Origin of the sequence: Butyricicoccus porcorum (assembly GCF_051246315.1) — a bacterium.
GTDB lineage: Bacteria > Bacillota > Clostridia > Oscillospirales > Butyricicoccaceae > Butyricicoccus_A > Butyricicoccus_A porcorum.
In genome coordinates this window covers 287,642-402,984 of the sequence record NZ_CP178353.1, presented here as the reverse complement: position 1 = coordinate 402,984, position 115,343 = coordinate 287,642, and the positions used below count along the sequence as shown (strand labels likewise).

At 52.8% G+C, this 115,343-nt stretch carries 103 protein-coding genes, 1 other RNA gene and 4 pseudogenes (2 of these 108 running past the window's edge); 79 read left to right on the top strand and 29 right to left on the bottom strand.

Features of this window, described 5'->3' with window-relative positions; all coding sequences use genetic code 11:
- The 7 genes from csm5 to ACLM7Z_RS01840 all read left to right on the top strand — a co-directional run.
- Positions 1-727, top strand: the 3' portion of a protein-coding gene (gene csm5, locus ACLM7Z_RS01870) for a type III-A CRISPR-associated RAMP protein Csm5 (protein WP_087022094.1). The gene continues 353 nt to the left of window position 1, outside the view; the window shows 727 of its 1,080 coding nt (coding positions 354-1,080); the start codon falls outside the window, past its left edge; the stop codon is at positions 725-727.
- Positions 724-1,470: a CRISPR system precrRNA processing endoribonuclease RAMP protein Cas6 gene (gene cas6 / locus ACLM7Z_RS01865; protein ID WP_165761178.1), complete on the top strand. Its 747-nt coding sequence runs from the start codon at positions 724-726 to the stop codon at positions 1,468-1,470. Before csm5 ends, cas6 begins: the two co-directional genes overlap by 4 nt.
- Before the next feature lie 1,613 nt (positions 1,471-3,083).
- A complete protein-coding gene (locus ACLM7Z_RS01860) occupies positions 3,084-4,277 on the top strand; it encodes a hypothetical protein (RefSeq protein ID WP_087022086.1) in 1,194 nt (397 codons plus the stop codon).
- Between the two features lie 45 nt (positions 4,278-4,322).
- Positions 4,323-4,706, top strand: a complete 384-nt coding sequence (locus ACLM7Z_RS01855; RefSeq protein ID WP_087022079.1) for a hypothetical protein — start codon at positions 4,323-4,325, stop codon at positions 4,704-4,706.
- Between the two features lie 111 nt (positions 4,707-4,817).
- Complete coding sequence (locus tag ACLM7Z_RS01850) at positions 4,818-5,210, top strand: hypothetical protein (RefSeq protein ID WP_087022076.1); 393 nt, start codon at positions 4,818-4,820, stop codon at positions 5,208-5,210.
- On the top strand, positions 5,210-5,971 hold the full coding sequence (locus ACLM7Z_RS01845; protein ID WP_435645527.1) for a hypothetical protein: 762 nt from the start codon (positions 5,210-5,212) through the stop codon (positions 5,969-5,971). Before ACLM7Z_RS01850 ends, ACLM7Z_RS01845 begins: the two co-directional genes overlap by 1 nt.
- A 140-nt stretch (positions 5,972-6,111) precedes the next feature.
- Entirely contained in the window at positions 6,112-7,332 is a 1,221-nt protein-coding gene (locus ACLM7Z_RS01840; RefSeq protein WP_435645755.1) for an IS256 family transposase, read from the top strand.
- A 284-nt stretch (positions 7,333-7,616) separates the two neighbouring features.
- Here the strand turns inward: ACLM7Z_RS01840 and ACLM7Z_RS01835 are convergent, their stop codons facing one another.
- Positions 7,617-8,993 carry a hypothetical protein gene (locus tag ACLM7Z_RS01835; protein WP_435645526.1) on the bottom strand — a complete coding sequence of 459 codons (1,377 nt, stop codon included), beginning with the start codon at positions 8,991-8,993 and terminating at the stop codon, positions 7,617-7,619.
- Positions 8,994-9,088: 95 nt separating this feature from the next.
- Here ACLM7Z_RS01835 and ACLM7Z_RS01830 point away from each other — a divergent pair, with 95 nt between their 5' ends.
- From ACLM7Z_RS01830 to ACLM7Z_RS01715, 24 genes and pseudogenes are all read left to right on the top strand, one after another.
- Positions 9,089-9,292, top strand: a complete 204-nt coding sequence (locus ACLM7Z_RS01830) for a helix-turn-helix domain-containing protein (protein ID WP_435645525.1) — start codon at positions 9,089-9,091, stop codon at positions 9,290-9,292.
- Positions 9,293-9,361: 69 nt separating this feature from the next.
- Positions 9,362-9,970, top strand: coding sequence for a hypothetical protein (locus ACLM7Z_RS01825; protein WP_435645524.1), 609 nt, complete (start codon positions 9,362-9,364; stop codon positions 9,968-9,970).
- 212 nt (positions 9,971-10,182) lie between these two features.
- The gene (locus ACLM7Z_RS01820) at positions 10,183-10,866 is read left to right on the top strand and encodes a hypothetical protein (RefSeq protein ID WP_435645523.1); all 684 of its coding nucleotides are present in this window, start codon (positions 10,183-10,185) and stop codon (positions 10,864-10,866) included.
- A 477-nt stretch (positions 10,867-11,343) separates the two neighbouring features.
- On the top strand, positions 11,344-12,234 hold the full coding sequence (locus ACLM7Z_RS01815; protein ID WP_435645522.1) for a Fic family protein: 891 nt from the start codon (positions 11,344-11,346) through the stop codon (positions 12,232-12,234).
- A 79-nt stretch (positions 12,235-12,313) separates the two neighbouring features.
- Positions 12,314-13,234, top strand: a pseudogene (locus ACLM7Z_RS01810) (type I restriction-modification system subunit M); the annotation flags it as partial.
- Positions 13,235-13,493: 259 nt separating this feature from the next.
- Positions 13,494-13,715 (top strand): hypothetical protein, encoded by a 222-nt coding sequence (locus ACLM7Z_RS01805; protein WP_117445205.1) that lies wholly within the window; start codon positions 13,494-13,496, stop codon positions 13,713-13,715.
- A complete protein-coding gene (locus ACLM7Z_RS01800; RefSeq protein ID WP_435645521.1) occupies positions 13,712-14,650 on the top strand; it encodes a DUF6017 domain-containing protein in 939 nt (312 codons plus the stop codon). The genes ACLM7Z_RS01805 and ACLM7Z_RS01800 overlap by 4 nt, the downstream gene beginning before the upstream one ends.
- A 188-nt stretch (positions 14,651-14,838) precedes the next feature.
- A complete protein-coding gene (locus ACLM7Z_RS01795; protein WP_273581569.1) occupies positions 14,839-15,729 on the top strand; it encodes a ParB/RepB/Spo0J family partition protein in 891 nt (296 codons plus the stop codon).
- A gap of 11 nt (positions 15,730-15,740) precedes the next feature.
- On the top strand, positions 15,741-16,223 hold the full coding sequence (locus tag ACLM7Z_RS01790) for a hypothetical protein (RefSeq protein ID WP_273581558.1): 483 nt from the start codon (positions 15,741-15,743) through the stop codon (positions 16,221-16,223).
- Positions 16,224-16,232: 9 nt separating this feature from the next.
- On the top strand, positions 16,233-16,838 hold the full coding sequence (locus ACLM7Z_RS01785) for a DUF3846 domain-containing protein (RefSeq protein ID WP_273581557.1): 606 nt from the start codon (positions 16,233-16,235) through the stop codon (positions 16,836-16,838).
- A gap of 41 nt (positions 16,839-16,879) precedes the next feature.
- A complete protein-coding gene (locus tag ACLM7Z_RS01780) occupies positions 16,880-17,371 on the top strand; it encodes a PcfB family protein (RefSeq protein WP_117445209.1) in 492 nt (163 codons plus the stop codon).
- Positions 17,368-19,176 (top strand): VirD4-like conjugal transfer protein, CD1115 family, encoded by a 1,809-nt coding sequence (locus ACLM7Z_RS01775; protein ID WP_435645520.1) that lies wholly within the window; start codon positions 17,368-17,370, stop codon positions 19,174-19,176. The genes ACLM7Z_RS01780 and ACLM7Z_RS01775 overlap by 4 nt, the downstream gene beginning before the upstream one ends.
- 214 nt (positions 19,177-19,390) lie before the next feature.
- Positions 19,391-19,606, top strand: a complete 216-nt coding sequence (locus ACLM7Z_RS01770) for a Maff2 family mobile element protein (protein ID WP_435645519.1) — start codon at positions 19,391-19,393, stop codon at positions 19,604-19,606.
- An 87-nt stretch (positions 19,607-19,693) separates the two neighbouring features.
- Complete coding sequence (locus ACLM7Z_RS01765; RefSeq protein ID WP_117445212.1) at positions 19,694-20,557, top strand: VirB6/TrbL-like conjugal transfer protein, CD1112 family; 864 nt, start codon at positions 19,694-19,696, stop codon at positions 20,555-20,557.
- Positions 20,558-20,572: 15 nt separating this feature from the next.
- Entirely contained in the window at positions 20,573-20,971 is a 399-nt protein-coding gene (locus ACLM7Z_RS01760) for a PrgI family protein (RefSeq protein ID WP_117445213.1), read from the top strand.
- The gene (locus ACLM7Z_RS01755) at positions 20,925-23,306 is read left to right on the top strand and encodes a VirB4-like conjugal transfer ATPase, CD1110 family (RefSeq protein WP_435645518.1); all 2,382 of its coding nucleotides are present in this window, start codon (positions 20,925-20,927) and stop codon (positions 23,304-23,306) included. Before ACLM7Z_RS01760 ends, ACLM7Z_RS01755 begins: the two co-directional genes overlap by 47 nt.
- Before the next feature lie 16 nt (positions 23,307-23,322).
- A complete protein-coding gene (locus ACLM7Z_RS01750; RefSeq protein ID WP_435645517.1) occupies positions 23,323-24,090 on the top strand; it encodes a BRO family protein in 768 nt (255 codons plus the stop codon).
- A 35-nt stretch (positions 24,091-24,125) separates the two neighbouring features.
- A complete protein-coding gene (locus ACLM7Z_RS01745) occupies positions 24,126-25,877 on the top strand; it encodes a CD1108 family mobile element protein (protein WP_435645516.1) in 1,752 nt (583 codons plus the stop codon).
- 12 nt (positions 25,878-25,889) lie between these two features.
- Positions 25,890-26,138 (top strand): DUF4315 family protein, encoded by a 249-nt coding sequence (locus ACLM7Z_RS01740; protein ID WP_435645515.1) that lies wholly within the window; start codon positions 25,890-25,892, stop codon positions 26,136-26,138.
- Positions 26,128-27,108: a CD1107 family mobile element protein gene (locus tag ACLM7Z_RS01735; RefSeq protein WP_435645514.1), complete on the top strand. Its 981-nt coding sequence runs from the start codon at positions 26,128-26,130 to the stop codon at positions 27,106-27,108. Before ACLM7Z_RS01740 ends, ACLM7Z_RS01735 begins: the two co-directional genes overlap by 11 nt.
- Positions 27,109-27,155: 47 nt before the next feature.
- On the top strand, positions 27,156-29,207 hold the full coding sequence (locus ACLM7Z_RS01730) for a DNA topoisomerase 3 (protein ID WP_435645513.1): 2,052 nt from the start codon (positions 27,156-27,158) through the stop codon (positions 29,205-29,207).
- Entirely contained in the window at positions 29,204-29,512 is a 309-nt protein-coding gene (locus ACLM7Z_RS01725; RefSeq protein WP_435645512.1) for an immunoglobulin, read from the top strand. The genes ACLM7Z_RS01730 and ACLM7Z_RS01725 overlap by 4 nt, the downstream gene beginning before the upstream one ends.
- A gap of 59 nt (positions 29,513-29,571) precedes the next feature.
- Positions 29,572-31,698: a YodL domain-containing protein gene (locus ACLM7Z_RS01720; RefSeq protein WP_435645511.1), complete on the top strand. Its 2,127-nt coding sequence runs from the start codon at positions 29,572-29,574 to the stop codon at positions 31,696-31,698.
- On the top strand, positions 31,695-31,913 hold the full coding sequence (locus ACLM7Z_RS01715) for a transposon-transfer assisting family protein (protein WP_435645510.1): 219 nt from the start codon (positions 31,695-31,697) through the stop codon (positions 31,911-31,913). The genes ACLM7Z_RS01720 and ACLM7Z_RS01715 overlap by 4 nt, the downstream gene beginning before the upstream one ends.
- Positions 31,914-31,987: 74 nt before the next feature.
- Here the strand turns inward: ACLM7Z_RS01715 and ACLM7Z_RS01710 are convergent, their stop codons facing one another.
- On the bottom strand, positions 31,988-32,884 hold the full coding sequence (locus tag ACLM7Z_RS01710; RefSeq protein WP_435645509.1) for a hypothetical protein: 897 nt from the start codon (positions 32,882-32,884) through the stop codon (positions 31,988-31,990).
- Between ACLM7Z_RS01710 and ACLM7Z_RS01705 the strand changes: the two genes are divergently transcribed.
- The 5 genes from ACLM7Z_RS01705 (at position 32,874) to ACLM7Z_RS01685 (ending at position 42,458) form a co-directional block, all read left to right on the top strand.
- Positions 32,874-33,218: a TnpV protein gene (locus ACLM7Z_RS01705; RefSeq protein WP_435645754.1), complete on the top strand. Its 345-nt coding sequence runs from the start codon at positions 32,874-32,876 to the stop codon at positions 33,216-33,218. The two genes, ACLM7Z_RS01710 and ACLM7Z_RS01705, sit on opposite strands and share 11 nt — an antisense overlap.
- A complete protein-coding gene (locus ACLM7Z_RS01700) occupies positions 33,146-41,170 on the top strand; it encodes an SNF2-related protein (protein WP_435645508.1) in 8,025 nt (2,674 codons plus the stop codon). Before ACLM7Z_RS01705 ends, ACLM7Z_RS01700 begins: the two co-directional genes overlap by 73 nt.
- A 2-nt stretch (positions 41,171-41,172) precedes the next feature.
- Positions 41,173-41,694 carry a DUF3849 domain-containing protein gene (locus tag ACLM7Z_RS01695; protein WP_435645507.1) on the top strand — a complete coding sequence of 174 codons (522 nt, stop codon included), beginning with the start codon at positions 41,173-41,175 and terminating at the stop codon, positions 41,692-41,694.
- A 2-nt stretch (positions 41,695-41,696) separates the two neighbouring features.
- The gene (locus tag ACLM7Z_RS01690; RefSeq protein WP_435645506.1) at positions 41,697-42,032 is read left to right on the top strand and encodes a plasmid mobilization protein; all 336 of its coding nucleotides are present in this window, start codon (positions 41,697-41,699) and stop codon (positions 42,030-42,032) included.
- Positions 42,033-42,167: 135 nt separating this feature from the next.
- Entirely contained in the window at positions 42,168-42,458 is a 291-nt protein-coding gene (locus ACLM7Z_RS01685; RefSeq protein WP_117445227.1) for a CD1845 family protein, read from the top strand.
- Here the strand turns inward: ACLM7Z_RS01685 and ACLM7Z_RS01680 are convergent.
- Positions 42,437-43,917, bottom strand: a pseudogene (locus tag ACLM7Z_RS01680) (IS1182 family transposase). The gene ACLM7Z_RS01685 and the pseudogene ACLM7Z_RS01680 sit on opposite strands and share 22 nt — an antisense overlap.
- A gap of 123 nt (positions 43,918-44,040) precedes the next feature.
- Positions 44,041-44,874 (bottom strand): TrmH family RNA methyltransferase, encoded by an 834-nt coding sequence (locus ACLM7Z_RS01675; RefSeq protein WP_435645505.1) that lies wholly within the window; start codon positions 44,872-44,874, stop codon positions 44,041-44,043.
- Between the two features lie 578 nt (positions 44,875-45,452).
- On the opposite strand from ACLM7Z_RS01675, the gene ACLM7Z_RS01670 reads away from it, so the two are divergent.
- Both ACLM7Z_RS01670 and ACLM7Z_RS01665 read left to right on the top strand, forming a co-directional pair.
- Complete coding sequence (locus ACLM7Z_RS01670; RefSeq protein ID WP_435645504.1) at positions 45,453-46,904, top strand: relaxase/mobilization nuclease domain-containing protein; 1,452 nt, start codon at positions 45,453-45,455, stop codon at positions 46,902-46,904.
- A gap of 281 nt (positions 46,905-47,185) precedes the next feature.
- Positions 47,186-47,455 carry a helix-turn-helix domain-containing protein gene (locus ACLM7Z_RS01665; protein WP_435645503.1) on the top strand — a complete coding sequence of 90 codons (270 nt, stop codon included), beginning with the start codon at positions 47,186-47,188 and terminating at the stop codon, positions 47,453-47,455.
- Here the strand turns inward: ACLM7Z_RS01665 and ACLM7Z_RS01660 are convergent.
- Both ACLM7Z_RS01660 and ACLM7Z_RS01655 read right to left on the bottom strand, forming a co-directional pair.
- The gene (locus ACLM7Z_RS01660; RefSeq protein WP_435645463.1) at positions 47,443-48,033 is read right to left on the bottom strand and encodes an IS630 family transposase; all 591 of its coding nucleotides are present in this window, start codon (positions 48,031-48,033) and stop codon (positions 47,443-47,445) included. The genes ACLM7Z_RS01665 and ACLM7Z_RS01660 overlap by 13 nt on opposite strands.
- Positions 47,936-48,370 (bottom strand): helix-turn-helix domain-containing protein, encoded by a 435-nt coding sequence (locus ACLM7Z_RS01655; protein WP_087018087.1) that lies wholly within the window; start codon positions 48,368-48,370, stop codon positions 47,936-47,938. The genes ACLM7Z_RS01660 and ACLM7Z_RS01655 overlap by 98 nt, the downstream gene beginning before the upstream one ends.
- Positions 48,371-48,532: 162 nt before the next feature.
- Between ACLM7Z_RS01655 and aph(3')-IIIa the strand changes: the two genes are divergently transcribed.
- The 14 genes and pseudogenes from aph(3')-IIIa to ACLM7Z_RS01585 all read left to right on the top strand — a co-directional run bounded on the left by aph(3')-IIIa (position 48,533) and on the right by ACLM7Z_RS01585 (position 64,572).
- Positions 48,533-49,327: an aminoglycoside O-phosphotransferase APH(3')-IIIa gene (gene aph(3')-IIIa, locus ACLM7Z_RS01650; protein WP_001096887.1), complete on the top strand. Its 795-nt coding sequence runs from the start codon at positions 48,533-48,535 to the stop codon at positions 49,325-49,327.
- Positions 49,328-49,340: 13 nt separating this feature from the next.
- Positions 49,341-49,517: a 3'-5' exonuclease gene (locus tag ACLM7Z_RS01645; protein ID WP_435645502.1), complete on the top strand. Its 177-nt coding sequence runs from the start codon at positions 49,341-49,343 to the stop codon at positions 49,515-49,517.
- 317 nt (positions 49,518-49,834) lie between these two features.
- A complete protein-coding gene (locus tag ACLM7Z_RS01640) occupies positions 49,835-50,110 on the top strand; it encodes a helix-turn-helix domain-containing protein (RefSeq protein WP_117445232.1) in 276 nt (91 codons plus the stop codon).
- A gap of 129 nt (positions 50,111-50,239) precedes the next feature.
- Positions 50,240-51,631 (top strand): BTAD domain-containing putative transcriptional regulator, encoded by a 1,392-nt coding sequence (locus ACLM7Z_RS01635; protein ID WP_435645501.1) that lies wholly within the window; start codon positions 50,240-50,242, stop codon positions 51,629-51,631.
- Between the two features lie 328 nt (positions 51,632-51,959).
- Positions 51,960-52,418, top strand: a complete 459-nt coding sequence (locus tag ACLM7Z_RS01630; RefSeq protein WP_435645500.1) for a sigma-70 family RNA polymerase sigma factor — start codon at positions 51,960-51,962, stop codon at positions 52,416-52,418.
- A 407-nt stretch (positions 52,419-52,825) separates the two neighbouring features.
- Positions 52,826-53,191: a type II toxin-antitoxin system PemK/MazF family toxin gene (locus tag ACLM7Z_RS01625; RefSeq protein ID WP_435645499.1), complete on the top strand. Its 366-nt coding sequence runs from the start codon at positions 52,826-52,828 to the stop codon at positions 53,189-53,191.
- 39 nt (positions 53,192-53,230) lie between these two features.
- Positions 53,231-53,482 carry a DUF6870 family protein gene (locus ACLM7Z_RS01620; protein WP_117445236.1) on the top strand — a complete coding sequence of 84 codons (252 nt, stop codon included), beginning with the start codon at positions 53,231-53,233 and terminating at the stop codon, positions 53,480-53,482.
- A 65-nt stretch (positions 53,483-53,547) separates the two neighbouring features.
- Positions 53,548-55,209, top strand: coding sequence for a recombinase family protein (locus tag ACLM7Z_RS01615; RefSeq protein ID WP_435645498.1), 1,662 nt, complete (start codon positions 53,548-53,550; stop codon positions 55,207-55,209).
- A complete protein-coding gene (locus ACLM7Z_RS01610) occupies positions 55,209-56,930 on the top strand; it encodes a recombinase family protein (RefSeq protein ID WP_435645497.1) in 1,722 nt (573 codons plus the stop codon). Before ACLM7Z_RS01615 ends, ACLM7Z_RS01610 begins: the two co-directional genes overlap by 1 nt.
- Positions 56,927-58,534, top strand: coding sequence for a recombinase family protein (locus ACLM7Z_RS01605; RefSeq protein WP_435645496.1), 1,608 nt, complete (start codon positions 56,927-56,929; stop codon positions 58,532-58,534). The genes ACLM7Z_RS01610 and ACLM7Z_RS01605 overlap by 4 nt, the downstream gene beginning before the upstream one ends.
- A 79-nt stretch (positions 58,535-58,613) precedes the next feature.
- Positions 58,614-59,273, top strand: a pseudogene (locus tag ACLM7Z_RS01600) (type I restriction-modification system subunit M); the annotation flags it as partial.
- A 17-nt stretch (positions 59,274-59,290) separates the two neighbouring features.
- Entirely contained in the window at positions 59,291-60,487 is a 1,197-nt protein-coding gene (locus ACLM7Z_RS01595; protein ID WP_435645495.1) for a restriction endonuclease subunit S, read from the top strand.
- 17 nt (positions 60,488-60,504) lie between these two features.
- Complete coding sequence (locus ACLM7Z_RS01590; protein ID WP_435645494.1) at positions 60,505-63,594, top strand: type I restriction endonuclease subunit R; 3,090 nt, start codon at positions 60,505-60,507, stop codon at positions 63,592-63,594.
- Positions 63,595-63,921: 327 nt separating this feature from the next.
- Positions 63,922-64,572 carry a recombinase family protein gene (locus ACLM7Z_RS01585; RefSeq protein ID WP_087022134.1) on the top strand — a complete coding sequence of 217 codons (651 nt, stop codon included), beginning with the start codon at positions 63,922-63,924 and terminating at the stop codon, positions 64,570-64,572.
- A 369-nt stretch (positions 64,573-64,941) separates the two neighbouring features.
- Here ACLM7Z_RS01585 and ACLM7Z_RS01580 read toward each other — a convergent pair whose 3' ends face one another.
- Positions 64,942-65,568 carry a helix-turn-helix domain-containing protein gene (locus ACLM7Z_RS01580; RefSeq protein WP_087022049.1) on the bottom strand — a complete coding sequence of 209 codons (627 nt, stop codon included), beginning with the start codon at positions 65,566-65,568 and terminating at the stop codon, positions 64,942-64,944.
- 202 nt (positions 65,569-65,770) lie between these two features.
- Here ACLM7Z_RS01580 and ACLM7Z_RS01575 point away from each other — a divergent pair, with 202 nt between their 5' ends.
- Together ACLM7Z_RS01575 and ACLM7Z_RS01570 are read left to right on the top strand one after the other, a co-directional pair.
- A complete protein-coding gene (locus tag ACLM7Z_RS01575; RefSeq protein WP_108721064.1) occupies positions 65,771-65,986 on the top strand; it encodes a helix-turn-helix transcriptional regulator in 216 nt (71 codons plus the stop codon).
- Complete coding sequence (locus ACLM7Z_RS01570; RefSeq protein WP_087022040.1) at positions 65,976-67,202, top strand: tyrosine-type recombinase/integrase; 1,227 nt, start codon at positions 65,976-65,978, stop codon at positions 67,200-67,202. The genes ACLM7Z_RS01575 and ACLM7Z_RS01570 overlap by 11 nt, the downstream gene beginning before the upstream one ends.
- Positions 67,203-67,315: 113 nt before the next feature.
- Here ACLM7Z_RS01570 and ssrA read toward each other — a convergent pair.
- Together ssrA and smpB are read right to left on the bottom strand one after the other, a co-directional pair.
- Positions 67,316-67,668, bottom strand: a transfer-messenger RNA (tmRNA) gene (ssrA, locus tag ACLM7Z_RS01565).
- 35 nt (positions 67,669-67,703) lie between these two features.
- Positions 67,704-68,171: an SsrA-binding protein SmpB gene (gene smpB / locus ACLM7Z_RS01560; RefSeq protein ID WP_087022037.1), complete on the bottom strand. Its 468-nt coding sequence runs from the start codon at positions 68,169-68,171 to the stop codon at positions 67,704-67,706.
- Positions 68,172-68,469: 298 nt separating this feature from the next.
- Between smpB and ACLM7Z_RS01555 the strand changes: the two genes are divergently transcribed.
- The 4 genes from ACLM7Z_RS01555 (at position 68,470) to nadC (ending at position 72,602) form a co-directional block, all read left to right on the top strand.
- Positions 68,470-69,384 carry a ribokinase gene (locus ACLM7Z_RS01555; RefSeq protein WP_273350151.1) on the top strand — a complete coding sequence of 305 codons (915 nt, stop codon included), beginning with the start codon at positions 68,470-68,472 and terminating at the stop codon, positions 69,382-69,384.
- A gap of 154 nt (positions 69,385-69,538) precedes the next feature.
- Positions 69,539-70,447, top strand: a complete 909-nt coding sequence (gene nadA / locus ACLM7Z_RS01550; protein ID WP_435645493.1) for a quinolinate synthase NadA — start codon at positions 69,539-69,541, stop codon at positions 70,445-70,447.
- 12 nt (positions 70,448-70,459) lie between these two features.
- The gene (locus ACLM7Z_RS01545) at positions 70,460-71,776 is read left to right on the top strand and encodes an L-aspartate oxidase (protein ID WP_435645492.1); all 1,317 of its coding nucleotides are present in this window, start codon (positions 70,460-70,462) and stop codon (positions 71,774-71,776) included.
- A complete protein-coding gene (nadC, locus tag ACLM7Z_RS01540) occupies positions 71,766-72,602 on the top strand; it encodes a carboxylating nicotinate-nucleotide diphosphorylase (RefSeq protein WP_435645491.1) in 837 nt (278 codons plus the stop codon). The genes ACLM7Z_RS01545 and nadC overlap by 11 nt, the downstream gene beginning before the upstream one ends.
- Positions 72,603-72,665: 63 nt before the next feature.
- Here nadC and ACLM7Z_RS01535 read toward each other — a convergent pair whose 3' ends face one another.
- Together ACLM7Z_RS01535 and ACLM7Z_RS01530 are read right to left on the bottom strand one after the other, a co-directional pair.
- Positions 72,666-73,229: a hypothetical protein gene (locus ACLM7Z_RS01535; RefSeq protein ID WP_273350156.1), complete on the bottom strand. Its 564-nt coding sequence runs from the start codon at positions 73,227-73,229 to the stop codon at positions 72,666-72,668.
- 123 nt (positions 73,230-73,352) lie between these two features.
- Positions 73,353-73,565, bottom strand: a complete 213-nt coding sequence (locus ACLM7Z_RS01530) for a helix-turn-helix domain-containing protein (RefSeq protein WP_273350157.1) — start codon at positions 73,563-73,565, stop codon at positions 73,353-73,355.
- A gap of 138 nt (positions 73,566-73,703) precedes the next feature.
- Between ACLM7Z_RS01530 and ACLM7Z_RS01525 the strand changes: the two genes are divergently transcribed.
- Positions 73,704-73,991, top strand: coding sequence for a hypothetical protein (locus ACLM7Z_RS01525; protein WP_273350159.1), 288 nt, complete (start codon positions 73,704-73,706; stop codon positions 73,989-73,991).
- Here the strand turns inward: ACLM7Z_RS01525 and ACLM7Z_RS01520 are convergent.
- From ACLM7Z_RS01520 to prfB, 5 genes are all read right to left on the bottom strand, one after another.
- The gene (locus ACLM7Z_RS01520) at positions 73,976-74,347 is read right to left on the bottom strand and encodes a TSUP family transporter (RefSeq protein ID WP_435645490.1); all 372 of its coding nucleotides are present in this window, start codon (positions 74,345-74,347) and stop codon (positions 73,976-73,978) included. The two genes, ACLM7Z_RS01525 and ACLM7Z_RS01520, sit on opposite strands and share 16 nt — an antisense overlap.
- Positions 74,344-74,703: a TSUP family transporter gene (locus ACLM7Z_RS01515; protein WP_435645489.1), complete on the bottom strand. Its 360-nt coding sequence runs from the start codon at positions 74,701-74,703 to the stop codon at positions 74,344-74,346. Before ACLM7Z_RS01515 ends, ACLM7Z_RS01520 begins: the two co-directional genes overlap by 4 nt.
- A gap of 136 nt (positions 74,704-74,839) precedes the next feature.
- The gene (locus ACLM7Z_RS01510; RefSeq protein ID WP_165761176.1) at positions 74,840-75,307 is read right to left on the bottom strand and encodes a PTS sugar transporter subunit IIA; all 468 of its coding nucleotides are present in this window, start codon (positions 75,305-75,307) and stop codon (positions 74,840-74,842) included.
- Between the two features lie 333 nt (positions 75,308-75,640).
- Positions 75,641-76,240, bottom strand: a complete 600-nt coding sequence (locus ACLM7Z_RS01505) for a hypothetical protein (protein ID WP_087022013.1) — start codon at positions 76,238-76,240, stop codon at positions 75,641-75,643.
- Positions 76,240-77,367 (bottom strand): peptide chain release factor 2, encoded by a 1,128-nt coding sequence (gene prfB / locus ACLM7Z_RS01500; RefSeq protein ID WP_087022213.1) that lies wholly within the window; start codon positions 77,365-77,367, stop codon positions 76,240-76,242. The genes ACLM7Z_RS01505 and prfB overlap by 1 nt, the downstream gene beginning before the upstream one ends.
- Before the next feature lie 229 nt (positions 77,368-77,596).
- On the opposite strand from prfB, the gene secA reads away from it, so the two are divergent.
- Together secA and ACLM7Z_RS01490 are read left to right on the top strand one after the other, a co-directional pair.
- Positions 77,597-80,428, top strand: coding sequence for a preprotein translocase subunit SecA (secA, locus tag ACLM7Z_RS01495; protein WP_435645488.1), 2,832 nt, complete (start codon positions 77,597-77,599; stop codon positions 80,426-80,428).
- A gap of 153 nt (positions 80,429-80,581) precedes the next feature.
- Positions 80,582-81,496 (top strand): hypothetical protein, encoded by a 915-nt coding sequence (locus tag ACLM7Z_RS01490; protein WP_435645487.1) that lies wholly within the window; start codon positions 80,582-80,584, stop codon positions 81,494-81,496.
- A gap of 53 nt (positions 81,497-81,549) precedes the next feature.
- On the opposite strand, the gene ACLM7Z_RS01485 is transcribed toward ACLM7Z_RS01490, so the two are convergent.
- Positions 81,550-82,464, bottom strand: coding sequence for a zinc dependent phospholipase C family protein (locus ACLM7Z_RS01485; RefSeq protein ID WP_087022219.1), 915 nt, complete (start codon positions 82,462-82,464; stop codon positions 81,550-81,552).
- Between the two features lie 278 nt (positions 82,465-82,742).
- On the opposite strand from ACLM7Z_RS01485, the gene ychF reads away from it, so the two are divergent.
- From ychF to ACLM7Z_RS01460, 5 genes and pseudogenes are all read left to right on the top strand, one after another.
- On the top strand, positions 82,743-83,837 hold the full coding sequence (gene ychF / locus ACLM7Z_RS01480; protein ID WP_087022222.1) for a redox-regulated ATPase YchF: 1,095 nt from the start codon (positions 82,743-82,745) through the stop codon (positions 83,835-83,837).
- Positions 83,838-84,023: 186 nt separating this feature from the next.
- On the top strand, positions 84,024-85,844 hold the full coding sequence (locus ACLM7Z_RS01475) for a VanW family protein (protein ID WP_435645486.1): 1,821 nt from the start codon (positions 84,024-84,026) through the stop codon (positions 85,842-85,844).
- A 31-nt stretch (positions 85,845-85,875) separates the two neighbouring features.
- Positions 85,876-86,673 (top strand): DUF975 family protein, encoded by a 798-nt coding sequence (locus ACLM7Z_RS01470; protein ID WP_087022228.1) that lies wholly within the window; start codon positions 85,876-85,878, stop codon positions 86,671-86,673.
- A 145-nt stretch (positions 86,674-86,818) separates the two neighbouring features.
- Positions 86,819-88,798 (top strand): annotated as a pseudogene (metG, locus tag ACLM7Z_RS01465) (methionine--tRNA ligase); the annotation flags it as partial.
- Between the two features lie 62 nt (positions 88,799-88,860).
- Positions 88,861-89,652: a TatD family hydrolase gene (locus ACLM7Z_RS01460; protein WP_435645485.1), complete on the top strand. Its 792-nt coding sequence runs from the start codon at positions 88,861-88,863 to the stop codon at positions 89,650-89,652.
- Between the two features lie 89 nt (positions 89,653-89,741).
- Here ACLM7Z_RS01460 and ACLM7Z_RS01455 read toward each other — a convergent pair whose 3' ends face one another.
- Positions 89,742-91,016 carry an O-acetylhomoserine aminocarboxypropyltransferase/cysteine synthase family protein gene (locus ACLM7Z_RS01455; RefSeq protein ID WP_087022238.1) on the bottom strand — a complete coding sequence of 425 codons (1,275 nt, stop codon included), beginning with the start codon at positions 91,014-91,016 and terminating at the stop codon, positions 89,742-89,744.
- A 174-nt stretch (positions 91,017-91,190) separates the two neighbouring features.
- Here ACLM7Z_RS01455 and ACLM7Z_RS01450 point away from each other — a divergent pair, with 174 nt between their 5' ends.
- The 4 genes from ACLM7Z_RS01450 to ACLM7Z_RS01435 are packed head-to-tail and all read left to right on the top strand — an operon-like array spanning position 91,191 to position 93,938.
- On the top strand, positions 91,191-91,415 hold the full coding sequence (locus ACLM7Z_RS01450) for a DUF896 domain-containing protein (protein WP_087022241.1): 225 nt from the start codon (positions 91,191-91,193) through the stop codon (positions 91,413-91,415).
- A 2-nt stretch (positions 91,416-91,417) separates the two neighbouring features.
- Positions 91,418-92,956 (top strand): HD domain-containing protein, encoded by a 1,539-nt coding sequence (locus ACLM7Z_RS01445; protein WP_087022780.1) that lies wholly within the window; start codon positions 91,418-91,420, stop codon positions 92,954-92,956.
- Between the two features lie 2 nt (positions 92,957-92,958).
- Entirely contained in the window at positions 92,959-93,543 is a 585-nt protein-coding gene (locus ACLM7Z_RS01440; protein ID WP_087022256.1) for an HD domain-containing protein, read from the top strand.
- Positions 93,540-93,938: a secondary thiamine-phosphate synthase enzyme YjbQ gene (locus ACLM7Z_RS01435; RefSeq protein ID WP_087022247.1), complete on the top strand. Its 399-nt coding sequence runs from the start codon at positions 93,540-93,542 to the stop codon at positions 93,936-93,938. The genes ACLM7Z_RS01440 and ACLM7Z_RS01435 overlap by 4 nt, the downstream gene beginning before the upstream one ends.
- A gap of 70 nt (positions 93,939-94,008) precedes the next feature.
- Here ACLM7Z_RS01435 and ACLM7Z_RS01430 read toward each other — a convergent pair whose 3' ends face one another.
- Complete coding sequence (locus ACLM7Z_RS01430; RefSeq protein WP_273350178.1) at positions 94,009-94,845, bottom strand: DNA glycosylase; 837 nt, start codon at positions 94,843-94,845, stop codon at positions 94,009-94,011.
- Between the two features lie 144 nt (positions 94,846-94,989).
- Here ACLM7Z_RS01430 and ACLM7Z_RS01425 point away from each other — a divergent pair, with 144 nt between their 5' ends.
- Positions 94,990-96,309 (top strand): phosphodiester glycosidase family protein, encoded by a 1,320-nt coding sequence (locus ACLM7Z_RS01425; protein WP_435645484.1) that lies wholly within the window; start codon positions 94,990-94,992, stop codon positions 96,307-96,309.
- 11 nt (positions 96,310-96,320) lie between these two features.
- Here the strand turns inward: ACLM7Z_RS01425 and ACLM7Z_RS01420 are convergent, their stop codons facing one another.
- Positions 96,321-97,289: a Na/Pi cotransporter family protein gene (locus tag ACLM7Z_RS01420; protein WP_165761200.1), complete on the bottom strand. Its 969-nt coding sequence runs from the start codon at positions 97,287-97,289 to the stop codon at positions 96,321-96,323.
- A gap of 153 nt (positions 97,290-97,442) precedes the next feature.
- Between ACLM7Z_RS01420 and ACLM7Z_RS01415 the strand changes: the two genes are divergently transcribed.
- The 3 genes from ACLM7Z_RS01415 to ACLM7Z_RS01405 are packed head-to-tail and all read left to right on the top strand — an operon-like array spanning position 97,443 to position 98,882.
- Positions 97,443-98,150: a gamma-glutamyl-gamma-aminobutyrate hydrolase family protein gene (locus ACLM7Z_RS01415; protein ID WP_165761147.1), complete on the top strand. Its 708-nt coding sequence runs from the start codon at positions 97,443-97,445 to the stop codon at positions 98,148-98,150.
- A gap of 17 nt (positions 98,151-98,167) precedes the next feature.
- Positions 98,168-98,530, top strand: coding sequence for a Smr/MutS family protein (locus ACLM7Z_RS01410; protein WP_087021266.1), 363 nt, complete (start codon positions 98,168-98,170; stop codon positions 98,528-98,530).
- Positions 98,531-98,537: 7 nt separating this feature from the next.
- The gene (locus ACLM7Z_RS01405; RefSeq protein WP_087021264.1) at positions 98,538-98,882 is read left to right on the top strand and encodes a cupin domain-containing protein; all 345 of its coding nucleotides are present in this window, start codon (positions 98,538-98,540) and stop codon (positions 98,880-98,882) included.
- A 90-nt stretch (positions 98,883-98,972) separates the two neighbouring features.
- Here ACLM7Z_RS01405 and ACLM7Z_RS01400 read toward each other — a convergent pair whose 3' ends face one another.
- The 4 genes from ACLM7Z_RS01400 to metF form a co-directional block, all read right to left on the bottom strand.
- The gene (locus tag ACLM7Z_RS01400; protein ID WP_273350184.1) at positions 98,973-99,566 is read right to left on the bottom strand and encodes an SH3 domain-containing protein; all 594 of its coding nucleotides are present in this window, start codon (positions 99,564-99,566) and stop codon (positions 98,973-98,975) included.
- Between the two features lie 294 nt (positions 99,567-99,860).
- Positions 99,861-102,227 carry a homocysteine S-methyltransferase family protein gene (locus ACLM7Z_RS01395; RefSeq protein WP_435645483.1) on the bottom strand — a complete coding sequence of 789 codons (2,367 nt, stop codon included), beginning with the start codon at positions 102,225-102,227 and terminating at the stop codon, positions 99,861-99,863.
- Positions 102,217-102,852 carry a methionine synthase gene (locus tag ACLM7Z_RS01390; RefSeq protein ID WP_435645482.1) on the bottom strand — a complete coding sequence of 212 codons (636 nt, stop codon included), beginning with the start codon at positions 102,850-102,852 and terminating at the stop codon, positions 102,217-102,219. The genes ACLM7Z_RS01395 and ACLM7Z_RS01390 overlap by 11 nt, the downstream gene beginning before the upstream one ends.
- Positions 102,849-103,727 (bottom strand): methylenetetrahydrofolate reductase [NAD(P)H], encoded by an 879-nt coding sequence (metF, locus tag ACLM7Z_RS01385; RefSeq protein ID WP_087021255.1) that lies wholly within the window; start codon positions 103,725-103,727, stop codon positions 102,849-102,851. Before metF ends, ACLM7Z_RS01390 begins: the two co-directional genes overlap by 4 nt.
- Positions 103,728-104,159: 432 nt before the next feature.
- On the opposite strand from metF, the gene ACLM7Z_RS01380 reads away from it, so the two are divergent.
- The gene (locus ACLM7Z_RS01380) at positions 104,160-105,818 is read left to right on the top strand and encodes a ribonuclease J (RefSeq protein ID WP_087021249.1); all 1,659 of its coding nucleotides are present in this window, start codon (positions 104,160-104,162) and stop codon (positions 105,816-105,818) included.
- Positions 105,819-105,966: 148 nt separating this feature from the next.
- Here the strand turns inward: ACLM7Z_RS01380 and ACLM7Z_RS01375 are convergent, their stop codons facing one another.
- Positions 105,967-106,851 carry an NAD(P)/FAD-dependent oxidoreductase gene (locus tag ACLM7Z_RS01375; protein WP_165761146.1) on the bottom strand — a complete coding sequence of 295 codons (885 nt, stop codon included), beginning with the start codon at positions 106,849-106,851 and terminating at the stop codon, positions 105,967-105,969.
- Between the two features lie 40 nt (positions 106,852-106,891).
- A complete protein-coding gene (locus ACLM7Z_RS01370) occupies positions 106,892-107,881 on the bottom strand; it encodes a biotin--[acetyl-CoA-carboxylase] ligase (RefSeq protein WP_273350190.1) in 990 nt (329 codons plus the stop codon).
- 107 nt (positions 107,882-107,988) lie between these two features.
- Here ACLM7Z_RS01370 and ACLM7Z_RS01365 point away from each other — a divergent pair, with 107 nt between their 5' ends.
- From ACLM7Z_RS01365 to sigE, 3 genes are all read left to right on the top strand, one after another.
- Positions 107,989-108,783, top strand: a complete 795-nt coding sequence (locus tag ACLM7Z_RS01365) for a YlmH/Sll1252 family protein (RefSeq protein WP_273350192.1) — start codon at positions 107,989-107,991, stop codon at positions 108,781-108,783.
- Positions 108,784-108,921: 138 nt separating this feature from the next.
- Positions 108,922-109,770, top strand: a complete 849-nt coding sequence (locus tag ACLM7Z_RS01360; protein ID WP_087021237.1) for a sigma-E processing peptidase SpoIIGA — start codon at positions 108,922-108,924, stop codon at positions 109,768-109,770.
- A gap of 18 nt (positions 109,771-109,788) precedes the next feature.
- Positions 109,789-110,502 carry an RNA polymerase sporulation sigma factor SigE gene (sigE, locus tag ACLM7Z_RS01355; RefSeq protein WP_087021234.1) on the top strand — a complete coding sequence of 238 codons (714 nt, stop codon included), beginning with the start codon at positions 109,789-109,791 and terminating at the stop codon, positions 110,500-110,502.
- Between the two features lie 62 nt (positions 110,503-110,564).
- Here the strand turns inward: sigE and ACLM7Z_RS01350 are convergent, their stop codons facing one another.
- From ACLM7Z_RS01350 to ACLM7Z_RS01340, 3 genes are all read right to left on the bottom strand, one after another.
- Positions 110,565-111,317 carry a sirohydrochlorin cobaltochelatase gene (locus tag ACLM7Z_RS01350; protein ID WP_165761145.1) on the bottom strand — a complete coding sequence of 251 codons (753 nt, stop codon included), beginning with the start codon at positions 111,315-111,317 and terminating at the stop codon, positions 110,565-110,567.
- Between the two features lie 83 nt (positions 111,318-111,400).
- Entirely contained in the window at positions 111,401-112,171 is a 771-nt protein-coding gene (sigG, locus tag ACLM7Z_RS01345) for an RNA polymerase sporulation sigma factor SigG (RefSeq protein WP_087021228.1), read from the bottom strand.
- 173 nt (positions 112,172-112,344) lie between these two features.
- Positions 112,345-113,025 (bottom strand): HAD family hydrolase, encoded by a 681-nt coding sequence (locus ACLM7Z_RS01340; RefSeq protein ID WP_165761144.1) that lies wholly within the window; start codon positions 113,023-113,025, stop codon positions 112,345-112,347.
- Between the two features lie 196 nt (positions 113,026-113,221).
- Between ACLM7Z_RS01340 and ACLM7Z_RS01335 the strand changes: the two genes are divergently transcribed.
- Positions 113,222-115,343, top strand: partial view of a heavy metal translocating P-type ATPase gene (locus ACLM7Z_RS01335; RefSeq protein ID WP_435645481.1) — the 5' portion only. 497 nt of this gene lie beyond the right edge of the window; the window shows 2,122 of its 2,619 coding nt (coding positions 1-2,122); its start codon is at positions 113,222-113,224; its stop codon lies beyond the right edge, outside the window.

The window sequence follows — 115,343 nt, the reverse complement described above, 5'->3', positions numbered from 1 at the left end:
ATTACCCGACGGAAGGGCATATATACCTGGGAGTTCTGTCAAAGGATGTCTACGCACAGTTCTGCTGACGGACATGCTCCTGCGAGATACAATGCTCGACCGCACGGACTCTTCCGACAGCAAATGGGCAGAGCACCTTGAAGAACAGTATCTGCATACACTGCATTGTACCTCAAAGCAGAGCAACGCCGTCAATAGCATCATGCGAGGACTTGCTATCTCTGATAGCGCGCCAATTGATGAAGAAGATATGATTCTCTGTGGAAAGATTGATCTGCTGATCAACAACGAGGAGAATGTGATCAATGTGGTCAGACAGTGTGTTGCTCCGGGAACAAAGATTTCTTTCCAAATCACTCTGGATCAGTCAGTCCTAAAAAATGAGATTACGTTGGAATCCATCCAAACTGCGATTGATTGCTTCGATTCTTTTTATCGAAAAACCTACAACGCAAAGTTCCCGCAACCAAGCGCCTATGATACAGCCGACTCGTTTCTGATTCTCGGTGGCGGCAGCGGATTTTTTAGCAAAAATCTGATATATCCCTTTTACAAGGACACTCCCCAAAAAGCTGTCAAAGAAGTCTCCCATATTCTGTCTCGAAGCTTTAAAAAGCATGGGCACGAGAACGATCACAACATCGGTATCTCCCCGCACACACAGAAGCTCACGGAATATATGGGAGAAGAATATGCATTGGGTTTATGCAGGGTGGAATTGTCATGATACAGAAATTCAAACTCACAGTCAAACAACAAAACGGAAATCCGGTTCCCTCCTTCTGGTCATACCGGATGTATTCCGCCATACTGGAGCAGTTTCCACCTGTATTTGTCGATCTTCTGCATGAGCAAGGATATACTGGTATCAGCCAGTACATCTCTTTTGAGCGTGAAACAGGTCAGAGTATCTGGACGATTTCCCTGCTGCAGGACACAGCTATTGAATCGGCAGCGCCGGTATTAATGGATTTGGATTCACTTGACCTGCACGGTGGGACTATATCCATCGTAAAAAAGGAAATCTATCCGTCTTTTTCTGCGAAAGAGTTGCTTGAATTCTCGGCGAATAGTCCAGATGCAAACCTGATCAAACTGATCTTTCCGAATACTACATCATTTAAATCAAATGGACGGTATGCTATCTTCCCCAGCGAGGAACTGATCCTTCACAGCCTGATGGACAAATGGAATGCTGTTTTTCCGGAATGTGCTATGCAAGATATGGATGCGTTTCGACTGCTCTTACAGGGAATTCACATCCGTGAATATAAGCTTCGAAGTAGCCGATATCGTTTAAAACAGACAGCAATTCCTGGATTCAATGGAGAACTGATACTTGGAGCAAGACTTGCAGCGCCAATGATGGAACTATGGAAACTCCTATGTGCGTTTGCTCAATATTCTGGCATCGGTATCAAAACAGCATTAGGCATGGGTGGAACACAGATTGATTATGTCACGATCTAATACAGATAAGAAATCTTTTTCAGTCAAAACCACCGGTTGAACCGGTGATTTAAACAGGACCTACAAGGCCCCGTTCTTGTGATCCTCCTCCAAAGTCAATCAGATTATTATTTCTGCGGCCTCCCACTCGGGGGGCTGTTTTTTTGCAGCTTTTTGCTTGCTCTTTTGCCTCGCGGTCTACAAACCCCTTCATACTCAATTGATCATTCATTATCTCTTCCTGCAGTTAATTGCGAATTGGATGTATGTTAAAAGTGGACAAGTGAAGTATAATAGTGGACAAATCAAAAGGAGTGATAGCATGTCTGCCAAGAAGCAAAACAAATATACCCTAGAATTGAAACAAACGATCTTAAAAATTTTTATCATTCAAAGTCATTGATTATCGCGTTTCGCAAAAAATGGATCGCTTTCTGGCAATTGCTACCCTCCGTGATGCTGTTGCTGCCAGAAATCCTTTTTGAAACAAAGTCTTTTTGCTTACATCAATGGCTTCTACAATTCTCTCAGACCCGATTCTCATAATCGCAGATTGTCTTCCATTCAGAGAGAAAATCTATTTTTCTCCTGATTTTTACCTGTCCGCTTCATTGGCTATGATTCAACGAGATTCTCAGTTGTCGGAGCGGATAAAAACTAAATTTTAGGAATGTATCTTTTTGGCAAATTCGAAGGATGAAACGATTTGCGGTGAGCGAAAAAAATATTATTTGTGCAAATTGCACAAACTAATTTGCGATTATTTATACAAATTAACCATAGAACATGAGAATAGTGATGCTATAAATACATGGCAATATCAAACAATAATGTGCAAAAATATACGGAAAGTATTGTACAATATTCACAAACAAAGGGGCGCTTCACAACTTACTGATGGCCGTAAGGGCGCAGATGAGTTGTGGACAAAGATTTTTTGCAACACACAATGGAGAATTAACAGAAAGTGGAACATAAAATTTTGCCTTTGTTTCTGAAAGAATGCAAATATGTTCTAATAATCAGCAAAATATGGGGTAAATCGGCGGATTTTATTCGCAAAAAGTTGAATCATGGAAAAGAAAGTGCTTTTTTAAAAAATATCTTTTAATTTTTTTGCAAAACGAAAACAGAAAATCACACGCTTTGTGTAATTTTTCAAGGGAGGCTCTTCTCGTGTATATGAATACATAATATGTATGGTGTGAAAAAATGGCTTCAAAAAATGGCGTAAATAAATGGCTTGAAAAAATGGCTTCGGAAAAAGCAGATGAGACTGTACAGGCCAGATTTGCTGATGATAGTGAGGTTACGCTTTCCAACGGGGTCATAATTTCCGTGACCCATTTGTCTTTGTTGTTTTCATTTTTTTAATACCCACGAGAGGAGGTGCCAGAGTGAAGAGATATTACATTGTGCGCGAGCGAAAATATAAGAAATTTACCAGCTACGTCATTTATGAACGTGAATACCGGACGGAAATCTGGAAACGGATTCGCAAGGTTCGTTATCACGAGTACTATGTTGGCAGTTACAGAGACTACCAGTTAGATAATTTACAGGATAACGACATAAAAGAGGCTATTACAAATTACAAAGAGCGACATTCAAAATAAAAGGAGAGATATAGAAAATTGTCAGAAGTTTGCGTTGTTGACTCAATCATGGGAACGGGGAAAACTCGCTGGGCTATCCAATATATGAATGAGCATCCGGAAGAGAATGTTCTGTTCGTCACGCCATTTCTGGACGAATGCGAACGCATAAAAGCAGAGGTAAACCATACGGTGTATATCCCAACGGTTAAATCACAGGATCACATGAAGCTGGATGATGTAGCGGAGTTGCTAGCGGCAGGTAAAGATATCGCATCCACCCATGCGCTTTTCCGCCGCTACGATGATAGATGCAGGACAGCCATACGACAAAATGAGTATGTGCTGTTTCTCGATGAGACGCTCTCGGCGGTGGAAGAGTACAAACTGAGTCGTAAAGACGATATTCGCAGCCTAAAAGAACATCAAGATATCGTCGTTGAACCGGATGGAATGTTGAAATGGACAGGCGACGAACTGGATACATCATATAATGAAATCCGCACAGTTGCCAAAAATCACTGCTTGTTTGAGGTTAATTCGACCTTTTATGTTTGGCAGTTCCCGCCAGATATTTTCCAGCTATTTAAGCGCGTGTACGTGCTGACCTATCTGTTTGAAGGAAGCATTCTCAAGACGTATTTTGATATGCACGGAATTGAATACAGCACTGTGAGTGTTGCCAGTACAGGGCAAGGCTATACTCTGATTGATTATTACAAGCCAGATAAATCGGCGTTTCGGGAGAAGATACACGTATCAGGAGAAATATTCGGAGCAGCGAATAGACTACAGAAGAACTCGGCTCTTTCTGTCACATGGTATAAAAATGCCTCAAAGCAGACGCTTAAAGACTTGCAGGATAGCATTTACAATTTTTTGCACAACAAATGCCATGCAAAAGCTGATGAGATTCTGTGGACAACTTTTAAGGATTATAAGTCAAAACTCAAAGGGAAGGGATATACCTCATCTTTTTTGGCTTGTAACACTCGCGCAACGAATGCTTACGATAATAGAAAGTATCTTGTTTATGCTGCAAACATTTATTCCCATCCCGGTATCGAGAATTACTTTTTTCAGCACGGGCATGAAATAGATGAAAACAAGTACGCTTTGAGCGAGATGATACAGTGGATTTGGAGAAGCGCTATCAGAAATGGGGAAGATATCTACATCTATATCCCGTCCAGACGGATGAGAGATTTGCTTTTAGAATGGCTGAATGATTGACTGTAACACCACCGAGGTGTTAAACTTGCAAATTTTCTTCACGTTTTGTGGCGTTTTTACGGATTTTCGTTAAAAGGAAAAGAAGGGTTTAATGAACAGATTGAAATAGAAGTAACCGCGCACGACTCGTGCGCGGCTGAAAAGATATTACTCATTAAAAAGGGGGTGCTTATCATCGCAGACATCAAGATACCAGAAGGACTGTTTTACGCACTGGAAGCATATTTTCTGCAAGGACGTTTTGACAAACAGTCTGAATGTGAAAATGGCGTGTATTTGAAGAAACAGCAGATGGACGCGCGTTACTATTACGAGCAATTCAGAAATGCAGAGTCCGATAAGGAGGCTAACGCATATTGGAAATTTTACACAGACGCGAAATTAGAGGTTGCACGGATGAAGGAACTGTTGAATTATCCCTCTGGATGAGATTTCAGATACAGAAGCGGAGGTACTACAGTTTTATCCATTTTTTAAAATTTGTTTTTGAATTATAATCACAGGTTCGCAGGTTGTGTTATAATAAAACGAGGTGATATTATGTATCAGTATTATAATCCGCATCCCAAGGGAAGCAAAACCGCCAAAGATTGTGTCAAACGAGCTGTGTGTAAAGTAACCGGTATGGATTACATGTCAGTGCAGCGCATGTTGAACCGCATCAAAAATGAGATTGGTGCAGAGCATTTTAGCTGTAAAAGCGTAGGAGAAGAGCTTGGAAGACGAAGTGGTTGGGGACGCATTATCTTTGACAAGTGGGGTGACTACAGTATGATGGATGGAAAAACGTTTTGTAAAGAGCATCCACATGGCAAGTACATATTGAAGATGCCGCGTCACTGGGTAGCATGTGTTGATGGAGTTTTATACGACACATGGGATTGTTCTGATGAAGGCGTTTGTGATGCATGGGTTATCGAGGAGGCACAGTGATGTTAGATTTAGCAGTTGCACTGGCGATTGGTGTGTTTTCAAAGGCCGCTTTTACCGATCCGAAACGGAAGCAGGCCGGAGAACATTTGGATATGATGAAAAGGCAGGAAAAAGAAAAAGATGAGTGGGAAGAGCTGCAATACTTTAGAAAGATCCGGCGCAGTGTAGAGAAAATTGCAGAATTAAATGACAACCCTATTTCTCTTATCTATAGTGTAATCCGAGGTAATCATTATAATAGTAAATATGTATCCGGGATGGGAACGCAACCAACATATCGCTCAGATAAAATTTTAAAGCAGATCGGCATGACAGAAGAAGAGTTTTATGTGTGGATCGTAAACCTGTGGGCGAATGACGAGAATATAAAATATATACACAGAAAGAAATGTGATAATACCGCTTATATTTCGATTCATTATGACAAAGTTGTAGCAGGAAGAAAAATGAATGGAGGAAGTATTTATATTCCTCTAGCCAATACAGCATACTGGGAGTGTAGGGACTCTCTTGACATTGATCGTTCACGAGAGTGGGATGAAAAATCGTATGGATACAAACTGGAAGATAAATTTATTCAGCTCGATCCAGATGCGCTGCTGCGTAAGTATCCAAAGGATTTAATGGACATCGTAACAGGCAACACAGAGTGGCGCAAGTACGAAGATAAGTGTGGGTTCTTATTGACTGCTCCTCCGCGTCCAAAAGTAGCTCCGCATTACGATTGGGAAGATGAAGAAGAATGGCAAGATTGTGATTGAGAGGTTGCAAATACTTTCATCATATTGAAGCGGTGGAGACCTCAGAAAAATTTGTGTAAAAGACAAAAGAAGACAGTATAATCGTTCAACGATTGGTCGAGAATGAAGCAAGCCAAACGAAGTATAAGGAGAAGACGATTATGCAGCCAGTACCACAGGAATTATTGAAGGAATATGTTCAAAGCCAGCATTTTACCAGCACAGCCGATATCATGGAGGCGATGAAAGAAATGTTCCGGGATGTGATCCAGCAGGTTATGGAAGTTGAACTGGATGAGGAACTTGGGCGAGAGCGCTGCCAGCGGCGAGATCCGGACAGCGAGCAGCCTGAAAACTACCGCAATGGATATTCCAAGAAGAAGGTCAAAACTCAGTTGGGAGAAGTCGATATTAAGGTTCCCCGTGACCGCAATGGCCAATATGCGCCGAAAATCATCAGTAAATACAGCCGCAATGTTGATGGTATGGAAGACAAAATCCTGTCTTTGTACGCCTGCGGCATGAGCCAGAGAGACATTGCCGAGCAGGTCAAAGAGTTGTACGACGTGGAGATTTCTCCCGAGTTGGTGACTAAAATTACGGAGAAAATCATGCCGGAAGTGACAGCATGGCAGAATCGTCCGCTCGAACCTGTTTATCCGTTCATTTTCATGGATGCCATCCATTACAAAGTCAAGGAAGATCATCGATATGTGACTAAGGCTGCTTATGTGGTTCTGGGCATTACCATGGATGGTCGAAAAGACATCCTTGGTGTCTGGATTGGAGAGCATGAAACGAGCAAATTCTGGGTAAATGTGTTGAATGACCTCAAAAGTCGTGGAATTTTGGATGTTTATCTCTTCTGTACAGACGGTCTCTGCGGTATGCCGCAGGCGATTCAGGCAGTTTATCCGAAATCCCGTTTACAGCGCTGTATTGTGCATCAAATTCGCAGTTCTACCAAGTATGTCAGCTATAAAGATATCAAGCAGCTGGTGGCCGATCTGAAGAAAATCTATACCGCTGTGACTGAAGAAGAAGCTATGCTGCAGTTAGACAGCTTCGCAGAAAAATGGCGCAGTCAGTATCCTTCCTGTGTAAAAAGCTGGGAAGAAAACTGGGATGTTTTGAGCACATTCTTTGAATACCCCATCGAGATTCGGAAAATCATATACACGACGAATATTATCGAAGGACTCAATCGGCAATTTCGGCAAATCACAAAGAATAAGCCATCGTTTACCAACGATGACTCACTCCGACGGATGCTGTATCTGGCAGCTCAGCGTATCACAAAGCACTGGCATGCTCGCTGCCAGAACTGGGATTTGATTCTCAATCAGCTTGAAATCATTTTCGCTGACCGCAGTGCCAGCTGATTTCCCTAGCTGTATTGTTTCCGGACGATTCAGTCAGCATTCACACCTTTGGTGCGCATGCCGGCTGCCCTCGTCTAAAAGCTGAGTGACCAAGGGAAACCCAGCCATACTATGTGTCCAATTTAGCGTCATTCTCTGATTCTGTCGAATATCGCTTACACAAGATTTTACGGAGTGCCAAGCGGTGTAACTCACCGCCCTATTTTTTATATTGAAGTTGAAAAGCCTGTCCCCATACTGACAAAGAATCGAGTATGGGAACAGGCTTTATAGTGACTGCTTTATTATGTGTACATCCAAGTAATGCTTAATTTCTCATCATCACAAGATAAATTGATGTAATAATGCGTATTATTCAGGCTCCAAGTATGTTGCCCTTCCTGCGGTTCTTTCGGTTGATATTCTTCACCATACAATAGTGTCATTTGTTCCACAAATTTCTCTATGGAAGCATCGTCGGGTTTATCAGCTTGCCACGAAATGTAGTCGAATACGCCAACTGAATTATGCATTGCGCTAAAAGATACGGTTCCAGTGATTCCGTTGATATCAGTCGTTCCGGATAAAAGTGTTTTTCCAAACAGTGAGTAATCTTTTACTGTTATATTAGATGGTATATGTTCTGAGGTTTGATTTAAGCAATTTGCAAAGGAATAGGCTTCAACGATTTCTTTGGTTTCATCATCGAAATAGGGACGATCTTTTTTGGATGGAATAAGCATAGAGAGAGTTTGCTCTGCTGTCAGATAAGCATCCACCTTGCTTTGCTCTGAACTGTTATACGAGGTCAGAGTTCCGGTAGGTGTGAGCGCTAACTCAGCCAACGAATTGAAAGCTGTGCTTAACTCGACAGCGGCGTCATAGCATTTATTCATTTCGTCCGGGCAAGATTGTAATTCCTGCATGATTTGTCTAATGCTGCTTTGAGTATCTTCAATATCAGATAAATTTTTCTTGATTTCTGTATCGGCATATATGTTTTGAACAGCGTCATTGAAATCGGAGGTGTTCTTCAGATATTTTTCGGTTTCATCAGAAGAATCATTATAGATTTTGTCATGCCATACATTATAGGTCAGCACACAGACACTTTCAGCTGTAGAAGCTCCTTGATGAGCTTGCAGGTATAGACGGTAAAAGTTATCGATATAGTCATTATACTGTTGGACAGCTGCAATTTCAGCTTCTTGCTCTGCTTGGATTTTAGAATTTCTGTAAGTAATTGCTGTACAAGATATGATACAAATCAAAACAACGATCCCGGCAACAATGCCGATTTTCTTTTTATTTAGTGGCTTGCGTGTTGGTTGTGTGCTGGTGTCCTGATCATTGGTGTCAGCAGGAGCAATGTCGATTGTGACCGGATTTTCTATTGAAGAAGTTGTGGGATCAGATGGAAGTTCTAAAGGAGCAGAGGCTTCCAGCTGGCGTTTTTTTGCGCGAGAAATGCGCCGATGGAGATAGATGCCCAGTGCGATTAAAGCAATGCCAAGGATATCGCCCGCAACGCATGTTTCGAGGAAACCGTCAGATGCAATATCCTCATACAGCAGTGATTCGTATGTCGCAAGTCCAGAAATCGCCAATGTGCAGATTCCAGCAGCCAGAAGCATGATTTCAATGATTCGTGAAATTATGGTTTTAACTTTTTGCTGATTCATTTTTATCCCTCCCTGAATAATCTTTCTCCATTATACTTAATATATTAAGCATAGTCAACAAATTAAGTATGGTAATCTTGATGCGGTGATTGGTTATGATCTCGTATCGACCGTTCTATGATACGTTGTTTAAGAAAAATATTACGGAATATCATTTGATTTTTAAGGAAGGTATATCTGCCAATACGTTGCATCGGATGAAAAAAGGGCTTCCGATCACGACGAAGACCTTAGATACACTTTGTTTTATTCTGAATTGCGAAGTATCAGATATTATCTGCTATGATAAAAGCAAGTGATTTTAGTACAGATACTATAGAAACCCGTGTTCTGCAAAGAATACGGGTATTTTTTTGCTGTTAAGGAGGATGTTTGTATGTATAAACAATATCAGCCGGGGAGGGAGCAAGGAAAGTCTTGCTTTACTCTTCATGGCGCTGGACAAGACATTTGAAGTAAAACTAAATCAAAGTAAACCGTTTGTCATTCTCGTAAAGCAATGCCTAGCGGATTACGGTTATGAAGCGAAAAGCGTTCCTTTGTCAGAAGAGCATAAAGGAGACCTGCATGTAACAGATAGATTGACAGGGGAACGATTCTATTTAGAGGTCAAAGCGGATTCGAGCATTGCAAACACACATAACATGTATATCGAATTACGGGTTGACCGCAACGGAAAAAAGTCCGACGGATGGTATCACTATGATTACTCACGGATTGCCGTAGTTGATTCATCGGCAAAAGTAAAGAATCCTGTAAACCAAAAGAGTATTTACATTATCGACTGGGAGAAAATGAAAACAGAATTGGATTTGGATGATTCACGCTGCAAGAGAATTCGACATTTAGTAGATGGTAATTATAATACGGCACTGCTTGTTCCTTTACGGTACATCATTGCGCGCGGCTGGCTACTGGACGAATATTTTTATGATGTAAATGACTGGCGGCGGGCGGTCGAAGAAGCTAAAAATTAAAACTCAATTTTTAGAAATTCTGTGTAAACTGGTGTGCAGGATAGATGCAAATTTAATAATGACTTCTAAAGGCAGTATTCTATCTTCGCGTTCATAAAAGAAAATGATATATGACGCTTAAAATTTAGTGGGATTGATTTTGCAAAACTATGGAATATGAACAGCAGATGTGCTATTATGTATACAATTTATAAAATATGGGAGATGATGCAATGGCACTTGTTACATCTCCTTCGTGTGGACGTAAATGTATTTCAGATTCTGTAGTAGGTTGCCCGAGTTGTGGGTACAATATCCGAAAACATTTTCAGATAAACCCGGAAGAACTTGAACGATTGAATCAAAAAAGACAGCAGGAGCAAGCAGAAGGGGAAATTTTGAGATTGAAGGAAGAAGAATCTCAACTAAAAAAAGAGCAAGCTCGCTTTGAAGAAATGGAAAAACGAGCAGAAAGAACGAAAATCATATCTGGTATCGCAGGTGTGATTTCATGTTTTATTATGATTTATACATTTGCGATTGGTGGAGAGCAAGCCCACAAAGGTCTCGGATGGATTATGTTAATTTGTTTTTTTGCTGTTTTCTTCAGTGTAGCGTCCTTTGTGGGTGCAGTAGGTGACAGCAACACAGCATCAGCAGCTTTATCAAAAATACACGCTGGAGGAATGAAGGAGTTGCGGAGTTGGCAGCATGACGAGTTTGTGATTTCTCAAAAACAGATTGAGGCGCAGCACGCAAAAGATAGATTAAAGCATCCGACTTGTCCTTTATGTGGAAGCAACAACACGGTTAAGATTGGCACGCTGAATAGAGGATTGTCTGTTGCATTTACTGGCCTTGCTTCCTCTAAAATTGGAAAACAATATGAGTGCAAAGAATGTCACCATAAATGGTAAATGTCGAAAAATCGGAACCGATTAAGGAACGCATTTTTCGTTGACAACTTTGCAAGCAGGTGATGGTATAATAAAAAAGAGGCACACTTGGCAGACGGTGTGTCCTCATTCAAGATGGTTGAGAAGTAACCGCCTAGTTTCCTACGCTGGGGCGGTTACTTCTTTTTACATACAGTTATCACACGTGTATTGGAACGTTGCTTCATCGTAGAACATAAAAGAAACTGCCCTCTGGAAACAACCGCAGGTGGTAGTTTGAACATATCTGCCATCACATGATTATTGGTATTTGTGATTATAATCTCGCTTTTATGTACTTTGGCGTGTTGAAAGGTTTGCTTTCTTTGTGTAAAACTTCCGGATGCGGCAAAAACACATGGCATTGAAACTAAATCAGTTGAATTTATTGCCGATAATGTGCTATACTATACAGTAGAAAAGTGTGAAAATCATTTTGAGATAAGTGGAGGAGAGCAGATGCGATACCTTTCAGTTACTGAAATAGCAAAGAAATGGAATATCTCGGAACGCAGTGTGAGAAACTACTGCGCTCAGGGGCGTGTTCTGGGTGCTTTCCTTACCGGCAAGACCTGGAATATCCCGGAGAATGCAGAAAAGCCGGAGCGATCCAATAAGAGAAAGGAACAACCCGTCACTTTGCTGGATATTCTGCGGGAAGAAAAAACAAACAAATATTCCGGCGGTATTTACCATAAGACACAGATCGAATTGACTTATAATTCCAATCATATCGAGGGCAGTCGCCTGACGCACGATCAGACCCGGTACATTTTTGAAACCAATACCATTGGCGTGGAGAATGAAGTCCTCAATGTAGATGATGTGCTTGAAACGGCAAATCACTTCCGGTGCATTGATATGATAATTGACAATGCAAAAGCGGCACTGAGCGAGAAGTTTATCAAGGAGCTTCACCTGATTTTGAAGAATGGAACCAGTGATTCCAGAAAAGAATGGTTTGCTGTGGGCGATTATAAAAAGGTGCCGAATGAAGTGGGCGGCATGGATACGGCCTTGCCGGAAGAAGTTGCCGATCGAATGAAAGCTCTGCTGACGGAGTACAACGCAAAGGAAGAAAAGACTTTTGAAGATATTTTGGACTTCCATGTAAGATTTGAGCGAATCCATCCGTTTCAGGACGGCAATGGCCGTGTGGGCAGACTGATTATGTTTAAGGAGTGCCTGAAATACAATATTGTTCCGTTCATCATTGAAGATAATCTGAAGATGTTCTACTATCGTGGTCTGAAAGAGTGGGACGATGAAAAAGGCTATTTGACGGATACTTGCCTATCTGCACAGGATCGATATAAAGCGTATCTGAATTATTTCAGGATTGAATATTAAGCGGAGGAAGTTTCGTGCATGTGCTATTTGAAATTCTGCACTTTCCTCAACGAAGCGATTAAAAAAGGAGAAAAACAACATGATCGATACAAAGAAAGAACAGGAGCGTGACGAGCTGCATCGTGCGATCTGGGCAATCGCTGATGAGCTCCGTGGTGCCGTGGACGGATGGGATTTCAAAAACTATGTCCTTGGCACGATGTTCTATCGATACATTTCTGAAAACCTGACCAATTACATTAACGACGGCGAACAGGAAGCCGGAAACGCAGCGTTTGATTATGCCCGGATGAAAGATGACGAAGCCGAAGAAGCCCGTGAGGGCTTGGTGGAAGAAAAAGGCTTTTTCATTCTGCCGTCTGAGCTGTTCTGCAATGTCACTCGCAGAGCGGACAATGACGAAAATCTGAACGAGACTTTGGAGCGTGTGTTCAACAACATCGAAGCATCCGCAAAGGGTTCTTCCTCTGAAAGCAGTTTTGCCGGTTTGTTTGATGACTTTGATGTGAACAGCAACAAGCTGGGTTCTACCGTGGCAAAAAGGAATGAGCGCCTCGCCAAACTTCTGCATGGTGTAGCCAATATGAACCTTGGTGATGTGAAAGACCATGATATTGATGCGTTTGGCGATGCTTACGAATATCTGATGACGATGTACGCATCGGGTGCAGGCAAGTCCGGCGGTGAATTCTTTACCCCTGCCGATGTTTCTGAACTGCTGACCAGACTCGGTACAGTTGGCAAGACAGAAATCAATAAAGTGTATGACCCTGCGTGCGGATCGGGTTCTCTGCTTCTGAAAACTGAAAAAATACTTGGCAAAGATGCAGTCCGAAACGGCTTCTACGGACAGGAAATCAATATCACAACCTACAACCTGTGCCGTATCAATATGTTCCTCCATGATATTGGATTTGATAAATTCAATATCGCCTGTGAGGACACTTTGACCGCACCGCAGCATTGGGACGATGAGCCGTTTGAGTTGATTGTCTCCAATGAGGCTGTTATTTGTGGACTAACACCCGAAAAAGCCCGTAATATCAAGGAATTTGCGACATAAGCCCTTGCATTTGGGCAGTGCCGAAACTGAATAGCTGATGTTGTACTGGGAGTAAGCGATGGACGCTTAGCCCATTTTTTATTGCCAGAATTGAATATGAACACGCCTTGCGCGTCTGTCTCTCCCTCCGGGGAGAATGCCTTTGCGGCTGGACAGACGCGCTTTTTTTGTACCCATTTTCAGGAGGATGAACGCTATGACAGATTACTGCGAAAACGGCAAGCCGAAGGACTGCCGGTACTGCTATTACTACGGCAGACACGGCTGTATGCTGAAGGTCTGCTATTATGACCGGCCAAAGCCGGAAACGAAACCCGTAAGCGAATGCGATGACTGCCCGTATGGCAAGTGCGGACCGTGCATCGGCTGGTGTACGAAGGAGATTCTTCGCTCGCTTGAGAGGGGGCGCGCCAAGTGACGCTGGATTATTTCTACGGTGCCCAGGCAGATCAGTTTGCCTTTTACCGTATCCCCAAGGCGCTGTTTACCGATGAACGCTTCAAGTCCATCTCCGCCGAGGCAAAAATTCTCTACGGCATTCTGCTGGATCGGATGAGCCTGAGCCGTAAAAACGGCTGGCTGGACGAACAGGGGCGCGTGTTCATCATCTTCACGCTGGAGGAGGTCATGGAGGCTATCGGCTGTGCCGATCAGAAGGCCACCAAGCTGCTGAACGAGCTGGACAGCAAAGCCGGGCTCATAGAGCGCAAGCGGCAGGGGCTGGGTAAGCCCAATCTCATCTTCGTCAAGAACTTTGTGGATAACTCCGACGGCAGCATCCCGCCTGCACCGGAATCACGAATCAAGACTCGTGAAAATCACGATTCAGCAGACGTGAATTTCACGACTCCGGAATCCCGAAAATCACGAGGAAGTAATACTGATTCAAATTATACTGATTTGAGTGAGACTGAAACCTATCCTTTCCCTTCCGGTCAAGGTGGCGGTCACGGTCAGGCACCTGTGGATAAGATGGGACGGGATATGGATGAGCGGGAACAATATCGGGCAATTCTTGAAGATAATCTGGAGTACGACATTCTCCTGGAGAACAACCCGTATGACCGGGATACCATCGCAGAGGTCATGGAGCTCCTTCTCGATACCATCTGCTCCAAACGTCAGTACATCCGAATCGCCGGGGACGATAAGCCCCGAGAGGTAGTCAAGAGCCAGTTTCTCAAGCTCAACTGCACGCACATCGAGTATGTGCTGAGTTCCTTCAAGGAGAACGCCAGCAAGGTGCGGAACATCAAGCAGTACCTTCTGGCTTCCCTATACAACGCGCCGCTGACCATATCGAATTACTACGACGCCCTGGTGCGCCACGATATGGCAAACGGTCTTGTCTGAGCCGCAGCTTTCCCGCTGCGGCTTCTGTCATTTCCGGGAGGTGATGCAAATTGGCAGAAGAAAAGGACACGGCAGCACCGGCAAAGCGGACTGCCGGTAAGACAGGCCGGCGAAAAAAGCCGGAAGCAGAACACGCGGCCCGGGCCGCTCCCCAGGACAAAGACACCGGCAGCAAGGCACAGGAACTTCTGGAACAGGCGCGCACAGAGCCGAAGCCCGAATGGGAGGTTGCGGAACAGGTCGTGCTGCTCCCGCTGGACAGGCTCCGGCCATTCAAAAACCACCCGTTCAAAGTAAACGATGAGGATGAGCTGATGCAGGACACCATCGACAGCATCATGGCGGGAGGCGTGATCAATCCGATTCTGGTTCGACCGGCAGAGGATGGCAAATTTGAAGTCGTTTCCGGGCACCGCAGGTTCCGGGCATCGGAGCTTGCCGGAAAAGCGGACATCAAAGCCATCGTCCGGGAAATGGACGACGATACCGCCGTGATTACCATGGTGGACAGCAACCTGCAAAGAGAGAACATTCTCCCCAGCGAGCGGGCGTTTTCCTACCGCATGAAGATGGAAGCCCTGACCCATCAGGGACAGCGCACTGACCCCACTTTGCGCCAACTTGGCGCAAAGTTCAGAACGGCAGAGCTGGTCGGTCAGCCGGCCGGCGACAGCGCCCGGCAGGTACAGCGGTTTATCCGTCTGACGGAGCTGATTCCGCAGCTGCTGGATATGGTGGACAGAAAAGAGCTGGCCTTCAATCCGGCAGTCGAGCTGTCCTATCTGAAACCCCATGAGCAGGAGCAGTTTCTCGACGCCATGGACTACGCGCAGGCGACGCCGTCGCTTTCACAGGCGCAGCGCCTCAAACGCCTGAGCCAGAACGGACAATGCACACTGGAAGCCATGTACGAAATCATGGATGAGGAAAAGAAAAGCGAGCTCGACCGCATAACCATCCGCGGCGATGTGCTGCGGAAGTATTTTCCGAAGTCCTACACACCCCTGCAGATGCAGGAGACCATCATCAAACTGCTGGAAGCCTGGCAGAAAAACAGAGCGCATCAACAGGAGCGCTGAAAGGAGTTTTTATGGCAAATATCACACTGAACATTGAGGGAGATCTGAACATCTATGTCAGCGAGGAGGACGGTCAGCCGGACAGCCTGTATCTGGACGGCATGGACGGCTTTCCCGAAACGCTGCGCATCCATCTGGAAGCCGACGGCGAAGATGATGAAAGCAAGGCGGAGGTCATCTACGCCATTCCCGGCGCAGCGGCCATCAGCATGACGCTGTATGAGGCGTTGACGCTGGCGCTGAACAGCGGCGGCGCGGACAGTCTGGAGCTGATGCCCGTTTCGGGCATTTTCATCGCCTTTAACAGCGATGACGTCATCATCGACCAGAGCGGCGACTGCTATCTTGCCGGCCCCGGCATCATCTTTGCGCTGGAGGACGGCGATATTGTTTCGCTGGATGAGGAGGACAAAAAGCTGATCACCCAGGTGCTGGAGGACGGGACTGCCGAACTGACCAACGGCGCGGAAATCCGCTGCGCCTTCGGGCTGTGAGGTCTGCCCATGAAAGAATTTGAAGTCACCATTACCGAAACACTTCAGAAGTCCATCACGGTTGAGGCAGCAACCAAAGAGGAAGCGCAGGCAATGGTCGAGGAAATGTGGGACAAGGGTGATGTGGTGTTGGATGCCGATCACTTCGTCGGCGCAGAGTTCAGCTGTAATGACGGGCAGGAAATTGAGGCGGACAAGCCCATTGAGGTGCTGCTCGTGGAGCCCGGACAGTATGCCAGAATGACCACCATCGGCTCCTCCCTTGAGGATATGCAGAAGGTTGTGGGCGGCTACATTCAGGAGGCTCCCTTCTTCCGTGATCCGGTCACGCTGGTCTGCAACGAGGAAGGCAAGATTTCCGGCCTGCCGCTGAACCGCGCCATCCGGGACGATGACGGAAAAATCATCGATGTTGTCGCCGGAACCTTTTTCATCTGCGGTGCGGAGGGCGATCACTTCTCCTCCATTCCGAAGGAGCTTCAGAAAAAGTATGAGGAGAAATTCAAAAAGCCGGAGGCGTTTCTGAAGATGGGGCGCAGCATCATGGCGATTCCCACGGAGCCCACGGCGTCCAATCCGAAGCCGGACAGGAAAGCGCCGGGCATGGAGCTGTAACCGCCGTCCGGAAAGTATGCAGAGAAAGGAGATGATGCACCTTGCAGGAGGAGGTTGAAAACAGAACCGTCACGCTGACCATATCCGGCGCAAAGCTGACCGGACGCACACTCAAGTGGGCAATCCGTCAGTTTCTGAATCACCACAGCAAATCGCAGGCAAAGAAAGCCCAGGCCGCAGCAATCACGCCGCGCGGGAAACAGTCGGTGGCAGAGCTGGTCGGTCAGAATCAGGGCGTTCAGAACATTGAGATCAGCGATAAAAACATCAAGGACTTTGACCGCGTGGCCCGGAAATACGGCATCGACTATGCCGTCAAGAAGGATACCACCGAAGAGATTCCCAAGTATCTGGTCTTTTTCAAGGCACGGGACGGCGACGCACTGAACGCGGCGTTCCGGGAATACTCGGCGGTCGTTGCGAAAAAGAAGGAACGTCCGTCTGTCATTCAGAAGCTGCGCGCGATCAATCCGCTGGAGCAGGCAGTGAAAAAGGACAGGGTTCGGCACAAGGACAAGGGGCTGGAGCTATGAGGCTGGATAAGAAGCTGAAAAAGAAGCTGATCCTAAACGCTCCCTATGTTCTGTTCGTTTACCTGTTTGACAAAGTGGCGCAGGGCATATGCCTTGCCCCCGGCGCGGACGCCAGCCAGAAGCTCCTGCATCTGGCAGACGGCTTCGGCAGCGCCTTTGCTTCAACGCTGCCCAGCTTCCACCCGATTGACCTGCTCATCGGTATCGCCGGAGCGGTCATCGTGTGGGTGGTTGTGTATGTCAGGGGCAAGAACGCCAAGAAGTTCCGCAAAAACACGGAATACGGCTCCGCCCGCTGGGGAACACCGGAGGACATCGAGCCCTATATGGACCCGGACTTCCGGAACAACATCATCCTGACCCAGACGGAGCGGCTGACGATGAACAGCCGGCCCAAGGACCCCAAGACGGCCCGGAATAAAAACGTGCTGGTCATCGGCGGCTCCGGTTCCGGTAAGACGAGGTTCTTTGTGAAGCCGCAGCTCATGCAGCTCCACAGTTCCTACGTGGTCACAGACCCGAAAGGAAGTCTCCTGGTCGAGTGCGGCCGGCTGATGGAGCGCGCAGGGTACAAAATTAAGGTGTTCAACACCATCAATTTCAAAAAGTCGATGCACTATAACCCTTTCGCCTACATTCACAGCGAGAAGGATATTCTGAAGCTGGTCAATACTCTGATTACCAACACCAAGGGCGAAGGCAAAGGAGGCGATGATTTCTGGCTCAAGGCGGAGACTCTGCTTTACACGGCGCTCATCGGCTACATCTATTATGAAGCACCGAAGGAGGAGCAGAACTTCGCAACACTGGTAGAATTCATCAATGCAATGGAGGTGCGTGAGGATGATGAAACTTTTGAAAACAACGTAGATATCGCATTCCGGGAGCTTGGTGAGCGTGACCCCAACCACTTCGCCGTGCGTCAATGGCGAAAATACAAGCTGGCCGCCGGCAAAACTGCGAAAAGCATCAATATTTCCGCCGGTGCGCGCCTTGCTCCCTTTGACATTCAGGAGCTTCGGGAGATCACCATGTATGATGAACTGGAGCTGGATACGTTGGGCGGAACCAAAAAAGGCGATACCCGGAAAACCGTGCTGTTCCTCATCATGAGCGACACGGACAGCACCTTCAACTTCCTCATTTCCATGATTTACAGCCAGCTCTTCAATCTGCTCTGTGAAAAGGCGGATGACGAGTTCGGCGGGCGTCTGCCTATTCATGTGCGCTGCCTCATTGACGAGTGCGCCAACATCGGACAGATTCCCAATCTGGAAAAGCTGATGGCGACGATCCGAAGCCGTGAGATTTCCGCCTGCCTGGTGCTTCAGGCGCAGTCCCAGCTGAAGGCGCTGTATAAGGACAGCGCCGATACCATCATCGGAAACTGCGATACATCCCTGTTCCTGGGCGGCAAGGAGCCGACCACGCTGAAGGAGCTGAACCAGACGCTGGGCAAGGAGACCATCGATACCTTCAACACCGGTGAGAGCCGCGGGCGCGAGGTCAGCCACAGCCTGAACTATCAGAAGCTGGGCAAAGACCTTGCCACTGTGGACGAACTGGCCGTGCTGGACGGCGGAAAGTGCATCCTGCAGCTGCGCGGTGTACGCCCGTTCCTTTCGGATAAGTACGACATTACCAAACACCCGAATTACAAATACCTGTCAGATGCGGATAAGCGGAATGAGTTCGACATCGAACGCTTTCTGTCTCGCAGATTGAAGCCAAAACCGGATGAGGTCTATGACGTTTACGACATCGACGCATCCGTGATGGACGCCGGCGAAACTGCCGGCGGATAAAGGAGGATATCAGATGAACGAAAAAAGATGCCGACTCCCGCTGCAAAGTCGGAACAGACGCAGTCATCAAAAACAATTCAAAAATGAAAGGAGACGCCGGAATCGGGAGGTTTCAGCAGCCATAAAGGCGCTGAAACAGTCGGTTCCGGCTTTTGCAATCCGGAGACAACAGCATTATCAGTAATACTCCCGCAGGATTCCGGCAAATCGGAATATGGCATTTTTCAACAGCGCAGTAGGTGTTCTTCAGACTCTCGTTATCGCTCTGGGCGCAGGTCTCGCAATCTGGGGTGTCGTGAATCTCATGGAGGGTTACGGCAACGATAACCCCGGTGCTAAGAGCCAGGGCATGAAACAGCTCATGGCGGGCGGCGGCGTGGCCCTGATCGGCATCACCCTCGTCCCCCTGCTTACCGGTCTTTTCGGTTAATCGCCGCACAGCAAGACAGAAGTGAGTAAAATCCAGGGCTTCCCCCTGCCATAGCGCAGGGGGAGCCGGAAAGGAGGCCGATGCCGATTGGATTTATTGCTCAACACGCTGACCGAATGGCTCAAGGAACTTCTTGCCGGAGCGATTGCATCCAACCTGACAGGGATGGTTGAATCGGTGAATACAAAGGTCGGAGATATTGCGGCGCAGGTCGGTCAGACCCCGCAGGGCTGGAACAGCGGAATCTTCCATATGATTCAGAACCTTTCCAACAACGTGATCCTGCCCATAGCCGGTATCATTCTGGCGCTGGTCATGACCATGGAATTCATCCGCATCATCATGGATAAGAACAACATGCATGATTTCGACACCTGGTCGATTCTCATGTGGGTGTTCAAAACGGCCTGCGCCATTCTGATCGTGTCCAACACCTGGAATATCGTCATGGCGGTGTTCGACGTTTCTCAGACGGTGGTGAACAACGCCGCCGGCATTATCGTGGGCAATACGGATATCGAGCTTGTCACAGAGGGGCTTGAGGAAACGCTGATGGCTATGGAACTTTCCAGCCTGATCGGCCTGTGGTTCCAGTCCATGATCGTGGGCGTAACCATGCATATCCTGTCCATCATCATTATGCTCATCTGCTTCGGCAGAATGATCGAGATCTATCTGGTCACATCGGTCGCGCCGATCCCCATGTCCACCATGATGAATCACGAGTGGAGCCAGATGGGTCAGAACTATCTCAGAAGCCTGTTCGCGCTGGCGTTTCAGGGCTTCTTAATCATTGTCTGCGTGGCAATTTATGCTGTTCTTGTGCAGAACATGGTCGTGGAAAGCGATATCTCCATGGCAATCTGGACGGTTATGGGCTACACCGTGCTGCTGTGCTTCACGCTGTTCAAGACCAGCTCGCTGGCAAAGAGCGTGTTCAACGCACATTAAGGAGGTGGAATCAGAATGGCATATGTACCCGTACCCAAGGACATGAACGCAGTCAAAACCAAGGTCGCCTTCAACCTGACCAAGCGCCAGATCGTCTGCTTCGGTGCAGGGCTTCTGGTGGGGCTTCCGGCCTTTTTCCTCATCAAGGGACACGTCAGCAGCAGTACGGCAACCCTTCTCATGGTGCTTGTCATGCTGCCCTTTTTCATGTTCGCCATGTATGAGAAGAACGGGCAGCCGCTGGAAAAGATCATCCGCAATATCGTGCAGGTCAGCTTTATCCGCCCGAAGGAGCGGCCATACAAAACCAACAACTTCTATTCTGCCGTAGTGCGGCAGGAAAAACTGGATAAGGAGGTACAGAAGATTGTCCAAGGCGAAAAAGCTCACAAGAGCGGAAAAGCAGCAGATTAACGCTGCCATTCAGAACGCCAGACGACAGGACAAAAGACACAAATCCGCACAGGATTCCATCCCCTTTCAGCGTATGTTCCCGGACGGCATCTGCCGCGTGACCGATCACTACTACACCAAGACGGTGCAGTTCCAGGACATCAACTACCAGCTGAATCAGAACGAGGACAAGGCCGCTATCTTTGACGGCTGGTGCGACTTCCTCAACTACTTTGACAGCTCCGTGCGCTTTGAGCTGTCCTTTATCAATGCGGCGGCAAACGGGGATACCTACTCGGAGCGCATCGCCATTCCGCTGAAGGGAGACAGCTACGACAGCATCCGCGCCGAATACACCCAGATGCTGAAAAACCAGCTGGCAAAGGGCAACAATGGCCTCATCAAGACCAAGTACCTGACCTTCGGCATCGAGGCCGATTCGCTGAAAAGCGCCAAGCTCCGGCTGGAGCGCATTGAGACCGATGTGCTGAACAACTTCAAGCGGCTGGGTGTTCAGGCTGACCCGATGAACGGAAAGCAGCGTCTGGAACTGCTCCACGGCATCTTCCACATGGACGAGGAGCAGCCGTTTCTCTTTGACTGGGACTGGCTGGCTCCCACCGGGCTTTCCGTGAAGGACTTTATCGCGCCCAGCTCCTTTTCCTTCCGAAACGGCAAAAACTTCACCATGGGCAGGAAAATCGGGCAGGTTTCCTTCCTCCAGATTCTCGCGCCGGAGCTGAACGACCGGATGCTGGCCGACTTTCTGGATATGCAGAGCAGTCTGATTGTGACCATGCATGTTCAGTCGGTGGATCAGGTCAAAGCCATTAAGACCATCAAGCGCAAAATCACCGATCTGCAGAAGATGACCATTGAGGAGCAGAAAAAGGCCGTCCGCGCCGGATATGATATGGACATCATCCCCAGCGACCTGGCCACCTACGGCAACGAGGCGAAGAAGCTCCTGCAGGATCTGCAGTCCAGAAATGAGCGCATGTTCCTGCTGACCTTCCTGGTGCTGAACGTGGCGGAGACCAAACAGCAGTTGGAGAACAATGTGTTCCAGGCGGGCTCCATTGCCCAGAAATACAACTGCCAGCTGACCCGGCTTGACTTCCAGCAGGAGGAAGGGCTGATGAGCAGCCTGCCGCTGGGGCTCAATCAGGTGGAGATCGAACGCGGAATGACAACATCCAGTGTGGCGATTTTCGTGCCGTTTACCACGCAGGAGCTGTTTCAGAGCGGTAAGGAGGCGCTCTACTGCGGCATCAACGCCCTGTCCAACAACCTGATCATGGTGGACAGAAAGCTTCTCAAGAACCCGAACGGCCTGATTCTCGGCACGCCCGGCTCCGGCAAATCCTTTGCCGCCAAGCGCGAGATTGCCAATGTATTTTTCGTCACCGATGATGACATCATCATCTGCGACCCGGAATCGGAGTACGGCACACTGGTGGAGCGCCTGGGCGGGCAGGTCATCAAAATCTCGCCCACTTCAAGCGACTACATCAACCCCATGGACCTGAACCTGAACTACAGCGACGATGAGAATCCGTTGTCGCTGAAATCCGACTTCATCCTCTCCCTGTGCGAGCTGATCGTAGGCGGCAAGGAGGGCTTGCAGCCGGTGGAAAAGACCATCATCGACCGCTGTGTCCGCATGGTCTACCGGGATTATCTGGCTGACCCCGTGCCGGAAAACATGCCGATTCTGGAGGATCTGTACAATGCGCTGCTGACGCAGGAGGAAAAGGAGGCGCAGTACATCGCCACAGCGCTTGAAATCTATGTCACCGGCTCTCTGAATGTGTTCAACCACCGCACCAGCATCAACATTGAAAACCGCATCGTGTCCTTCGATATCAAGGAACTGGGCAAGCAGCTGAAGAAAATCGGTATGCTGATCGTGCAGGATGCAGTGTGGAACCGCGTCACCATCAACCGCGAGGCGCACAAGTCCACCCGTTATTACATTGATGAGATGCACCTGCTTCTCCGTGAGGAACAGACGGCGGCGTACACAGTGGAAATCTGGAAGCGCTTCCGTAAATGGGGCGGCATTCCTACCGGCATCACACAGAACGTCAAAGACCTGCTTTCCTCCCGCGAGGTGGAGAACATCTTTGAAAACTCCGACTATGTGTTCATGCTGAACCAGGCGTCCGGCGACCGGCAGATTCTTGCCAAGCAGCTGAATATTTCTCCCCATCAGCTCTCGTATGTCACCCACAGCGGTGAAGGCGAAGGGCTTCTTTTTTACGGCAGCACGATTCTTCCGTTTGTAGATCACTTCCCGAAGGATACGGAGCTGTACCGGATCATCACCACCAAGCCGCAGGAGCAGGCTGGATAAGAAAGGACGAAAAGATATGGAAAACAGGATGCAGATATTTCAGAATGAGGAGTTCGGGCGTGTCCGTACCTTTGTCACGGAGGACGGAGTTCCCTGGTTCGTTGGAAAAGATGTGGCGGACAACCTCGGATACCAAAACGGTAGTCGAGATATTAACCGTCATGTAGAACCGGAAGATCGGACAAAAGGAATGGTCTTTGACGGAAATCAACGGAAAGAGACCATTCTTATCAATGAATCCGGGCTTTACAGCCTGATTCTCTCCAGCAAGCTGGAAAGCGCCAAACGCTTCAAGCACTGGGTGACGGGTGAAGTGCTCCCTTCTATCCGTAGGCACGGAGCCTATATGACCGATGCGCTGCTGGAACAGGCGGCAGGCAATGCCGATGTGGCAGCGCAGGTCGTGCGGGCGCTGTCGGAGGAACGGAACCTCAACAAAAAGCTAGCCGGTCAGCTGAAACAGGCCGAGGCGCAGCTGACCGTGGCGCTTCCCAAGGCGGCGTATTTCGATGCGCTGGTAGACTGCCCCGACTGCACCGGTGTCCGGCTCACCGCCAAGGAGCTGGGGGTGAGCCAAAGCATGTTCACGGCCTATCTCGTCAGAAAGAAATATGCCTACTATGACGGCAAGGGCATCATGCATCCTCACGCGCTTCCGTACCGCAACGGCCTGTTCGTTGTCCGCGAATTTATCGCACCCAACGGGCATCGCGGCACGCAGATGCTGGTTACGCCCAAGGGCAAACAGGTATTTCTGGCCGAATGCGCGGAAATCATCGGCTGAACAACACAATAACCATACGAATCGAGGTGATGCACATGGCAAAACGCTCGCCCCGCCTTCTGTTTACAGAGGAGGAGCTGGAAACGCCGGAGCTTCAGAAGCCCATTAAAAAGGCGGAGAAAGCGCAGAAAAAGCTCACAAAAGCCGAGTCGAAAATCCCCAAAAAGAAGATCGTTCAGAAACAGCGCGTCTATGACCCGAAAGAAAATCAGGTCGTGACGCGCCTTGTTTTTGAGGAAACCGAGAAAAAGCGCCCGTCCAAAATCACTCATGCCGTAGCGGCTACTCCGCTCAATGCGGTTTCGGCAGTATCCCACCGGGAACTGCATGAGGACGCAGACGGCAGCGTTTCCACATCAGTCTCCCATGAAGTCATCAGCAGCGCCGAGGGCGGCATCCGGACATTAGATACCGCCCACCGCGCATTGCAGGATAAACCCTATGCCAGAGCGCTGAAAGCGGAGCGCGCCGCCGACCGGGCCAATCTCAGGGCGCTGTACAAGGAAGCAGAACTCCAGAATCCGGAATGGGGCGCAAGCCCGGTCTCCCGGTTTCAGCAGAAGCGCGCCATCAAGAAAGCCTATGCCGAGGCCAAGGCCGGAAAGGCTGCGGACAACACGGTAAAGGCGTCCGAGGCTGCGGCCAAAGCCGTGAAGAAAACCGGTGAGGAAACCTCCAAAGTCGTTCAGTTTGTCGCCCGGCACAAAAAGGGCTTTGTGATTCTCGGCGTCATCGGAATGATGTTCCTGTTTGTTTCCGCTGTGATGTCCAGCTGTTCCGTGATGATGAGTTCGCTCACATCCTCCGGCGTGCTGACCACCTATCCCAGCGCTGATGCAGATATGCTGGCGGCGGAGGCGCAGTATCTGGCGCTTGAGGCAGAGCTTCAGGAGTATCTGGACAATTACGAAAGTACCCATGATTACGACGAATACCATTTTGACCTAGATGAGATCGAACATGACCCCTATGTGCTGATTTCCATGCTGACGGCGCTCCGGGAGGGAGAATGGACGATTGACGAGGTAGGCGGCCTGCTCCAGACCATCTTCGACCGCCAGTATACGCTGACGGAGGATGTGCAGGTTGAGACCCGCTACAGGACGGAAACCCGCACCGGCTATTACACGGTTACAGACCCGGATACCGGTGCGACCAGCATCGAGGAATACGAATATGAAGTGCAGGTTCCCTACGATTATTACATCTGTACGGTGACGCTGGAAAACTTCAATCTGTCCCATCTGCCGGTCTACCTGATGGATCAGGATCATCTGTCCCTATATGCCTCCTATATGTCCACGCTGGGCAACCGGCCCGATCTGTTTGCCGGTTCTTCCTACGTTGACCGTTATTACGGCGACCAGTACCAGTACGAAATCCCGGCAGACGCGCTGGAGGATGAACAGTTTGCGGCCATGATTCAGGAAGCGGAAAAGTACCTGGGCTATCCGTATGTCTGGGGCGGCAGCTCGCCCAGCACCAGTTTTGACTGTTCCGGATTTGTCAGCTGGGTCATCAATCACTGCGGTGTGGGCTGGAGTGTGGGGCGGCTTGGCGCCGAAGGACTGCGGAATATCTGTTCTTATGTTTCCCCGGCCAACGCCAAACCGGGCGACCTGATTTTCTTTGAGAAAACCTATGACACTTCCGGCGCGTCGCACGTCGGCATTTATGTGGGCAACAACATGATGATCCACTGCGGCGACCCCATCCAGTACACGAGCATCGATACGAACTACTGGCAGCAGCACTTCCTGCAATTCGGAAGGCTGCCCAGCCCGTAAGAAAGGAGCAGTATGAACCCGAAAATTGAAAAGCTGAAAGCGGAAAGAAGCAGGAATACCGAAAAGATTTCCGACCTTCAGAACCGCAACCGCAAGCTCTCCGAGCAGATTACGAAGCTGGAGAACAACGATATCATCGGCATGGTGCGCGAGATCGGCATGACGCCGGAGCAGCTTGCCGCGCTTCTGTGCGGCAAGGCTGCGGATTTGCCCGGAACCGATGAATACGAAGAAACGGAGGGATATGAACATGAGAACTAAAAGGATGCTTCGCAGGGGGCTGACCGCATTGGCGGCAGCGCTTGCCATGATGACGGCGCTGGCGGCTCCCGCCTTTGCCTATGCAGGTGATTCTGCGGAGGCTGCTGAACAGCAGTCCTCCGGCAGTCAGACTGCCGTTCAGACGGAAAAAATCGGAACGGTGACGACCAACGGCGGCAGGCTGAATCTGCGCGACGGAGCAAGCACCAGCTACAACATCATCGGTCAGCTTCCCTGCGACGATACCGTGACGGTGATCGGTGAGGAAAACGGATGGTACAAAGTCATCGTGCCCGAAAAGGAGGGCTATGTATACGGCGGCTATCTGAAAGTCAGCGAGGGTACGGCTGTTACCGGGGATAATGCCGATACCGGTTCGACCGGTACAGAGAGTTCCGGAGCCCCGCTGACGCCTGACGGCAACCTGGAGCTTGTGGATGACGTGTACCAGGCTTCGGACGGAAAGCAGTTCATCACGGTGCAGTCCAAGAATGATAACACCTTTTACATCGTCATCGATCGGGATAAGAACGGTGAAAACGTCTATTTTCTGAATCTGGTGGACGAGGCTGACCTGATGGCGCTGATGCAGGACGGCGAGGTCACGGTCAAATGCACATGTACCGACCGCTGTGAAGCCGGCGATGTGGACCTGAACTGCCCGGTCTGCAAGACCAACCTGACGGAATGCACCGGGACAGTAAAGGAGGAACCGGAATCCACCGTCGTTCCGGAGGAGCCGGAAGAACCGGAGCCTGAAAAGAGCAGCTCCGCACCGCTGCTTCTTCTGCTGCTGATTGCCGGTCTGGGTGCGGGCGGCGCTGTGTACTGGTTCAAGTTCAGAAAGCAGAAGCCCGATACCAAGGGTCCCGATGATCTGGATGACTACGACTTCGGCGATGATGACGAAGATGATGAGGAAGAATATGTTATCGAGGACGACCAGCCGGAGGAAACAGATGAAGTGTAATGGCGCAGACCGCATCTGCACCAATCAGAGAAAGAGAGGATAACGATATGAAGCTTGTGATTACCGAAAAGCCCTCTGTGGCAAAATCCATTTCTGCCGTCCTTGGCGCTGACAAGCGCCGGGACGGTTATTTTGAGGGAGAAAATTTCCTCATTTCCTGGTGCTTCGGCCATCTGGCGGAACTGGCTTCCGCCGAGGTGTATGACGAGGCATATGCCAGATGGAGCCGTGAACAGCTCCCCATCATTCCCGAAAGCTGGCAGTACAGCGTCGGGCGCGATAAGAAAAAGCAGCTGGATCTGCTGACGGAGCTGATGCGCCGTTCGGATGTGACGGAAATCATCAATGCCTGCGATGCGGGACGCGAGGGCGAACTGATTTTCCGCACCGTCTATCTTCTGGCAGGCTGCGTGAAACCCGTGAAGCGCCTCTGGATTTCTTCCATGGAGGATGCTGCAATCCGCGAGGGCTTTGAAAACCTGCGCGACGGCAGTGAGTACGACCATCTCTATGATGCCGCTCTTTGCAGAAGCAAGGCGGACTGGCTGGTAGGCATCAACGCCACCCGGCTTTTCTCGGTGCTGTATCACCGCACGCTGAATGTCGGACGCGTGGTGTCGCCTACACTGGCGCTGCTGGTACAGCGGGAAGCGGAAATCAAGGCGTTCCAGCCGGAGCCCTTTTATACGGTGAAGCTGGATAACGGGGATTTTGCGGCGGTCAGTGAAAAGCTGAAAAGCAAGCCGGATGCGGAAAGCCTGAAATCCGCCTGTGCAGGCGCGCCGGCGGTGATCCGCAGCGTGGAGCAGAAAGAAAAATCTGAAAAAGCCCCAGCACTCTATGACCTGACAACGCTCCAGCGAGATGCCAACCGCATCCTGGGCTTCACCGCCCAGCAGACGCTGGACTACCTTCAGTCCCTGTATGAGAAAAAGCTCTGTACCTATCCGCGAACCGACAGCCGCTACCTGACGGACGATATGGAAAGCGGGGTTCCGGCCGCCGCTGCCTGCGCCTCCGGGATTCTCGGCGTATCGGTCGGAGATGTGTTTTCAAAACAGGTCTGCGACAGCCGTAAGGTTTCCGATCACCATGCCGTCATTCCCACGATGGCTGCCGGAGAAGCTGAACTGTCTGCTCTGACAGCCGGAGAGCGCGAGGTGCTGAAGCTGGTTGCCCGTCAGGTGCTGATGGCGGTCAGTGCGCCGTACTCCTATCTGGAAACAGTGGCAACTGTCGAATGCGGCGGACAGGTATTCACCGCAAAGGGTAAAACCGTGCTGACCGCCGGCTGGAAAAGCTATGCGGCAGGCGAACAGAAGGAAAAGGTGCTCCCTCCGATGACGGAAGGACAGTCCATTGACAGTTTTGCCGTTTCGCTGGAAGAAGGAAAGACAAAACCGCCTGCCCGATACACCGAGGATACGCTGCTTTCCGCCATGGAAAATGCCGGTGCAAAGGAAATGCCGGATGATGCCGAGCGCAAGGGGCTGGGCACACCCGCCACCCGCGCCGGGATTCTGGAAAAACTGGTTTCCTCCGGCTTTGTGGAGAGAAAGAAGAACAAAAAGGCGGTCAGCCTGGTTCCTCAGGACATCGGTATCTCCCTGATTACGGTGCTTCCGGAACAGCTCCAGTCTCCGCTTCTGACTGCGGAATGGGAGAACATGCTGAAGGAGATCGAGCGCGGCGAGCTCTCTTCGGAGGCGTTTATGGCGCAGATCAGCCGCATGGTTTCCGAATTGGTGTGCGATTACGAGCCTGTGAGCGGTGCGGAGGTGCTGTTTCCGTCCGGACGACCGGTGGTCGGAAAATGCCCCCGCTGCGGCGGTCCGGTTACAGAGAGCAAGACCGGCTTTTTCTGTGAGCGCCGCGACTGCCGCTTCGGGCTCTGGAAGGACAACCGCTACCTGTCCGCAAAGCACATCATTCTGACAAAAAAGATGGCGGAGGCGCTTCTGAAGGATGGAAAAACCTTTGTCAGCGGCATGTACTCCGAAAAGACCGGCAAAAGCTATTCCGCCTACCTCGTACTGACGGACGATGGGCAGAAATCCAGCTATGCACTGGAGTTTGACAGGGAGAAACCCGGCGCATGAAGCTGAGCCCCGCAGAACGCGAAACAATTATCCTGTTTTCCGATGCAGACGATACCGCCAGCGTCTACACCTACGACAGGAGGCTGATTAAAAAGCTGGACGCCCTTTGCAGAAAATGTCCGGAAGAAGTGTATGAGGAGAAAAGGCGCTCCTCCGCCGGTGCGAAAAGCTATATCGTGCCCAAAAGCTGTGTTTCCGTCCGTGAGCCGTTTTCCAGAGCGCGTCGCGAGGCAGCCAGCAGGCGCGCAAAGGAGGCCGGCACCGTCCCGCCGGACAGAAGCAAAGGCCGCGTTTCGGATGAATAATGCAGGGAGATGGGCGCAGGGCTTCGGCTCTGTGCCCTGTTTCCCGGAAAGGATGGTATATGGCAGAAAAACAGAGCAGCAGGGACAGGCTGAAGGATATCACGGCAAGTATTGAGGACGGCATCAAGGAGCTGTTCCAGTCGGAGAGCTATGCGCAGTACCTTCAGACCATGAGCCGGTTTCACCATTACAGCGTAAACAATCAGGTGCTGATTCATATGCAGAAGCCGGATGCGACGCTGGTAGCGGGCTTCAACAAATGGAAGAATCAGTTCGGCAGAAATGTCATCAAAGGAGAACACGGCATTAAAATCATCGCCCCGACTCCCTTCAAAAAGAAAATCGAGCAGGAAAAGCTCGACCCGGATACGCAGCTTCCCATGCTGGACGCGGACGGGAAAATCATCACGGAGGAAAAGACCATCCAGATTCCCATGTACAAGCCGGTGACGGTGTTCGATGTTTCACAGACCGAGGGCAAGCCTTTGCCCCAGCTGGCCCATGAACTGTCGGGCAATGTGGCGAATTACGATGTGTTCATGGAGGCGCTGCGGCGCTCTTCTCCGGTTCCCATCTCCATTGAAGTGATGGGTGGCGGTATGGATGGTTACTTTGACCTGGAGCATCAGGATATCGCCATCCGCAAAGGCATGAGCGAAGTGCAGACGGTATCTGCGGTCATACATGAGATGGCGCACGCACTGCTTCACAATAGAACCAAAGATACTGAGGAGAAAACACCGGAACTCTCCCGCAGTACCGAAGAAGTGCAGGCAGAAAGTATCTCCTATGCGGTGTGCGCCTATTACGGCATCGCCACCGGTGATAACAGTTTCGGCTATATCGCGTCCTGGTCAAAGGATAAAACCCTGCCGGAGCTGCGGGAAAGTCTGGAGGTAATCAGCAAGACCGCCGACGGCCTTATCAACGATATCGACCGGCACTATGCGGAAATCCTGAAAGAGCGCGAGGAAGAGCTGATTGCTACTGAACCTGCCATGGCGATGGAGCGCCTTTATGCCGTGGATGAGCGGTATCTTCACGTTCAGCGCACGGACACCGGTGTGGATTACACGATTTACGATAAGGCATCCATGAAGGAAATCGACGGCGGTCAGCTGGATATGGAGATCAGCACACTTGCCGAGGCGGCACTGGAAATCTGCAACTCCCATGGAATCGGGCAGAACGCCCCGCTTCAGGTTGCGGATATCGGAATACTGGATGAATTGCAGGCTGCGCAGGATGCAGCGATTGCCATTGAGCCGCCCGTTCAGGAGAACCCGGAGCCGGAGACGGGCATTCCGCCTGATCCGGCAATTTCCGTGGAGGCGAGAAACGCATACGGCTATACGGATGATGCGATGCTCCCGCTGACAAAGGAGCGCGCTATGGAAATGTTTGAACGCGATGTGCCGGTATATCTTCTCTATGGGGACAATACCGAGGCAATGGCTTTTGAAAAAACGGAGATTTTGAATCATGACGGCATCTTCGGCATTGACCGCGCAGACTGGGAGGCTGTAAAAGAGCAGTTTCCTGTTATCACGGAAAACAGATGGCAGAAAGCATTCCAGCAGAATCCGGCAGACAGCTACTGCATTTATCAGCTCCGCAGAGATCCGGAACTGGCAGAGCTTCGCTTTATGAATTCTCATTATCTCCGGGAACATGGGCTTGAGCCCGCATTTGACCATTACGAGGCGGTCTATTCCGGCTCGCTTCCGTCTGACGGCAGTACAGAAGCCCGCCTGGATGATCTGTACATGAAATTCAACACCGCCCACCCGCAGGATTTTACCGGGCACAGCCTGTCCGTCAGTGACATTGTTGTGCTGAGGCAGCATGGTGCGGTAAGCTCTCATTATGTGGACAGCGTGGGCTTTGTTCAGCTTCCGGCGTTCCTGCCGGACAATTACCTGAAAAATGCAGAAATATCCGTGGAAGATGATTATGGGATGATCGACGGCATCATCAACAACGGTTCAAAGGAACAGCCGGATGTCAAGCCCAAGGCTCCCGATTTATCGGCGCTGTTTGAAGCGGCCAGACAGGTCGTTCAGGAAGATATGCAAGCTCCTGAACCGGGCAAAAAGCCTTCCGTTCTTGCCATGCTCCATGCACCCGCGCCGCCCAGAAGCGAAAAGAGCGCGCAGACAAAAAGCGCAGAAAGGGATATGATATGACGAATTTCACTAATGACGAGATGAATCTGATGTGTATCTACAGCGCCGGCAGCAGCCGTGCCGGTCTGATGCAGAAACTCACGGAAATGAAGAAGCACCTGGAACGCGATGAGGTCCAGCTGTTGTCGCTGACCGAATCAACTCTTAGAAAACTGGGAACAATGACCGATGAGGAGTTCGGGCAGCTGGAGCTCTACCCTGATTTCGATATCTGATTCTATTCCGAAAAAAGGTGCAGACGCACCCAATTTCGGAATACGGCTTTGTTTCTATTTCGGATTTTTGCGGTTTACTGCAAAAATCTGAAACAGGATGGTTCTAAAGCAAAATATGTGTAGGAAGAAAGCGTTCGTGTGATACGGGCGCTCTTTTCTTTTGAAAGGAGACGTGATCTATGGCAAGCAAATTGCAGGAGTACCGAAGAATGTCGGAAGAAGCGCAGCGGCAGCTGACTGGAAGCCTGGAGCGCTGGCAGTCCTTCCTCGCCACCGCGTCGAGGCTGTACAAATACCCGTATCACGAGCAGGTCATGATCCATGCCCAGCGCCCGGACGCCACCGCCTGTGCGGAGTTCGACGTCTGGAACAATACGATGCGCCGGTATGTGCGGCGCGGTTCCAAGGGCATCGCGCTTATCGATACCAGCGGCGACCGCGAGCGACTGCGCTATGTGTTTGATGTTTCGGACACCGGTACCCGGCCCAATTCCAGAAGCCTGAACCTGTGGGAACTGCGTGAGGAGCATATTCCTGCCGTGTCTTCCATGCTGGAGAAAAACTATGGCGTTCCGGCAGGCGAAAACTTTGCCGATCAGCTGGAGACAGTGGCTTCTCAGCTGGCGCGGGAATACTGGGAGGACAACCGCAGGGATATCCTCGGCATCCTTGAGGATTCTTTTCTGGAAGAGTATGATGAATTCAACGTAGGAGTGGCCTTCCGGAATGCCGCCGAGGTCAGTATCAGCTATTCTCTGATGCTGCGCTGCGGTCTGGAGCCGGAAAACTACTTTGAACACGAAGACTTTATGAGCGTTTTCGATTTCAACACCCCGGAAACGGCGGGCGCGCTGGGAACGGCGGTCAGCGGCATCAATCAGCAGGTGCTGCGGGAAATCGGGGCGACCATCCGAAACTATGAACGTCAGAAACTGACGGAAAGGAGCGCAGAATATGGAAATGACGTACACGCAGAACGGGGATTATCTGATCCCGGACATCAGACTGAGCGAACAGGAGGAGACACCCATCGGGAAGTACGGGCAGATGCGGAAACAGTATCTGAAGGAGCATCGCCTGATTCTCTGGAACCGTCTGGTGCTGTCGGAGCAGCTGTATCCGCACCTTCGGGAGATCGACGGGACGGCGCACCGGAGACTGGACGAGCTGATGCCGCAGATGGCGAAGCAGGCCGGCGTGACGGAGGAACTGAAGCGCAGAGACCCGATGAAATGGGCGGGCATGATGAATACGCTGAAGGCGCAGGCCGAGGAGATCATTCTGAACGAGCTGGTGTACAATTAACAGCTGAGGAACCGGATTCTCCGGAAGAACTGAATAACGGATATCCTGCCGGGACAGAGTTTGAACAGCTTTCCCTGAACCTTTTCCTCTCGGAACAGGAGCAGATATCCCAGATTGATGAAGCGGATCGCACAACCGAAGTGCTGTCCGCTTTTTCTTTTGCTCAGTCGGAAATCGACGATATGCTCCGTTTCGGCAGCAACACGAGCCATGCCAGAGAGCATATTGCGGATGCGTTCCAGAAGCAGAAACCGATTAAAGAAATCGCGGCGCTGCTGCAAAGGGAATTCCATGGCGGCTACGGCATCCGGGGCGAACACGGCGATTATGCCGCGTGGTATGACGGTGACGGTATTCATCTGCACAAAGGCCGTGAGGCCAGATATGCCGTGGATTCTCAGGTCATCACATGGGAAACTGCTGCGGAAAGAATCGGCCAGCTGTTAGACGAAGGCAGCTTTGCTTCCAATGTGGAGCTTGCCGAGGCCGGCGGGCGTGTCCGTTCCGAGCTGGCGCAGAGTCTGCTCTATCTGAAGCATGACCTGAGTGAAGAAGCAAACCAGGTAGGCTACTTCTCCTCCATGGACGATCTTCCTGCCGGTTATCCGGACGCCACCGCAGCGCTTGCCGAGAAGATGACGGACAGCGCTTTTGCCGATACGCTTCGCGGCGAATTTCTGGCATTCCTGAATGACTACGCGGAAAACAGAGAACTTCTTCGCTTTCATTATCACCGGATGGATGAACTGTGGCAGGGAGTCAGAGACATCTCCGCCGAGCGCCGGGAATATCCGGACGGGCCTGCCGAATTAGCAGAGCCGCAGAGCTTTATTACCGAGGATGAAATCAGTGAAGCGCTTGCCGGCGGCAGCTCGGTGGAGGGCGGCAAGGGCAGAATCTACGCCTATTTTACCGCAGACCACACCATGAAGGAAAAAGCGGATTTTCTGAAACAGGAGTACGGTATCGGCGGGCGCTCTCATGCGCTGTCCAGGGCTGACCATTCCTCTGAGGATCACAGCGCCAAGGGCATCCGGCTGACCAAAGGCGGATGTGCCCCTGTGGAGCTGAACTGGACGAAGGCCGCCGAGCGTGTGGATTCCCTGATCCGGAAAGACCGGTATCTGTCCCCGGAGGAACAGGAACTGTATCAACAGAATCTGCGGCGCAATTCCATCTACAACACCTATAACGATGTTAAGCACGATCATCCTGACGATATGGTGCTGTTCCAGGTGGGTGACTTCTTTGAACTGTACGGCGAGGATGCAAGGCAGGCCGCCGAGCTGCTGGATATTCGTCTGACCACCCGGAACATCCCCGGTGTTGGGCATGTGGATATGTGCGGCGTACCGTCCCATGCCCTCGATAGGTATGTGGAGCAGCTTCGGGCACAGTTTGATGTGACCGTATCGGCTGTCCCGGAGGGCAGCAATGAGCGGAGCGTTTATACCCTGCGGGCGTTTGCACAGGAGATTGACCTGTCCCGCTACGACATCGGGTACGGCGCTATGGGGAACGGTGTGACGGTCTGGAACCGGAAAGAGACAGAAAACGGCGATTACAAGACCATCGCCCATATTGACCCGGACAGGACGGTGAAATTCTACGATGACAGTCTGCCGGATGCGATAAAAGAACAGATTCAGCGGTTTGCGGACTCCTCCGAGATGACCATCTCGGCAACGCAGGACGCATCTGTTTTTTCTGTGTCTCCTGCGGGAAAAGAACCCGTATTGGAGGCTGAACCGGCTGCTGCGCCGAAGCCTGTCACCGCCGATGAAATCAGCGATGCCATCATCCAATGGAACGGCAGCTTTGAAAGCAAGTCCCGCGTCAACGACTATATGCTGGCACATGGGCGGGAGCGCGGAGCTGCCGCATGGCTGAAAGATGAGTTCGGGGGTGCGGATACCTTTTCTGTTGTCACCGACCATGGAACACTGGAACTGCCGTGGGCGAAAGTACAGCGTCAGCTGGGGATTCTGGTGAATGACGGGCGTTTCTTTACCGAGGCCGACCGGATGCTGGCACAGGCGGAACAGATTGCCGCGCAAAGCGAGGTCGCGCCCTATGAACGCTTCACCGTCATTGAAACGGATGAGGGCTACGGCATCTGGGACGATCTGCATGACGGCCTCTATGTGGATGAGGACGGCGTGACCGCCGACTTCGATTCCGAGTGGGTGGCAGAGAATTATCTGATCGAACTGAAAGAGAAAATTGCCCAGCGGGAAGCTGCTGAATGGGAGTATGTGGAGCGCTCCAAATACGAGGCGCAGAGCCAGGAAACAGAACAGGAATCTGCTCCTGCTGCCGATGTATCGGCTGATACGAATAACACTTCGGAAATGGAGTCTGAACCCCATTTTCAGGACGATAACGACCTGATCGGCGCAGAGCTGACGCTGGACGGCAGACGCTTTGCGGTGGATGATGTCAGGGATGGCCGCGCCTCTCTGCGGGACATCACATTCCAGAACGGAACCGGTTTTCCCATCTTCCGCAATGAACCGGTTGATACCGTGCGCGGGATTCTCTTCCCGGAAAAGACGACGGTGCCCCAGGTGAATCTGGAAGCGGAACTGACCGAGGCGGAGCTTGCCCTGATGCGCCCGCAGCTGGACGCGGCGGGGATTGACTACCTGGTTGCCAATGCCGGCTACAACAGACGAACCATCAGCTTTTCCTCCCAGCATTACCGGGAAGTGCAGGATATGCTGGATGCGCTGCCGGACAACGCGGATGAGGTCGTGTATTCAACGGAAACGGATAAGGTTTACCCCGGCGAACAGACCGGCCTTCCCTATGACATTGTTACAGAACGGCTGCGCACAGAGCCGGAGCATACGCCGCCTGAACCGGGGGTCAGCACAGATGATGCTATCAATGCAAATCCGGTTTCCGTACAGATCGGCGGCGAGTGGCAGACATTTCCTAACACCGGTGCGGCAGAACAGGCTATGTATGAGGAATACAAAGCGCAGACCCATCGGAACGCCCAGAACTTCCGCATCACTGATTCTGACCTGGGTGCAGGCGGTGCCAAGGCCAAGTATCAGGCAAACATCAGCGCCATCCGGCTGCTGAAACAGCTGGAGGACGAAGGGCTTCAGGCCAGCCCCGATCAGCAGGAAGTGCTCTCCCGGTATGTGGGCTGGGGCGGTCTGGCGGATGCCTTTGACCCGGAGAAGGAAAACTGGCGTGCGGAATATGCGGAACTGAAGGAGCTGCTCACCCCAGAGGAATACGAGGCGGCAAGAGCCTCCACGCTGAACGCCCACTACACCAGTCCTACCGTCATTCACGCCATGTATGAGGCGCTGGAAAACATGGGATTTGAATCGGGCAATATTCTGGAGCCCAGCATGGGCGTCGGGAACTTCTTCGGCTGTCTGCCCGAATCCATGCAGAACAGCAGGCTCTACGGCGTGGAGCTGGACAGCATCACCGGGCGGATTGCAAAACAGCTTTACCCCAAAGCGGACATTACCGTGGCGGGATTTGAAACCACCGACAGACGGGATTTCTATGACGTCGCCATCGGCAACGTGCCGTTCGGACAGTATCAGGTCAATGACCGGGCATACAACAGGCTCGGTTTTTCGATTCATGATTATTTCTTTGCCAAGACACTCGATCAGGTGCGCCCCGGCGGTGTGATTGCCTTCGTCACCAGCCGCTACACCATGGACAAGCAGTCCCCGGAAGTCCGCAGATACATCGCACAGCGGGCAGAGCTGCTGGGCGCAATCCGTCTTCCCAATAACGCCTTCAAAGCCAATGCAGGCACGGATGTTGTCTCCGATATCATCTTCCTGCAGAAGCGCGGCTGCCCCATCGAGATTGAACCGGACTGGGTGCATCTGGGACGGAATGAGGACGGCTTTGCCATCAACAGCTACTTTGTGGAGCATCCGGAGATGATTCTGGGGCGGCAGTCCTCAGAAAGCACGCAGTACGGCAGGCAGGATTTCACCGTAGAGCCCATTGAAGGGCTGGAACTTGCCGACCAGCTTCACGATGCGGTGAAGTACATCCGCGGCACCTATCAGGCAGCAGAGCTGCCGGAGCTCGGCGATGACGAGGCACTTTCCGACAGCATCCCCGCAGACCCGAATGTCAAAAACTACAGCTATACCGTTGTGGATGGAGAAGTTTACTACCGGCAGAACAGCCTAATGAGCCGGCCGGCGCTGAACGCGACCGCTTCGGAGCGCGTCAAGGGGCTGGTGGGACTGCGCGACTGTCTGCACCACCTGATTGATCTTCAGATGGACGCCATGACTCCGGACAGCGCAATCCGTCAGGCCCAGGCAGAGCTGAATACGCTCTACGACAGCTTTACCGCGAAATACGGCCTCATCAACAGCCGCGCCAATGCGCTGGCATTTCAGGACGACAGCTCCTACTACCTGCTGTGTACGCTGGAGGAGCTGGACGAGGAAAAACAGCTGAAGCGCAAAGCGGATATCTTCACCAAGCGCACCATCAAGCCCCATGAGGTCGTAACCTCCGTGGATACGCCGTCCGAAGCGCTGGCGCTGTCCATTTCAGAAAAAGCCTGCGTCGATCTGCCGTATATGACACAGCTGACAGGTATGGACGAGTCTGCGCTGATTGACGGCCTGCAGGGCGTTATCTTCCGGGACCCGGTGAAAAGCGAGTGGCAGACTGCCGATGAGTATCTCTCCGGCAATGTGCGCCAGAAACTGCGGGAGGCGGAACAGGCAGCGTCTGCCGATCCGGCCTATCTGCCCAATGTGGAGGCGCTCCGTTCTTCCCAGCCGAAGGATCTGGACGCTTCTGAAATCGAGGTGCGCCTGGGCGCAACCTGGATTGACCAGAAATACATCCAGCAGTTCATGGAGGAAACCTTTGAGCCGCCGTATTATCTGCGCCGGAGTATTCAGGTGCATTTCTCTCCGTTTACTGCGGAGTGGAGCATCAGCGGAAAATCCCAGCCGTCCTACAACGACGTAAACGCCTATATGACCTACGGCACGGAGCGCGCCAACGCCTATCGGATTCTGGAGGATACGCTGAACCTGCGGGATGTGCGCATCTATGACACCGTCACCGATCCGGACGGCAAGGAGCGCCGGGTTCTCAATTCCAAAGAAACAACCCTTGCCCAGCAGAAACAGCAGGCAATCAAGGACGCCTTTTCCGAGTGGATATGGAGAGATCCGGACAGACGTCAGGAACTTGTGACACGCTACAACGAGCTGTTCAATTCCAACCGGCCGCGCGAATACGACGGCTCTCATATCACTTTCAGCGGCATGAACCCGGAGATTCATCTGCGGGAGCATCAGCTGAACGCGGTCGCACACATTCTCTATGGTGGGAATACGCTGCTGGCACACGAGGTGGGCGCAGGCAAGACCTTCGAGATGGTCGCCGCTGCCATGGAGAGCAAGCGTTTGGGGCTTTGCCACAAACCGATGTTTGTGGTTCCGAATCATCTGACCGAACAGTGGGCTTCGGAGTTTCTGAGGCTGTACCCGTCTGCCAACATTCTGGCGGCAACGAAAAAGGATTTTGAGCCGAAAAACCGCAAAAAGTTCTGCGCCCGCATCGCTACCGGCGATTATGACGCCATTATTATTGGGCACAGTCAGTTTGAGCGGATTCCTGTTTCCATGGAACGGCAGGAGCGGCTGCTGCGGGAACAGATCGAGGAAGTCACTGAGGGCATTGAAGAACTGAAGAACAGCCGTGCGGAGCGCTTTACCATCAAATCCATGGAGCGCACGAAGAAAGGACTGGAGACCAAGCTGAAAAAACTGCTGGAATCCGGGAGAAAGGATGATGTCGTTACCTTCGAGGAGCTGGGCGTTGACCGGCTCTATGTGGACGAGGCACACGCCTTCAAGAACCTTTTCCTCTATACGAAAATGCGCAATGTGGCCGGACTCTCGACAACGGATGCACAGAAATCCTCGGATATGCTGCTGAAATGCCGCTACATCGATGAGCTGACCGGCGGCAAGGGCGTGGTGTTCGCAACGGGCACACCCGTCAGCAACTCCATGACTGAGCTTTACACCATGATGCGCTATCTCCAGCATGACACGCTCCAGAAGAAGGGGCTGGCGCATTTTGACTGCTGGGCTTCCACCTTTGGTGAGACCACGACTGCCATTGAACTTGCACCGGAGGGCACAGGCTATCGCGCCAGAACACGCTTTGCCAAGTTCTTCAATCTGCCGGAGCTGATGACTCTGTTCAAAGAAGTGGCCGACATCAAGACATCCGACCAGCTTCACCTTCCTGTGCCGGAGGCTGTCTATCACAATGTTGTGGCACAGCCGACAGAGATTCAGCAGGCGATGGTGCAGGAACTGTCCGAACGCGCTGCCAAAGTCCATGCAGGTGCAGTGGATGCCAGCGTGGACAATATGCTCCGCATTACCACAGACGGCAGAAAGCTGGGACTTGACCAGCGCATCATCAATCCCGATCTGCCGGATGACCCGTCCAGCAAGGTCAACATGTGCGTGGATAACATCTACCGCATCTGGGACGAGGGTCAGGCGGACAAGCTGACCCAGTTGGTGTTTTGCGACTTGAGCACACCCAAAACCGGTGCTCCTGCGGCGAAAGCAGCCAAGGCAGTTGGCGGCAATCTGGACAGTCCGGAGCTTCACGCAGTGGAATCCCAGATTGATATCACACCGGAACCGGAGTTCACCGTCTATGATGACATCCGGGAGAAACTGGTGGCAAGAGGTATTCCCAGGGAGCAGATCGCTTTCATCCATGAGGCCAATACCGAGGCACGGAAGAAAGAGCTGTTCGCCAAAGTCCGCTCCGGTCAGGTGCGTGTGCTGATGGGCAGCACCTTCAAAATGGGAGCCGGTATGAACGTGCAGGACCGGCTTGTGGCGCTTCATGACCTGGATGCGCCGTGGCGGCCGGGCGATCTGGAACAGCGCTCCGGCCGAATCATCCGTCAGGGCAACAGGAACAAGCAAGTCCACATCTTCCGCTATGTGACGGAGGCCACCTTTGACGCCTATCTCTGGCAGACGCTGGAGAACAAGCAGAAGTTTATTTCGCAGATTATGACCAGTAAAAGCCCCGTAAGAAGCTGTGAGGACATTGATGAAACCGCGCTGTCCTACGCGGAGATCAAGGCGCTCTGTGCCGGTGATGAGCGCATCAAGGAGAAGATGGATCTGGATGTGGATGTGGCACGGCTGAAGCTGATGAAAGCCAATCATCAGAGCCAGCAGTACCGGCTGGAGGACAACATTCTCCGCCACTTCCCGGAACAGATCGAACAGAACAAGGGATTCATCGCAGGGTTTCAGGCAGATATGCAGACGCTGGCGGAACACCCCCATCCGCAGGACGGCTTTGCCGGTATGACGGTGCGGGGCGATGTGCTGACCGATAAGGAAAACGCCGGTGCGGCGCTGGTTGATGCCATGAAGGAGGTCAAGGGCTTGGAGCCGGTGCCCATCGGCAGTTACCGGGGCTTTCAGATGTCTCTGACGCTGGAGGATTTCGGCAAGCAGTATGTGCTGACCCTCAAGGGGAAAATGTCCCACCGTGTGGAGCTGGGCAAAGACCCAAGGGGCAATCTCATCCGCATCGACAATGCCCTCGCCGGCATGGAAACGCGCCTTGCCCGTGTGCAGGAAAAGCTGGATTCCCTTTATGCGCAGATGGATACCGCCAAAGCGGAGCTGGGCAAGCCATTTCCGCAGGAGCAGGAGCTGAAAGAAAAATCCGCCCGTCTAGCACAGTTGAACATTGAGCTGAATATCGATGACAGGACGCCGATAGAGGCAATGGTGGAGGTTGCGGACAGCGAGCCGGAGGTGCGCTCTGCTGTCAGTGCAAAATCCGAAAGGCCGTCTGTGCTGGCCAAACTCCACGCCCCGCTGCCGCAGCGGGACAGTCATCCCAAACAGAATGAAACCGAGAAGGAGGTTCGCTGAACATGGAAAAGAAAATTGCAACGGATACGCCGTTATACCGGCATGACGCAGCCTATGCGCGCGAGCATGATGAGCTGCCGCTGTACAGAGAATCCTATCAGGCCAACATCGCCTGCAAGGAGGCGATTGAGGAAGCTATTTCTGAGAATTACGGCAACAACCGCTTGAATTCTCAGGCAGTTTTTGATGCGGTCAGCGCGGAATTCAGTATGGAGCGAATCCAGTATGTGCTGGCCAATACCGTGCAGTATAAGGATTGGGACGGACGCATCAGCCGCGCCAACCGGGAGTGGGCGCAGACCGTGCCGGTCGTGCCGAATCCCGATTCATGGGGCGGAGACCGCAACTGCTATTTTGTGGTGGACAGGCCGCATACCGGTCTGACGGATCTGTTCATTACCCATTTCCGAAAGGAACTGGAGAAAGCCCCCAGAGCGAAAAAACCGTCTGTTCTGGAAAAGCTTCAGAAGCCCCTGCCGGACGCCGCGCCGAAACCCGGCAGGGATAAAGCGCAGGAGCTCTGATGATGGCAGACACCAGGGACATCAGTATGCACTTCTGGGCAACGCAGGAGGAGTATGATCTGATTCAAAAGAACATGGCGCTGTCGGGCAGCACGAATCTCAGCGCCTTCCTGCGGAAGATGGCCATTGACGGCATGGTCATTAAGCTGGATATGCCGGAGATCCAGGAGATGCTGCATCTGCTCAGGCGCGCAAATGCCAATATCAATCAGATTGCCAGACATCTGCACGATACCGGGCGCATCTATGATACAGATCTGGAGGAGATACTGGGGTTTCAGAAAGAAACCGCTACCCGTCTGAATGATATTCTCACCAAACTGTCCGCCTTGAAATAAGGACAATACACCCCATGGGCAGCAGAGCCGTGCGCTTTGCTGCCCGCATTTTTTGTTATCCGGCTCCGTATCCTTGAGCGCTTTGAATTTCAGAATTACAATAGAATCAGAAAAGAAGAAAAGGAGGCTCTGACCATGAAAATACTGCTGAAAATTCTCTGCGCACCGATGATTGCCGTTCTGTCCGTTTTCGTCTGGCTGGCATCGAAGCTGGTTCAGATATCCGCTGTCGTTATGAATTTCATCGCCATTGCCGTGGGTCTGGGCGCACTCTGCATCCTTTTTGACGGAAAGACTGCCCAGGGCATCTGCGGACTGATTGCGGCGTTTCTCTTTACCCCGTTCGGACTGCCGATGTTCTCCATCATGCTCCTGGGACAGGTGCAGAAATTCCGCTACTGGATTCAGGACAGCGTGTACGGATAACAGAACTTTGCGCCAGGTTGGCGCAAAGTGCAGCCTGTCAAAGAAGCCCTATTGCCTCGTTGCAATAGGGCTTCAAGCAGGAAAAGGGAGGGAAAAGTCGAAAAAGCATCCACTTGTGGATGGCGAGTTTCTTGAGATTCAACGCAGCAAACTTGAGCTTGACCCAGGTGGATACCGCGGTCAGCCCTCGATAGGGTGTATAACGCATGGCGTGTTTCTCTTTTGCGTCCGCAAAGACGCGCTCAATAGTCTGCGAACGCAGGGCGTAAGTAGCTTTGCCGATCGGCGAATGTCGGACATCCTCCGCCCGTTCTATGTACTCATGCCAGATGTGGCGCTCAACGATTTTGGTGCACTGTCGGCTTTGCGTGCAGCGCTCACGGACAGGGCAGTTTTTGCAAACGTAGCTCTTGCTCTTGTATTCCCGGTAGCCCTCACGGTTGGTGGTCGCGTAACTCAGCACCTTGTTCTGCGGACAGAGAATGCAATCGTAGAACTCATCGAAAACATAATCATACCATGGCAGGTTGCCTTTCTTGGTCATCGGACGCTTATAGGGCAGCGACGCGATTCTTCCACTATCGAAGATTTGCTTGCAGATCCAAGGCGTTTTGTATCCTGCATCAGCTGTGACCACCTGTACCTCCGGATAGTGCTCAGTCAGTCTCTGGAATACCGTATCAAACGCAACGCTGTCGTGGACATTTCCTGGAGTGACCTCCGTTTCCAGTACGTAGCCGCGCTTGTCACAGACGGTATGCGCCTCGTATGCAAAGCACTTCTTGTGCTCGCCCTTGTGAAAGACGCCGCTTTCCGGGTCGGTTGTGGATTCGATCACCGTTTTCTGCTTCGGAGATGCCGAAGGTGTGTCATCGTCGTCATCCTTCTTCAGCGGTTTCTTTCCGTGCGCGGAACGATCCGCTGCGATCTCCTCGTCCAATTGCTCCTGATAATGCTTCGCTGCTATAGGTATCGATTTTTTCACATGCTTCTTCAAGTTCGCGTTTGCTTTAATGTGTGTTCCATCTACAAACACGACCTCCGGTGACAGGTATCCTGCACGGGAGACCTCCTCCAGTATCCACCGGAACACGCCTTCGATTACTTCCGCCGTGAAGCGATTCCGGAAGGCGTAGCTGATCGTCGCAAAGTGCGGCAGACGCTGCGACATGGTATATCCCAGAAACCAACGGTATGCTACATTTACTTCCGCGTCTCTCAGAGTCTGTCGCAGAGACCGGATACCGAACAGATGCTGAATCAATACCAGCTTGAATAGTACTACCGGGTCACAGCTCGGCCGTCCATTGTCCTCGCAGTACAAATCTTCTACCAGATCGTAGATGCGTGTGAAATCCACCGCTGCGTCGATCTTCCGCAGCAGATGCTCTTTGGGTACCAACATGTCCACACACAGCATCTCGATTGCCTGCCGCTGTTCAGTTTCTCTCTTCAGCATCCTCATCACCTATTCCCATTATATCAAAAAAGGCCGCTTTGTGCGACCTTTTTTGACAGGCTGAGATCTGCGAAAGCAGATCTTTTTTGTTTGAGAACCCCTCCTCCAGCCGCGTGGACATCCTCACCGGTGCCCGTCGAAATCCCGCTGGCGGGCGATTTCATACAGGCAGATGCTGGCGGCGGATCCCACGTTCAGCGAGCTGGCCGCGCCGTAGATCGGTATGCGCAGCAGCAGGTCGCAGGCCTCCTTCCAGGCCTTGCTCATGCCGAAGGTCTCGTTGCCCACGATCAGCACCGTGGGTTTGGAAAGGTCGGCCTCGTGCAGCGCCGCCGTGCCGTGGGCGCTGGTGCCCACGATCTGCATCGGCACCGGCAGCGCGCGGATGAAGCGCACCGCATCCTCCGCGGAGCCGAAGCCGGCAAACGGCACGTGAAAAGTGGTGCCGATGCTGGCGCGGATGCACTGAGGGTCGTAGAAATCGGCGCTGTGGCCGGTGGTCAGAACGCCGCAGGCGCCGAATGCGTCGGCGGAGCGCACCACCGTCCCCAGATTGCCCGGCGACGCGGGGCGGTCGCAGAGCACCAGCAGCGGGTTTGGAGCGTGATTGACGGCGCGACGCACCCGCGCCTCTCCGTCGGTGCGCTGGCGCAGGATGCACACCAGCTCGCAGGGGTTTTCGCGGTCGGAAAGCTCCGCCATCATGTCGCCCGGCATCGGGTTCAGCACGTCCGGCGCGGCCCGGTGGATCATGTCCTGCGCCCAGCCCGACAGCCGCTTTCCGCTGTCGTAGCCGATGGACTGGAAGCGCTCTCCGGCGGCGATGGCCTGCTCCACCGGATGCACGCCCTCCAGAAAGAACAGTTTGGTGCGCGTGCGCTTTTCGCGATTGCGGCTCAGCGTCTCATAGAGTTGGAATACGTCGTTTCTCGCCCGCAGCGGTCGGATCTCCGGCATGGGGAATCCCTCTCTTTCTGTGAATCAACTGGTCTTTGAGAAAATTATATCATACTGCGCGCCCAAATACAAGCGATCTGCGCGTCGGTTCCGGGAATTCAGACGGCACATCCGGCGAAGCTGTTTTTCGACGCCGGGCTTCCCCCGCCATGCGTCGGGGCGCGGCAACCGGTTCCGGGAATCTCCCCCACGAAAAAAAGCTCCTGGCGCGATGCCAGGAGCAGAGCTTGTCAAAATAGTATTTTGACAAGCTGGTGGACGGGGAAGCAAGCTCCCCCGCCACTGCCACCCTCTCCAGTTTTCGCTGAAATCCTTCGGATTTCCGGGCGCGAAAACTGCAATGAAGTGATTTTTGCTCTGGGAAATGGGATTTCCCGACTCAAAAATCACCCCGCCCCCGGCGTACACGCCGCCGGGTACGATTGAAATTCGAGAGGGCTGCGGCCCTCTCGAGCTCTCCAGGGGTTTTTTGACAGTCTGAACTTTGCGCCAGGTTGGCGCAAAGTGAATTACATTGATGAGGGCTTCTGCTTTTGCCGGCAGGAGCCTTTCTTTTTTGAAAAAGGCGGTGAACCGATATGGCAACAACACGCATTATCCCCATGCATCAGAACAAGGGAAAAACCATCCGGCAATGCCTGTCCTACAGATTGGATTACGGCAAAAATCCGGATAAGACCCAGGAGGGCCAACTGATCAGCGCCTATGCCTGCGACCCGGAGACCGCAGATGCAGAATTTGCGCTTTCCAAACGCGAGTATTTTCAGCTGACCGGCCGCAGGCAGGACAGCGATGTGATCGCCTATCAGGTGCGCCAGTCCTTTCGCCCCGGCGAGATTACGCCGGAGGAGGCGAACCGCATCGGCTACGAATTTGCCGAGCGATTCTTGAAAGGCAACCATGCCTTTATTGTCTGCACCCATACAGATAAGCAGCACATCCATAACCATATTTACTGGAACTCCACCAGTCTTGACTGCACCCGGAAATTCCGGAACTTCTGGGGTAGCACCATGGCAGTCCGGAAGCTGAGCGACCTGATCTGCGTGCAGCACAGGTTATCCGTCATTGAAAATCCGAAGCCCCACGGCATAAGCTACAACCGCTGGCAGGGTGATATTAAAAAGCTCTCAAACCGCGACCGTCTCTGTCTGGATATGGATGCAGCATTGGCGAATAAACCGCATGACCTTGAGGGCTTTTATTCGCTCATGGAGCAGGCCGGCTACACTGTTACCCGCGGGAAAAACATCACTTTCAGCCATCCGCGCCAGAAGCGCAATATCCGTATGCGCTCCCTTCCGGAAGAATACCGGGAGGATGCCATTCGGGAGGTGCTGGCAGGCAGGCGTATCCATAATCCGCGTAGACGACGCAATTCGCTGGCAGAGCAGAAAGCCCAGCTTGTCAGTTCGTTGGAGGCAAAACAGAATCAGGGGCGGGGCCGTTACTACGATCTGTCTATCCAGAATCAGATTACCAAACAACAGGCCAGGGCACTTCTGTATTATCAGCAGCATGGGTTTACCAGCGCAGATGATTTTGATGCATTTGCCGAATCGGTGGAAGCCGCAAAGCAGCGCAGAGATGCGTTGTCCGCGCAGATCACTTCTGCCGAAAAGCGGCTGAATGAGATTGCAGTCCTCCAGAAGCACATCACCAACTATCTCAAAACCAAAGATATCTATGCAGGCTATCGGGCGTCTGGTTATTCCAAAGCGTACTATGAGGAACATGAGGATGCGATCAAGCTCTGCAAAGCGTCCAAGCGGGCATTTGATGAACTGCTTCCCTCTGACACTTCCGGCAAAACTGCCGGTTCCCACAAGAAGCAGCTTCCTTCCCTGAAAGCGCTCCGGGCGGAGTACGCCGAACTGCTGGCGATGAAAAAGGCGGCATACCCGGAATACTACCGGGCGAAAGATGAGTACCGGGAGCTGCTGACTTATCAGGCTAATCTGGCTGGGCTGTTCGGCATTGAAAACGTCAGAAGCGCGCCTCAGCGCGAGCACCAGCAGGAAGAAAAATAAGCGCCGTCAGGTGCGCCGCCGAAGATGAAATCTTCGATCATTGGGGTTTGGGGATTGCCCCCAACAAGCAGAAATAGAAAGTTCCGCCTCCGGGCGGAATCTTTTTGTTTTGAGCCTTTCTGATCAGGAAGGCATTGCTTGCCAAAGAAGAGTTCGTTCAATAAAACTTTCGGATGGATGTGTTTTATGACACACCTTGAGATTGAATTGTTCATACTTTCGTGCTATAATAAAATGTGAATTCTACTAACCACTTGCCGGAAATAAGAGAGGGATAAATTATGGCTGTAAGCTACAAAAAATTATGGAAACTCCTTATTGACAAAGACATGAAAAAGAAGGAACTGGAGCAACAGGCGAAAGTGAGTCACTATACTGTCAGCAAGATGTATCGCGGAGAAAATGTTACTATCGATATTTTGGAGCGGATTTGCAAAACGCTGGATTGCTCTCTTGATGACATGTTATACGCCAACTTTGAAAACAACTTTGAAAAAGCTGTTTTCTGGTATTTAAGGTTTTATAGCAATCCAACGAATTACTGCACATAGCCACATGAACGAAACCAACCAAAGCAATCGGATTGGCGAATAGTAGAAAATGCCCGCTTAATTGCCTCAGGAAGTTGTGCTGCAATACGTATCTTCTGCTTTCTGAGATTGGCCTTGAGTTTTGACCACATCTTCTCAATTGGATTCAGATCGGGACTGTATGGCGGCAGATACAGATACCGGACGCCGGCCCTATCCAATAGCTCTTTTACAATCTTTGCATGATGAGAACGCATATTATCCATTACAATGATATCTGTTTCAGACAGCGTTGGCAGAAGAGTAGAGCTCAGATATTCCGCAAAACGTTCTGCTGTCGTTCCACCTTGATAGATTGTATATGCAGTCTCTCCGGTAATGCGGACAGAAGACAAAATAGTAGTATTGGCCGGCGTATTGACAGGAGTGCTGTCAATTGCTCGTCTTTCTTTCCGGGCACGGGCATAATGCCTTGTCATATTTGTGTTGACTCCGCTTTCATCAAGAAATACCAGGCTGTTTGCGGCGTTCTCCGGTATAAGCTGCTCCCAATTTTTCCGTTTTTGCTGTACATCGGGGACGCTCCTGTTCCGAAGCATGCAGAGACTTCTTTTTATAGACATATCCAAGCTTCAAAATTGTTTTACGTACCGTTTCATCACTTACATGGAGTTGGAGTGTATCAATAATCTCATTAATTGTAATATCCGGCTGTTGCTGGATCAAACAGTCAATATTCTGAATATCTTTCCGGCTCAGAGAAGGTTTGCGTCCACGCAGGGAAGTCCTCGTTTCAACAGAACCGGTCTCTCTCATCCGCTTTACCAAACGGTAGACTGTGCTTGTATTTACACCAAAACATTCTGCTACTTCTTTTGCATTATGCGTTCTATTCCATGCTTCAATCAACAATTTTCTGGCTTCGTTGTGCAACATAATAATCACCTCTTGATTTAATCATAATACCTTTGTCAAGAGAGTGCACTATTTATTTGGATTGCTATAGAATGCAAGGAACAGTGAATTGGAGTTCGTCTTGTTATAATTAGCTTCTTGGGGTATCTTTAAATACTGTAGAAAAGAGGAAGGAAATAATAAATGGCTAAAATGAGAATATCACCGGAATTGAAAAAACTGATCGAAAAATACCGCTGCGTAAAAGATACGGAAGGAATGTCTCCTGCTAAGGTATATAAGCTGGTGGGAGAAAATGAAAACCTATATTTAAAAATGACGGACAGCCGGTATAAAGGGACCACCTATGATGTGGAACGGGAAAAGGACATGATGCTATGGCTGGAAGGAAAGCTGCCTGTTCCAAAGGTCCTGCACTTTGAACGGCATGATGGCTGGAGCAATCTGCTCATGAGTGAGGCCGATGGCGTCCTTTGCTCGGAAGAGTATGAAGATGAACAAAGCCCTGAAAAGATTATCGAGCTGTATGCGGAGTGCATCAGGCTCTTTCACTCCATCGACATATCGGATTGTCCCTATACGAATAGCTTAGACAGCCGCTTAGCCGAATTGGATTACTTACTGAATAACGATCTGGCCGATGTGGATTGCGAAAACTGGGAAGAAGACACTCCATTTAAAGATCCGCGCGAGCTGTATGATTTTTTAAAGACGGAAAAGCCCGAAGAGGAACTTGTCTTTTCCCACGGCGACCTGGGAGACAGCAACATCTTTGTGAAAGATGGCAAAGTAAGTGGCTTTATTGATCTTGGGAGAAGCGGCAGGGCGGACAAGTGGTATGACATTGCCTTCTGCGTCCGGTCGATCAGGGAGGATATCGGGGAAGAACAGTATGTCGAGCTATTTTTTGACTTACTGGGGATCAAGCCTGATTGGGAGAAAATAAAATATTATATTTTACTGGATGAATTGTTTTAGTACCTAGATTTAGATGTCTATGAACAATAGAATCATTCCACTACCTTCTGCTATCAATAAGACTGACACTGTTTCCGAAGCTGAGTCAATAACATCAGAAAAATGTCTGCTTTATGTAGCGATGACTCGTGCACAAAAGGGTGTCTACATCACAAGCTACGGCAAAGAATCAGATTTTTTGAAGCCGTAAAGTTAATTGTCACGCAGTTACCGTATGGTAGCTGCGTGATTTTTTTTGCCTGCATACCTGCGGCCTGATTCCTATCGCATACTTCATGCAACATAAACGCGCTTCCTGCCGGTCGCCTCCGGTCATTGCAGAAACAATGGATATTGTATGCAAATTGACTTGGAGAGTGAAAAAATGCGTGAATTAAAGATTATTCGTATTCTTTTAAGTGTGTATGTTCTTAATTGTGAGCATACGCTCATGTACAGGTGCAGAAAAATACGCCTGTTCGCGGTAAAATATATATACAAGATAAGACGAAAGGCAGGTGCGTGAACATGGACAAGGAAATGAGCCTCAAGAATCGGGACAGACTCATTCAGCTGGGCATAACCATTTCTACGTTCAGAAAGTATCGCGGCCTGTCCCAGGAGCAGCTGGCAGAACGTGCGTCAGTCAGTCGTTCTCTTATCAGTTCAATCGAGGCTGCGGGTATAGCCAAATCATTTTCGCTTGAGGTGTTCTATAACATCGCCGATGCGTTGGAAATAGAGCCTGCAACATTGCTGAGCGCACCGACACAATTCGATAACCTTTTGAAACAGAACACCTGACCACATCCTTGGGATAGCTGATATAGAATCATTGCAGCACAGACTGCCAGTATCATGTACTGGCGGACTGTGCTGTTTTTTCGTTTTGGAAATGTATCTTCTGTTGTTCGGAGAAAGGAGAGGGATATCATGGCAGGCTTGTTTAAGAAAATCGGCAGGACGCGCCGGATTCCGGAGAAACTGGCGCAGTATGACGATGAATACCTGCTGTACTGTGTGGAAAAGGATCGCGTTGAAACCGTTCTTGAGAGCACGCTGCATGAGACCGACGATCCGAAAGAGATCATTGATGTCACATTGAAAATGGTATGTGAGTTCTATGGCGGTGACTGGGCCGGCGTCATGGATATCGATATGGATACCTGCCTGTGGAGACCGGTCTGCTGGTTCCGAGCGGGAGGTGCAACCGACAGAACACGCGAACTGATCAGCGGCCTGGAAGATGCCGAGGTCGTGCCGCGCTGGCTGGAAGCTATGCACAGCGCCATGCCTGTTGTTCTGCCTGATACGACTGAAATCAAGGAATCCAATCCGGCTGAATTTGCACTGTATGAGCGTCTGGAGGCAAGAGCCATCCTGGCATCCCCTTTTTCTCCGACACCGACCGGCTTTCTTGTCATCCGCAATCCGTCGAGATATCTGGAGCGGCCGGAAGCGCTGTACATCTTCGCCTATGTTCTTCATCGCGCGCTTGCCCAGCAGAATGTCATGGAACGTGAGAAGATCATCGAGGCCATGAACCCGATAGAACCGAGCTATGATGTCTATATCAGTTTCTTCCGCGACCTGGAAATCCGCACAGCCGGCGGTACGCTGACCGAGCAGATCATCAATGCACCAAAAACCATTCAGCTTGTTGCCTATCTGTTGCTGAAGCCGGAACGCGCCCACTCACCGAAAGAAATCTTTGAGCATCTGAACCCCGGAGAAGATTTTGACGGCAATACGAATGCGATTCGCGGCAGCATATACCGGTTTTCCAATATGTACGCAAAGCGCACCGGACAATCCGCAAGACTGATCGTCCGGGAAGGCAGCGGATACAGGCGAAATCCGAATCTGAAGATTACGACCGACATCGAACAGTTTGACCTGCACCTGAAAGCAGCCGAAGCAGCTTCTGGAAGCGCTGAAAGAATTGAGGAGCTTCGCAAGGCGGTAGAGCTTTACAAAGGCCCGGTTTTCATGTGCGGCAGAGACCAGCTGTGGCTGAATGATATTGTCAGTCAGTATGAGGTTCGCTACATCAAGGCCGCAGATGCCCTGATGCGCGAGCTGGCAAAGCAGAAAGACTATGCGGGCGTCATGCAGTACGCCGCCAGGGCGCATGAGCTGTTCCCCGGCAACGGTCTGATCTGTTACTGGCTCATCATGGCGACATACAGTCTGTCCGGTGCCGATATGGCAAAGAAGGAATACTTCCGCCTCAAAGACGATATGACACAGGAGGAAATCGATGTGGTGACGGAGCATCTGAAAAAGAACAGCCTGATACGTTATGAGGAGCTGTTCGGCGTGTAACACATCCGGCGCACAGAGAAAACACCCGATTTTTCCCAAAACACAGAGGACACACAAAACAAAGATAAAATAGAATAGAACGAACAGCCGTGACACTCCAGCTGCACAGCTGAGGAACCCCTGTAAGTTAGCCTTTTAGCGCAAAAGCTAAACGACAACTTACGGGGGTTTTCTTATGTCTCCGGCACAATTTTATCATAGAGAGGCTTTTGTTCCAGCAGACAAAGACCTCTCTATTTTTTATGCCCAAACGCGCAGAACGCGCTGCCGTTCTCCTCCTCCGGTTTCTGAATTCCAGACAAAATTCAGAAATTCGGAGGATAAGACAATGGCATACAACAAGGCCAGTGAAGAAAGAAAATGGCGGCTCTGGAAAGAAGCCGAGGAAAAACAGATGCGCGAGCTTGGCGTCAGCGAGGACAGGATTGCGCAGCTCCGTGCTTACGATTGGGAAGTTTTCAATTCCGACCGGCGGTATTACGAGCATCATGCGGATAGCGGCGATTATCTCGAACAGCTTGCGGCAGATGAGGAGAAACCGGATGCGAAAACTGTTTCGGATTTTCTGGACGGTATCGACAGCCCCGCGCTGTTCAGCCTGCTTTCGGAAACCGACCCGATCACCGTTCTGATTGCGCTGAGAAGATCTCAGGGAAAATCATTTTCCGAGATTTCTCTGGAAGTGGGGTTATCTGAAAACACCGCCCACCGGCGTTGGACTCGCCTGAAAGAAAAAATCAAAAAATCTTTTTGTGCCTGTCCGAAAACAAGCCTTCCCACCGGCTAAAGGGTGAGAGGAGCAAATGAGTCTGTCTGATAAAAACGATTCGCGCTCTGCTTACTGAACCTTGAAAATTTCATACACATTCATCAGGTACGTTCCTGTGCGGGAGAGATTCTCCAGCTGCATGATGGTGCGCCATGACACGCCTGCCCCATCCGGGTGATTACGGAAAGCAAGGCGGTGAGCGATTCCGAACCAATCAGAAATATCCGGCTGCAACGGATACGGCAACGAAACGCACAAGGGATAATGATACTTCCGTAATTCGCGGCCCGGCCACAATGAAGGCGGGGAGGTTAGATTCCTATGAGGCAGCTTCGCAGACTGCCGCCTGGTGAGTTCCCCGCCTCCGGGGGTCGTGGACGAATGGGAGACAGTATATAGAAATTAAGATTTGGGAGGTGAAGCCATTGCGCAAAAACTGGGAGTACCGGCGCGGAGACGTCTATCTGGCAAACCTCGATCCGGTCGTGGGTGCAGAAATCGGCGGTATCCGCCCGGTGCTGGTTCTTCAGAACAACACGGGCAACTTCTTCAGCCCCACGCTGATTGCTGCGCCGCTCACCTCCAACATTGATAAAAAGCCGAATCAGCCGACCCATTTCCTGCTGGAACAGGTACGCGGACTGAGCCGGCCTTCCATGGTGATTCTGGAACAGCTGAAAACGTTGGATAAGCGCCGGATCATCAGATACATGGGACGGGTGGACAGCAGTATTCTGTACAGCCCGGAATTCTGTAAGTGCCTTGCGGTGAGCCTGGCACTTTCTTTGTAATATGCAGGCACTCAGTGTGAGTGCGGAAAGGAGCAGACCATGACACTGGATGAAATGAGAAAAGTGGATATCCGGACGGTTGACCCGGCGACGCTTCATGACCGACGGGATGTACGCATCGACAGCCGTCAGCCGAGAGAAAAACGCATTGCGTCCTACCTGAAGCAGATCGGCAATCCCTACTGCTACGTTGATGACGGTGTTGTCGTAAAAATCGGGTTTATGAACACCCGCGAAACGATTGATGACCGGCTGGAAGGCTATGCCCGCAGTCAGGTCAGCAAGGGCTGAAACAAATATCGACATCATCGACTGTCCCGGATGATTTCAATACAATGATAGCGGAGGTGATAAAAATGCCAGACAGAATCTGGAACGCAGCAGAATATACCCGTCTTTCCCGCGATGATGGAGACAAGGCGGAGAGCAATTCCATAACGAGCCAGAAGGAGATCATCCGGGATTATGTGCGCAGGCATCCGGAATTCGTGATCGTCAAGGAGTATGCGGATGACGGCTATTCCGGCGTCAACTTTGAACGTCCGGGATTCAGGCAGATGATGGAGGACATCAAGGCAAAGAAAATCGACTGTGTGATCTGCAAAGACCTCAGCCGGTTTGCCAGAAACTACATCGATGCAGGACGGTATCTGGAAAAGATTTTCCCGTTCATGGGTGTGCGGTTCATTGCCATCAATGACAACTATGATTCCTGCGGCGAAAAGGCGCAGTCTGATGCCCTAATCGTACCGTTCAAGAACCTGATCAACGACGCTTACTGCCGCGACATATCCGTCAAGATTCGCTCTCAGCTGGACATCAAGCGCAAGATGGGCGACTTCATCGGAGCCTTTGCACCCTATGGCTACCGGAAGGATGAGACAAACAGGAACAGGCTGGTGGTGGATGAGGAAGCCGCCCGGACGGTGGAGCTGATCTTCCGGCTCCGCATACAGGGGCTGTGCAATTCCGCCATTGCCGACCGGCTCAACAGCATGGGCGTTCTGAGTCCCATGGAATACAAGCAGGCGCAGGGCTTCAACTACTCCTGCGGATTCCGCAGCAACGAACAGGCACAGTGGAGCCCCATGCTGGTGAAACGAATCCTGTCCAATGAAATCTATATCGGAACGCTGATCCAGCACAAATCCGGCACCCCGAACCACAAAATCAAAAAGCGTGTGGAGTATGACCGGGATGAATGGATCGTCATCGAGAATAACCATGAGCCCATTATCTGCCGCTCGGATTTTGATACCGTTCAGAATCTGATGCTGCGGGACGTCCGCACAGCGCCGAAGCAGGAAAAAGTTCATCTGTTTTCCGGCTTCGTGTTCTGCGGCGACTGCAAACATACCATGGTGCGGAAGACCGTCCCCAGCGGCGGGAAAAAGTATCATTACCTGGTCTGTTCCACCAACAAAGCGGGTAGGGGCTGTTCCCCGCATACATTCAGCGAGGACAAGCTGAAATCCATCGTTCTCCGGGTAGTAAACGACCATATTGAGCTGACCGCCCAGGTGGAACAGGTGCTGGATTACATTGCATCGCTGCCGGAACAGGAGCGGCGCATTATCAACTATGACGCCCAGATGACGGCGCTGGAAAATGAAATCAAGCGGTATCAGGATTTGAAAATCAACCTGTATTCGGATATGGCGGATGGTGTAATCAGCCGTGAGGAATACAAGGAGTTCCATGCGGGCTATGACCGCAGGATTGCAGACAGGCAGCGCCAGCTTGGAAAGCTGAAGGATGAGCGCAGTCAGGCCATGGAGAACAGCTCCGGGAACATCGAGTGGATTGAACAGTTCAAGAAGTACCGGCATCTGACGGAGCTGGACAGGGAGTGCATCGTTCACCTGATTGAGAAAATCCTGATCTATGACGGCAAGCGCATCGAGGTGTGCTTCCGTTACAGAGATGAGCTGGAAAACGCATTGCAGTATATAGAACGGTTTGAGGATGTCCTTCCGGCCGAGGAAGGTGTAACAATACCTGAGAGGAGGAACGCATAATGGCAAGAAAGAAAAGACAGTATTTACAGTCGGAGCAGGCGAAGGAACCGGTCAGTGCCATGCTGCCGTCCGTCTGGGAGACGGCTATCTACGCCCGACTCTCGGTTGAAAACAGCAAAAAGAACGACGACGGCGATTCCATTGAGGGACAGATTGAAATCTGCCGGGACTATGTATCGGAGCACCCGTACCTTCATCTGGCAGATACCTATGTGGATAACGGATGGACCGGAACCAACACGGACCGCCCGGAGTTTCAGAGGTTGCTCTCCGACATTCGGGAGGGAAAAATCAAGGCGCTGGTCATCAAGGATTTCAGCCGGTTTTCTCGAGATTATATTGAGGCGGGAAATCTGCTGGAGAACATCTTTCCCGCCATGGGCGTCCGGTTTATCTCCGTGGTTGACCGCTATGACAGCTTTGAAACGGACGGCTCCGCCAGCAGCCTGCTGATTCCTCTGAAAAACCTGATCAACAGCTTCTATTCCAGAGACCAGTCCAAGAAGGTGTCTCTGGCAGTTCATGCCAAACAGCTGGCCGGTGAACACATTCCCAGCATGATTCCCTACGGATACCGGAAATCGACCACACAGGAGTACCGGTTTGAACCCGATCCGGAGACCGCACCGATTGTCAAGAGAATCTACGCACAGTTTCTCTGCGGCACCGGAGCGCGCCCCATCATGCGTCAGCTGAATGAAGAAGGAATTCCTTCTCCCGGTAAGCTCCGCTATCTGCGCGGACAGACCAATCGGGCGTGCTATTCCGACTGCCTCTGGACACAGCAGGTTATCAAACAGATATTGATGAATCCGACCTATATGGGCGACCTTGTCTTTGGGCGGATGCCGACGGCGCTGTATCTGGGACAGCCGGATTACCACTATGAACCGGATGAGAGTAAGTGGCGTATTCTGCCGGATATGCACGAAGCGCTGGTCAGCCGGGGCGACTTCTATCAGGTCAGAGAAATTCTGGAGGCAGGCCGCCGCGAGAATGAGGCCAAACTGGAAGCCAGCCGGAATTACCGCGAAAAGCATCCGCAGATCTTCAGAACCGGAATCGTCCGGTGCGGGCACTGCGGCTCCAATCTTGGTTACAGCCGTCACGGAGAGAAAAAGGAAGGCCGGTACAACTGCCGGAACAAGCAGTATGGCCGCTGCGATGTTGCCGTCGGCATCTCGGAGAAAAAGCTCGCGCCGATTGTCTGGAACGCGATCCAAACACAGTTTGCCCTGTTCGCGGATTTTGAGAAAGTTGCCGGGCGGCTGAAAGACAGCGGCATTCAGACACAAAGGCAGACCGATCTCCAACAGGAAATGCTGGAAGTTAGTGAAAAGCTGTCTGGTTATCAGAAAAAGCGGGAGCAACTCTACAATGACTATGTGGACGGTATCCTCTCTGCCGGAGACTATATCGAGCTGAAAACCCGTTTTGATGCAGCGTATCAGGAGCAGAGCTCTCGGCTCAATCAGCTGTCGGTGGAGCTGGCCAGGCTGAACCGGATGCTTTCTGATGAGAACAAGTGGCTTGTGAACATCCGGAATATCCGCAAGGCGCGGAAGCTGACGCCGGAAATTGCCCAGGCGATGATTGATCACATCAACGTATATAAAATCGGTTATGCCCAGCACCGGCTGGAGATCATATTCCGTTTTCAAGAGGAACGGGATGTACTGGAAGCTGTTTATCACGAAATGGAAGGAGGTGAACCCCAGTGAAGAAATTGTATTTGTATATTCGCTTGTCCGATGCAGACGATGACCTGAAATTCAAGACTGAGAGCGAGAGCATCGCCAATCAGCGCACACTGCTGTATCGGTTTATCCGCGCCCGCCGGGAGTTTGACGGCTATGAAGTGGATGAGTTCATCGATGACGGCTACTCCGGCACCAACGGCAACCGTCCGTCCTTTGAGCGGATGATTGAAAGCCTGAAAAACGGCGAGGCAAACGTGGTTATCTGCAAGGATTTCAGCCGCTTTTTCCGCGACTATGTGGAGATCGGCGACTATCTGGAGCGTATCTTCCCGTTCCTGGGCGTTCGCTTCATTGCCGTCAACGATGGGTATGACAGTGATGACTACAAGGGCTCCACGGCCGGCATGGAAGTGGTTATGAAGTATATCGTCTACTCCTATTACAGCCGCGACCTGTCCCAGAAGATCAAAACCGTCATGAGTACCAGAAAGAGCAAAGGTGAGTTTGTTGCCGCGCAGCCTCCTTATGGTTACATGAAAGACCCGGATGTAAAGCGGAAGATTATTCCCAACCCAGATACCGCGCCTGTGGTGCGGAAAATCTTTGACCTTGCGCTGGAAGGAAAAACGCCGGCTGAAATTGCCGTTGTCCTGAACGATTATAAGCTGGAAACGCCGTCGGCTTACTATAGGCGGATGAACCCTGACAGCAAAAAGTTCCGCACTTCCTCTCAGGAAGCCTGCTGGACGGTCAGCAATGTGCGGGAGATTCTGAAGCGCCGGGAATATACCGGCGTGATGGTCATGAATCAGCGCCGCTGGAAGGGGCTGGACAATCCCCGGACGGTATGGACGGATGAGTCCGAGTGGCAGATCATCCCGGACTGCCATGAGGCCATCGTCAGCGAAAGCGAATACGAAGAAGCGCAGAAGGTGTTCCGCAAAATCCGCAAGGGCTATGATCGCAGTCCCGATCAGTATCTGCTGCGCAGTCTGGTTCACTGCGGGGCCTGCGGACGCACCATGCAGCGGCAGAAACACTCCCGTGTGATTTACTACACCTGCCTCAAATCTGTATCCAACAGAGAAACCGCCTGTCCGGTGGGCGAACGGTTCGTTGAGGCCGACCTGGAGCGCATCGTGAAGAATGACCTGCTTGAGAAGCTCCGTCTGCTGGTGGATGCAGATGACCGCCTGTATGCGGCAGCAGCTGCCAGCGAAGGCACAGAGGAAAATCTCAGATTCCGGCTGGAACAGATTGAGAAACGCATCAAGCAGATTTCCGTCAGCCGGGTCAGCGCTTACGAGCGGTACGCCGAAGGGCGACTTCAGAGGGATATATACCTCATGGAACGCGATAAGCTGAACGCGGAGAACGACAGACTCAGCGCCGAGAAAGAGCGGCTGGAAAAGGGGCTTTTATCCCTTTCCCAGAGCAGGAACCGTGAATTGACAGAGACCTGTGATTTGGCCCGCCGGACGCTGACTGCGGACGAGCTGACCAATGAAATGCTCCTGTTCTTTATCGACCGCGTGAATGTGTACAGCGGCATGAGGGTGGAGATCATCTATCGTTTCTCCGATGAGATTGCCCGGTTGATCGAGCCGGAGAATACATCAGAATAAAAGCGGGAGCGGGCCCTGTTTACTGGGTGCCGCTCCTACTTATGTGGGCTTGAGCAGCCCATATTTTTTTAGTCTTTGCTTAACATCAGCAAATCCTCCGTATTCGATCAAATGGGCTGGAAGTGACAATCCACTGCTGATTAACGACCCTCGTTTTTCTCCGGCCGGCGTTCTCGCACCGAAGTCCAAGGCTGACCTTGCTTTTATCATGCACTCCCTTTCCTGGCTTGCGTCCAACGGAACGGCGGCGATTGTCTGCTTCCCCGGCATTATGTACCGTGGCGGTGCAGAGAAGAAAATCAGAAAGTATCTGATTGACAATAACTATATTGACTGTATCATCCAGTTACCGAGCAACCTGTTCTTCGGTACTTCCATAGCGACCTGCATCATGGTTTTGAAGAAGGGGAAACCCGACAACGAGACGCTGTTTATTGACGCATCCAACGAGTGCATCAAGGTTACGAATAACAATAAGCTGACCCCGGAAAATATTCAGCGCATTGTGGACACTTTTGCCAATCGCGAGGAAGTGGCACACTTCTCCCATCTGGCAACCTGTGAGAAAATCGAGGAAAACGACTACAATCTTTCTGTTTCCACCTATGTGGAAGCCGAGGACACCAGAGAGAAAATCGACATTGTGAAGCTCAATGCCGAGATTGAGGAAATCGTTGCCCGTGAACAGGTTCTCCGTGATGAGATTGCGAAGATCATCGCAGAAATCGAGGTGGGATGATGAGCAGACTGCATGATTTGATAGATGAGCTTTGCCCTGATGGCGTAACGTTTCTTACTCTTTCGGAACTGTTTAATACGAGAAATGGATATACTCCATCTAAATCAAATAAAGAATTTTGGGAAAACGGAACAGTACCGTGGTTTCGCATGGAGGATATACGCGAAAATGGGAATATTCTCTCTGATTCATTGCAGCATGTTTCAGAAAAAGCTGTGAAAGGGAATCTATTTCCAGCAAATTCAATTATTGTTGCAACATCTGCCACGATAGGCCAACACGCCTTAATTACTGTTAAATCTCTTGCAAATCAGAGATTTACCTATCTTATGCTGAAAGAGCAGTATAAAGATAAGTTCGATATAAAATTCCTTTATTACTATTGCTTTAAGCTAGATAATTACTGCTTATCGTGTCTTAATCAAAGTAGCTTTGCATCAGTTGATATGGGTAAATTCTCAAAATTTGAGTTTCCCCTTGTACCGCTAGAAGTCCAGCGTGAAATTGTCCGCATTCTGGATAATTTCACGGAGCTTACAACGGAGCTTACGATGGAGCTTACTGCCAGACAAAAACAATATAGCTATTATCGTAATCACTTGCTTTCATTCAATTCAGAAATTCCCTTTGTCAAATTAGGTGATTTCTGTGATTTGCTTACCGGATTCCCGTTTGATAGTTCGCAGTTTGTGAATCAAGGAATTTGTTTGATGCGTGGAATGAATATAAAGCGTGGCATTTTAGAGTTTAATGATGATATAGACCGTTACTGGGAAAATAGCAATGGACTGGAACGCTTCTTGCTTGAAGATGGTGATATTGTAATTTCTATGGATGGTTCTCTTGTTGGAAAGAGCTACGGAATGGTTCGTCAGGATAATTTACCGTTGCTTCTTGTTCAACGAGTAACACGAATTAGGACAGAAAAAGCCAATATCAGATATGTGTACCATTATATAGCCAGTGGTTCCTTTACATGCTATGTTGAGAAGAAAAAAACCGGAGGAGCAATTCCACACATCAGCTTGAAAGATATTGCTAATTTCTCAATTCCGCTGCCCGAACTTGATGTTCAGAACAGGCTTGTGGATATTCTGGACAACTTCGATGCCATCTGTTCTGACCTCAATATTGGTCTCCCTGCGGAAATCGAAGCAAGAACAAAGCAATACGAATATTATCGGGATAAGCTGCTCACGTTCAAGGAGAAATAAACAAAGGGGGATACTGTATGAGCACTTACAACATCATTGCCGCAAGCAATGAAAGTACCGTGGTCGCTGAATATACGCCGGAAAGCTCACGCTCTGACAGTTTTCAGAGCGAGGCGGCTCTTGAAAAGGAATTCGTCCGCCTGCTGACCGAACAGGGATATGAGTACCTTACCATCCATGACGAGAACGGTCTGATTGCCAACCTCAGACGGCAGCTGGAACTGTTGAACAGCTACAACTTCACAGACAGCGAGTGGCAGCGCTTCTTCACGGAAACGCTTGCCAACGCCAACGAGGGCATTGTTGAAAAAACCCGCACCATTCAGACTGACCATGTAAAGGTACTTCGCAGGGATGATGGAACTTCCAAGAATATTCAGCTCATCGACAAGAAAAACATTCACAACAATCGTCTACAGGTAATCAACCAGTATGAAGAAACCGAGGGAAATCACGACACACGCTATGATGTGACCATCCTTGTCAATGGCCTGCCCCTTGTCCATGTGGAGCTGAAACGCCGCGGTGTGGCAATCCGTGAAGCCTTTAACCAGATCAAACGCTATCAGCGTGACAGCTTCTGGGCAGCAAGCGGACTGTATGAGTATGTTCAGATTTTCATTATCTCCAACGGTACGCATACCAAATATTATTCCAATACCACCAGAAGCAGCCACATCAAGGAGATGGGCCAATCTGAAAAGCAGAAATCGAAGAAAACAAGCAACAGCTTTGAGTTTACTTCTTTCTGGGCAGACGGAAACAACAAGGTCATTGCAGACCTTATTGACTTTACGAGGACATTCCTTGCCAAACACACAATTTTGAATGTGCTGACCAGGTATTGTGTGTTTACCACGGAAGATATTCTGATGGTTATGCGGCCTTATCAGATTGCGGCAACAGAACGTATTCTGAACCGCATTGAGGTTTCAACAAACTACAAGAAGATGGGAACGATAGATGCCGGAGGATATATCTGGCACACCACAGGAAGCGGAAAAACGCTGACTTCATTTAAGACGGCACAGCTTGCGTCTGCCCTCCCTTATGTGGACAAGGTTCTGTTTGTGGTCGATCGAAAAGACCTTGACTATCAGACCATGAAAGAATATGACCGTTTTGAAAAAGGCTCTGCCAACAGCAACGCTTCCACGAAGGTGTTGCAGAGACAGCTTGAGGACAGAGACGAAAAAGGCGGCTTCCACAAATACAAAATCATTATTACTACCATTCAGAAGCTGGATAACTTTGTAACCAAGAATAAAGGACATGAAGTATTCAGCAAGCATTGCGTTATCATCTTTGATGAGTGCCACAGAAGCCAGTTCGGAGATATGCACGCTAAAATCGTGAAGGCGTTCAAGAATTATCATCTGTTTGGCTTTACAGGCACACCGATTTTCGCAGCCAATGCAGCGAAAGGAAAGCATATGGCGATGCTGACCACGCCGCAGACCTTTGGCGACCAGCTTCATACCTATACCATTGTGGACGCGATCAATGATGGCAATGTTCTTCCGTTCCGTATCGACTATGTGAACACGGTCAGGGAGAAAGACAACATCAAGGATAAAAATGTTTCTGCCATCGACATTGAAAAAGCAATGGGTGCGCGGGAGCGTATTCGGGAAATCGTCAAATACACGCTGGAACATTTCGACCAGAAAACCAAACGCAATAGCTTCTACTCCCTGCAGGGCAAACGCATGGCAGGGTTTAACGCCATGTTCGCTGTCAGCTCCATTCCCATGGCAATGAAGTATTACAAGGAGTTCCAGAGACAGATTGCGGAAAGCCACCGTCAGTTTACGATTGCTACGATTTTCAGCTATGCCGCAAATGAGGATGACCCGGAAGATGTTCTGCAGGAGGAAGGCTTTGACACCGATGCTCTTGACCAGACCTCCCGTGATTTCCTTGAAAGTGCCATCCGGGATTATAATCGGGTATTCAACACCAACTTCGACACTTCTTCTGATAAGTTCCAGAATTACTACAAAGACCTGTCCATGCGTGTGAAGAACCGGGAAGTTGATCTGCTGATTGTTGTGAATATGTTCCTAACAGGCTTTGATGCTACAACGCTCAATACCTTGTGGGTGGACAAGAACCTCAAGATGCACGGACTGATTCAAGCGTATTCCAGAACCAACCGTATTTTGAACTCTGTTAAGACCTACGGGAATATTGTCTGTTTCCGTGACTTGCAAAAAGCTACGGACGATGCAATCGCCCTCTTTGGTGATAAAAATGCAAGCGGCATTGTGCTTCTCAAGAGCTTCAATGACTACTGGAACGGCTACGAGGACAACGATGGCAAATACCATCCCGGCTATATTGATTTGCTTGAAAAGCTGGAAACAGAATATCCCTTGGGAGAGCGGATTGTCGGAGAACAGGCAGAGAAAGAGTTTATCAGGCTGTTCGGCACAATCCTGAGTATGAGGAATATTCTTGCATCCTTTGACCAGTTTGCCGAAATGGACAGTATTGCCGCAAGGGATTTGCAGGACTATCAGAGTATATACCTTGACCTCTACGATAAGTACCGCAGAAAAGGCGCTGGAGAAAAAGAAGACATTACAGATGATATTGAATTTGAAATTGAGCTGATCAAGCAGGTGGAAATCAATATCGACTACATATTGATGCTGGTTGAGAAGTATCATGACGGCAACTGCGAGGATAAAGAAATCCTTGCTTCCATCCGCAAAGCGATAGATGCAAGCATACAGCTCCGCAGCAAAAAAGAATTGATTGAAGCCTTTATCAGTCAGGTAAATGTCGATACGCAGGTTACTGCCGATTGGCGTCGCTTTGTTCTGGAACAGGAAGAAAACGACTTGAAAGAAATCATCACAACGGAAAAGCTCAAGCCGGAAGAAACAAGAAAGTTTGTTGACAATGCGTTCCGTGACGGAGCATTGAAAACAACGGGAACAGAGATTGATAAACTCATGCCCCCTGTATCACGCTTCGGTGGCGGTGGCAGAGCCAAGAAAAAGCAAGGGATCATCGAGAAGTTGAAAGCGTTCTTTGAAAAATACTTCGGACTGGGAATTACAGAGTTCAGAGCCGAGTGTTCTGATGAACTGAAGCTGTAACAGAATGCTTATTACAACTGCTAGAAACATCGGAAGGCGGATTCACGATACACGGAAAGCAGCAGCGCGATTGCAAGAAGCACAAAGATGTTAAACATTGTGTGCGGAGACTGCAATGAACAATTCATAGAGGCATAAGGAATGGGCGGCGCAAGCCGCCCGACTTTTTACAAACTGTGTTTGTAAAAGTTTACTTTAACGAACAGAACAAAAGAGAATGCTTTCGTGTTCGTAAAATACAGAAAAATAATTTGCAAACATGTTCGGAAAATAATTGATATTTGCGAACACATTTGCTATAATAAAAACAGGAAGAGGGTGCAAACCATGAGCAAGGAAGTTGGATATGTTAGAGTGTCGAGCGCGGGACAGAATTTAGAGCGACAGATTGAAGCGTTGCGGAAATACGTGCCGGACGAGATGATCGTAACTGACAAGGTCAGCGGCAAAGATTTCAATCGTCCGGGCTACCAGTCGTTGAAGGTAGGTATCGGCAAACTGGTGGAAGGTGACACGCTCTACATTAAATCACTCGATAGACTTGGGAGAAACAAAAGCGAGACGATAGAAGAACTGCGCTATTTCAAAAATATCGGTGTTCAGGTAAAGGTGCTCGATATCCCAACGACAATGATTGACAGGGTTGAAGGGCAAGAATGGGTGTTCGACATGATAAACAACCTGCTGATAGAAGTGCTGGCAAGTGTGGCCGAACAGGAGCGCAAGACAACTAAGCAGAGGCAAGCTGAAGGGGTAGCGTGCATGCCGGTAGATGAGAACGGCAAGAAATACAGCGCGAAGACAGGACGTTATAGAGGGAGACCAGCGTTGACTGCTCCCAAAAACTGGAATGAAGTGTATGCAGCATGGAAAGCTGGAGAAATTACTGCCAAAGAAGCGATGGAGAAAACAGAAACAAAGCGAACCAGCTTTTACAAATTGGTCAAGCTGACCGAGGAAGAGCAGAATAAAAATTAACATTCAAAAAGTACAGATAAAAAGGACAGCGTACGAAGCTGTCCTTTTGTTATTCTGGAGAGAGTAAGGATGGAGCGTTCAGTCGCAGACACCGCGAACGAAGTAAGGAATATGACAACATCATCGGTTTTGTATAGGGGTATATTTTACATTTTTCTGAAAACAGAGTTTTCTATAAATATACTGTTGCGACCGTTAAAAATATTCGGACAGTTTTAAGAAATAACAATAAACATACTTGAGCGTCCGGTATAATAAACCTCTTGCGTGAATATTTATCTAAAAAGCATGATATAAAAAGAGACACAGCTAATAAACTATGTCTCTATAAATGAACGTATATGATGGAAAAATTAGTTGCTGCCAAGATTACTTTTTTTTTAATTTCTTAGGTTCTGGTAATTCCACACATATATCAACGGTATCGTATATCGACTCATCAGACTCGCAAAAATATTCTTGGTGCCAGAATATTACACTTGCATTAGCAGCTTCTTTTGAGGTGTGTTTGACACCTTTTCTAAATGAATCACATATTTTTGAAATTTCTTCAGGAGAGAGCGAAGTATTTTTTAATGAATCTAAAACATCTTTGGGAACAAAACCATCCGGATATAAAACGTACTGTAGGAAATCTCCCAGTGGAGTATATTGATTGTTATATTCACTTTCGAGTATGCAATTTAACATGCCGATGCAATCGTAAGTTTCTGAACTATTATCTCTGACTTTCTGAATCCCTTTGATTGCTTGCTCGGATAAGCCTGTATCAATACAAACAGAGCGATATTCTTCATCTTTATAATCGACTCTTCCGGTCAAATAATCAAGAGAAACTCCATAATAATCCGCAATTTGAATGAGAGTTTTGTAATTTGGAATGTTGATGCCGTTTTCCCATTTATTGTAGTTTGCAAATTTTACACCTAGGTTTTCAGCACATTTACGTTGACTAATAGAACCACGCAACTCTTGAAGCCTGTCTTTTAACTCCATAATTTGACAACACCTTTTAAATGATTAGATAAGAGTTTGAAATAAGTTTAGCAGGATTAGCAGAAAAGTCAACCAAAATATATTTTTATTTTTGAAGATTATAAATCTAATAAAAAAATAAAATGCAAAAATAAGATTAACAATTGACAATCTCGAGGAGGCGTGATAAAATATTTTCAAAAATAGCGAAAGGAGTATTTTTATGGCGTTAAGCAGAGGCAGTACTTTATCCATGCGGCAATGTGCCGACATTCTGGGCATCTCTTTGCCGACGATGTACAAACTGTCAAACAGACCGGATTTTCCGGTGATCGCAGTTTCATCACGTCGAAAGATTGTTCGTGCTGAATCGTTGGAGCGCTGGATGGACGAACAGGAGAAGAAGAGCATGGGTTGCATGGATACAGATGGCTTCTAAAAATAACAATCATCCGGGGATACGTCTACGAGATGATGGTCGATGGGAATATCGAGTACAAGTCCCGGACCCAAAAACTGGGAAGAAAAAGACAGTTTCTCGGTATGCCACCAGCTGTGAGGAGGCCAAGCGGAAACGAACTGACTGGTTGTATGAAATCAATCACGGTGTATATACATCTACAACCCCAATAACGGTTGAAGAGTGGTTTCGGCAATGGCTTCACGAGTATACTGGAAACTTAGCAGCCAGTACATATGACTCCTATGTCAAAAAGACGGAACGATTTATCATTCCTGCATTGGGACATATCAAACTGCAGAAGCTTACGACGCAAGACGTTCAAGGGCTTCTCAATGATATGCAACGAAATCAAATGAACTGGTTGGAGGGCAAAACGCCTGACCATTCGTATTCGGCAAAATATATTCATAACGTACATGGAATTATTCATGTCAGTTTAAAGAAGGCAGTTGGAATCGGATTGATTTCAAAAAATGTTGCCGATGAGTGTACTCTGCCTAAAAAACTTGCTCCGGAAATTGAATCGTTGACCGAAGAGCAGGTTTTGGCTTTTTTAGATGCTGTTGCAGGTCACGAGTATGAGCTTTTGTATAAGATCGCATTGTTTACAGGTATGCGTCAGGGGGAAATTCTAGGGTTAAGCTGGGGAGACATTGATTTTAGGAACGGCTCTGTCACCGTTCGCAGGCAGTTACAGAGGAACGATCATGTGTATGATCGTATCCTTCCGAAGTATGGCAGCGTCAGAAAAATGTATCCCGCACCAATAGTAATGAACCTTCTCAGACAGCAGAAGGAGAAACAGGCTTTATACAAAAAGCGAGCAAAAGAAGCGTGGAATAATCCCATGAATCTTGTCTTTACAAAGCCGAACGGTGAAAACGTGAGCCAATCGACAGTATACAAGCAGTTTAAGAAACTGGTGGAAGCAATCGGGTGCCCGAATGCAAGATTTCATGATTTGCGACATACATTCACTGATATGTCGTTTGCGGCGGGCGATGATCCCCGGACTGTACAAGGAAATCTTGGACATAAGACTGCAACCTTTACGCTGGAACGATATGCGCATTTCAATGCAGACAGCGGCAGACGTTCAGCGCAGAGAATGCAGCATTATATCGAGAATTTGGGTGTTGCAGATGAGGAAGCAGTGGAAGATACAACTAGCATGCCATTAAAAGACGAATAAGTCAAATGTGGTCATAGTTGTGGTCAAACAAACACGGACGGAACGAAAATGACTGTAAAATGCTATAAAAATAAAAAACCATCCAAAATGCAAAACATTTCAGATGGTTTAAATGGTGGAGACGAGGGGAGTCGAACCCCTGTCCGAAAGCACTTCCTCAAGGACTTCTCCGGGCGCAGTCATTTGATTCAAATTCCCTCTGCCGCACGCCAAATGACAGGCTTACGGGGTCGGTAGCTTCATCATTCATGGGCGGGGCAAAGCTTACCCGCCGCACGTTCACCGCTAAATGACGCTCTGTCCCGAGCCGCGATACTCTCAGGCAGAACGGGCTCGCCTAATTAGGCAGCCTGTAAAGAATAATCGTTGTTGTTTAATTTATAAACAGTTGAGGCTTTTAACGCAGCGTCCTCACTGCGGCCCGCTATCCCGGATTCCGCACCTCCGTCGAAACCGGTACGTCCCCGGATAGACATATCAATATCATGGTACTGAACGAAATTACCGGCGCGATTTGAGTGCGCGATCCATCTCGCGTTTTGCGTCGCGCTTTGCGGCGTCGGCACGCTTGTCGTACAGCTTTTTGCCTTTGCACAGGCCGAGCTCCACCTTGACGCGTGCATTTTTAAAATACAGCGACAGCGGGATGAGGGAATAGCCGTCCTGCTTGGACTTGCCGTAGAGCAGCATGATTTCCTTTTTGTGCATCAGCAGCTTGCGCTCGCGCAGCGGGTCTTTGTTAAAGATGTTTCCCTTTTCATAGGGGCTGATATGCATGCCCTTGACGAAAATTTCCCCATCGCGGAAGATGCAGTAGGAATCCTTCAGGCTGACTGTGCCCTGCCGGATGGACTTGACCTCCGTGCCGGACAACTCGATGCCGCACTCATATGCCTGCTCGACAAAATAGTCGTGTCTGGCTTTTTTATTGGCGGTAATCTGCTTTGTGCCCTTCTTGTCAACAGCCATGACAGCGACCATCCTTTCATTTCAGTATCTTATATCATAACGGGATTATAACAGAAAGTCAAGCGAAAAAGATGCACTTTTGCGGCGAAATCCGGCAGGTATGGAAACATTTTACACAGCTGCGGAAAAACAGAGGGGATTGGGCGGGAGATATGGATAATTTACATAGATTTGTTTGGAAACTCTTGTACTTATGCCGCAAACATCCTATAATGTCAGTATACTCCACCTCCCATGCAGCCGGGACAGAGGCTGCCCAAAACATTGGCCAATGGACTGAAAATGGAGGCTGATCTTTATGAAAATACTGACACTGGGATCAATCAATATCGACTTTAACTATTCTGTTGCACATATTACAACGCCGAAGGAGACACAGGGTTCCACCGGTCTGAAGATGTTTCCGGGCGGCAAGGGACTGAACCATGCGCTGACGCTTGCGCGTGCAGGTATGGATGTACAGCTTGCCGGTATGATCGGCGAGGACGGCGTGCAGATGCTGCACATGATTGAAGAGGCCGGCGTGGATACCTCACTGGTGCGCACGCTGGAAGGCGAACAAACCGGACATGCCATCATTCAGGTGGATGAGGTCGGACAGAATGCAATCCTGCTCTACGGCGGTGCCAACCGGAAGATCGATGAAGCATACGTCGACGAGGTGCTGGAAAATTACGGCGAGGGCGATATCCTGGTCTCTCAGAATGAGATTTCCTGCCTGGAGTATATTATCGACCGTGCGTATGAAAAGGGCATGTATATCGTGCTCAATCCGTCGCCATGTACGCAGGAGCTGCTGCGGCAGGATCTGACAAAGGTTTCCATGTTCTTCCTCAATGAGGTGGAAGGACGCGCGATGACCAGCTATGTTCAGCCGGGCGATATCCTGATTCATCTGGAGGAACTGTACCCGGACAGTGAGTTCGTGCTCACGCTCGGCTCCCAGGGTGCTTTTTATAAGAAGGGGGCAAGCCAGTGCTACCATCCGGCACTTTCTGTTCCGGTTGTCGATACAACGGCGGCGGGCGATGTGTTTGAGGGCTATTTCCTCAAGGCACACCTTCAGGGAAAGAGCCCGGCGGAGGCACTGAAATATGCGACCTATGCGGCAGGCCTTGCCATCTCGCATCCGGGTGCGGCATATATCTCCGCGCCGACTGCGGATAAGGTGGATGCGTTTATGCAGCATCCGAAGCACACCACCGACGCGTAAGGCAGGAAAAATGCATAATGGCAGCTGGAAGACTGCAAAAACAGGGTGCTGTACCCGGGAACTGTCTTGCGGGATGCAGGACGGTGTGATATACTATTGTAGATAGACCGTGCAGCAACAGGCTGTACACTGATTATAGGGAGACTATTAGGAAATGAAACAGTTGACAGAGCGCATTGAGCAGCTCAAGAAAGAAAAGGATGTCGTAGTGCTTGCGCACTTTTATGTGGAAGATGACGTGCAGGACATCGCCGATTACATCGGGGATTCCTATTATCTGAGCAAGATTGCGGCAGACGCTCCGCAGAGTACCATCCTGTTCTGCGGTGTGCGTTTTATGGGCGAAAGCGCGAAAATCCTCAGCCCGGAAAAAACCGTCCTGATGCCGGATCTCACGGCGGACTGTCCGATGGCACATATGATTACGCCGGAAGATGTCGCAAAGATGCGTGAGCAGTATCCGGGCTGTGCGGTTGTCTGTTATATCAATTCGACCAGCGAGACCAAGGCAGTGTCCGATGTCATTGTTACCTCGGCAAATGCAAAGAAAATCGTGGAATCGCTGCCGAACGAGGACATCTGTTTCATCCCGGACTGCAACCTCGGCCGTTTCCTGCAAAAGGACATACCGGGCAAGCGCTTCCATTTCCATAACGGCTGCTGTCCGATTCACAGCCGCGTGACGCCGGAGGGCATTGCCGCAGCAAAGGCGGAGCATCCGGAGGCAAAGGTACTGATTCATCCGGAGTGTGTGCCGGAAGCCGTCGCCATGTGCGATTATGCAGGAAGCACCTCGGGCATCATCAAGTATGCGACTGAATCGGACGCAAAGGAATTCATCATTGTCACCGAACCGGGTGTCATGCATCGCCTGCGCACACAGAATCCGGACAAGACCTTCTATCCGTTCGAGCAGATGGGTGTCTGCGAGGACATGAAGAAGATCACGCTGGAGAAGGTTCTGCACGTGCTGGAGACATTTGACAATCAGGTCGAAATGCCGGAGCAACTGCGCGAGGATGCAAAGAGCGCACTGGTTCGCATGCGCGAGCTGGCACAGTAAGGGGGAGCCACTATGGAGACTGCTGACATTTTGGTTGTCGGCACCGGTGCTGCCGGATTGTTCAATGCTTTGCAGCTTCCGCAGAGCATGGACGTTCTTGTTATCACCAAGGAAGAAGCCGACCACAGCGATTCCTTCCTTGCACAGGGCGGCATGTGTGTGCTGCTCGACGAAGACGATTACGACAGCTATTTTGAAGATACCATGAAGGCCGGCCATTATGAAAACAACAAGGCATCGGTCGATATTATGATCCGTTCCTCGCAGCACATTGCGCAGGAGCTGGTGGATTACGGCGTGGATTTCCAGCGCGATGAGGACGGCTGCTTTGTCTTCACCCGTGAGGGTGCGCATTCGGAAAACCGCATCCTGTTCCATGAAGACCTGACCGGCCGTGAAATCACCGGCAAGCTGCTGGAGCGCGCGAAGGAACGCGAAAACATCCGCATCGAAGAACATACCACACTGGTTGATCTGCTGTGCGATGAAAAGGAAAACCGCTGCTGCGGCGCCGTTGTGCGCGATGCAGACGGCACCATCCGTGAAATTCGGTCGCGTGCGGTTGTACTGGCAACCGGCGGACTGGGCGGCCTGTTCCGCTTTTCCACCAATTTCCCGCACATTTCCGGCGACGCGCTGGCAATTGCCATGCGCCACGGCATTGAAATCGAGCACATCAATTACATCCAGATTCATCCGACCACACTGTACACAACCAAGCCGGGACGCCGATTCCTGATTTCCGAGTCAGTGCGCGGCGAGGGCGCTTATCTGCTCAATGCAAAGGGCGAGCGCTTTGTCAATGAACTGCTGCCGCGCGATCTGCTCGCAAAGGAAATCGGCAAGCAGATGAAAATTGACAATCGCCCGTATGTCGAGCTTTCGGTTACGCATCTCGACCCAAATTTTGTCAAAAAGCGTTTCCCAAACATTTACAAGCAGTGTCTCGAGGAAGGCTACGACATGACAAAGGAGCCGATTCCGGTTACACCGGGGCAGCACTATTTCATGGGCGGCATCAAGGTCGATCTGGACAGCAAGACATCGATGGACGGCCTGTATGCGGTCGGCGAGACCAGCTGCAACGGCGTGCATGGACGCAATCGACTGGCGAGCAATTCGCTGCTCGAAAGCCTTGTATTTGCGGAGCGTGCAGCGAACCATGCGGCGGCTCATGTTTCTACTGAACAGCCTGTGTCGACGGAAAATATTGCATTTAATGCGGAAGAGTATGCCGATATCGACCAGAGAAACCGCAAGGCGGTATTAGATGAAATCAAGCGAAAGGACGAAGTATTTTATGAGCAGTGGCTCCACTATGATTCTTAATATGGACCCGTCCATCCTCAACGCACTGCGCGAGGACGTCACGAGCGAGGATGTCAGCACCAATGCCATTATGCGCGAACCGCAGCAGGGCAAAGCGGAGCTGATCTGCAAGCAGGACGGCGTTATCTGCGGTCTGGATGTCTTTGCCCGTGTGTTCGAGCTGCTGGAAAGCGGTTCGCATTTTGAGACCTCCTGTAAGGACGGCGACGAGGTAAAGAAGGGACAGCTGATCGGCGTAATTTATGCCGATATCCGCACGCTGCTGACCGGCGAGCGCACTGCGCTCAATTATTTGCAGCGCATGAGCGGCATTGCAACCAACACCAACAAGATGGTAAAGATTCTGGAAGGCAAGCACACCAAGTTGCTGGACACGCGCAAAACGACCCCAGGTCTGCGTATTTTTGAAAAATATGCTGTTCGCTGCGGCGGCGGTACCAACCATCGGTATAACCTGTCCGACTGTGTGATGATGAAGGACAATCACATCTGCGCGGCCGGTTCCATCACAAAGGCAGTACAGATGGCACGCGATTATGTGTCGTTTGTCACCCAGATTGAGGTGGAGTGCGAGACCCTCGAGCAGGTCGCGGAAGCGGCGGAATGCGGCGCGGATGTCATCATGCTGGACAACATGGACAACGAGACCATGCGCCAGGCAGTCAGGATCATTGACGGCCGCGCAAAGACCGAGTGCTCCGGCAATGTCACGGCAGAACGCCTGCTGGAAATTGCTGATATCGGCGTGGATTTTGTATCCTCCGGCGCGCTGACCTATGCGTCCCCGGCGATGGATATTTCACTCAAGAACCTGACGGCAATCTGAAAAAATATTACTGTATGAGAAAAGCGCCTGTTTCGAAAAAAACAGGCGCTTTTTTGCGCGTATTCAGGTAAATGTAATGGTGAAGGCAATGCCTGCATCGCAGTGTATGCTGCGGAAATCCAGATCGAGGACTTCCAGCGCATCCCTGTCGGCAGCCCGGACCAGAAGCGGAATTTCCTCTCCGGCGATGATATCCTGTGCTTCGAGTTGGGTCGCACCCGAAATGCTGCCGTCGTCCAGTGCAGCGATATTTTCCGGTGGAACCGTTCCGTTGAAAATGCTCGAAGCATCCCCTTCAAGCAGGGCAGCTGTAATGGTATCATCCATGCGGCGGATACCGAGGCGGTAGCTGCCGGGTTGTATTTCATCCAGCTCCATCAAATTGTCCTGTTCCGTCCATGAACCGTTTTGACAGGTGTAGACAGTGAGCACGGCGTGGGAAATTGTATCATCCGTTGTAAAATCAAAATAGGCTGCATCGTCGCCGAATATTGTGCTGATTTGCCGTGCATCCTGGGAAAGGTCACTTTGCCTGATTGTGGGCGTTGATGCTTTGCCGCAGCCGCAAAGTACCAGCGTCAGGATACCGGTAAGCAGTGCGGATAGAAGGTGTGTCTTCCGTTTCATGTGGCCTCATCCTTTCTTCCGATCCCGTATGTTTTGTATACCTTTACTGTAACATGCAGAGGGGGAAAATACCACTACAGAGGGGTAACAGTCTGTATACAGACAGAAGAAAGGGCGCAGAAATTACTTATATCTGCGCCGCACATCTGTCTGTTTGAGAATATAGTCGATGCTCACATCGTAAACCTCGGACAGCCTGACCAGAAGTTCATCGGTCAGCGGCTGTACGCCGGTTTCAATATAGCTGTATTTTCGCTGCGTGATACCGATCATTTCTGCAATTTGTGTCTGGGTATAGTCGGCATCTTCACGGAGATCTTTGATCCTGTTATCCATTCGCATCACCGTGGCAATTGTATCGTAGATAAAAACTGTCTATTGACTTTTAGATAAATATAATCTAAAATATTATTCTTAGATATAATCCATCTAAAGACGGAGCTGCTGAAATCTATGACAGGAGAGTGAATACAATTGATTATCAATTATATTGCACGGAGAGAATTTCGAAATATCGCAAGACGCCACCATGTGACAGAAGAAGAGGTGATGACACGGATACAAACAGCGATCCTGAAAGGGATACACAGCGAAGATGAAGTTGTGAGAAACGAATGGAAACGGATTCCATGTGAGAGTGAGTTCCCCACTCCGGAAGAATTATTTGATTATTTGGTAAAGGCATACGGAAACTGGAACAAAGTTTCCTCGATTTGGATTTCAGTATATTTCGGAGACCTTATCGATCATTGCGTCGATTGATCTGACGATCTGTTTTTTGAAAACAGCTCTTTGCATCCCAGCACCAGCAGCAGCACGCCGAATAACCGCCGCAGCCATCCGGTTGGAATAGCGCCGGCAGCGAGCGAGGCCAGCGGGGAGGTGATACAGCCCGCGAGTGCGCACCAAAGCGCCGCACGCATGTCAATCAGATGGTTGCGGAAGTGTGACACCAGTGCGGCAGGTGCACAGCACAGGAAATACAGCAGGTTGATGCCTGCGGCGGCGTACTGCGCCGTGCCCTCAAAGATGGTCAGCCACAGGATGAGCAGTGAGCCACCGCCGATGCCAAAGCCGGATAAAATTCCGGTCGCCGCGCCGACGAGAAACCCGCTCACAGCAGCAGCACCGCGCGCACACCGCCCGACAGAAGCAGCAGCGCAAATGCCTTGCGCAGCAGGGGGACGGATGCTTTGGAAAACAGCAGGCCGGAGAGTATCCCGCCGACCACACCGCCGAGCAGATACGGTGCGGCATAAGACAGGGAAATACCGCCCTTCCAGAAATAAATGGCGGCACTCACCGCAGAAAGCGGGAAAATCACAGCCACCGAGGTAGCAAAGGCGGTTTTTTGCTGCATGCCGAGCCAGCCGGTGAACAGCGGCACAAGAAACAGCCCGCCGCCGGAACCAAAGAAACCGTTTGCGGCCCCGGCGCAGGCTCCGGTGACGAGGTATTTGGTGCGGTCAGTCATTTTACATCCCCCTTGTTTTGCATAGATTAGAAAAAGCACGCCGGGAGAAACGGCGTGCTTTTATCGTAAACAGAAAAGAGAGAGATTATTCAGTAAATGGGTGAAATTTACCGGATGAATGGCAGATGGAAGTCAATCAGCCGACAGATTCGCAGGACAGGATATTGGATTCACCGCGAATGACGTCGCCGCTGGTTACGTGAATGCTGGAGAGCGGTGCATTGGTGATGATGCACGGGAATTCGACCTGATAGCCGTGTGCGCGGATATCATCGACATCACAGGTGAACAGGGTCTCACCGGTCTTGACGGTCTGACCCGGCTCAACGCAGAAAGAAATCTTCGGATTGTGCATCTCACTGTCAACCTCAGCGCACAGCAGCATTTCAATGTCGCGGACGGTATCCAGAATGGTGACAGCATTCTTGGCTTCAGAAACGCGGCTGACAACACAATCGCACGGAGCGGAAACCGTGCCCTCACCGGAGGCCGGGAAAATGGCAACGCCATCGCCCAAAGCCTTGCTGCTCAGGGTCTTGTCATAGATCGCTTCAATCGGAACGCACTTGCCGGTAGCCGGGGAAACAAACTCATAGGTAGTCATAACAATCTTCTCCTCGTGAAGAAATTTTAGTATATTTATGGACGTATGCTGCGTCTTTGCTTTTCGCAAGAAAGAGTTTCGCATAAATGACCCATCTTTTCAATAGGCAAGTTTCACAACGAAAAAATGAATTTTAAAATTGTGCTGTGCGGGTTGACGAAAGCACACGTTTGTTATCAAACAGGACGAAAATCTGTTGAATAGATACAAAATAATTCGGCTTGTTTTATACAGTGTGCACAGTTTTAAAGAAAAACACCGCATAAGTCCATGCGGGCAAAGCAAAAGCCGGAAGGGGGAATTTTCCCGCCTTCCGGCTGTGTAAAAGCTGTGTCAGTCCTGCCTGGTGAGCATGCTGCTGACGCCGCTGTCCAACAGGGCGTTCAGCTCTTCTGTGAGTTTTTGCGCACTGTCCGGGACGGGCGCGCCACTCTCCTCCAGTGCTTCCACACCGTAACGCAGCTGGTCGAATGCATCGACGGCATCCGGCAGCAGCCCGACGGCGGCAGAACGCAGGGCTTCACTGTTCTGGTTTTTGTCCGCGAGCAGCTCGGTCACCGTGTCTGCCATGGAACCAAACGATTCGGCAGCATTGGAAAAGTGTTGCTGTACTTCGGAAAGACCCTCCGGTGCGTCTGCGGCGGCGAGTGCCTCCATCGGCGAACGGATGGCTTCGATGGCGTCGATCAGCACCTCGCGGTCAGAGCTTCCCGCCTGCTGCTGCTTCGCCATGCGGTCGAGCAGGCCGGCCTCCATTTCATACAGTGCGTCAAAAGAATCCGTCAATTGAGCGCTGTACGCTTCGAGCTGCTGCTGGCGCTCCAGTTCTGCCTGATGCTGGTTCCATTTGCTCACGCCTGCCATGGCGCATACGCCGATGACGGCGGCGCACACAAAGCAGAGCAGAATCGTGACTGCGGTTTTCCGGCTCATCACTTGGTCTCCAGCTCACCTGTGGCCTGTGCGGTCAGGTAAGCGTTGATGAATCCGTCGATATCGCCGTCCATGACAGCGTCGATGTTGCTGTTTTCAAAGCCGGTGCGTGTGTCCTTTGCCAGCGTGTACGGCATGAAGACATAGGAGCGGATCTGGCTGCCCCATTCGATCTTCTTCTGGTCGCCCTTGATGTCGGAAATTTTGTCGAGGTGCTCGCGTTCCTTGATCTCGACCAGCTTTGCGCGCAGCATTTTCATACAGTTCTCACGGTTCTGGAACTGGCTTCGCTCGGTCTGGCAGCTGACGACAATGCCGGTCGGCTTGTGGATCAGGCGGACGGCAGAGGACGTCTTGTTGATGTGCTGGCCGCCTGCGCCGGACGAACGGAATACCTGCATATCGATGTCCTCCGGGCGGATGTCGACTTCCATGTCGTCATCGATTTCCGGCATGACCTCGACTGCGGAGAAGGAGGTATGGCGGCGGCCGGACGAGTCAAACGGCGAAATGCGAACAAGGCGGTGTACGCCGGACTCACTCTTGAGGAAGCCATAAGCATTTTCCCCCTCAATGAGGATAGAAGCGGACTTCAGGCCTGCGTCATCGCCTTCAAGATAGTCCATGATTTTGTACGTGAAGCCGTGGCGTTCGGTCCAGCGGGTGTACATGCGGTACAGCATCTCGCACCAGTCCTGTGCCTCGGTGCCGCCTGCGCCCGCATGGAACGACAGGATGGCATTGTTTGCGTCGTATTCGCCGAGCAGCAGCGTTGCCAGCTTGCGGCGATCGAGCTCGTCCGCCAGTGCGTCATAGCCCTCGCGCAGCTCGTCCAGCATGGATTCGTCCTCAGCTTCGATTGCCAGCTCACACAGTGTCAGCAGGTCTTCCTGCTGGGTGCACAGGTTCTGATAGCCCTCGAGCTTGTCCTTGAGCGCCTTGGTGCGCTGCAAAATCTTCTGCGACTTTTCCATGTCATCCCAGAAGCCCGGCTCACTCGCGCGGTTTTCCAGCTCCTCCACCTCTTCTGCGGTGTGCTCGAGGTCATACGCCTGTCCCAGCTCCTGGATGGCGGGCTCGAGTGCGGTCAGCTTCTGCTTATATTCTTCAAATTCAATGAGTGCCAAAACAAACTCCCCTATCAATACAATGCGGATTTTTCGTGTTCTTAACTAGATATTATAGTAAAACCGGCAAAAGAAGTAAAGTTTTTTTTGCGCATGGCCGGAAAAAGCCCCCATTTAACAAAAAATTGATTTTTCTCCAAATGATTTTGTGTTATAATGCAAGGTGAATGACCAGCGAAATACCGGAAACGGCGTTTTGCGGCGGATTTTTAGAGAGGAACTTTTACGAATGGCTCGTTTTTTAGAAAAACTCTTCGGCACGCACAGTGACCATGAGCTCAAACGAATCAAACCGATTGCAGACAAGGTGGATGCACTCGAGGAACAGTACCGCGGGCTGACCAATGCACAGCTGCGCGCAAAGACGGACGAATTCAGACAGCGCTACCAGAACGGTGAGACGCTGGATGACCTGTTGCCGGAAGCATTTGCAACCATGCGCGAAGCGGCCGGACGTGTGCTCGGTATGCGCCATTACCGCGTGCAGATCATCGGCGGCATTGTCCTGCATCAGGGCCGTATCGCTGAGATGAAGACCGGTGAAGGCAAGACGCTGGTGGCAACTCTGCCTGCATATCTGAATGCCATCGCAGGCAAGGGCGTGCATATTGTCACCGTCAACGATTACCTGGCAAAGCGAGACAGCGAGTGGATGGGAAAGGTCTACCGTTTCCTCGGCATGACCGTCGGACTCGTCATCCATGACGTCCCGCCGGATCAGCGCAAGGCGATGTATCAGGCGGATATTACCTACGGCACGAACAATGAATTCGGCTTCGATTACCTGCGCGACAACATGGCAATTTACAAGCAGAACATGGTGCAGCGCGGGCATCCGTTTGCCATCGTCGATGAGGTCGACTCCATCCTGATCGATGAGGCACGCACCCCGCTCATTATTTCCGGACGCGGCGATAAGTCCACCGACCTGTATCAGCAGGCGGAGAACTTTGTCTGCCGCCTGAAGAGCTATCGCATCAAGGAAACCGATGACAAGCTCGACCTTGAGGCGGAGGGCGAACGCCTGCGTCTCGAAGAGGAGGAGCGCAAGGCAAATCCGGATAAGGCGAAGCCGATGACCGACGAGGACCGTGAGATTCTCGCACAGCTGAATGCGGATTATGTCGTCGATGAAAAGGCGAAGACCGCTGTCCTGTCCGCCGTCGGACAGAAAAAGGCGGAGCAGTATTTTCATGTCGAAAATCTCGCGGATCCGGAGAACTCCACACTTGCACATCATATCAATCAGGCGATCCGTGCGCATGGCATCATGCACCGCGATGTCGATTATGTTGTCCGCGACAATGAGATTATCATTGTCGATGAATTTACCGGCCGCCTGATGTTCGGACGCCGCTACAATGAGGGCCTGCATCAGGCAATCGAAGCGAAGGAGCACGTGCAGGTACAGCGCGAGAGCAAGACGCTCGCAACCATCACGTTCCAGAATTATTTCCGCCTGTACGGCAAGCTGTCCGGCATGACCGGTACGGCGCTGACCGAGGAGGATGAGTTCCGCGAGATTTACAAGCTGGACGTCATTGAAATCCCGACCAACCGCCCGATTGCACGTATTGACAATCCGGACTGCGTCTACCGCACCGAACAGGGCAAATTCCATGCGGCAATCCGCAAGATCAAGGAATGCCACGAAAAGGGTCAGCCGATTCTGGTGGGTACGGTTTCCATCGACAAGAGTGAACTGCTGTCCAAGATGCTCAAGCGCGAGGGCATTCCGCATAACGTGCTGAACGCGAAGTTCCACGAGAAGGAAGCGGAGATTGTCGCGCAGGCAGGCCGTCTGGGTGCGGTCACCATTGCGACAAACATGGCAGGCCGCGGCACGGATATCGTGCTGGGCGGCAACCCGGAATTCATGGCAATCGATGCCCTGCGCAAGGCGGGCTTTGACGAGGCGGTGATCGCCGAGGCGAACGGCCATGCAGATACCGAAGACCCGGAGATTCTGCACGCGCGCGAGGAATTCCAGCGCCATTATGATACGTTTAAAAAGCAGACCGATGCGGACGCGGAACGCGTGCGCGCGGCGGGCGGCCTGTGTATTCTCGGCACCGAACGCCATGAATCGCGCCGCATTGACAACCAGCTGCGCGGCCGCGCCGGACGTCAGGGTGACCCGGGCGAGTCCAATTTCTACATTTCCATGGAGGATGACCTGATGCGCCTGTTCGGTTCGGAGCGCGTCATGGGCATGCTGGATAAAATGGGCATGGATGATGAGACACCGATTGACCAGAAGATACTGTCCGGTGCGATCGAGAGCGCACAGAAGAAGGTCGAGTCGCGCAACTTCGGCATCCGCAAAAATGTCCTGCAATATGACGATGTGCTCAACACACAGCGCGAGGTCATTTACAAGCAGCGTCAGGATGTGCTCGATGGCCGCGACCTGAGTGAATCCATCCTCGGTATGGTCGACAGTGTCGTTGCGACAGTTGTCCATGGCGTATTGGGTGAAAAGTCCTATGTCGAGCCGCAGGATGTGGAGAACATCAAGCGCCATTTCTTCGGTCAGTTCCTGAAACCGGATGACCTGACTTATACCGACGCGGAGATCAACGATCTGACGCCGGATTCCCTGACCAATGAGATTTGTGACATCGCGCATCAGGTCTATGCGGCGAAGGAAGAGGAGCTGACGCCGAACATCATGCGCGAGCTGGAGCGCGTCGTCCTGCTGCGCAATGTCGACGAGAAGTGGATGGAGCACATCGATGCGATGACCGAGCTGAGAAACGGCATCCGCCTGCGCGCCTATGCGCAGCGTGATCCGGTTGTCGAGTACAAGCGCGAGGGCTCGGAGATGTACGACGAGATGATTGCGATGATCCGTGAGGACACCGTCCGCATGATGTACACCGCGCGCGTCCGCGTCCATGAGGAGCCGAAGCGCGAGAGGGTTGCGGAGGAAACCGCGACATCGGGCGACCAGACCGTGAAAAAGACACCGCAGAAAGCGGTTAAAAAGCCGGGACGCAATGACCCGTGCCCGTGCGGCAGCGGGAAGAAATACAAAAAGTGCTGTGGGCGCAATGCATAAAACACAGATGTCCTGATACAGGCAGGGCGGCAGTACAGAGGTGCTGCCGCCCGCTTTTGTGAAAAAATATTCCACAGGTGGGGAAATCTGTGCTATACTGGACAGAAGAAATTGGGAAAACGAACCTGTTTTCCGTTCTGGAGGAATTCCATCATGAAACGCAATTGGATGTATCTGATATTGATTGTGCTGGCGGGCGCGGCGGGAGCCATACTGCGCGGCAGGAGCCTGCTGTACGGCTGTGAGCCGGAAACCGGGCTGCCGGTTTCCGGATATCTGCCTGCGACGGCGCTGGCTGTACTGACGGTCTGCGTGATTGTCCTGTTTGCTGTACTCGGTCGCATGTGGTTCGGAAACGCGGATGGCTGTGCATTTGAACAGCTGTTCAGCGGCATGGGAAAAATTGCAGGCGTGCTGTGTGCCATAGCAGCCATCGGGATGATCCTGTTCAGTGGCTTCAGTATCGCACAGATGCCTGCACACCTGATTGAACAGACGGTTGACCTGAATGGCAGCGTGGTATATCCGAGCACACTGATTGTCGTGGCGGTCGCGGTGCTGTGGGTGCTGGCACTGTGCTCGGGCATTTCGCTGCTGCTGGCTGCTGTCGCACAGCTGCGCGGCGCAGCGGTGAGCCGTCAGATGGGCCTGTATTTTACCATCCCGATGTTCTGGTGCTGCCTCGACCTGATTATGCTGTACCATGAAAACAGCGGCAATCCGATTACCTCGGAATACAGCTATGCGCTGCTTCTGGTCATCGCGGTGATGACGGCGTTTTACAGCATCGGCAGCTTCCTGTTTTCGGCCAAAGGCTCGGCGGCGCGGTTTTTCGCGTCGGCTGGCGTGGTGCTGTATCTGGCGTGCACACAGATCGGCGGTACAGTGGCATGGTGCGTGCTGTCGGAGGGGGGCTTTTACACCCAGGTCGGCGTGACCGGCACGATGCGGCTCGCGGTATATGCCTGTGCGGCGGGATATCTGCTGGTATATCTGGTGCATGCGCTGCGCCGTGTGCCGGAAATCAAAGCGGTACAGGAACCGGCAGAACAGGAACAGACGAAATAACAAAAACTGCCTTCCAGCGGTGCGATGCATCGGCGGAAGGCAGTTTGTTTTTGTTATCGTTCGGGCAGTCCGAGAAAGTTGAGCTGGAACAGCTCGTCCGGCAGCGGTGCGCCGGTCTGTACAGCGTCATAGCACACATCCATGAGCTGGGCGGCGAAGCGCTGTGCCTGATCGAAAATCTGGAAATAATCGGTGTAACGGCGCATATGCGGTGTCGCGGCATCGATCCATGCGCGGTGGTTGAGGTTCAGGCAGTCGGCATCCAGCGGATGGGTCGGACGGATGAGACTGGAGATCGCGCCGGGCGAGCCGAGCCGTGTTTCCAGCCAGCTGACAGCGGCCGTGCGCCGGCCGCTTTTGTCGTGCAGCATGCGCTGCATGCGCAGCATCGAGCGCATACACGATTTGACCGTCTTGGGCGTGACACGCGTGCCGTATACGTTCCAGACCGCATGCGACAGCAGCGGTGCGACGGCGTTGATACATTTGGCGTCGCAGGACAGCAGGACATAGGAGCGGAAATCCGCACTCCCGCCGGGATGGATGTGCTCGATGAGCGCACGGTCCAGCTCCGCCTCGCACAGGTTGTGCAGCGCGGTGTGCGACATACATGGAAACAGTGGATCAAGCCGGTAATTGGCCATATATGTGACGAACGGATGCGCAGAACGGTCAAGGATATAATGACAGCAGAAACCGAGCAGATAGGCCGTGGCCTCCGGTGTATTCTGGCGGGCGCATTCTGCGGTCAGCGCGGAGAAGACACGCGCTGTGCGCTCACTGTGTATGCGATGTCCGGTGCGACAGATGTGATTTTCATACAGAGGTTGGTAATAATACAGGATATCCGGTCCCTGTGCACCCCAGCGGAAAGCCATCGGTGCGGCAGCGGCGGCGTTTGCCAGATACGGCTGTGCCTGCGAAAGGGCGGCTGTGGAAAAACTGTGGTGGGAAACAAGTGCAGGCATGATGAACAATACCTCCAAATCGAGCTTGCGAATAAGATCAGCCCAAAACCCGGATGGTTGTTTGGGTTCTGACTCTATTATAGGATTGTTTACACAGAATGTACACAATCGCAGCTTCCAAAAATGCGGGTCGAAAACCGTTGCAATTCCGTTACACTGACCACATTTCGACACTTGCCAGCGAAGAATAACCGGTGTATACTATAAAAGTATGTAAAAAAATCCATCAGGCGGCGGGCTGTCTCCCGGCTGACATAGAATAGAAAGGAACGAATGCAATGAAACTTGGTATTGTCGGACTGCCGAACGTCGGCAAGAGCACACTGTTCAATGCCATCACGAACGCCGGTGCGGAATCGGCGAATTATCCGTTTTGTACGATTGACCCGAACGTCGGCATGGTCAGCGTCCCGGACGAGCGTCTGGATAAGCTGACCGAGATGTACCATCCGCCGAAGACCATTCCGGCCGTTGTCGAATTTGTCGACATCGCAGGTCTGGTGCGCGGCGCGTCCAAGGGTGAGGGTCTGGGCAACAAGTTCCTGTCCCACATCCGCGAGGTCGATGCGATTGTGCACGTTGTCCGCTGCTTTGAGAACGAGAACATCGTCCATGTCGAGGGCAGCATTGATCCGGAGCGCGATATCGAGACCATCAACCTTGAGCTGATTCTGTCGGACATGGAGCTGCTTGAGCGCCGCATTGAGCGCTCGAAGAAGCTGGCGAAGGGTGACAAGAAGTATAACGAGGAAATCGAGGTATTCGAGCGCCTGCACGCGCACCTGGAGCAGGGCAAGACTGCCCGCACGTTCCCGGAGTTTGAGGAATATCAGGAGCTGATCTCCACGGTTGACCTGCTGTCGTCCAAGCCGGTCATTTATGCGGCAAATGTCGATGAAAACGGCTTTACCGGCGATGAGGCGGAAAACAGACGTCTGGAAGCGGTTCGCCGTATTGCAGAAGCGGAGGGTTCAATGGTTCTCCCGATCTGCGCGCAGATGGAGCAGGACATTGCCACGCTGGAGGACGATGAGAAGGAGCTGTTCCTGTCCGAGCTGGGTCTGGAGGAATCCGGCCTTGACCGCCTGATCCGTGTCTGCTATGACTTGCTCGGCCTGATGAGCTTCCTGACCGCAGGTCCGAAGGAGGTACGCGCCTGGACGATCAAGAAGGGCACACGCGCACCGCAGGCGGCAGGCAAGATCCACACCGATTTCGAGCGCGGCTTCATCCGCGCGGAAGTGATTTCATATGATGACCTGATGGCGTGCGGCTCGATGGTCGCCGCCAAGGAGAAGGGTCTCGTCCGTTTGGAAGGCAAGGATTATGTCATGCGAGACGGCGATATTGTTGTTTTCCGCTTTAATGTTTAAAAGCCCCGCTGGAGTGTTTTGCCAAAATGTAGAAAAATACATCAAATAATTGCCAAATTGTTTCGGTTTTGTAATTGTATTTTTCCTTGCAATGCACTATGATATTCTTACACGGCTGCATGCAATGCCGTGGAACCGGTATACTGAAACGACATTTCATTTGCTAAGCAGGAGGGCTAAGACTGCATGAAAGAGAATAAACAGTCCGGCGCAGCACCGGAGCAGAATGGCGTGGAGGAATCCACCAAGGGCTTTCCGGTTGTGACCGAACAGGACGAGGCGAATGCCGCGTCATTTGAGATGAAAAAAAGAAACCCGGATGGCAGCTGGGTTGCGGCGACGCCGGTGCATGTGACCGACGGCGGTGCGGAGCCGGCGGCAGAGGAGCAGTCTTCGGCACAGGAGCCGGAAACTGCCGCGGAGGCTGAACCGGCCGAGGCCGTTCCGGAGGAACCGGTGAAGGAACCGGAAAGCGCGGCGCCGGAAGCTGCTGAGCCGGAGGAAGAACCGGAAGACGAACCGGAGGAAGAAGTATCGAAAGAAGGCACACAGCGCAAAAAATCGAAGGGCAAGCGCATCGCGGCGGTAGTTGCCGGTGCGGCCGCGGTTGTCGTGATCGGTTTCAGCGCATATGTGTACAGCTACGGCGGCATTTTCCCGGGTGTCCGCGTTGCGGATTCCTACAAGCTCAGCGGGATGACGCAGGAAGAGGCACAGTCGTACATAGCCGGAGAGGTACAGAACGGCATTTTCGATAAGGAAATCAAGCTGACCGGAAAGGACCTCGGCACGGATTCCGAAAAGGAATACACCATCAAGGTGTCTGACGTTGCGGAAGCAGTCGACGGCGCGACCTCTGCACAGCAGGCGTATCTGATCGGCCGTGAGGGCAATTACTTCCAGCGCGTCGGCACAGTGCTCAACAGCATGTTCAGCGGCTGGGATGTTTCGCTCAATGCAACCGTAAAAGACGGTACGATTGCCGCAAAGGTGGATGAAATTGCCGCAGACCTGACCTATGATCCGGTACAGCCGAGCTGGCAGGTCGATAAGGAAAAGGCCGAGCTTCAGGTTGACACAGGCAAGCAGGGCCTTGGCTTTGACAAGGAAAAGGCAGTCAGCGACCTGACCGCCAAGGTGCAGGCCGTCGATCTGGAGGACTACACCATTGAGACCTATGCAGTCGATCAGGAGAAGCCGGACGCCAAGGCGATTGCCGAGGACGTCAACTGTGATCCGCAGAATGCGACTGTTGACAAGTCGGACGGCAAGACCGTTCTCGAGGCGGTAGACGGCGTCAAGGTGGAAGAAAGTGCAATTTCCTCCGCCATCGGCGATGCGACGGAACAGACCTATACCATTCCGGTTGAGCTGACCGAAGCGAAGATCAAGAAGGCGGATCTTGAGCCGGTGCTGTTCCGCGACACGCTGGCATCTGCAACGACCTATTACAACGGCGGGCAGGCATCACGTACCACCAACCTCCGTCTGGCGGCGAATGCGTGCGACGGCACGATTCTGAACCCGGGCGAGGAATTTTCGTACAACGATATCGTCGGTGAACGCACTGCGGCACGCGGGTACAGATCTGCGATTATCTTCCAGGATGGCCAGGAGGTCGAAGGCCTTGGCGGCGGCGTCTGCCAGCCGTCCTCGACGATCTATATGGCGACTCTGCGCGCGGACCTCGAGGTAACTGAGCGCTACAACCATCAGTTCCAGGTCACCTATACGCCGGTATCTCAGGATGCGGCGGTTGCCTGGGGCAGCAAGGACTTTAAATTTGTCAACGACACGGATTATCCGATCAAGCTCGATATCAGTGTGGGCGGCGGCACGCTGACCGTCCGCATCATCGGCACCAAGACGGTCGACAAGGAGGTTTCGCTGTATGCGAAGACCTATGCGAGCGGCAAGTACAAGCACGCAACGCTGTACAAGACCGTCACGGTCAACGGCGAATCCACCACAAACAAGGAAAACAGCAGCTCGTATCTGCTGAAATAATCTGCGCGGTGTCGCGCCCGGGAGGAAGCATATGGGAAAACAACATGCGGACAATGTATTTGGCAGCAAGCTCGCCGCCAAACAGGACATTGCAGCATCGCTGTGGCCGATTCTGGGCGCGACACTGCTGTATTTGATTCCGGGCGTACTGCTTTCGCTGGTCTTACGAACGGCGTGCTTTGATGCGGATGGCGCGCTGCGCGAGCTGTCTGACATGCGGCTGCTGGCGTATGCGGGGGCGTACCTGCTTGCCACGCTGCTGATTGACAAGCCGCTGTATTTCGGCCTGACACAGTTTTATGCACTGCGGCGCGCAGGTGCCCATCCGGCGGCAGGCATGGTGACCATGTGCCTCGGCTCAGGCAGGCTGTATGCAAAATCCATCCGGCTGACGCTGGTGCTCGCGCTGTTCTCGGCGCTGTGGGCGGTGCCGCTGGCAGCTGTGGCATACGGTGCGGTTTATGCCGTATCTCTGGTGCTGCCCAATTCTCTCGGACTGTTTCTGAGCTGGGAAATTGTCATCGTTGCAGTGTTTCTGTATGCCTGCATGGTGGTGCGGTATCAGTGTGCGTATACACTGCTGGCAGAGCGGAAAGACCTGGGGTGCTGGCGCGCAGTGCGCATGGCGGCGGAAACCTTCCGCGGGCATAAGCGCGAGGTGCTCAGCCTGCTGCTCAGCTTCTGTTTCTGGTTCCTGCTGACACTGATGCTGGGTGGTATTCCGATGATTTATGTTTATCCATATTTCATGCTGTCCGTCTATCATCTGTTTGACCGCATCCGGGGCGTACAGATCCGGGTGGCACCGCCGGAGGCGGATAAAGAATAAAAAAACCGGAACGATTCGGGCACAGCAGGCAAATATTCTGCTGTGTCCGTTATTTTTTTCGGCAAAACGGGGAAATTTTTCAAAATAACTTGATGTTGCGCCCTGTTTTGGTATATCATGAAAAAGAAAGAATTTTGAATGCGAAGGAGAGATTCCATTGGAGAAGAAACCGTTTTATATAACAACCCCGATTTATTATCCATCGGATAATCTGCACATCGGTCACTGCTACTGCACCGTCGCAACCGATACCATGGCGCGCTATAAGCGCTTGCAGGGCTATGATGTCATGTTCCTGACCGGCACGGATGAGCACGGCCAGAAGATCGAGGACAAGGCAAAGGAAGCCGGTGTCACCCCGCAGCAGTTCGTTGACAACATTGTCAGCGGCATCAAGGATCTGTGGAAGCTGATGAACATCTCCAACGACCGCTTTATCCGCACCACGGATGACTACCATGTCGAGGCGGTACAGAAGATTTTTGAACGCCTGAAGAATCAGGGCGATATCTATAAGTCGGTCTACAAGGGCAAGTACTGCAAGCCGTGCGAGTCGTTCTGGACGGAGGCACAGCTGGTGGACGGCAAATGTCCGGACTGCGGCCGTGAGGTCGTCGATGCGGAGGAAGAAGCATATTTCTTCCGTCTGAGCAAGTACGCAGACCGCATCATCAAGCTGTATGAGGAGAATCCGGACTGGCTGGAGCCGGCATCCCGCGCAAACGAGATGCTCAACAACTTCATCAAGCCGGGTCTGGAGGATACCTGCGTATCGCGAACCTCGTTCAGCTGGGGCGTTCCGGTCACATCCGACCCGAAGCATGTCGTTTACGTCTGGATTGATGCGCTGACCAACTATATCACCGCACTGGGCTATGAAAATGACAAGTATCATGATTTCGAGAAGTTCTGGCCGGCAGATGTCCATTTCATCGGCAAGGAAATTGTCCGTTTCCACTCCATCCTGTGGCCGGCAATGCTGATGGCACTTGACCTGCCACTGCCGAAGAAGGTTTACGGTCACGGCTGGCTGCTGCTGGACGGCGGCAAGATGTCCAAGTCGAAGGGCAACGTCGTTGATCCGGTATTCCTGTGCGAGCGCTATGGCGTGGATACTCTGCGCTACTTCCTGATGCGTGAATTCCCGTTCGGTTCCGATGGCGTATTCTCCAACGAAGCGCTCATCAACCGCATCAATTCCGATCTGGCAAACGATCTCGGCAATCTGGTATCGCGCACCGTTTCCATGGTCGAGAAATATTTCGACGGCACGCTTCCGGCAGAGCAGGCAGCAGATGACCTCGACAATGAGATCGTCGCAATGGCATCCGGCCTGCGCGCGCGCTATGAGGAGAAGATGGAAGCCTATGCCTTCCAGGACGGCCTGATTGAGATTTTCAAGGTCATTTCCCGTGCGAACAAGTATATCGATGAGACTGCTCCGTGGGTACTCGCAAAGGATGAGGCAAACCGCCCGCGTCTGGCGCGCGTCATGTACAACCTGCTGGAGACCATCCGAATCTGCGGCGTGCTGCTGACCCCGTTTATGCCGGATTCCGCGGAGAAGATCCGTGCCCAGATCGGTGCTGCCGAGGATGTTTATACCTGGGAGGCTGCCGGTATCTTCGGCAAGCTGCCGGCTGACGTCACTGTCTGCAAGGGCCCGGCACTGTTCCCGCGCATCGACATGAACAAGGAGCTGGAATTCCTCGAGAAGCGTCAGGCAAAGCAGATTAAGGAAGCACAGAAGAACGCCAAGAAGGCGGAAAAGGCAGAAAAGAAGGCGGAGGACAAGCCGGAAGGCGTTGCCATCGGCATTGACGATTTTGCAAAGGTTTCGCTCAAGACGGCAAAGGTTGTCGCCTGCGGGCCGGTCAAGAAGTCGGATAAGCTGCTGTGCCTGCAACTGGAGGTCGGCGAAGAAAAGCGCCAGGTTGTCTCCGGTATCGCACAGTATTACAAGCCGGAAGATATGATCGGCAAGACGGTTGTGCTGGTTGCCAACCTCAAGCCTGCCAAGCTGCGCGGCGTGGAGAGCCAGGGCATGATTCTGGCAGCTGACGCACCGGAAGGCGTCAAGGTGATTTTTGTCGACGGCATCCCGTCCGGCTGCACCATTCGATAACACATGCAATTCAGACAGCGGCTCTGCTCCAGAGCCGCTGTTTTCCTACAGGGAGGGACGCTATGCTGTTTGATACACATGCACATTACGACGACGACTGGTTTGACACCGACCGCGAGGCGCTGCTTGCGTCTATGCCGACGCATAACGTCGGGCTGATTGTCAACCCCGGCTGTACGGTGGAAACATCCGAGACAGCAATCCGTCTGGCGGAGACACATGACTTTATGTATGCCGCTGTCGGCATCCATCCGGAATACAGCATGGGCGTGACACAGGCGGACATCGACCGCATTCGTGAACTGTCCGCTCATCCGAAGGTCAAAGCCATCGGCGAAATCGGGTTGGATTACTATTGGGAAAAGCGTTCGCCGGAGACCACACCGCCGCGCGAGAAGCAGAAGCAGCTGCTGCGCGCACAGCTGGAGCTGGCGCGGGAGGTCGGGCTTCCGGTCATCATCCATGACCGCGACGCACATGAGGACTGCCTGAACATCGTGAAGGAATATGACGACCTGCGCGGCGTGTACCACTGCTATTCCGGCAGTCTGGAGACGGCGCAGGAGATTTTAAAGCTCGGCTGGTATCTTTCATTTACCGGTGTCATCACCTACGGCAAAGCAAAAAAAGCGCGGCATATCATTGAACATTTGCCGATGGATCGTATCATGATCGAGACGGACAGTCCGTATCTGACCCCGGAGCCGGAACGCTTACAGGCAAAGCGCGTGCGCAACAGTTCGCTGTTTGTCCATCGCGTCGCGGAGCGCATCGCGGAATTTCAGGGTCTGACCGTTGAAGAGGTGGAGCGCATCACGACAGAGAATGGCAAACGGTTCTTTGCGATTGACTGAACAGACGAACCGTTCGCCGGTATATTTGTGCAAAAAAGAACTGCCATCCGAATCGGATTTCGGATGGCAGTTTTATAGATTGGGAAAGCTTATTCAGCGATGGCTGCAAAGGCCTGCTTGATGTCGTCCAGAATGTCTTCGACATTTTCCAGACCGACCGACAGGCGGACGAGACCCGGCGTGATGCCGCAGGCAACCAGCTGCTCGTCGGTCAGCTGGCGGTGCGTTGCTGTCGCCGGATGCAGAATGCAGCTGTGGATATCCGCAACATGTACCTCGAGCGATACCAGCTTGAGGCTGTCGATGAACTTCGCCGCGCGGTCGCGTCCGCCCTTGATGGAGAACGAGATGACGCCTGCCGTGCCCTCCGGCAGATACTTTTCTGCGAGTGCATGGTACTTGTCGGATGCGAGACCCGGATAGTTGATAAACTCAACATCCGGCTGCTGCTCCAGATATTCCGCGACGGTCAGGGCGTTCTTGCTGTGCTGACGAATGCGCAGCGGCAGCGTCTGCAAGCCGAGATCGAGCAGGAATGCGCCCATCGGGGTCTGGCAGGTGCCCATGTCGCGCATCAGCTGGACGCGCGCCTTGGTGATATAAGCGGCTTCGCCGAACGCTTCGGTGTAGCGCAGGCCATGATAAGAGGCATCCGGCTCGGTCAGTCCCGGGAACTTGCCGGAAGCGCCCCAGTCGAACTTGCCGCTGTCAACGATGACGCCGCCCATCTGTACGGCATGGCCGTCCATGTACTTGGTGGTGGAGTGTACGATGATATCCGCGCCGAAGTCAAACGGACGGCACAGGATCGGCGTTGCAAAGGTATTGTCCACAATCAGCGGAATGCCATTGCTGTGGGCAAGCTGTGCCATCTTTTCAATGTCGAGCACAGTCAGTGCCGGGTTTGCAATCGTCTCACCGAAAACAGCCTTTGTGTTCGGCTGGACGAGCGCCTGAAGCTCCTCAAGCGATGCGTCCTCGTCGATAAAGGTGACCTCAATGCCCAGCTTCTTGAGCGTGACGCCGAACAGGTTGAACGTGCCGCCGTAAATGGCAGAGGAGCAGAGAATGTGGTCGCCGGCCTGCGCGATGTTCAGAATGGAGAGCATCGAAGCGGCCTGACCGGACGAGGTGCACAGTGCACCGACGCCGCCCTCAAGTGCGGCAATTTTCTTTTCCACGGCGTCGACTGTCGGATTGCCCAGTCGGGTATAGAAGGCGTCACCTGCCGTCAGATCAAACAGCGCGCCGACATGCTCGGTGGAATCGAACGTAAAGGTCGTGGACTGGTAAACCGGCAGTGCGCGTGCGCCGCCGTTGCCCGGCTCATAGCCGGCATGGATACAAGCGGTTTCTGGTCTCATGGAGAAAAACCATCCTTTCCTGTTATTTGAAAACGTTTGCACATTGTTTTTATTTTATAACGGTAACATATGTCGGAAACTGTGTCAAGCGTTGGCACATCCGTACTTGCCATAGATGGTGGAAAACGATATAATAAAACCGAAACAGAAACAAAAATCGGAGGGAATCCACGTATGGATCAGCAGAAAATCAGCCGCATCAATGCGCTCGCCAGAAAATCCAAGGCAGAGGGCCTGACCCCGGAGGAAAAAGCGGAGCAGAAGCAGCTGCGGGACGAATATATTGCAGAATACCGTGCCAATCTCAAGGCGCAGCTGGACAACACCGTTATTGTAGACGAAAATGGCAACAAGCGGAAGCTGAAGCAGAAAAAGCCGTACAACGGGCTGCGGCATTGACGATGGAACAGGTGGAATTTGACCTGCCTGCATCGATCCGCATGGCGCTGGACAGGCTGGAAGCGGCGGGATATCCGTCGTATGTGGTCGGCGGCGCCGTGCGCGACCAGCTGGCGGGAAAGCAGCCGCACGATTATGATGTGTGCACGGCGGCGCGGCCGGAGCAGGTGGAGCAGCTGTTTGCAGACCAGACGGTGATTGAAACAGGGCTCAAGCATGGCACTGTGACCGTCCTTTTGGACGGCATGCCGGTCGAGATCACGACCTTCCGCACGGAGGGCGCGTATTCCGACGGCAGGCGTCCGGACAGTGTGTCGTTTGTGGATGACATTGAACGGGATCTTGCGCGGCGGGATTTTACCATCAATGCGATGGCGTGGAGTCCGGTGCGCGGCCTGTGTGACCCGTTCGGCGGACAGGCGGATTTGCAGCGTCGGTGTATCCGCTGTGTTGGCGATCCGGACACGCGCCTGAAAGAGGATGCGCTGCGCATCCTGCGCGCGCTGCGGTTTGCGGCTCAGCGGGGGTTTGTCGTCGAGCCGGTTACAGCTGCGGCGCTGCACCGCAACCGGGAACGGCTGGCACAGGTCTCCGCCGAGCGCATCACCGCCGAGCTGCTGCAATTGCTGTGCGGCGCGCATGTCGGCGCAGTGCTGATGGAATTTTCTGACATTATCGCGCAGATTTTGCCGGAAATTCAGCCGATGATCGGGTTTGACCAACACAATGCATATCATAAATATACGGTGTGGGAGCATTCCGTGCGCGCGGTGGAGGGCATCCGCCCTGACCCGCTGCTGCGTCTGGCAGCGCTGCTGCATGACGTCGGCAAGCCAGACACATTCAGCCGCGATGAGCGCGGCGTCGGGCATTTTTACGGACATCCCGCCCGCTCGCGCGAGTTGGCGGAACAGATGGTGCAGCGCCTGCGTCTGCCGGTACAGATGGAACGGCAGCTGTTGTATCTGGTGCGGCATCATGACACGCCGCTTGGAAGCAACACGCGCCATGTGCGGCGCAAGCTGGCAGTGCACGGAGAAGAGACCTTCCGCGCGCTGCTCGCCATCAAAAAGGCGGATGGCATCGGACAGGGAACGACGCCGCAGAATCTGACGGAACTGCTGGAAACAGAACGGTTGTTAGAGCAGGTGCTCACAGAGGACAGCTGCCTGACGCGCCGCGATCTTGCGGTGAACGGGAACGACCTGATTGCATGGGGTGCCCGCGGGCGCGCGGTGGGGTATTACCTGTCCGCTATGCTCAATCGCGTGCTGGATGACCCGTCATGCAACACACGTGAACGGCTGCATGCGGTTTATGATGGACTGCGGGCACAGGAGAGCTATGTCGAGCTGACCGTCAACGGCATGAGTGCGCGCTGCTGTGTCAGGCAGGTTCGGCAGCTGCTGGCAGGCATTCCCGATATTACACGGACGGATATCACGCTGGACAGCGGACGCATTGTCGTATACGGCCGGCATTTGCCGCTGGAGCAGATCCGCGAGGTTCTGGCAGCGGCCGGATATGAGGTGGCAATATGAGCTTGGATTACAGACAGATTTTTATTGACCAGTACAAGGCAAATATCACGCGGCGCGGCGCAGACCGCCTGCTTGAATGGCTGCTGAGCACGGACTTTTTCACCGCGCCCGCATCCACGCGTTTCCATGCCGCCTACGAGGGCGGATTGGTGGAGCACAGCCTGAATGTCTACCGCATCATGATGAAGAAGCACTTTGTCGAAGGGGAGGACGACCCGGAGAGCGCTGCGATCTGCACGCTGCTGCACGACATCTGCAAGGCAGGGTTTTATGAGGTCTCGTTCCGCAACCGAAAAAATGATGCGGGAGTATGGGAAAAGGTGCCGTATTATACGATCAACGACAAATTTCCGTATGGACACGGTGAAAAATCCGTGTTTCTGATTGAGCGTTTTATGCGCCTGAAAAATGAAGAGGCAGTTGCGATCCGCTGGCACATGGGAGGCTTTGACGACGCGGCGAAATCCGGTTCATTTGCCATCGCGCATGCGTATGAGAACTATCCGCTTGCGGTCAAGCTGCACCTGTCCGATCTCGAGGCAACCTATCTGTGCGAGAACCGCAATCCGGAGGAGGAAGAGTCATGAAAGCGAAGAAATTTACCCTGAAAACCCCGCGAGAGGGCTTTTTGAACATCACGCAGAGCGTGCGTGAGACCATCCGCGAGAGCGGCGCAAAAAGCGGTGTTGTCGTCGTCTGGTGCGCGCACACAACGGCAGGCATCACAATCAACGAAAATGCCGACCCGGATGTTGTGCGCGACATGCTGCTCGGACTGGACAGGGCATATCCGGATCGCCCGGAGTTCCGCCATGCGGAGGGCAATTCCGCGGCACACCTCAAATGCTCTGCGATGGGCGTGTCCAAGACCATCCCGTTCGAGGACGGCAATATGCTGCTCGGTATTTGGCAGGGCATCTATTTTTGTGAGTTCGACGGACCGCGCACCAGAAATTATTACGTAAAGGTCATCGAGGGATAAACAGATTAAGACGAAAACGGCAGCAGCGAACTCGCTGCTGCCTTATGTTGTCTCACCGGATAGGAGAGCGTTATTTCCCAAGCTGATGCTCCCGGACATAATAGAAAAAATACTGCTGGTACACGCCCGCGAACGGGCTGTCGATGAATTGCTTCATGTCGCCGCTGTAAGATGCGGCGGCTTTTTTCATCCAGGTATCCACCGGAAATGCGTCCAGCCTGTGCAGGCCGAACAGCAGGAAGCAGTCTGCAACCTTTCGTCCCACCCCGCGCAGCTGCATGATGTACCGGCGGGCATCTTCCGTCGGCAGACCGCGCAGCGTGTCGAAGGAAAGTGCACCGGATCCGATCGCCTGCGCGGCGGCAATCAGATATGGGGCACGGTAGCCTGCGCGCAGCGGCGCAAGGTCATCCGGTGACAGGTCTGCCAGCGCGTCCGGAGTCGGAAACGCATGCAGCGTCTGCCCCGCGAACGAAATCGGCTGGCCCCAGCCCGTGCACAGCCGCTGGACGATCGCCGCGATGCGCGGAATGTTATTGCACTGTGAGATCAGGAATGTGCACAGCGCCTCCCATGGCTCCTGGTTCAGGATGCGGATCCCTGCGCCGAATTCCGCCGCTGCTGCCGTAAATTCGTCTACCGCAAATGACTGGCAGATGGATGCATAATCCGTATCGCAGTCGAAATAGCCGCGCCACAGTGCGTCAAACTGCGCGCGCGTGCCGGTGATGCACAGCGCGCCGCCGTCATCCCAGACACGGGCTGCCCTGCCGCGTACCACGCCGCGCCAACTGCCGTCTGCCTGCTCCTGCCAGCGGAAGCACTGCCCGCAGGTAAACGTCTGCCGCGCGGAAAACCGGCTGTCACTGCGGATTTCGATGTAGGTTTCGTGTTCGGTGATCTGCATGATGGAACCTCCTGTTTTGTGCCAAGTATAGCATAGATTTGGGCGCGGACACAAGAAAAACACATGGGTTTGTGTAGTTTGCCGTAGGATATGGCGGAAAACTGTGCTATAATAAGACACCAACAGTATGCGAGGGGTGAACCAGTGAACGGGGAGCAAAACCGGAATGATTCCGGCTGGGTGTGTCTGGAAGAAAAGACGGCAGGCACGCCCGCAACAAAAAAACGGCGGATCTCTGCGCCGAAAAAACAGAAAAAGCTGCGCCGAGGCAGGCGGAAAGCGCGGAACAAACGCCACATCCTGCGCGGGACGGCAATAACCCTTGCGGGACTCGCCGCGCTGTACTGCGTGCTTGTATTCTCACATATCCCGTTGATCGAGAAGTGGCGCACGATTTATATCGAGACTGCAATGGGCACGATGAACCACCAGTGGCTGGCGACGATGTTCCTGCCGCAGTCGGTCATTGACGATGTTATGAGCGGACGCATGACGATTGAACTCCGGCAGGAAGAGTATAACAGCAGCTGGGACACCGGAACGGACACCTCATTCGATGACACGGGCGAAGAAGCGGTCGATACCTGGGATGATATCCGCGAGCAGTTCTCTGAGGCATATGCGGAAATTGACCAGAAGTCGTTCTGGGCATATATGGCAGCACATAAGAAGAGCGATGTGCTGGATGAAGACGGCTATCTGATGATCGACCAGGCGGATTATGACGAAGAGGAGACCGGGATTCAGACAATATATGGCGACCCGGTGTGTGCCATTGATACGCGCAACGGCATTGTGATTGTCGGACTGAAGGGCGACGGCTATTCCGGCCGCATGGCGATTGTCAAAAATCCCGGGCAGGTACGGCTTGCTGTGTCGGATACGCTGGGCAGCTCGGGCAGCTATCTGAAGCAGATCTGTCGCAGCACCAATGCCGTGCTCGGCATCAATGCGAGCGGTTTTTCTGACCCGGAAGGTACAGGCAACGGCGGCGATGTGTTTGGCATGGTTGTTTCCGGCGGGCGCACGGTGATTGACACGCTGGATACAAAGATGAAGGTCATCGGCATGGACAGCGGCAATCGGTTGAATATTTCCAGTACGTTGCCACGCGGCACGCGTGATGCCATGCAGTTCAGTCCGGCACTGATCGTCAACGGGAAACAACTCATCAGCGGTTCTTCCGGCTGGGGCTTGCAGCCGCGCTCGGTCATCGGGCAGACGAAGGACGGTCAGATGCTGCTGACCGTGATCGACGGGCGGCAGCCGGGATATTCCATCGGCATTACACTGGGCGATCTGACCGATATTCTGTATCAGTACGGCGCGTATCAGGCGTGCAATCTGGACGGCGGTTCGTCCGCTGTCATGTATTACCGCGGGCGCAACATCACGCGTTCTTCGGCGGTTACGCCGGACAAGGGGCGACACATTCCGAATGCATGGATTGTTGACGCAAATTGAACATCGGGCGATCAGGCAGCCTCTCGCGTTTGCGGGGGGCTGTTTTGTGTCATGTGCGCGAGGATGACGCGACGCAGCGGCAGGAAGATGCCTGCGGCGGCGAGGTTGCACGCGAGATGTACCCATGCAATTGCCGCGCTGTCGGCGGGGATGCTCAGCCATGCAGGGCATATCTGCCGGATGATGAGCAGCAGAGGGAATACGGCTGCTGCGCCGATGACATTGAACAGCAGGTGCAGCAGGGCGGTCTGTCGGGCGGCGCGTCCGGCGCGCAGGCTGGCGAGCAGAGCGGTGACGCAGGTGCCGATGTTCTGTCCCAGAATGACCGGCACAACGCTGCCGAGCGAGAGCATGCCGGAGGAGGAGATGGTTTGCAGCAGCGCGATACAGGCGGACGAGCTTTGCAGGATGGCTGTGATGATTGTGCCCGCGAGAAGCCCCGACAGCGGGGAAGCGCACTGCGCGAGCAGACGCGCAAACAGCGGGGAATCGGAGAGCGGTGCGAGCGCATCCTGCATGTGCGCCATGCCGGTCAGGAGTGCAGCCAGTCCTGCGCCGATGGACAGAATCGGAGGACAATGCCTGCGCAGCAGGACGGGGAGCAGCACAGCGAGCGCAAGCAGCGGCTCGATGCCGTGGAATACGCCCATCCATCCGGCATGCAGCCCGATGTGGATGAAAAATGCGGTGGTACAGGTGCCGATGTTGGCACCCGCAATCAGGCCGGCGGCCTGCTCCGGCGTCAGCGCCCCACCCGCGGCGAGCCCGACGAGGACAACCGTCACGGCGGAAGAACTCTGCACCAGTGCGGTGACCGCTGCGCCGAGAGCCGTGGCGTGCCAAACCGAGGGCGCTGCCTGCATGAGGCAATGCCGCAGGCGGTCGCGCGACAGCGCGCCCAGCCCTGTGCACAGCAGCTCCATACCAAACAGGAAGACGGCGACCGCCCCGGCGAGCGCCAGCAGATGAAACCGTTCCATCTTTCCCACCTCCTGGAAAAATTTTACACTGCCAACCGGATTCGCGCGTGCTCGCGGACAATCCATGGCATGCTTATGGATAGAGTAAGGCAGCGCTGTTGCATCGGGAACAGTGTTGCCTTCCGCATCTTTGAAATATTTATGATGCAGGAGGTGAAAAATACGGCAAATACTGTTATACTGGTATCATCCGGTACAATCTCCGGCAGGCGGAGCCGACAGGTCGCGCAGAGTGAGCTGTATGCGCGTTCACTCGCGCGCTTTGGCGGCATTATGCTGCTGGACGGCGGCTTTGGCAGCGTGGAAACGCTGGCAGACCGTGCGGATGCGCTGCTGCTGTCCGGCGGTGGGGACATCCATCCGTCGTATTATGGGAGGCATATGACGGGCAAGGACGCGAGTGTAGACCAGAGGCGCGATGAGCGCGAATGGGAGCTGCTGCGGCAGTTCTGTGCGCGCAAAAAGCCGGTGTTCGGCATCTGCCGCGGGCTTCAGGTCATCGATGTCTTTTTCGGCGGGACACTGTTTCAGCACCTCGCCACCGCCTATGTGCATGAAAATACAATCCATACCGTCATCACATCGGAGGATGGCTGGCTGCGCCCGCTGCTCGGTGAGACCGTGCCGGTCAACAGCTATCATCATCAGGCGATCCGCACGCTCGGTGCGGGGCTGCATGTCTCGGCGGTCAGCGATGCGGACGGCGTGATTGAGGCGGTCGCGCACGATACGCTCCCGGTGCGGGCGGTACAGTGGCACCCGGAGCGCATGGTCGATGGTCTGTGCCGTGATACCGATGCGGAAATGGGGCCGCTGTTTGCGGACTTTCTGGCATGCATTCCGCAGGACGGTACAGGATGAAAGGAACATAGAACAACATGGAACAGCAAATTCGTCAGATCAATCTGGAGGACGGCATGCCAACCGTCCAGCAGGCGCTCGCGCGGCTGCAACTGGAGGTACGGCTTGCCCGGAGGCAGGGCGTATGGGTGCTCAAAATCATCCATGGCTTCGGCTCAACCGGCAATGGCGGAAAGATCCGCGTGGCTGTGCGCCGGGAGCTGCCGGTCCTACAGCGCCGGGGACAGATTCGGTTTTTCGTTCCCGGAGAGAAGCTGACGATATTTGAGGAAGATACACGCAGGCTGCTGCAAATCTGCCCTGCTTTTCGCAGGGACCGCGACATTGACCGGCACAACAACGGCATTACAGTCGTCGTGCTGAGAGACAGGAAAGGATGAAGAAAACATGTTGAATCGGGCAAAGGAACAGAAGACAGACATCATCGAGCATCTGCGCGGCGGTGAGGGAACTGTCATCCGCAAGACGCTGCTTGCGCCGGGGGATTCCTTCGGCAAGTTTAAGATGTGCGCCGTGCTGACGCTGGAGCCGGGATGCACCATCGGCGAGCATGCGCATATGCCGGATGCGGAGTTCTGCTGGCTGCTGGAGGGCGAGCTGGTCATTGCGGACGGCGGTGCCGAGCACACCGTGTATCCGGGTGACGCCTGGATCTGCGGCGGCGGTGATTCGCATTACACAAAGAACTGTTCGGACAAAAACGCAGTCTTTCTGGCGATTGTCACAGAGTAAACTGCGCGGCGCGGGAGCATTCCCGCGCCGCTTTTTCGCGCATGAAAAAACCGGCTCGGACATGTCCGAACCGGTTTGCTGTTTCTGTGATTATTTTACAAGATATACATCTGCATACTTGACGCCGTACTGGTTGGCGATTTTGTTGTTGGCAACGAAGATGTCGATGCGCTTGCCCTTGATGGCGCCGCCGCGATCCTCGACCGTGTAGGTGCCCCAGCCTTCAATGTAAACCTTGGAGTACATCGGGAGGATGGAGGTGTCAGCCGCAATGGTGTGGTTGACGCGCGGGGTTCTGCCGGAAGCCGTGGTGGAATCGCCTGCGTAGAACGTCAGCTTGTAGTTGCCCATGTAGGTTTTGCTGCCGGTGCTCGAGGTCGAAGCGCTCGGCTTCTTGGAAGCGTTGGTGGTGGTGCTGCCGCCGCTGGTCAGGTACTTATTGTAGACATAACCGGTCTTGCCGTTTGCGGTGACCTTGGTCCAGTTGCCGGAAGAGCCGGTCTTGGCGACGACCTGTCCCTTCTTGAGGACGGTGACGACTTTATAGCCGTTGCCCGCACCTGCGCGCACATTGACGCTGGTCGTTGCGGTAACGTTAGCAGCCAGAGCGCCTGCGGTGACGCTGGCCGTGAGCACGATGCCGGTGACGGCAACCATGATGCATTTCTTTAATTTCTGAAACATATGTAACTCCTTTTCAATCGGGGATGTGGTGAACACTCGGTATCAATTTGTTACGGTGATGTAACTGAACTGTAACCTATCTTACAGGACAGAGGCGGATTTGTCAAACCAAAATTGGAGATTTTCGAGAATTTCAGAGACCTTGCACAAGAAAAAACACAATAAATTGGCACATTTGGCGAAAAAACCGGCGATTTTGCCGAAAAAATAACAGCCCCCTGCGCGCCCGGAATTGTAACCAAAGCGTGCGGGGAGCTGTAACTGTTTTGTAATTTTAGCCGGATGGCACGGCGGTCAGCCGAACACGGTGCGGGCCGCATCGACGGATGCTTTTGCATCGCGGCAGTAAAAATCCGCGCCGATAGAGGCGGCATAGTCGGGGGTCAGCACGGCACCGCCGACCATAATTTTACCGGTATAGCCGCGGTCGCGCAGCAGCGAAATCGTGTCCGACATCGCGCCGAGCGTTGTGGTCATCAGCGCACTCAGACCGACCAGACGGACATCCTGCTCCAGCGCACAGTCCACCACAGTCTCCGGCGGCACATCGCGGCCGAGGTCGAGAATCTGGTAACCGTAGTTCTCCATGACGACCTTGACGATGTTTTTGCCGATGTCGTGGATATCGCCCTTGACGGTCGCAAGGATAACCTTGTCCGCTTTCGGCGTTTCGCCGCCCTGCTGTGCCATGTGCTGGCGCACGACCTCGAAGCCGGCCTTTGCACATTCGGCGGAGCGGATGAGCTGCGGCAGGAACAGCTTGTTCTGTTCAAACAGGTCGCCGACGGTGTCGAGCGCAGGAATCAGGTACTTTGCGACGACGTCGAGAGGGTCGTTGGTTTCCAGCAGCGTGCGTGTTGCGGCGGCGCAGTCGTCGCCGAGCCCCTTGAGGATGGCGGTCTGTACGTCGGGCGCATTGGAAGCGGCGGCCTTGGGCGCCGCGGGCACTTCCGCGGGGGCGCTGTAGGTTTCAATATAGTGTACGCTGCCCGGGTCGCGCTGGTGCAGCAGATTGTGCACATCGACCGCCTCCATCATCTCCGGGATGTTCGGATTGATGATCGGGAAGTCAAGACCGTTTTCCAGCGCGATGGCGAGAAAATGCGAATTGACCTTGACGCGCTGCGGCAGGCCGAACGAAATATTGGACACGCCGAGGCAGGTTTTGACCCCCAGCTCCTGCTTGACGGTGCGCAGGGCAGACAGCGTGTTCATCGCGCCGGCAGGCTCTGCGGAAACGGTCAGCGTCAGGCAGTCGATGGCAATGCGCTCCGGCCCGATGCCATATTCCGCCGCGCGCGCGACAATTTTGCGCGCAATGGCAACGCGGCCTTCTGCCGTGGGCGGAATGCCATTTTCATCCAGCGTCAGGCCGACAACCATTGTACCGTATTTTGCGACAAGCGGCAGGATGGCATTCAGGCTTGCATCCTCGCCGTTGACCGAGTTAATCATGGGCGTGCCGTTATAACGGCGCAGGGCAGGCTCCAGAACCTCCGGATTGTTGGAATCGAGCTGGAGCGGAAGGTCAATACAGCTTTGCAGCTCTTCGATGACCTCGAGCATCATCTCGCGCTCGTCGATGCCGGGCAGGCCGACATTGACATCGAGCACATGCGCGCCCGCGTCCGCCTGTTCAATGCCCTGCTCCACGATATAGTCGATGTCGTGTTCCTGGAGCGCCTGCTTAAAGCGCTTTTTGCCGGTCGGATTGATGCGCTCACCGATGACACATACGCCATCTACCGGGACATAGCGCGTGCCGGAGCACAGCGCGGAGAGATGCTTTGCCTCCGGCGCATGGAATGCCGCCTCGTTCAGTACGGCGCGAATGCGGCGGATATAGTCCGGCGTGGTGCCGCAGCAGCCGCCGAAAATGGTGAAGCCGAGGGCGAGATATTTTGGAACATACTGTGCAAACTGTTCCGGTGTGATGTCGTACGACAGAGTGCCGGACGCAGCGTCGGGCAGTCCTGCATTCGGCTTGATAATCAGCGGGACGGACGCGACCGCGGCGAGCCGTTCGGCAATCGGAAGAATTTCCTTCGGGCCGAGAGAACAGTTGATGCCGATCGCGCTTACACCGAGTCCCTGGAGCGTCAGCGCAGCTGCCTCCGGCGGCACGCCGAGGAAGGTGCGCCCGGAGGCCTCAAATGTCATCGTTGTGAACACCGGCAGATCGCAGATTTCACGCGCGGCGAGCACGGCGGCCTTTGTTTCCAGCAGGTCGGTCATGGTTTCAATATAAATCGCATCCACGCCGCAGGCTGCACCACAGCGCACCTGCCGGGCGAAGATCGCATAGGCGTCGTCGAAGTTCAGCGTACCGGTCGGGGCAAGCAGCTCACCGATGGGGCCGATGTCCAGCGCGACATATTTCGCGCCGGAGGCACGCGCGTTGGCAACGGCGGCGGTGATGATTTCCTCTACGGTGTGGCCGCAGCCTGCGGTTTTCTTTTCGTTTGCACCAAAGGTGCACGTGATGACCATGTCCGAGCCGGCCTCGACGTACTGGCGTTGGATTGACGTGATGACCTCCGGATGATTCAGGTTCATCAACTCAGGCAGCGAGCCGGCAGGCATGCCGGCTTCCATAAGCATAGTACCCATGCCGCCGTCCAGTACGAGAAAATCGGATAAAATATGGGAATTAAGCTCCACAGTGGGTTCCTCTCTTTCTATAGGGACAGTCTGCGGACAGGCGGCAGGTGCCGCAGCCGCGCGCGCGCCCGGAAACCGGGTGCGCGGAAATGCCGAGCAGAGCGGTGACCGACTTGCCCGGCGTCAGAAGATTGGACGGCGTCGCGGAAAGCCCGATGCGGCGCGGTGCATCGCACAGCGCGAGCAAATCGCGCTGGAGATCAATCGGCAGGTCGCCGTAGCCGGGGGAAAAACGCCCGGTGACAAAATAGCCGTCCTGCCCGAACTGCATGCGGATTTCGTCCTCCGCCGCATCGCACACCTTCTCGATGGCATCGCCTGCCGCTGCGTCCAGCGCGAGCGCGTCCAGCATGCTGCGATGCCCGGTGCGCCGGATCTCGCGGTCAACCGCTGCGCCCAGCGTGGCGCACAGCACCGCCATGCGGTCACAGCCATCCAGATGGCGGCGGATGTCATTGCCGGACAGCGGCAGCGCGTCCGGTGTGCAGACGATCCATTTCCAGCGCGGCTGAGCGATTTCCACAATGCGATCCATTGCCCGCTGAGCGGTTTCCACGATGTCCGCGTCGCCGCCGGCATGTCCCATGTAGCGCAGCACTTCTGCGCGGTCGAGTGTCAGGTTCATGCCTTATTAGACGCCTCCAGCACCTTGCGGATGCGGGTATAGATGAGATGCGCGACACGCGGATTATTCATGGTATACAGATGGATGCCGTCGACACCGCTGGCGATCAGGTCGATAATCTGGTCAACGGCATAGGCGATACCTGCGTCGAACAGTGCTTCCGGGTCATTTTCATAGCGGGAGACCATGTGCGCAAACTTGCGCGGCAGGCTCGCGCCGCAGGTGGAGACCATGCGTTCAATCTGCGCCTTGTTGATGACCGGCATAATGCCCGCTTCAATCGGCACGTTGATGCCTGCCAGCTTTGCGCGATCCTGGAAGGCGTAAAAATCGTTGTTGTCAAAGAACAGCTGGGAGATCAGATGCGTTGCTCCCGCATCGACCTTGGGGCGCGTGTTGGTGACGTCGGAAATCACATCCTCCGACTCCGGATGCCCCTCCGGGTAGCAGGCGCCGCAGATATCAAAGCCGCCGAAGTCCGCGATGAATTTTGTCAGGTCACTGGCATATTTGAAGTCGCCGGGGATCGGCAGATCCGGGTGCAGATCGCCGCGCAGGGCGAGCACGTTTTCAATGCCGTTTTCGCGCAGCTCGGTGAGGATGTCGGTTGCCTGCTGGCGCGTCGTGTGGATGGCGGTCAGATGGGCGAGCGGCTCGATGTGATAGATATTTTTGAGGTCGGAGGCGATTTTTGCCGTCAGGCTGCCTGTGCCCGTGCCGCCTGCGCCGTAGGTGACGCTGATGAAGTCCGGGTTGAGGTCGCTCAGACGCTCAATGGTGTCATAAATTGTGTCGATCTTGCTCGTTTTTTTCGGCGGAAACACTTCGAGTGAAAAAACGGTTTTTTTGGTCTGAAATATATCTGAAATTTTCATCAGGCAAACTCCTATACTTTAGTAGAATATGTCTTAGTATACCGCATGCGGCGGAAAAAAGCAAAACAGATTGCAGAATTGTGCAAAAAAACCTGAAACAAACTGCGAAAACCATGCAAGTGTCGAAAAAAGTCGTGCAAAACAGAAATTTTTCGTGCCTGTTTTCCTGTGGAAGATGCACAGGTGGGTGTACAATTGTGCAAAAGTGTGGTATACTATGATAAAGTTTTTGATGTTTGGCCGCCGAATTGAGGATTTTTGCGGCGTTCGGATAGATTTGAAACCAATTTTTTTTGACAAATACTGCACGGCGGAAGCGTGCAGCAGTGCTTTTCCGGTCAACCCGCCGGAGAGCCTGTTTGCTGTGCCTGCTTCAGAGGCAATGTGTGCTTCCGGCCTGTGCTTCATGCAAAGGAAAGTGATACGCATATTATGAAAGAAAAACTGAAGATTATCCCGTTAGGCGGACTCAATGAGATCGGCAAGAACATGACGGTTGTAGAGTACGGGCAGGACATTTTTGTTATCGACTGCGGCCTTGCATTTCCGGATAATGAAATGCTCGGCGTTGACCTCGTCATCCCGGATATCACCTACCTCCGCCGCCACAGGAACAAGGTGCGCGGCATTGTCATCACCCATGGCCATGAGGACCATATCGGCGCGCTGCCGTATGTGCTCAAGGAGCTGAATGTGCCGGTTTACTGCACGCGCCTTGTCGCGGGCATCCTGAATTCCAAGTTCGAGGAGCACCGCATGCTCGGCAAGGTCAAGATCAACTGCGTCAAGGCGGGCGACCACATCAAGCTGGGCTGCTTCAACATCGAACTGATTCACACCAACCACTCGATTGCGGATTCCGTCGCGCTGGCAGTCCGGACGCCGCTCGGCACGATCATCCACACCGGCGACTTCAAGATCGACGCGACGCCGGTTTCCGGCGAAATGATCGACCTGACGCGCTTCGGCGAGCTGGGCAAGGAAGGCGTGCTGGCACTGATGAGCGACTCCACCAACGTCGAGCGCTCGGGCTATACGCCGAGTGAGCTGGAAGTCGGAAAGACGTTTGAGGCGCAGTTCAAGGGCTGCGACCAGCGCATTATCATTGCCACCTTCGCCTCCAATATCTACCGCGTACAGCAGGTGCTCGATGCCGCCGCACACCACGGGCGCAAGGTCGCCATCTGCGGCCGCAGCATGGAGAACATCGCGCGCGTTGCGATGGAGCTCGGATACCTGACTGCACCGAAGAATGTGCTCATTGACATTGCGGACATCAACCGTTACCCCAAGAGCAAGGTCGTTGTCGTGTGCACCGGCTCACAGGGCGAGGCAATGAGCGCACTGTACCGCATGGCATTTTCCGGCCACAAGCAGGTGGAAATCGGCGCGGGCGACAAGATCATTATCTCCGCTTCCGCCATTCCGGGCAACGAGAAGTCGGTCACCAAGATGATTAACGAGCTGAGCAAAAAGGGCGCGGATGTCGTCTATGACCGCTCCGCGATCATCCACGTATCCGGTCACGCCTGCTGTGAGGAGCTCAAGCTGATGCTGTCCCTGGTCAAGCCGAAGTACTTTATCCCGGTGCACGGCGAATACCGCATGCTGCGCCGCCACGGTGAGCTGGCGGTACAGACCGGCGTCAATCCGCGCCATGTTATCATTGCGGATATCGGCCGCCCGGTTGAAATTACCGCGAAGACCGCACGCCTTGCCAATCCGGTTCCATCCGGTAAGGTACTGGTCGACGGCTTCGGTATCGGCGATGTCGGCACAGCAGTGCTGCGCGACAGAAAGCATCTGTCGGAGGACGGCCTGCTGGTTGTCGTTGTCACGCTGGACAGCGAAAGCGGCATTGTGATCGCGGGTCCGGATATCGTCTCCCGCGGCTTTATCTACGTCAAGGAAGCAGAGGATCTCATGGAAGAGCTGCGGCGCATTTCTCAGCGCGCACTCGATCGCTGTATCGATGAGCAGATTCGCGACTGGACAACCATCAAAGCAAACGTCAAAAACGACCTGTCGGAATTCCTCTACCGCAAGACAAAGCGCAGCCCGATGATCCTCCCGGTCATTATGGAAATCTGATTGCTGCGCCAATCGTGCAACAAATTTAGTTCTGACACCTATCCGAATCAGGAAACCGCAGATCCGCAGCATTTCGCGGATGGCAAATAAAAGAAAGGCTCCCGCCGATGTCTGACATCGGGCGGGAGCCTTTTGCTGTGTACGTGGATTATGCCTCCGGCTGCTGCGGGAGGTTTTTGATGTATTCGCAGATGCTCAGACCGGCAATTGCGCCGTCGGAGACTGCCTTAGCGATCTGGAGCACGCCGCCGATGCAGTCGCCTGCGGCAAACAGGCCGGGTACATTGGACTGATAATTGCGGTCGACCTGGATGCTGCCGCCGTTCATGATGACACCCATGCGTGCGGCAAAATCAGCCGCCGCCGCGATGCCCTGCGCGAGGAATGCGCCGTCAATCGGATGGTCGCCGCCCGTCGTGCGGATGCCGGCGAGCATGCCGTTTTCGCCGTAAAATTCCACAATCGGCTCGGTGACAATCGGCAGATCCTTCGGGAAACGGTCGGTTGTGATGGTCGCGCCGTTGGTGAACAGGCGCAGGTTGTTTGTCAGCGGACGCAGGTGGCTCAGCTCTGCGACCGCATGGTCGCCGCTGCCGATGACCGCGAGTGCGCGGTTGCGCATCAGGAAGCCGTCACACTGGGCACACTGGCTGACGCCTGCGCCGAGGAACTGCTCCACGCCCGGAATTTCCGGCACGTGGCGCTGCCGGCCGGTTGCAAGCAGTACGCTGTGACCCGACAGGACGCGGCCGGAGGCGGTGCTGACGCGGAAATCTTCCGTTTCCCGGATGGAAACGACCTCATCACTGATGACTTCAATGCCCAGCCGCTCGACCTGCGCGAGGCCGCGGCGGAACAGCTCGTCGCCGCTGATCGGTGCTTCCAGTCCGAAATAGTTTTCAATGCGGTGGCTCTGACCGAGCGCGCCGGAATCGCGTCCGATTACCACCGGAGTAAAACCGGCGCGGCGGACATACAGGGCAGCGGAAAGCCCGGCAGGGCCTTTGCCGACGATAATACAGTCTTTCATCATTGCTGTAAGTTCTCCTTTAATGTGCGGGGGGAATGCAGGCTTACTGTGCCTGCCCGGGCAGGCGGATGCTGATCTCGCCTGCCAGCATGGTGGAGCGCTGTCCATCCTGTTCGATGACAAGATGGCCGCTGGGATCGATGGCGACAGCAGTCGCCGGTGTTTTTTCGCCGTTCCGGATGACCGTGATCGGCTGGCCGAGAAAATGGATAAACGAACGGTAACGGTCAATGAGTGCCGCTGTGTCGCCGGATGCAATCAGCCGGTAGCACGCTTCCATGTGGTTGAAAAACGATGCGGCGAGCGAATTGCGCCGCACAGCATGCGGGGCAAAATCCTCCAGACAGCCGGCGATATCGCGGATCTGCTCCGGCAGCCCGCCTTCCGGCGTGCGGACATTGATGCCGACGCCGACAATGGCATAGGAGAGCTGTCCGGTTTCTGCCTCGACGGATGCTTCCGTCAGAATGCCGCACAGCTTTTTACCGTGCATCAGCACATCGTTGACCCATTTGATATCCGGCGTGAAGTTTGCGGTTTCCGCAATCGCTTCACTCAGCGCTACGGCCGCGGCGACCGTAATCATGTTGATGCGTTCGAGCGGCAGCGTCGGATGCAGCAGGATACTGATATAGATACCGCTGCCGGAGGGGGACAGGAACGAACGTCCGCGGCGTCCGCGCCCTGCGGTCTGGCAGTCGGCGATGACGGCATAGCCGTCCGGCAGCTCCGCTGCGCGCTGCTTGAGATATGTGTTTGTAGAATCGACTGTGGACAGCACGCACAGATTGCGCGCCAGTACGTCAGTTTTCAGCTCCATGACAATGCCGGCTTCTGAGAGCGTGTCACTCGTTTCCGCGAGGCGGTAGCCCTCTCCGGATACCGACTCGATGGGGAAGCCCATCTCACGCAGCGCTGCAATGGCTTTCCAGATTGCTGTGCGCGATACGCCCAGCTCACGGGACAGTGTACCGCCGGACACAAGCTGCCCGCGGTTTTGCTCCAACGTGCGCAATACATCATCACGAACCATAGGATCACCCTTTCTTTCCCATTTTTGGTGCGAATCTATTGTAATACAGATTTGAAAGCAGTACAATAGGTGAAACTGACAAATAAGACGAAATGGGGCATAAAACCATGGCGAAACAGGGCGATATCATCCAGAAACTGGCACAGACACAGGAGGAACGTCTGCTTCTGGCGCGCGTGCTGGAGAAAGCGGACATCTGCCGCGAGCGGTGTTATCCGACATATACCAGGTTTTTTGACCTGCATGAAGCAGAGCTGGCGCGGCGCCTGCTGGAGGCAGTTGGGGAGCGCGGAATCTTCTGGGGTGGCTATGACGGCGCGGAGCGCACGGTGCTCGCTTTTCTGCCCGATTGGATGGAGGAAATTCCACAGGAAGGCGAGGACTGCCCGCTGGCGGGCATCCGCTGCCTGCGGCATAAGAGCGATGTACTGACACACCGGGATTATCTCGGCTCCCTGATGGGATTGGGCGTGCGGCGCGACGGTATCGGTGATATTCTGGTCGGTGACCACGGCGCGGATGTTGTCGTGACGCGTGAGCTTGCGCCGTATCTGCTCATGCATTACGGCAGGGCAGGGCGCAAACGTCTGGAGGTCAGCGAGATTTCACTCGCCGCTCTGATGGTTCCTGAAGAGAAGGTCAGCTATATCCGCGATACGGTCGCGTCGATGCGGCTGGACGCGGTGACGGCAGCGATGTTCCGCTTGCCGCGCGCAAAAGCAGCGGATGCTGTGCGCGCCGGACGGGTGTTCCTCAATCAGATGGAATGCCTGCGCCCTGATCGCGAGGTCACGGTGCACGACCGCATTACGCTGCGCGGCATGGGGCGCGGCGAGGTGGACGGCATTCTGGGTGAGAGCAAAAAAGGCCGCATTATGATATCGCTCAAGCGGTTCGGATAAAACAGGAGCAGGCAGCCGGTCGGCTGCTTGCTTTTGCTGTTCGGGTGTGATTGGAAAAAATGTTTGCGCGGAGTGCCGTTTCGGCAGAATCAGCCTCCGGCTGGTGATACAATAAAGCACACGCAGGAGGTGGACACCATGCGTGTAATCTATCTGGATGTCCTGCTCGTGCTCAATTTCTGTATGGATTACTGTATTTTGCGGGCGGCCTCCGCCATCGGCGGGCGCCCGTGCCCGGTGTGGCGGCTGTGTCTCGCGTCCGGTTTCGGCGCGGCATATGCCTCCGGGAGTGTGCTTGTTCCGGTGCTGGCTGCGCTGCCGGTGCGGCTGCTGAGCTGCGCGGCAATGGCAGGCATTGCGTTTTCCGCGCGCGGTGCCCGCCAGCTGCTGCGTCAGACACTGCTTGTGATGCTCGTGGCATTTGTATTCGGCGGTTGTGTGACAGCGCTGGAGCAGGTGAGCGGAACGGTACTCTCGGCGGGTGGTGCGTTATATGCACCGGTCTCGCGCAAGGCGTTGCTGGTTTCGGCGGCGTTGGCATATGGCCTGAGCGGAGTGATCTTCCGCAACCAGGCGCGCGAAAACCGGCCGCATGGGGAAACCATCCGCTTACGCTGCGGCGGAAAAGTACAGGAGGTCTATCTGCTGGTAGACAGCGGCAATACACTGCGCGACCCGGTCACCGGAAGGCCGGTATTCGTGCTGACACGCGCGGCAGCACTGAGAGTTCTGCCGGAGGAGGTGCAGTTTTTGCCGCTGCTGCTGGGAACGGACAACGCTGCCGAGCTGGTGCAGCGGGCACAGCAGAAAGGCGCAGGGGGCTGGAGACTGGTTTCATTCCGGAGTATCGGAGGCGGCGGACTGATGCCGTGCTTCCGGCCGGATGCCGTAACCCGCGAGGACGGGTCTGCCTATGACAGCCTGGCTGCCATTTCCGGCGCCGGCACAATTTGTGCCGGAGAGTATGACGGGTTGATTGAGCCCTGAGGGAAAGGAGCGTGCATAATGCCGCGAGTATGGCAAACGCTGCGCCGGTGGCTGATCCGGATCGGGCTGCTGCCGGATGAGGAAGGGATTTTTTACATCGGCGGTTCGGTGGTGCTGCCGCCGCCGCTGAGCGCACAGGAGGAAGCGGAGGCAATTGCGGGCTGTCAGGAGGGAGACCCGCAGTGCCGTGACCGGCTGATTGAGCACAATCTCCGGCTGGTCGTGTATATTGCGAAAAAGTTTGAGAATACGGGTATCAATATTGAAGACCTCATCTCCATCGGAACCATCGGGCTGATTAAGGCAATCGGCACCTACAATACGGACAAAAAGACCAAGCTCGCGACCTATGCGTCGCGCTGCATTGAAAATGAAATCCTGATGCATCTGCGCAAGGTATCCAGCCAGAAAACCGAGGTATCGTTTGATGAGCCGCTGAGCACAGACTGGGACGGCAATGAGCTGTTGCTGTCTGATATTCTCGGCACGGAGCCGGATTGTGTGATGCGCCCGGTGGAGGACGATGTAGATCGGCAGCTGCTGCGCCGCGCTCTGCAAAGCCTGCCCGAACGGGAGAAGACAATCATCTCCCTGCGCTTCGGGCTGGCAGACGGCGAGGAGCACACGCAGAAGGAGGTCGCCGACCGGCTCGGTATCTCGCAATCGTATATTTCCCGGCTGGAAAAACGGATCATCAAACGCATGAAGAAGGATATGATGCGATGGGTATAAAAGGACCGCCCGGCTCCGCGAGGAGCCGGGCGGTTTGCTGTGTGCGTAAGTACGGTTATTGGTTATATCGTTTCCAGATGTCCTGCGAATTTATCGGCAATCGCCGGAATTTCTCCCAGCCCCTTGAGCACAGTTCGCGTCTGCATGCCGAGCGCTTCCAGCTGACTCTTCCACGAATCGGCGTCATCGCCCGAGAGGTCGTTTCTGGCGTGGTCACCTGCGACAATCATGAACGGCATGAGCATGATTTTGTTCGTTCCGTTTGCCTGCAGCTGTGGAATGATGCTTTCCAGCGTCGGGTAACCTTCAACCGTGCCGACATGGACATTGGCATAGCCCTCGGTGCGGAATTTGCGCTCTAACTGGCAGTAAGCGGCGTTGGCAAAGTGGTCGGTGCCGTGTCCCATGAGCACCAGTGCTTCACTGTCGCGGCGCGGCGGAATGCTCTGCATCACGGCGTGTACGCAGGTGTCATAATCTGATTCCGACCAAAGCAGCGGCTTTGCGACACGGACACATGGGAACTGTGCCGCATCTGCAAGCAGCATTTCATATTCCACGCCCGGAATGACATGCGTGGACAGGCAGGTGATTGCGTCATAGCCCTGTGCAGTCAGCTGTGCAAACAGCGTGTGCGGGTCGGGGATGTCAATGCCGTTGCGCTCTTTCAGACGTTTGCGCACGATTTTTGAAGTAAAGGCACGGAATACCTTCTGCCCGCAGCGACGTTCAACCGCCTGTTCAATGCCTTCAATGGCAGGCATGGCCTGCGGGAATGTAGTGCCGAAGCTGACTACGACAACTGCATGTTTCATAAAAAAATACCCTCCGTTTTCCGATGATACTGCTGTAAACAGCATAGCGGAAAACGGGAGGGGTTGTCAATGGACGATTGTCTTCAAATTTGCCGCCGGATGCGGTCGAGTGCATTTTTCTCCAACCGGGACACCTGCGCCTGTGAAATATGGATTTCCTCGGCGACCTCCATCTGTGTGCGACCCTCAAAAAAGCGCAGGTTCAGAATGCGCTGCTCACGCGGCGTCAGGCGTTCGATGGCTTCGCGCAATGCAATCTGTTCCAGCCAGTGCTCGTCCGTATTTTTTGTGTCACCGACCTGATCCATGACACAGACCGCGTCACCGGTGCCCTCGAAAACCGGCTCGTACAGCGATACCGGATCCATGATGGCATCCAGTGCAAATACAATTTCTTCGCGCGGTACATCCATTTCTTTGGACAGCTCTTCCATGGTCGGTTCGCGCTGGTGTTCACGTACAAACGCTTCCTTCGCCTGCAAGGCGCGGTAGGCGGTGTCACGCATCGAACGCGACACACGGATGGTGCTGTTGTCGCGCAGATATCGTCGGATTTCGCCGATAATCATCGGCACCGCATAGGTGGAAAATCGTACATTTAAGTCTACATTAAAATTATCAATGGATTTAATCAGTCCGATACAGCCGACCTGAAACAAATCGTCCATGCTTTCGCCGCGGCCGGAAAAACGCTGAATAACACTGAGTACCAGCCGCAGATTGCCGGAAATCAATTTTTCCCTCGCTGCCCGATCGCCCCCCGAGCTGCGGCGCAGCAGTGCGTCAGTTTCCGCCGCTGTCAGCACCTCAAGGCGCGATGTGTTTACGCCGCAGATTTCCACTTTACTCTGCATCGTTTCGCCTCCCGAAAATGGTCAATCGATCTATTCACCATTATCTCCGCCGGGTGGGCAAAACATACTGCGGAAAAATTCATCCTTTCGACAGGAATCGCGTGTATTTGCAGGCAATTTGTGCGCGCAAAACAAAAGATCCCGAAATGCGGATTTGCATTCCGGGATTGGACTTACAGAAGCTCCTTCAGGCTGTGGAGTTCTTTATAGCGGAAGTCCGCTTCAGGGGCAGGCTCATTTGTGGTATTGAGCCAAAATGGGATCAGTCCGGCGGCATGTGCGCCGCATACATCGCGCTCAAACGAATCGCCGATAAACAGGGCCTCATTCGGTCTGACATGCAGCTTATTGAGACAGTCGTGGAATATTTTCGGATTGGGCTTTTCCACGCCGGCTTCTTCACTGGAAACCATCACATCCAGATAGCCTGCGATGCCGAGTGCGGCAATTTTGCGGTGCTGGATGTGTGCGGTCATGTCGGTGCAGATACCGGTGCGGATGCGCTGGTGATGCAGGCGGCTGAGCAGTTCGACCACACCCTCGCGCGGCTTGATAGAATGCAGCAGCGTGCTCCAGTAGGTTTCATACAGCTCGAGCGGTGTGACGACGGACGGAAGTCCCAGCAGCTCGAGCATGCGCTGGGAAATCAGTACACGGTTATGACAGGCTGCTACATATGGCAGTTCTTCCTTGAGCTGTTTGTCTGCCTGCTGATAGGCGAGCAGAAAGCGGCGGGCAGGAACATCAAACCGTGATTCGCCATATTCCGCCATTGCGCGCAGCGCGAGCTTGTGTGCGGTGGAAAAATCGTACAATGTATTATCTAAATCAAAAAGCACAGCTTTCAAAGCCATGGCTGTCACCTCACATATGTTTTTTGCGGATTCCATTATATCATATTTTTTGCATAGAAACAGGAAAGAGAAAAAGTTTCCTGTTTTTTTGCAGAAAATACACAAACCCTATTGACAGATACAGAAGGCGTGCGTATACTAACATATGAACAAACATTCATATGTTCAAACTTCGTTTTACATAGGAGGGATCCGCATGGCAAGTAAGGTATATCTGCTGGAACATCTTGGCTGTGCCAATTGCGCGGCGAAAATAGAACGGGATGTTGGCAGGCTGCCGCAGGTGGAGGAAGCAAATCTTGTATTTGCGACCAGGCAGCTGCGCGTCAAAACGGATGCGCCGGACGGCCTGATGGAGCAAATTCAGGAGATCGCACAGTCGTATGAGCCGGATATCACCGTATCCGACCGCGACGGCGCGAAAAAGGAGCATGCACATCATCATAAGCATGCGCACGAACACCACCATGAACATGGGGAGGAATGCGGCTGCGGACACGACCATGTGTACGAGCACCATCATGAACATGGGGAAGAGTGCGGCTGCGGACACGACCATGCGCACGAACACCACCATGAACATGAGGAGGAGTGCGGCTGCGGACACGACCATGCGCACGAACACCACCATGAACATGAGGAAGGGTGCGGCTGCGGACACGACCACCATCATCACGATGATGGCGATGACCTGCCGCTCAAAAAATCCGGCACAGTCGGCGGGACGACAGTGACGTATACGATTGAAAATCTGGACTGTGCCAATTGTGGCGCAAAGATTGAACGCCGCATTCAGGCGATGGACGGTGTATCCGATGCTGTGCTGACCTTTGCTACCAAGCAGCTGCGCGTCACTGCGCCGGATCACGATGGTTTGGCGGAGCGCATGGTGCAGACTGCGCGCGCAATTGAACCGGATGTCAGAATCCTTACGCCGCAGCAGGTGAAGAAACAAGTAAAATCGGATGGCAGCGACAAAAAGGAAGCGCGCAGAGAAATGACAGAGCTTGTGATCGGCGCAATCTGCATGGTGCTTGGTCTGGTGCTGAAGTCCACTTCGATGCCGGCGACCTTTGTGATCTGTGCAGTTGGCTATATTATCCTCGGCCGTGAAATCGTCTGGACTGCGGTGCGCAATCTGTTCAGCGGCCATGTTTTCGATGAAAATTTCCTGATGACAATTGCAACACTCGGCGCATTTGTGATCGGTGAATATCCCGAAGCAGTCGGCGTTATGCTGTTCTTCTGCATCGGCGAGCTGTTTGAGCACCGTGCGGTCGAGAAGAGCCGGTCACAGATTATGGAAGCTGTTGACCTGCGCCCGGAGACCGTGCAGCTGGAGAGCGGCGGCATCGTTGAGACCATCCCGGCGGAGGAAGCTGAGGTGGGAGATATTCTGGTTGTCCGTCCGGGTGACCGTGTCCCGCTGGACGGTGTGGTTGTGGAAGGTGAGAGCTTCCTCGATACGTCTGCCGTCACGGGTGAGCCTGTCCCTGTCCGCGTCGCCGTCGGCGACGAGCTGGTCAGCGGCTGGGTCAATACCTCCGGTCTGCTGCGCATGCGCGTGGCAAAGCCGCTGTCTGAATCGATGGTAACCCGCATTCTGGATGCTGTTGAAAACGCGGCGGCAAGCAAGCCGAAAATTGACCGCTTTATCACGCGCTTTTCGCGTGTCTATACACCGATTGTTGTCGCTGTCGCGGCGCTGACGGCAATTATCCCGTCGATCTTCACCGGGGACTGGAATCATTGGGTTTATACCGCGCTGACCTTCCTCGTCATCAGCTGCCCGTGTGCGCTGGTGCTCAGTGTCCCGCTGGCATTTTTCTCTGGAATTGGCACGGCGTCCCGCAGGGGCATCCTGTTCAAGGGCGGCGCATCGCTGGAAGCGCTGGCAGAAATCAAAGCGGCGGCGCTGGATAAAACCGGTACGATTACCAGGGGTACGTTTACTGTTACAGTGATTGAGCCTGCGGCGAATCGGAATGCCGATCAGCTGCTTGCACTGGCGGCCTGCTGTGAACAGAATTCCACCCACCCGATTGCGGCAAGCATTGCAGCGGCTGCTTCGGAACGCGGGGTTGCGCTGAAAATACCGCATGAGGTGGAGGAAATTGCCGGATACGGTGTGCGTGCCGTTGTCGATGACAGCACGGTGCTGTGCGGCAACCGCAAGCTGATGGAGCAGAACGGCGTGTCTCTGCCGGAGCTGCCCGCGGCGGGCGGTGCAACGGTTGTCTATGTCGCGTGCGGCGGGCAGTTTGCCGGACGGCTGCTGATCGCTGACACGGTGAAGGACGATGCAAAGCAGGCAATTG

Bases quoted from the DNA above. Each gene is read 5' to 3' on its own strand.
- cas6 (WP_165761178.1), top strand. From the start codon at position 724: ATGATACAGAAATTCAAACTCACAGTCAAACAACAAAACGGAAATCCG.
- ACLM7Z_RS01850 (WP_087022076.1), top strand. From the start codon at position 4,818: ATGTATCAGTATTATAATCCGCATCCCAAGGGAAGCAAAACCGCCAAA.
- ACLM7Z_RS01845 (WP_435645527.1), top strand. From the start codon at position 5,210: ATGTTAGATTTAGCAGTTGCACTGGCGATTGGTGTGTTTTCAAAGGCC.
- ACLM7Z_RS01840 (WP_435645755.1), top strand. From the start codon at position 6,112: ATGCAGCCAGTACCACAGGAATTATTGAAGGAATATGTTCAAAGCCAG.
- ACLM7Z_RS01835 (WP_435645526.1), bottom strand. From the start codon at position 8,993: ATGAATCAGCAAAAAGTTAAAACCATAATTTCACGAATCATTGAAATC.
- ACLM7Z_RS01830 (WP_435645525.1), top strand. From the start codon at position 9,089: ATGATCTCGTATCGACCGTTCTATGATACGTTGTTTAAGAAAAATATT.
- ACLM7Z_RS01825 (WP_435645524.1), top strand. From the start codon at position 9,362: ATGTTTGTATGTATAAACAATATCAGCCGGGGAGGGAGCAAGGAAAGT.
- ACLM7Z_RS01820 (WP_435645523.1), top strand. From the start codon at position 10,183: ATGGCACTTGTTACATCTCCTTCGTGTGGACGTAAATGTATTTCAGAT.
- ACLM7Z_RS01815 (WP_435645522.1), top strand. From the start codon at position 11,344: ATGCGATACCTTTCAGTTACTGAAATAGCAAAGAAATGGAATATCTCG.
- ACLM7Z_RS01805 (WP_117445205.1), top strand. From the start codon at position 13,494: ATGACAGATTACTGCGAAAACGGCAAGCCGAAGGACTGCCGGTACTGC.
- ACLM7Z_RS01790 (WP_273581558.1), top strand. From the start codon at position 15,741: ATGGCAAATATCACACTGAACATTGAGGGAGATCTGAACATCTATGTC.
- ACLM7Z_RS01785 (WP_273581557.1), top strand. From the start codon at position 16,233: ATGAAAGAATTTGAAGTCACCATTACCGAAACACTTCAGAAGTCCATC.
- ACLM7Z_RS01775 (WP_435645520.1), top strand. From the start codon at position 17,368: ATGAGGCTGGATAAGAAGCTGAAAAAGAAGCTGATCCTAAACGCTCCC.
- ACLM7Z_RS01770 (WP_435645519.1), top strand. From the start codon at position 19,391: ATGGCATTTTTCAACAGCGCAGTAGGTGTTCTTCAGACTCTCGTTATC.
- ACLM7Z_RS01760 (WP_117445213.1), top strand. From the start codon at position 20,573: ATGGCATATGTACCCGTACCCAAGGACATGAACGCAGTCAAAACCAAG.
- ACLM7Z_RS01750 (WP_435645517.1), top strand. From the start codon at position 23,323: ATGGAAAACAGGATGCAGATATTTCAGAATGAGGAGTTCGGGCGTGTC.
- ACLM7Z_RS01745 (WP_435645516.1), top strand. From the start codon at position 24,126: ATGGCAAAACGCTCGCCCCGCCTTCTGTTTACAGAGGAGGAGCTGGAA.
- ACLM7Z_RS01740 (WP_435645515.1), top strand. From the start codon at position 25,890: ATGAACCCGAAAATTGAAAAGCTGAAAGCGGAAAGAAGCAGGAATACC.
- ACLM7Z_RS01735 (WP_435645514.1), top strand. From the start codon at position 26,128: ATGAGAACTAAAAGGATGCTTCGCAGGGGGCTGACCGCATTGGCGGCA.
- ACLM7Z_RS01730 (WP_435645513.1), top strand. From the start codon at position 27,156: ATGAAGCTTGTGATTACCGAAAAGCCCTCTGTGGCAAAATCCATTTCT.
- ACLM7Z_RS01725 (WP_435645512.1), top strand. From the start codon at position 29,204: ATGAAGCTGAGCCCCGCAGAACGCGAAACAATTATCCTGTTTTCCGAT.
- ACLM7Z_RS01720 (WP_435645511.1), top strand. From the start codon at position 29,572: ATGGCAGAAAAACAGAGCAGCAGGGACAGGCTGAAGGATATCACGGCA.
- ACLM7Z_RS01715 (WP_435645510.1), top strand. From the start codon at position 31,695: ATGACGAATTTCACTAATGACGAGATGAATCTGATGTGTATCTACAGC.
- ACLM7Z_RS01705 (WP_435645754.1), top strand. From the start codon at position 32,874: ATGACGTACACGCAGAACGGGGATTATCTGATCCCGGACATCAGACTG.
- ACLM7Z_RS01700 (WP_435645508.1), top strand. From the start codon at position 33,146: ATGGGCGGGCATGATGAATACGCTGAAGGCGCAGGCCGAGGAGATCAT.
- ACLM7Z_RS01695 (WP_435645507.1), top strand. From the start codon at position 41,173: ATGGAAAAGAAAATTGCAACGGATACGCCGTTATACCGGCATGACGCA.
- ACLM7Z_RS01690 (WP_435645506.1), top strand. From the start codon at position 41,697: ATGGCAGACACCAGGGACATCAGTATGCACTTCTGGGCAACGCAGGAG.
- ACLM7Z_RS01685 (WP_117445227.1), top strand. From the start codon at position 42,168: ATGAAAATACTGCTGAAAATTCTCTGCGCACCGATGATTGCCGTTCTG.
- ACLM7Z_RS01675 (WP_435645505.1), bottom strand. From the start codon at position 44,874: ATGCCGGAGATCCGACCGCTGCGGGCGAGAAACGACGTATTCCAACTC.
- ACLM7Z_RS01670 (WP_435645504.1), top strand. From the start codon at position 45,453: ATGGCAACAACACGCATTATCCCCATGCATCAGAACAAGGGAAAAACC.
- ACLM7Z_RS01665 (WP_435645503.1), top strand. From the start codon at position 47,186: ATGGCTGTAAGCTACAAAAAATTATGGAAACTCCTTATTGACAAAGAC.
- ACLM7Z_RS01660 (WP_435645463.1), bottom strand. From the start codon at position 48,033: ATGCTTCGGAACAGGAGCGTCCCCGATGTACAGCAAAAACGGAAAAAT.
- ACLM7Z_RS01655 (WP_087018087.1), bottom strand. From the start codon at position 48,370: ATGTTGCACAACGAAGCCAGAAAATTGTTGATTGAAGCATGGAATAGA.
- ACLM7Z_RS01645 (WP_435645502.1), top strand. From the start codon at position 49,341: ATGTCTATGAACAATAGAATCATTCCACTACCTTCTGCTATCAATAAG.
- ACLM7Z_RS01640 (WP_117445232.1), top strand. From the start codon at position 49,835: ATGGACAAGGAAATGAGCCTCAAGAATCGGGACAGACTCATTCAGCTG.
- ACLM7Z_RS01635 (WP_435645501.1), top strand. From the start codon at position 50,240: ATGGCAGGCTTGTTTAAGAAAATCGGCAGGACGCGCCGGATTCCGGAG.
- ACLM7Z_RS01630 (WP_435645500.1), top strand. From the start codon at position 51,960: ATGGCATACAACAAGGCCAGTGAAGAAAGAAAATGGCGGCTCTGGAAA.
- ACLM7Z_RS01620 (WP_117445236.1), top strand. From the start codon at position 53,231: ATGACACTGGATGAAATGAGAAAAGTGGATATCCGGACGGTTGACCCG.
- ACLM7Z_RS01615 (WP_435645498.1), top strand. From the start codon at position 53,548: ATGCCAGACAGAATCTGGAACGCAGCAGAATATACCCGTCTTTCCCGC.
- ACLM7Z_RS01610 (WP_435645497.1), top strand. From the start codon at position 55,209: ATGGCAAGAAAGAAAAGACAGTATTTACAGTCGGAGCAGGCGAAGGAA.
- ACLM7Z_RS01590 (WP_435645494.1), top strand. From the start codon at position 60,505: ATGAGCACTTACAACATCATTGCCGCAAGCAATGAAAGTACCGTGGTC.
- ACLM7Z_RS01585 (WP_087022134.1), top strand. From the start codon at position 63,922: ATGAGCAAGGAAGTTGGATATGTTAGAGTGTCGAGCGCGGGACAGAAT.
- ACLM7Z_RS01580 (WP_087022049.1), bottom strand. From the start codon at position 65,568: ATGGAGTTAAAAGACAGGCTTCAAGAGTTGCGTGGTTCTATTAGTCAA.
- ACLM7Z_RS01575 (WP_108721064.1), top strand. From the start codon at position 65,771: ATGGCGTTAAGCAGAGGCAGTACTTTATCCATGCGGCAATGTGCCGAC.
- ACLM7Z_RS01570 (WP_087022040.1), top strand. From the start codon at position 65,976: ATGGCTTCTAAAAATAACAATCATCCGGGGATACGTCTACGAGATGAT.
- smpB (WP_087022037.1), bottom strand. From the start codon at position 68,171: ATGGCTGTTGACAAGAAGGGCACAAAGCAGATTACCGCCAATAAAAAA.
- ACLM7Z_RS01555 (WP_273350151.1), top strand. From the start codon at position 68,470: ATGAAAATACTGACACTGGGATCAATCAATATCGACTTTAACTATTCT.
- nadA (WP_435645493.1), top strand. From the start codon at position 69,539: ATGAAACAGTTGACAGAGCGCATTGAGCAGCTCAAGAAAGAAAAGGAT.
- ACLM7Z_RS01545 (WP_435645492.1), top strand. From the start codon at position 70,460: ATGGAGACTGCTGACATTTTGGTTGTCGGCACCGGTGCTGCCGGATTG.
- nadC (WP_435645491.1), top strand. From the start codon at position 71,766: ATGATTCTTAATATGGACCCGTCCATCCTCAACGCACTGCGCGAGGAC.
- ACLM7Z_RS01535 (WP_273350156.1), bottom strand. From the start codon at position 73,229: ATGAAACGGAAGACACACCTTCTATCCGCACTGCTTACCGGTATCCTG.
- ACLM7Z_RS01530 (WP_273350157.1), bottom strand. From the start codon at position 73,565: ATGGATAACAGGATCAAAGATCTCCGTGAAGATGCCGACTATACCCAG.
- ACLM7Z_RS01515 (WP_435645489.1), bottom strand. From the start codon at position 74,703: ATGACTGACCGCACCAAATACCTCGTCACCGGAGCCTGCGCCGGGGCC.
- ACLM7Z_RS01510 (WP_165761176.1), bottom strand. From the start codon at position 75,307: ATGACTACCTATGAGTTTGTTTCCCCGGCTACCGGCAAGTGCGTTCCG.
- ACLM7Z_RS01505 (WP_087022013.1), bottom strand. From the start codon at position 76,240: ATGAGCCGGAAAACCGCAGTCACGATTCTGCTCTGCTTTGTGTGCGCC.
- secA (WP_435645488.1), top strand. From the start codon at position 77,597: ATGGCTCGTTTTTTAGAAAAACTCTTCGGCACGCACAGTGACCATGAG.
- ACLM7Z_RS01490 (WP_435645487.1), top strand. From the start codon at position 80,582: ATGAAACGCAATTGGATGTATCTGATATTGATTGTGCTGGCGGGCGCG.
- ACLM7Z_RS01485 (WP_087022219.1), bottom strand. From the start codon at position 82,464: ATGCCTGCACTTGTTTCCCACCACAGTTTTTCCACAGCCGCCCTTTCG.
- ychF (WP_087022222.1), top strand. From the start codon at position 82,743: ATGAAACTTGGTATTGTCGGACTGCCGAACGTCGGCAAGAGCACACTG.
- ACLM7Z_RS01475 (WP_435645486.1), top strand. From the start codon at position 84,024: ATGAAAGAGAATAAACAGTCCGGCGCAGCACCGGAGCAGAATGGCGTG.
- ACLM7Z_RS01470 (WP_087022228.1), top strand. From the start codon at position 85,876: ATGGGAAAACAACATGCGGACAATGTATTTGGCAGCAAGCTCGCCGCC.
- ACLM7Z_RS01460 (WP_435645485.1), top strand. From the start codon at position 88,861: ATGCTGTTTGATACACATGCACATTACGACGACGACTGGTTTGACACC.
- ACLM7Z_RS01455 (WP_087022238.1), bottom strand. From the start codon at position 91,016: ATGAGACCAGAAACCGCTTGTATCCATGCCGGCTATGAGCCGGGCAAC.
- ACLM7Z_RS01450 (WP_087022241.1), top strand. From the start codon at position 91,191: ATGGATCAGCAGAAAATCAGCCGCATCAATGCGCTCGCCAGAAAATCC.
- ACLM7Z_RS01445 (WP_087022780.1), top strand. From the start codon at position 91,418: ATGGAACAGGTGGAATTTGACCTGCCTGCATCGATCCGCATGGCGCTG.
- ACLM7Z_RS01435 (WP_087022247.1), top strand. From the start codon at position 93,540: ATGAAAGCGAAGAAATTTACCCTGAAAACCCCGCGAGAGGGCTTTTTG.
- ACLM7Z_RS01430 (WP_273350178.1), bottom strand. From the start codon at position 94,845: ATGCAGATCACCGAACACGAAACCTACATCGAAATCCGCAGTGACAGC.
- ACLM7Z_RS01420 (WP_165761200.1), bottom strand. From the start codon at position 97,289: ATGGAACGGTTTCATCTGCTGGCGCTCGCCGGGGCGGTCGCCGTCTTC.
- ACLM7Z_RS01410 (WP_087021266.1), top strand. From the start codon at position 98,168: ATGGAACAGCAAATTCGTCAGATCAATCTGGAGGACGGCATGCCAACC.
- ACLM7Z_RS01405 (WP_087021264.1), top strand. From the start codon at position 98,538: ATGTTGAATCGGGCAAAGGAACAGAAGACAGACATCATCGAGCATCTG.
- ACLM7Z_RS01400 (WP_273350184.1), bottom strand. From the start codon at position 99,566: ATGTTTCAGAAATTAAAGAAATGCATCATGGTTGCCGTCACCGGCATC.
- ACLM7Z_RS01390 (WP_435645482.1), bottom strand. From the start codon at position 102,852: ATGAACCTGACACTCGACCGCGCAGAAGTGCTGCGCTACATGGGACAT.
- metF (WP_087021255.1), bottom strand. From the start codon at position 103,727: ATGAAAATTTCAGATATATTTCAGACCAAAAAAACCGTTTTTTCACTC.
- ACLM7Z_RS01380 (WP_087021249.1), top strand. From the start codon at position 104,160: ATGAAAGAAAAACTGAAGATTATCCCGTTAGGCGGACTCAATGAGATC.
- ACLM7Z_RS01375 (WP_165761146.1), bottom strand. From the start codon at position 106,851: ATGATGAAAGACTGTATTATCGTCGGCAAAGGCCCTGCCGGGCTTTCC.
- ACLM7Z_RS01370 (WP_273350190.1), bottom strand. From the start codon at position 107,881: ATGGTTCGTGATGATGTATTGCGCACGTTGGAGCAAAACCGCGGGCAG.
- ACLM7Z_RS01365 (WP_273350192.1), top strand. From the start codon at position 107,989: ATGGCGAAACAGGGCGATATCATCCAGAAACTGGCACAGACACAGGAG.
- ACLM7Z_RS01360 (WP_087021237.1), top strand. From the start codon at position 108,922: ATGCGTGTAATCTATCTGGATGTCCTGCTCGTGCTCAATTTCTGTATG.
- sigE (WP_087021234.1), top strand. From the start codon at position 109,789: ATGCCGCGAGTATGGCAAACGCTGCGCCGGTGGCTGATCCGGATCGGG.
- ACLM7Z_RS01350 (WP_165761145.1), bottom strand. From the start codon at position 111,317: ATGAAACATGCAGTTGTCGTAGTCAGCTTCGGCACTACATTCCCGCAG.
- sigG (WP_087021228.1), bottom strand. From the start codon at position 112,171: ATGCAGAGTAAAGTGGAAATCTGCGGCGTAAACACATCGCGCCTTGAG.
- ACLM7Z_RS01340 (WP_165761144.1), bottom strand. From the start codon at position 113,025: ATGGCTTTGAAAGCTGTGCTTTTTGATTTAGATAATACATTGTACGAT.